This window comes from Massilia pseudoviolaceinigra (assembly GCF_030846505.1).
In the GTDB taxonomy this organism is placed as follows: domain Bacteria; phylum Pseudomonadota; class Gammaproteobacteria; order Burkholderiales; family Burkholderiaceae_D; genus Telluria_A; species Telluria_A violaceinigra.
Map to the genome: position 1 here is coordinate 114,157 of NZ_JAVCWL010000006.1, position 112,563 is coordinate 226,719.

Sequence of the window (112,563 nt, forward strand, 5' to 3'; positions counted from 1 at the left end):
GTGGCGCTCGATCAGGCCCTGCACGCGCCGGCTGTAGTCGCGCGCCGATAACACACTATGGTCGTTCATGGGTTGCCTGCCAGGAGGTAAAACTCGAGCGCCTTTTTCATGCCGTACGCCAGCACGGCGCAGGCGATGGCCGGAATCCAGGGCGATGGCGTCGTGCTGGCGAACAAGGCGGCGGAACGGTGATGCTTGCGGTGCAGGAGATACACGATCCCCATCAGCGCCAGCGCCAGTGCGCGCCACATGACTTCCGCCGCGCTCCTGCCGATGACATTAATCAGTTGCATCAGCGGCGCATAGGCGGTCATGAAGGCGACCAGGAAGGACACCGCCAGCGCCATTCCCGCCAGATAGACCAGCGCGTCGAGCGGCCGCCTGAGCTTCCAGGAATTGAGCGCCGAATACAGGATGATCGCAAACGGCCCGCCGAAAAACGCGAGCACGAAGGACGATTGCACCGAATACAGGTTGGCCGTTGGTGCCGCGGAGGGCGAGAGCGACGGAGTGAGCAAGCTTTCGCGCATGGCGTGTTGTCTGGAGTAAGCAATAAAATGGTGGCGCGAAATGGTGGCGCGAAATGGTGGCGCGAAACAGAATCCGCATCATACGCAAGTTTCGCGCCGCCTTCCAGTAATCTGGCCGATGCGGCTGTCAGCGCCAAGCGAGCATCCAGTCGGCCATGGCGGCCAGGTCGGGCACGACCACGGTGGGCGCGGCGCCGAGTTCTTCGAGCGGACCGCCATCGCGGTTGACCCAGCATACCGGAAAGCCGAACAAACTGGCCGCACTCGCGTCCCAGCCGTTGGCCGAGACGTACAGGATGTTTTCGCGCGGATGGCCGGCGCGCTGCTCGGCCAGCAGGTAAATCTTGCGGTGCGGTTTGAATGCCTCGACGTCGTCGACGCTGACAAACTGGTCGAAGGCCCATTTCATGCCCGAGTTCGCCACCACCTGGCTGATGGTGCGGCGCGAGCCGTTCGAGGCGATCAGCATGGGCACGCCGGCGTCGCGCAGGCGGCGCAGGGCGGGCGGCATGTCGGGGTGCGGGTTCAGGTGCAGGTATTGGTCGCTGAGCTGGCGTGCGGTGCCGGGCAGCAGCGACAGGCCCAGCTTGGCGCAGGTGAAGCGCAAGGCATCTTCGGTGACGGCCTCGAAATCGGCGTAGCGCTCCATGAGGCTGCGCAGCCAGGTGTAGTCCATCTGGGTCTGGCGCCACAGCTGCGCGATGGCGGCGCCGTGGCCGGGATAGGCGTCCTCGCAGGCTTGCGCCACCGAGTGCACATCGTACAAGGTGCCGTACAGGTCAAAGATAATGGCGTGGATTTTTTGCATGGGCACACTCCTCATCTGTACAGTCAATGTACCATTTTCGAGGAGAAATCATGCGGATGCGGCGAGCGCTGTTGTATCGAATCGAACAGCGAGGCGCTCAACTACAGGACTTCCGGCATCTGGCGCCGGTCGAACAGATTGGTGATCCCGTCGTGCACGTCGTTTCCGATCAGGCACAGAAAATCATCGTAGCCGCCATAGATCCGCCCGGTGTCGGACAGGAGCAGCGTCATGTGGCTGTTATATGCCATCCCGATGACCACCAATTTCTGGTGCACGCGCGCTTCATAGGCGCTCACCTGCTCGCGGCATGTGCAGCTGATCGCGTGCGCGGGGTGAAAATCGATGCGATCGAACGCACCCGCGACCCGGTAGGCAGGCATATCGCCGCCGAGTCCGCCAAAACGCTGGAAAAACGGCTTTACCTTCGGAAAAAGTTCATAGCCGTCCGCGAGCAGACATGCAAGAAAAGGCGCCGGGTCGACTGCGCGATGCTCAGTCCATCCCATTTTTCTCAACAAATCGAAGGTTGTTTTTTCAAATTGCATATTCATGTTCAACAATGCGTTCGCCTTCGGTCCGTTTCCTCCGCACCAAGCGGCACGGTTGATCGCAGCTAATCGAAGACCAAGAATTCGCCCTGCTGGTCGATCCTCTGGATCAGCTCAACCGTGAGCAATGCATAGACGGACGGTGAGGGCGTATCGGAAGGAACGAACAGTATGCGCGAGATCGCATAGCGCTTTCCCAGCGTATGGTTCACGGTTTGCAAACCCGCCATGACCTGAGCGAGGACATCATTGCGGTCGATGCGGGCAGCGTCGCCCGCTCTGATTGGCAATGCCACGACGTCCACCGCATCCGTGCCGTCGCCAAGCGAGATCCCCAACAGGTTATGTTGCGGCCCCGTTACCCGGGCCACTTGATAAGCGTCTCCGCTAAAGATAAATTGCATTCGCCATCCTTCCGGCGTCGCGCCGTCTTGTACCCGGTCGCGCCTCTTTCATCGCGTCACTTCAGCACGCCCGCAACGCCGACGATATCGACTCCCTGCAGTTGGCCCAGCCAGCTGTCGAACCATGGCTTGTGCGAGGCGCCGACAATGGAAAGGACGCGCGCGCCGGGGCGCTCGCGGAAGGTTTCGCGGATGTTCGCGACCATGCGCAGGTTGCGGATTTCCCAGCCGGCGACCCACATCTGCGGATAGCCTTCCGCGGACTTCGCGCGCATGGCCGGAACGACGTTGGCCTCGGCAAGCACCCGCAGACCGTCCGGTTCGTTGATGGTGCGGTACAGCGGCAGCAGGTCGGGCGCCTGCGACAGAATCTTCTCCTGTTGCTGCCGCTCCTTCAGCGCCGCCCCGCCCACGGCCCAAGCCGCCTCGACCGGCCGGAGGAAGGCCTTGATGTCCGGCACATCGATGCGGTCGCCGGTGTGGTTGTCGATGGCATGAACCCGCTGCAGTCCGAGGCGCGCAGCCAGGCGCGCGGCCAACTGATAACTCTCGTTGTTGCGCTTGCCGATGTCTGCGAGCTTGTCCACCAGCGCAGCGTTCAAGCTGTCGCCGGCGCGACGTTCGGCTTCGGGCAACTGCAGCCATTGCACATAAGCCGACGCGGGGTCGTTCGCCGCCAGAAACAACGCGCCGAGACGCCGGCGTTGCGCGGGTGTCGCTTGCACCGGCCAGGCCTTGAGCGTTTTGTCGACTTCGGCAATTGCCGCAGGAACGTCGAGCCCGGTGGCCGCCATCGCCGCGTCGGTCGAGGGGCAATAATCGGCGCCGTACTTGGCAGCGTGGCGCGCGGCGAGATCGCATTCCTCGCCCGATTCGGTCTCGATGGTGATGATGTCGGGCTTGAACGCCGCCAGCCGGCCGAGCACGCCCTCAAGCGATGCGGGGTCGAAGCCTGGCGGCATGTACCTCAGGTGCACGGTGCCAAGTACCAGCACTTGCGCCCTTGGTCCGGCCATGTCGCGATCGAGCGTCGTCAGGTCGACCTGCGCTTGCGCCGCGAAGGGCAGTATGGCAATCACTCCGCAGATCCATTTGGTCCATTTGCTCACGCTGCATTCCCTGGTGTAGTGTTCAAAAAAGTTGACATGAAGTCGGCGTCGAAACTCGATATAGTTGAGTATGTATTGCATGCAATAAGTTTTTTGAGGCATAGACATGACTTCGCACCAATTAAGATTTTGAAAGAAGGGTGTGCATTTTAACTTTATTTAATCCTATCCAAGCGGAGTCGCCACCTTGTACGATCATGCCGTCAACGTCCGGCATCTTTATAACCATCTCCAGGGCTTTCTTCCAAGGCATACCAGCGAAGGGAGCTTTAATTTTAGGATGTTTTTTCGAGATGAAAAAGACAACAGCACTGGAACCCGAGGCCACCTCAACCGTCGAAGTTTCCATCCTGCCAGACCCATCGGGAAATTCAGGTTTCACATTAAAAAAGACATCGATTCCTTCCATTGAATCAAAAAATTCATCATAATCTCCCTCTCGCTTGGTTGCTGCCGCTTTAGAAATCAACGCATCTATTTTCTCCAAATTCATCTTTTAATCCAATGCATAATTTTAGGATGAGAAAGGCATTGCGAGTTCAATAATTTTGACAGCGCGCCTTCCGCCTCTACAGGCTCAACCATATTGATTATTCGCATTTCTCTTTCCCTCATCAACAACCCTGGAAACTACGGACCGTAGGAGACATATCGCCGTTCGATCTCAGCGACTCTTTAAAAATTCTCGCACTATGCCGATTGCAATTTAGAAAGGAGGTTGCGTATGGTGTTTTTATCCACGGCTATCCACGCTGAATCGTCGCCTTGAATAATCATACCATCGGCTTTCGGCATGTTTATTACCATCTTCAAGGCACCCATCCAGGAGGTACCTCCAAATGGCCTTCTTAAATCACCATTATTTTCCGAAACGAAAAACTGCACAGCATGGAGATCCGCCCCAACATCAATGAGCGGGGTGGAAACCCGTCCACCTTCGTTGGGCAACTCCCAGGCAACGTTGAAAAAAAACATCAAGTTCTTTGACTGAATTAAAGAATGCCTCGTAATCCTCATTTCTTTTCGTTTTTGCAGCTTGGGAAATTAGCCTGTTGACTTCTTCCAGATTCATGATCATCCTAACATTCAATATTTCTTAAAATATACATCCTTAAGCTCATCGATAATCCCATCTGTATGGAATATCAAATGGCGGGCCGGTGAATCTTTAACCCAAGTACACGCAGCCCAACAAACATTCCCCATATCAGGTTTCAACAACTGACTGAGGTTTGTATCTACCGAAACCGTTATAGGGGTGCCTTTAATTGACAGATCGTCGGGACGATGAAGAGTTTAGTCAGGCATCACATCCCCCGGCTGGTATTTTCTTTGATATACACCAGATACGTCACCGCCGGTTTCAATTACGTTTCCAAGATCATCACTGATGGTCGCACCGTGCTCTGAAAAGAAAGTGACCGCAGTTCCTTTTGGCACTACAGTAGTTCCATTTTCTGGAGAGTAGGCGCCATGACCACTATACCGAACATCGTACTCTCCAGCCTTACGCGAAGACTCTGCGTTTGCCGCAACCGTCTCGGAGGCTTCGCTGGTCTCATTTTTTTCTTTTTGATTGTTATCTTTCCCAGTCCGATGGCGTGCCTCTGGATCCTTCTTTGGCGTGATTGGCTGCTCCTTGGACTTCGCCGCGCTTCCGTTTATATGCACGCCATCACTATTTCCAGAGCCAACTACGTCGGGAGATTTTACGGTCGCGACTTCATCACCCGTCTTGGCAGCCTTCGCTGCATTTGCCACTTGTGCCGCTTCATCGGCCAGTTGGGATGCCCTTGCCACATCAACTGCCTTTTTCGCATTAACTCCTTTTAGCCACCCTACAAACACGCTCCCTGTTTCAGCAAGTCCCCGTACAATAGCTTCCGTTTTCTGCCCCTTCACCCACGGGTCAGCCACCGGCTTCACCACCGCAGCGCCGAAGTCGAGTACGCTCTGCCCGATTGTCCCGGGCGTGATATTCCCAATCCGTAGATTCTCCAGCAAAATGGCATTATCCAGCATGTCGGATGCGAAGCCCGACGGAGTCAAGCGGCTTTGCAGCGTTTTCGGAACCGCCTTGACGCCCTCATATGCCAGTTCCCCTACCCCCAGGAACACATCCTTTACAAAACCCGCGCCCCCTCGCACCGCTTGGGCGCCGTGATCCACTAAAGTCCCGGGTTCTGCCTTGATCTGCCCGATCGCATCGTTCGCCATCGCATTGAGATCTTTAAAACGGATGAACTCGTCCGACGTATCGAAGTTGAGCAGCCCGTCGTCAACCTTCGCTTTCTCCGCCTTGAGTTCCTCCAGCCGCTTGCTCGTGCGCTTGCCAGGCGGTGGCTCCTCGGCCACGGCCACCGGCGCAGCCGCAACTGGCTTAGCCACGGTCATCATCCTGGCAAGCGGCCCCACCGCGCCGCTTTCATTGGTGTTAATCCTGCACAGGCTGTTGAGGCGGGCGACCGGCAAACCGTTGCTCTTCACATTCCGGTGCCCCTCGAGAATGGCAAGGTAACCCGTGTCGAGCGATCTCCCTGACGCGATGTTGTGGCCGGCATTCGCCTCCACGCCCTTGATGAGATCCCCTTTGCGCAGCACCCTGGTCCCGCACGCTTTGACATTCGGCGCGCCGGCAGTCAGTTCAGGCAGGATCGAATAGCTGTTAAACGCAACAACACATTTCCCGATGCGGCACAGATCGGGCTCGATCGCCACGGCACGCCAATTTCCGACGTGCGCAATGTGGCGTGTCTGCGCAGCCTTCTTCGGCGTGCCCTGCTTTACTTGCTCTTTCTGCTTGCCTGCCTTCTCCTGCTTGTCGAGCCCGTCCGTAAGCTCATTCACATTCTGCTGCACCTCTTTAGGCCGCTGCTTTGCGTCACTTAAAGCACGAGTTTCAGCGATCCCGTCTTCAACCGTCTTCACAGGGAAGACAACGTTGCCCTTCTGACGATCTGCGCCGTGGTGGCCGCGATCACAATATCGAGCACCGGATCGTCAAAATCGAAATGGGTACGCCACACGAGCGACGCCTGCCGCGTGGCAAGGTCAAACCGCAGCGTATCGAGCAAGGGCAGGCTGATCTCCTCGACGCCACTGGCCCGGGTAACGGCAACAATGATCTTCCAACCGGGCAAACTCATTTCGCAGCGGGCTGGCAGCAGGCCGAGCATTGTGACGGTTTCATCGCCTTTCAGATGGGGCGTGGCGACCAGCCCGGGCGACGCGCACTGAAAAAAACGCGAATCGAATTCCTTCGGCAACAACGGGTAGCGGGTGCTGCGCCACATATCGTCATACTTGCCTTGCATCTCCGCCTGCGGCGTCCACCAGCGCGCGGTGGCGCTAAATCCTTGCGGTGCGACGTTCGCATAGGGATTGCCGACAGCCTCGACCGCATCCTCGATCTGGGACGCCGCCAATTCCCTCTGCGCGGCGATCCATTTCTTGACGTGCGCGCGTGCCCGCTGCGGCAGATGCGCGTATGCACCCGCATCCGGCAGCCAGCCGCAGCCGGCCGGGTTGGCCGGATGCCCTACCCAATCTGCTTTTCCGTCCTCAGTCACCGCAGCCGGAATATCGATGCAGCCCCCGTACGCGAGGCGATAATCGAGTGCCACCTCTGTTACGGCCTGCGCCGGCCCCAGACTCCATCCCATCATCTGCTTGCGAAACTGACGCGGACCGTGCAGACGCAACAGCTTCTTGAGCGTACCCACGCGGATGCCCGCGATCCATTCCTTCGCCGCGATCCCATCCGGCGCGCTCGCGCTGCCGGTGACCAGCACGTCGGTACCCGGCTTGTACGGCAGCACATCGCCATCGTCGATGACCACGGCGCGCATCACCGCGCTGCCGTCGGTGCCGGCGTAGACGTCGCCCGGCACGATTTCCTGCTGCGTGTGCGCCAGTGTCATAACCGCGCCGCAGGATGCAAAATCGAAGGTCGCGCGCAGCACCAGCACATCGAGCCGCTCACCCTCCGGTCCGGTTTGTTCAAACCAGAAATGGGGAACACCGGTGTGATTGGTGACTGTGGCGCAGGAGGCATTCAGGCTGGCCAGTTCACGTGCTCGCGGCCGCATCATGCGCGTTCCTTCCACGGCAAGCGGCGGCCGCAGCCGCGCTGATTAACAGGGAAGCCCATGTCAGAAACATCCACCGGGGGGCTTCGCAGCATGAGCGGATTCGTCAGCGCCGGGCGGCGATTTGGCCGTGCCCGAGTTGAGCGCCACGTCATCGGGGCCATCGATATGCACTTTGCTGCCGGTCTTGATGTGGACCTCCTTGCTCTCCAGGTAAATGGCATCGGGCGTCATCACGAACTTCGATTTTCCGCACACCAGTTCGATCCGCTCGCCAGCGGAAATTGCCACCGTTTTTCCCACGGTCGTGGTCTGGCTCTGCCCCACCATCGTCGCCATGATCATGCCGACATTCAGGTTGTAGCCCATGCCGACCGTGTCCATGCGGCCCATGCCCACGTTTTGCATGTAGGCCATGCCGATCGTTTCGGTCTTCATTTTGGCCACATTGATCGACCAGTTCTTGCCGATCTTGTCTTGCTGATTCTTGCCCACGGTTTTGCTGCGGTTCGCGCCAATACTCAGCGTCTCGTTCTTGCCCACATCTTCCGTGCGGTTCTCGCCGATGCTGATCGTTTCATCATGGTCCACGCGCTCGCGACGGTTATTGTGGATGGCGATGCTCTCGTCATTACCGACCGTCTCGGTGCGGTCGTGATGCACGGTGACCGCCTCGTCGCGGTCCACCGTTTGGGTGCGGTCGCGCTTGAAGTGACTGGTTTCATCGCGGTCGATCGTCTTGCGGCGGTCGTTGCCGACCCACTTGTCCTCGTCGTGCTCGACCTCGGTCAACTGGTCTTTCTCGGCGTGCAGCCACAGCTGCTCCTGCCCCATCTTGTCCTCGAAGCGCAAGGCGTTGGCATTGTCGTTGCTGCCGCCGGGCGTCGAACGCGACAGGATGCCGCTCTGGGTCTTATTGGCTGGCAGATTCCAGGGCGGCATGGTATCGGCGTTGGGCACCATGCCGGTGATGATCGGCCGGTCGGGATTGCCGTCCATGAACTGCACCAGCACTTCGGCACCGATACGCGGAATCGACGTCACGCCGGAGTTGGCTCCTGCCCACGGCGTCGCCACCCGAATCCAGGCCGGGCTTTTTTCGTCGCTGGCACCAACCCGGTCCCAATGGAACTGCACCCGCACGCGCCCAAATTCATCGGTGTGGATTTCTTCGCCGGCAGGACCGACGACGGTCGCGCTCTGGATGCCGTGGATTTTGGTCCCAACGCTGTTGTGATCGCGCTTGGCCCTGAACGGAATGATCTTGCGGATGCAGGTCAGCTTGTTTTCATAGTGCGACTCCGCGGTGTCCTTGACGTGGTAATTGTTGCTGGCGATATGATGAACAGCCGTCACCAGGAACTCGCGGGCTTGAGATTCTTGGTGGACAATAATTTGACACGCAGTTGACCCAGGCCGTCCGCATGGGAGCGGCCGGACAGGGAACGAGGATGAGTAGAAGACAGCCGGGATGCCAGCCCACAAACGTACAAGGAATCAACAATGATGTCGCTGAGGATGCACAACGCAATGCCGGATGGCTTCACGAAATAACACGTCAATCAGCGTAAGTGTCGAACGTCGTTGTGGTCTAAAAGACCACAATTATAGCATATCAGACAACAAAAGACGAGCAAGAAAATTGTTGTTCTTGAAATGGATGGTGATGACGGAGGCGGAATTTCAGGCGAAAAAAAAGCCCGCCGAAGCGAGCTCTAATCCAATGTATTATCAATGCTTTAATCGTGTCTCAGGCGCCCATGCTATCTGCGTGGTGCCCTGACGTGTAAATCGACTACCGTATTCGGAATTACAAATCCATGCTGTTGCTACCATCTACCTTTGCGACATTACACATATTGCGCGGCGGTGCAGGCCTTGGACAGGGTTTCGGTTCGTTCGAACCTCACCACTGAACGTAGTGTAGCACATGATTGTGCGGCGCAGCAAACATTATCGTCTTAATTGAAGGAAACCGATATCGTCGCTCTCCCACATCAAACCGCAGTGGAGGCAAAGCACCGGCGACAGGCGACATGTTTCGTCAATGTGCCGTTCGATCCGACTTTCGGGGTCGAGGGGAACTCTCTTTTTCATTGAATGGCGCCGCGCAGACGAAAAAAAAGCCCGCCGAAGCGAGCTCTAATCCAATGTATTACCAATGCTTTAATCGTGTCTCAGGCGCCCATGCTATCTGCGTGGTGCCCTGACGTGTAAATCGACTACCGTATTCGGAATTACAAATCCATGCTATTGCAACCATCTACCTTTGCGACATTACACATATTGCGCGGCGGTGCAGACTCTGGATAGTGTTTCGGTTCGTTGAACCTCACCACTGAACGTAGTCTATCACACGTTTGTGCGATGCAGCAAACTTTGTCTCATTATTTATTCCGCCGGGCGTGTGGTCATCGGGATTGGTTCCTTGTGCTGCTCGTTACGCCCCGCCCGCTCGTACTCCGAAATCACCTGCGCGCCGAACAGCAGCAAGGTCGCGCCGATCTCCAGACTGAACATGACCACGATGGCGGTGGTCATCGAGCCGTACACCATGTTTACCTGCGACAAGGTCGAAAAGTACCAGACCAGCACATGGCGTGCGATTTCCCACAGCAGCGCCGCCGTCACACCACCAATGAGCGCGTGCGACAGCGACAGCCGCCCCACCGGCATCACCAGGTAGATGGAACTGAGCACCAGGATCTCGCCGGTCAGCCCCAGGCAATACAGCAGCACCCCGGACACGCCGTTGAGCGACCACTCGTAGCCGAGAAACCACACGCTCTCCTCGCCCATCACCTGCAGCGTGCCCGCCACCAGGGTGACGATCATGATGCCGGCGCCGAGCGCCAGGATATAACAGTAAGGCAGGATCGCGGAGATCAAAAAGTGCCGCCGCCGGATCGCAACCCGGTGATGGAAGATCACGCTCATCGCATTTTCCAGCGCGGTGAACGCGAGCGAGCTAAAAAACAGCATGCTGGCAAACAGCACCCAGGTGACCAGGTCGCGGTCGTCCATGAAGTGCGACAGTTCTTTCACGATGGCGTTGGACTGCCCCGGCACCAGCCACTCCAGATAGCGCGCCAGCGTCGCCAGCAACTCGGCCTGGTCGATGAAGTGCGACAGCGCCACCACCACCAGCATCAGGAACGGCACGATCGACAGCAGCGCGTAATACGCCACCGCGCCGGCCAGCAGCAAGCCCTGGTTGGCCTTGAAACCCTTGAGCGTCTGCCACGCGAAGGCGAGCGGATGCCCAAGCACGTACGCGTTGGCGCGGCGGTTCAAGATACGCAAGCGCAGACCCTTGGAGCCCTTCATCGCGCCAGCCTGATGCCGGTGAACTGCCAGCGCGCACCGGCCGGGAAGAAGTTGCGGTAGCTGGCGCGCGCATGACCGGGCGGCGTGGCGCACGAGGAACCGCGCAGAACATACTGGTTTAACATGAATTTACCGTTGTATTCGCCCAGCGCGCCGGGCGCGCAGGCATAGCCGGGATACGGCGCGTAGCTGCTGCTGGTCCACTGCCAGCACTCGCCGAACATTTGCGTCAGCCCCGCGCCCTGCGGCGCGCCGGCCGGATGCAGGCCGCCGGTCGCCGCGTCGATGCCGGCGGCGGCCACTTCCCACTCCGCCTCGGTCGGCAGGCGCGCCTCCATCGAGTGCGCGAACGCATCGGCCTCGTACAGCGACAGATGCGTCACCGGACGCGCCGCATCGAGCGGCTGCAATCCGTGCAGCGTAAATTCGTGCCACTGCCCGTGCGCGTCGCGCTGCCAGTACAGCGGGTGCGCCAGCTTCAGATTGCCCACGCAGTCCCAGCCCTCGGACAGCCACAGGGCCGGCTCGCGATAGCCGCCCGCCTCGATGAACGCCAGGTACTCGCCATTGGTCACCAGGCGCGAGGCCAGCGCAAACGGCGCCACATACTGGCGATGGCGCGGCAGCTCGTTGTCGAAACTGAAGCTGGCATCGGCGTGGCCGATATCGGCCACGCCGCCGTCAAAGCTGATCCACGTCAGCGGCGCGCCGGCCTGCGCGCGCACCAGGGCACTATCCATATAGGCCGGCCACATGGCGTTCTGCGCCAGCAGGTGCTTGACGTCGGTGAGGATCAGTTCCTGGTGCTGCTGCTCATGCTGCAAGCCCAGTTCCAGCAAGCCAAGCAGCTCGTCGCCCGGCTGCGCCGCCAGCAGGCGCGCCACGCGCGCATCCACATTGGCGCGGTAGGCGCGCACCTCGCGCATGGCTGGACGCGTCAGCGCGCCACGCTGGGCGCGCGGATGGCGCTCGCCGATACCGTTGTAATAGGAGTTGAACAGCACCCGGAAGGCCGGATGAAACGGCGCGAAGCCTTCCTCGAAGCGTTCCAGGATAAAGGTCTCGAAAAACCACGTGGTGTGCGCCAGGTGCCACTTGACGGGACTGGCGTCGGCCATCGACTGCGCGCCGCAGTCTTCGTCCGACAAGGGTTCCGCCAGCATCAGCGAGCGTTTGCGCACGCCGTCGTAAAGGTCGCGCATGCTCATCGGGGAATGGCGCGCGCATAAATGACCGCGAACCACTGGTCCGGATCGGTCCACACATGCACGCTCTGAAAGCCGGATTGTTCAAGCAGGCCCACCGCCGCGCTCTGGCGGTACTTGTAGCTGTTTTCGGTATGGATCGACTCGCCCGCACTGAAACGGCGCTCCCCGCCCGGCCAGCGCACGGTCAACGCTTCGCGCGCTTCGAGGTGCATCTCGACCCGGCTTTCGTCGGCGTTGAAAAAGCCGCGGTGGCGCCACTGCGCCACGTTGAAGTCGGCGCCGATCAGCAGGTTCACGTGGCGCAGGATGTTCAGGTTGAAGGCGGCCGTGACGCCGATCGCATCGTCATAGGCTGCGTCGAGCGTGGCCGCATCCTTGACCAGGTCGATCCCGATCAGCAGCGCGCCGTCATCCTCGCACTCGGCGCGCGCGCGGCGCAGAAAAGCGCGTGCTTCGTCGGGCGTGTAATTGCCGATCGAGGAACCAGGGTAAAAGAACAGGCGCTTCCCGGACCGCACCACGCCCGGCAAATCGAGATGACTCGAAAAATCCAGTCCCAGCCCCGTCATCTCGATATGCGGAAAGCGCTGCTGCAAGCGTTCGATCGACTCGCGCAGGAAATCGTAGGAGATGTCGATCGCCACATACTGGGCCGGATGCAGCAGGGGGAACAGGCGCGCCGCCTTGGCGCAATTACCCGCGCCCAGGTCGATCAGCGTGCTGCCCACGCCCACGGCGCGCGCGATGTCGGCACCGTGGCGAGCCACGATCGCCGCTTCGGTGCGGGTCGGATAATATTCGGGCAATTCGCAGATCGCCTCGAACAGCCGGGAACCGAGGGCGTCGTAGAGGAATTTGGGCGAGATCGCCGCACTCCTGCCGAGCAGGCCGGCAGTCAGTTCGGACGCGATGGCGCTACCAGCGCGGGCATCGCGCGCTTCGGCAAGGCTGGAAGTCGGCATAGGAGTAGTGGTCAATCGAAATCGCTGCGTTGGTGTTTTTGTTATCATAGCTGAATATCCTGTATTTAACGGCCCGACCAACGTTCAAGCGTGCTCGCTGGCCGGCGTCTACCCCACTTCCCTACGATAGGCAACCATGACCCATTTCTCCGCCCTGCGCACCCTCAAGTCCATGCTGGCTGCATCATTGGCCGCCACCGCGCTGCTGGCTAGTGCCAGCGCCATCGCCCAGGTCACGCCGGGCGTGCTGCGCGTGTCCGCCATTCCCGACGAAGCGCCGACCGAATTGCAACGCAAGTTCAAGCCGCTGGGCGACTACCTGGCCAAGGCCACCGGCCTGAAAGTCGAATTCACACCTGTCACCGATTACCCGGCCGCGGTCGAGGGACTGGTCAACAAGCGCCTCGACCTGGTCTGGTTCGGCGGCTTTACTTTTGTGCAGGCCAATGTGCGCAGCAAGGGCAAGGTCACGCCGCTGGTGCAGCGCCAGGAAGACACCGCCTTCCGCTCGGTGTTCGTCACCACCAAGGCCGACATCACGAAACTCGATGACCTCAAGGGCAAGACCCTCAGCTTCGGTTCCGAGTCGTCCACCTCGGGTCACCTGATGCCGCGCTCCTACATGCTGGCCGCGAAAATCGATCCGGACGCGGATCTCAAGCGCGTGGCCTACTCCGGCGCGCACGACGCCACCGTGGCCGCTGTCGCCGGCGGCAAGGTCGATGCCGGCGCGCTGAATATCTCGGTCTGGGAAAAGCTGGTCGCCGAGAAGAAGGTCGACCCCGCCGCCGTGCGCGTGTTCTACACCACCCCGGGCTACTTCGACTACAACTGGACCGTGCACGCCGACATGCCCGCGCCGATGAAGAAGAAGCTGACCGACGCCTTCCTCGCCCTCGACAAGTCGACCCCGGAAGGCAAGGAAATCCTCGAACTGCAAAAAGCCAGCAAGTTCGTGCCGACCAAGCCCGAAAACTACAGCGCCATCGATGCGGCCGCGCGCAGCGCCAAGCTGCTCAAGTAAGCACAGTACGCGCGCATGGACTCCTACCGCCTCGGCAAGCTCACCGTGCGTCACCTGGCCGGCGCCCAAGCACCCGCCTTGCACGAGATCGACCTGGCCGTGGCGCAGGGTGAGCAGCTGGCCGTGATTGGTCCGTCCGGGGCCGGCAAGACCACCCTGCTGGCCACCCTCGCCTGCGCCCACGCGCCGGCCGGCGGCACCCTGCAGGTGCTCGGCGAGGATCCGTGGGCCCTGTCCGGCGCGGCGCGTCACAAGCTGCGCGCCAGCCTGTTCCTGGCGCCGCAAACGCCGCCCCTGCCGCCGCGCCAGCGTGTGGTCACGGCGGTGCTGGCGGCGCGCCTGCCCGAATGGACCCTGGGCCAGGCGCTCGCGTCCCTGTTCAAGCCGGCCGATCCCGATGCGGTCCACGCGGCCCTGGTGCGCTTCGGCCTGGGCGACAAACTGTATGCGCGCGTCGACCGCCTCTCCGGCGGCGAGCGCCAGCGCTGCGGCCTGGCGCGCCTGCTGCTCTCATCGGCCCGCGTGTTCCTGGTCGACGAGCCGCTCTCCGCGCTCGACCCGGCGCTGTCCCGGATGACGATCGGCACCCTGCAGCAGGAAGCGGCGCACCGCAATGCCACGCTGATATGCAGCCTGCACCAGGTCGACATGGCGCGCGCCCATTTCCCGCGCATCGTCGGCCTGCGCGACGGGCGCATCGTGTTCGACGCCGCGCGCGAAGACGTCAGCGACGGGATGATCGCGGCGCTCTACCAGAATGAAGCCATGGTGACGCACGCACCGCAGCCGCACGAAACGCCCGAACGGCTGGCCGTCGGCGCCTGCTTCTGACGCATGCCCGCGGCAACCGTCCACCATCCCGACCCGGCCTGGCGCGCGCGCCTGGCCATGCTCGCCATCGGCACGGCCGTGCTGTGGCCGGCCCTGGTGTTTAGCGAATTCAAGCCCTGGATCCTGTTCGACCTGCAAAGCCTGGCCGCGGCCAGCCAGTTCCTGGCCGGCTTTCTCAAGCCCGCGCTGGAGCCCGAATTCCTGGCGATGGTACTGCGCGAAACCTGGCAGACGGTGGCCATTGCCACCGCCGGCCTGACCCTGGCCCTGCTCGGCGCCATTCCGGCGACCCTGATCGTCACCGAACGCCTGTCCATCTCGCGCCTGGGCACCGTGCGCATGCACTGGGCGGCCCGCCTGCTGCGCCAGCTGGTGCGCTGGGTGCTGGTGCTGCTGCGCAGCGTGCCCGAACTGGTGTGGGCGATCCTGTTCGTGCGCGTGGTCGGCCTGGGGCCGACGGCCGGCGTGCTGGCCATCGCGCTCACCTACAGCGGCATGCTGGGCAAGGTGTACGCCGAAATTGTCGAATCGACCGACGCCCATGCCACCGGGGCGCTGCTGGCCAACGGCAGTTCGCGCCTGGCCGCGCTCCTGTACGGGGCGCTGCCGGAATCGAGCGCCGAACTGGTCTCGTACACCGTGTACCGCTGGGAGTGCGCCATCCGCGGCTCGGCGGTAATCGGCTTTGTCGGCGCCGGCGGGCTCGGTCAGCGCATGGATGAATCGACCCGCATGATGGCCGGCGGCGAAGTGTGCACCATGCTGATCGTGTTCGTGCTGCTGGTCGCCCTGGCCGATGCCGTGTCCAAGCTGCTGCGCCGCAGGCTCGGATGAGCGCGCGCCTCCTGCCTCCGGCGCCGCCGCGCCGCCTCTCCACCTGGCTGCTGGCGGGGGCCATCGTGGCGCTCGTCGTCGCCAGTTTCGCCTCGCTGCAGCTGCAATGGTCGGCCTTCTTCTCGCCCGACGCGCTCGCGGTGACCACCGAATTCCTGGCCGGCTTTACCCCGCCCGAAACCGCCCCGGCCTTCCTGCGCAAGACCGCGCTGGCGGCCGCCGAGACGCTGTCGATGTCGGCCATCGGCACCTTGCTGGCGGTCGCCGGCGGCATGGCGCTGGCGATCGCCGGCGCCGGGCGCCTGGGCAAGGTGCAGCGCGTCCTCGCGCGCGGCCTGCTCAACGTACTGCGCTCGATTCCGGAACTGGTGTGGGCCTCGCTGCTGCTGGTGGCGGCCGGCCTGGGGCCGTTCGCCGGCACCCTGGCGCTGGCCGCGCACACCAGCGGCGTGCTGGGACGCCTGTTCGCCGACGCGCTCGAAAACGCCGACCCGCATCCGGAAGCCACCCTGCTCACCAACGGCGCCGCGCCGGCGGCGGCCTTTTTGTATGCCACCATGCCGCAAACGCTGCCCCAGATGCTGTCGTACACCCTGTACCGCTGGGAGAACAATATCCGCGCCGCCGCGGTGCTCGGCGTGGTCGGCGCCGGCGGGCTCGGTCAGATGCTCAAGTTTCACCTGTCGCTGTTCCAGATGCAAAACGCGGCCACCGTCATCATCGCCATGCTGCTGCTCGTCGCGCTGGTCGACGCCGCCAGCTTTGCGCTGCGGCGCGCCCTCACCCGCTAGGCCTGCGGCCAGCCCACCCTCCTTCACCAGGTATTCCTCATGCTCGAACTGCGCGATCTCGCCAAAACCTACAACGGCCGTCCGGTGCTCAACCGCCTCTCGCACCAATTCAAGGCCGGCGAATTCGTCGCCATCATGGGCGAGTCGGGGGTCGGCAAGTCGACCCTGCTGAACCTCATCGCCGGCCTCGATGCGCCCGACAGCGGCGACATCGTGATCGACAGCCAGCCGATGTCGGCGCTCGACGACAATGCCGCCACCAGCCTGCGCCGGACCCGCATGGGCTTCATCTTCCAGGCCTTCCACGTGCTGCCGCACCTGACCCTGGAGCAGAACGTGGCCCTGCCCCTGTTATTGAATGGCCAGAGCCAGGAACGCGCCGGCGCCATGCTGGCCGCGGTCGGCCTGGGCGGACGGGGCGGCGATTTTCCGCGCCAGCTGTCCGGCGGCGAAATGCAGCGCGTGGCGATCGCGCGCGCACTGGTGCACCGCCCGGCCCTGGTGCTGGCCGATGAGCCGACCGGCAATCTCGACCCGGAGACCGCCGACAGCATCCTGGCGTTGCTGCGCGACGAAGTAAAAGCAAGCGGCGCCAGTGCAATAATGGTCACACATTCTCACGCCGCGGCCGCGCAGGCGGACAAAACCCTCATTTTGACCCGCTCGGGATTGCATTTTGTGCAAGATGTGCGCTAAAAGCCGCATTTCCGTCGTTTAATTTATCAACTTTGCTGCGAGTATATTCTTTCGGTAGTATCATCGGAACAAACCCGTGGTGCATGAAATATATCAGAATGTAACAAACGGGTTGAAGTTGACCAACAGTCGATCAGTCCCCCATCAATGAAAAAATAATCTTTGGAGGAGTACGATGAACGTACGGCAAAAGAAACTGGAAATGATCGAGGCGATGAACCGCGCTCGAGCGCTCGAACCATCGAGCTTTGTGCCGAACAAGCTGCTCGACACCTTGATCGAAAAAATGAACCTCAAGAACGATGCGGAGTTGTGCCGCGTGCTGGAAGTCCAGCCGCCAATCATCAGCAAGATCCGCCATCGAAAACTGGCCGTGGGTGCGACGATTTTGCTGCGCATGCACGAAAAGTCGGATATGAGTATCCGCGACTTGAAGGATTTGTCCAACGCGTCAATGCACTAGGCAGTTCTGCACAGCTGCCTGGCGCCGGCAGCGCATTGTCCGGCGCCCGTTGTATTTGTCATGTTGTATTTATCAAGTTGTATTTATCAAGTTGTATTTATCAAGTTGTATCGCTGCGTCCCCCCATGGCGCAGACGTCGCTATGCAGTACCGCTTGCGCAGTCCCGCTGCATCCCCACCGAGCCCCCGTGCGGACACCAGCTATTCCATCCCGTAGTGCTTCGCGTAGCGGCTGTCCAGGTTCGCCAGCGGCAGCAGCAGGAACAAATCCGCACTCTCGAAATCAGGATCCCAGGCCGGCTCGCCGCACAGCCAAGCGCCCGATCGCACGTAGCCCTTGACCAGCGCCGGCACCTGCACCGTGCCGGCCGCTTCCAACGCCCCTACCGGAAATGGCAGGTGCGGCGTGACCCGGTATTCGGCCGGCGCGGCGTGCTTGCCGATCAGCTGCCGGTACACGCCGGCCGCGTTATGGCCGCCGTCGGCCACGCTCATGCTGGCGCAGCCGGCCAGGAAACCGCAGCGCTCGCGCCGCATGCATTCGGCCAGGCCGGCCCACAGCAGCATGATCACGCTGCCGCCGCGGTATTTGGGGTGGATGCAGGCGCGCCCCGCTTCGATGATGCGGTTGCGCAGATGGTTCAGGCGGCCCAGGTCGAATTCGTTTTCGGCATACAGGCGGCCGATCCGGCGCGCCCTCGACGGACTCAATACGCGGTAGGTGCCCACCACCTTGAGGGTGGACGCGTCGCGTACGATCAGATGTTCACAGTGCTCGTCGAATTCATCGCGGTCGAGCCGCTCGGCATTGGCCAGCGCGGACAAACCCATCGTTTCGATGAAAACCTTGTAGCGCAGTCGCTGCACTTCGCGCACTTCGGCCGGCGTCGATGCCAGGCTAAGGAGCAGCCGCGGCGCGGCCGGTTTCGTATCCAGGTGGGGATGGAGGTTTTGCATGCTTCGTCCTTTCAGTGGCGACGAAGCACAGCCTAACTGCGTAATTTGTCAGGCAAATGACAGCCGCGTGTCAGGCAGATGACACGCGGCGCGCGGCTTATTCGCTTTTCGGGCGGCCGGTCTTGAGCTGCGGAAGGCTCGACAGCACCTTTTGCAGGGTGGCGATATCGAGGTCGCTGATCAGCGCCACGCCGATGCGCAGCAATTCGCTTTTCTTGATCTCGAAGCCGGCTTTCAGGCAGGCTTTCTTGACCTGGCCGAGCACCGCGTACTCCTGCTCCGGCATGGTGAAGCTGTCGCGCACCAGCTTGGCCTTGCGCGCCTTGTCGCGCATTCCAACGTCGGCATCGCCATCCGGCGCGACACCCGCTGCCAGCTTCGGCGCCAGCTTGGCGGCCTTGCCGGTGACGCTTTTCGGTGCCGGTTTGACCGCGGCCTTTGCCGGCGCAGCCGCTGCCGTTTTCGGTGCCGCCTTCGCTGCCGTTTTCGGTGCCGCCTTCGCTGCCGTTTTCGGTGCTGCCTTCGCTACCGCCTTTGGTGCCGCCTTGGCGCGTGCCGGCGCAATCGCCTTCACCGGCTCCTTGGCGGCGATGCTCTTGCGTGCGGCCGGCTTGATCTCGGCCTCGGCCTTGGCCCTGGCCACGGTCCGGGCAGGTGCCGCCTTCTTCACCGCCGCCGCGCCAGCCGTCTTTTTCGGCGCCGTCTTGGCAGCGCGCGTTGCCGGGGCAGCCGCCTTCAGCTCCGCGATCGTGTGTCCGTTGGTTTTTTCGCTTGCAGTCTTGGCCATTGAATAACTCCGTCTTGATATCGATTTAAACAGTATATACGATTTACTCAATTGCCGACGCGCAGCACTTTTCTTGAGTTCGTACAACCTTACGGCAACTTGACGCCGAATATCGCACAAGTGGCCGCGCCAAGCTCCGGATATTGAGCTGGATCACATTCCATGCGGAAATATTTGCACGCTGACGTCATTTGGCCGCGCGTCCGCATGTCGCTTCGCCAACTCAGGCGTCCGCCGCCAGTTCCGGGAAGCGCCGCAGCAGGTCGCGCACCTTGGCCTGGGCGCCCCAGGCATCCCAGGCCCGCAGCGCGCGGCGGCCGTAGTCGATGGCATCAAAGGCGGCTCCGCGTTCGCGGCAGCAGGCCGCCGCCAGTTCGCACGCCAGCGCCGCGTTCTGCACGAAGCCGCCCTCCATGGCCGCCGCGATGGCATCCTCGTAGCCGCGCATGGCGCCAGACGGATTGCCGTCGATGCGCGCCAGTTCGGCGCCGACCAGCAGGTGGCGGCTGGCGAAATTGACCGGGCACGAGGCCGCCCAGCCGGCCAGCAGCGCGTGCTTGTCGCACACCGCTTCGAGCAGGCGCCGCCGCCGCGCCGGCGGCGCCGTGCGGTACACCGCCGTCATCGCCAGCGCATGATAGAAATGATGCGTGGTCTCGTTGAGCGAGGCCAGGAAAAAATGCAGGTTGGCCGCCGCTGCCTCGGATGCCGCCAGCGCCTCCTCGTAACGCCCGAAAGCGAACGCCAGCACCTGCTGCATCAGCAGATAGCGCGCGCGCGACGCGCCGAAACTGCCCTGGCCGATGACGGCGATGGCGCCGGCCGCGCCGTCTTCGCCATGCCCATCCTCGCCCATCAGGGTCAGCGCGAGTTGCTCGTAGCCGCGCAACAGGCGCACCAGCGCGTGGTTGCCGTGGCGCCGCGCGAAGCCCTGGTAGTGCTCCGCCATCCGGCGTACGTCGGCCAGCGGCAACCCGGCCTCGAACGCATTCCAGGTCGCGACGTGGGCCGAATAACCGGCGTGCGGCAGGTCGCCGGCGCGCTCGCAACTGGCAAAAGCCTGCTCGAGCGGTGCCACGCTGGCGGCGATCGGATCGCGCCACGAGTGGATATAGGCCGCGTGCACGAAGCGCAGGCGCCCGCTGCGCTTGGACGGCGGCGCATTGAACTGCACCTGTTCGATGGCCAGCGCCGAAAACGCAAACGCATCCTCGATCGCGCCCAGCGACACCAGCAGGATCGCGTAGCGCGAGTAAATCATGCAGCTCGACTCGCTGCTCCCGTGCGTGAGCGTGTAATTGAGCGCCTTGGCGGCCAGCAGAAAATACAGTTCGGGACGTACCGCGAACACGGGCGAACCGATATCGGACAACAGCTCGGTCACGATCGCCACTTCCGGATCGGTGCTGGCCGGCTCGTCGCGCAGGCTGTCGATGCTGCGCCCGGCCATGCGCGCGTCGATGGCGGCGCGTTCCTCGCGCAGGGCCCAGTCGATTTCAGCGCGCGTGGCCGGGAAGGTCACGCCGAACAGCGCCAGCGCATCGAGGGCCACCGCCACCGCCTGGTCGAAGCGCTCGCGCAGCTGGTACACGGCCACGCGCAGCAGCGCCACGCGCGCCAGGTCGATGCGCGAACGGGACTGCTCGACCAGCAGCTCGAACAGGCGCCCGGCACGCTCCAGGTGGCCGCACAGGTATTCGCATTCGGCCAGCGCGGCGTACATGGCGTAGGTGCCGTCGAGGTCATCTTTCCAGGCGCGCGCGGGCGTGAGCGCGGCCGCCAGCGAAAAGTAATTGCGCGCCGAATCGTAGGCGATGGCGTTGCGCGCGCGCGTGCCGGCCAGCGCGTTCAGGCGCGCCAGCTCGCGCAGTTCGGCCGTGTCGCGCATGGCCGCGCGCGCGCGGTTCAGGTGGTGCACGATGTCGAACACGTGCTTGTCGAGCGATCCGGGCGCCACGTTTTCCAGCAGCAGGCGCCCGATATGCAGATGCCGCTCGGGCAGCGAGGACGCCGCGATCATCGAATACGCGCCCTCCTGCACCCGGTCGTGGGCAAAGCGGTAATTGCCCGGCTCGCGCACGATCAGCCCGAGGCGCGCGGCCGGCCACAGATATTCGTCCGTTTCCAGCAGCGACATGCCCGACACCAGTGCGATCGTATCGAGTCCGCAATCGGGGCCCAGGCAGGCCAGCAGCTTGACCAGGTCGAGCGTGCAGCCTGGCAGCTGGCCCAGGCGCGCCACCATCAGCTCGACCACGTTGTCGGAAAACTCCCTGGCCTGGATCGCTTGCGCATCCCACTCCCAGCAGGCGGCGCTGTCGTTGAAGCGCAGCAGGCGGTTTTCGCCCAGGCGGGTCAGGAACTGCAAGGTGAAAAACGGATTGCCGGCCGTCTTGGGGAACACCAGCGCCGCCAGCGGGGCCGCTTCGGCGTTTTCGCAATCGAGCGCCGCGGCCACCAGTTCGCAGGCCTCGGCGCGGTCGAGCGCTTCGAGCACCACCTCGCGCACCTGCGCGCCGTTGGCCAGCATGGCGTCGCGCGGCAGCGCCATCGGATGCGCGCCGCTCGCCTCGCGCGTGCGCCAGGCGCAGATCGCCAGCATGTGGTCCATGCCGCGGTGGGTCAGCAGGTGCGACAGCAGTTTCAGGCTGGCCGGATCGATCCACTGGACGTCGTCAAGGCATAGCAGCAGCGCCGTGCCGGGACGGCGGCACGCTTGCAGGAAGCGCCGGAACACGCCATCGAAACGGCTCTGCGCTTCCGGGGGCGCCAGCGGCGGCGGGCTGGCGTGCTCGCCGATCACCAGCGCCAGCTCGGGAATGAGGTCGAGCATCAGGCGCGCGTTGGGGCCGAGGGCCTCCCGCAGCGCGGCGCGCCAGGCCGCCAGCACGGCCGGCTCCTCGCGCAGGCGTTCGCGCACCAGCCCCTGGAAAGCCTGGGCCAGGGTGGCGTACGGAATGTCGCGCTGGCGCTGGTCGAATTTGCCGGCGATGATGGTGGCGCCCTGGGCCGCGTCGGAGCGGCGCAGGGCCGCCACCAGGGCCGACTTGCCGGTGCCGGCGCGTCCCGACACCAGTACCAGCTGGGGCGCGCCGCCGGCGGCCGCGTGGCGCAAGGATTCGTCCAGCAGCGCCAGTTGCGGCGCGCGTCCGACCAGCGCCGCCGGAATGCGCACGCGCAGGGCGCCGTCGTGGCAGCCCAGCACGAAGGGCTCGACCCGGCCCTGCGCTTCGAGCATCGAACGGCAGTGCTGCAGGTCGGCGTACAGCCCGGCCGCGCTCTGGTAGCGCTGCGCCGGGTCGGCGGCCAGCAGCCGCGCGACGATCGAAGAACAGATGCGGTCCACGCCCGGACGGCGCCGGTGCGGCGCGAGCGGCTCGGGCGCGCCGTCGCCGCCTGCCTGCGCCGCGGCGCCGCACAGCATGTGATACAGGATCAGGCCGAGCCGCACCAGGTCGGCCTGGGGGTCGTCCGGACCATTGAGCGGCGTGGCCATGCCGAAGCCGGTCAGGCGCACCCCGGCGGTGGCCGGATCGAACAAGATATGGTGGGCGGCGAGGTCGCGGTGGACCAGGCGACTGTGGTGCGAATACGACACTGCCAGCGTGATCGCGGCCGCCTGCGCCAGGAAATCGGGCAGATCGAGGGGAGTTGCGGACAGCTCGAGCGGCGCGCCGCCGCTGTCGGCCAGCACCAGGGTGGCGCTTGCGTGACCATGCAGCAGCGCCAGCGGCGTGGCGGCCCACGCGCCGTCGAGCACCTCGCGCAGGGCGTATTCGTGCTCCAGGAGCGCAGTAGCATGGGGCGCCGCGCCGTGCGCTGCCAGCAGCAGCACCGGCAAGCGGTCGGCGTCGCGCGCCGCGCGCAGCAGGACGAACTGCTCGTCCGCGCGCAAGGTATCGATCACGGTGTATCCGTCCGGGGCCTGGGTCAAGGTCACCTCTTGTTTTTGTCGTACAAACGCCGTTCTCCGTTCAGGCGGTGGCAATTATGCCACTACCGATGGTCGTTTGATACAAAAATCATGCATATTGCGCCCTGTTTACCCTGCTGGGCCATGGCAAAGTCAGCCACCGCGCCTTCGGTGTGCCGGCCCGGCCGCAACTGCCCGGCAGCAACTGCTCCAGCAAAACCACCGCAACGTGCCGTGCCCCGCTTTCCCTGCGGGTGATCGGCGCGCTTCAACCGGCCGCCAACCGTGGCGCAGCGCCGCACGAAACGGCTGGCTTAAGCGCTGGATGCAGATCGCGGCTTCGCGTTTTCAGCGTTCTAGACTAAGCCTCATGTTGTGCAGCTTCTTGAAATGGTGCTCGACACTCCATGCATGCCTGCGTTCTGTCCCGCGCTTTACATCGCCACAGCAGGCCGGGTCGCCAAGGTGTATCGACCGGAAGGGGCTGTCGAACCCATGTGGTGACACTCGGATTTCATGATGCTTGCCGCCGGCCGGGAGTCATGCCGTGCGCCGGGTAACTCAGCCAGGGAGGTCATTACCATGTGGCGACGTTGCCTCAGTATCTGCTTCCTCGCTTCCAGCCTGGTCGCCGTTTCAGGCGAGGCCCGGCCATTCCGCGGTTCGACCTAAATCTACGTGCTGCTTTGCCAGAGTGCGGATGACGGCGCCGCCCCGCGGACGGCGGACTATTATCGCAGGCTCTTGTTTACTCCCGGCAACGGCGGCCTCGCGGACTGGTGGCACGACATCTCGTACGTCAACTTCAATAACGCTGGTTCGGAAGTGCACGGCTGGTACCGGATGTCGCAAACTACCGAGCAACTGCAGGGGCTCGATCGGTCGGACAAGACCAATGCCTGCATCGAAGCGGCGCGGAGCGCGCCATCCGGTGCGCTGACCGTGCCACCGGGTGCAATCCGCTACACCGTTACCTCGCCAGGGATCGACGCCTTCGGGTGGAACGGCGGCGCTTTCATGGCGTTCGACTTCGAGGTCGGCCTGGCAGTGCACGAAGGAGGCCACGGGATCGGCCTCAATCACACCTTTTCCAACAATCCCGACTACCGTAACGTCGATTGGGCCGCCATCGGCGAGCACGACGATCCGTGGGACGCCATGAGTTGGGCGAACAGCTATGTCGCGACCACACCGTTCGGCGCCGCTCCGGCAGCCCTGGTGGCGCCGCACCTGGATCGCATGGGATGGCTGCCACGCTCGCGCATCGCGGTGCACGCGGCAAACGGCGCGTCGGAGGCCATCTATACGCTTGCGGCCACCAATCACCCTGAAGCGTCCGGCGCGCTGCTGGTGCGCGTGCCCGTCAAGCGGGAACAAGGCGTGATCATGCTGCGCGTTTCGGTCGACGGAGCGCCGGTCACGGTGCACATGGACGCGCTGAGCGGAAACGTGGTCGATCCGAATAATCCGGCCCGACGCATCGCCACTGCCGGCATCGGGCGCCTGCCTGCGATGGTCCTGGTACCGCAATTGAGGGTGCCCAGGTCGCGCCTGAGCAAGCCGGATCGGATGCGCGAGGCAGCTGCCCCGGCTCCGGCCGCGGCCCCGGCCCTGGAAAAATAGCGCCACCGCGGCCCCGCCGCCAGCCCGGCAGTCGTGTGCCGGGCGCCTCCTAGGGAACGCTGCGCACGCTGAAATCGATGCCCACCTCGTCCCACCATTCCTGCTCTTTTTCGATCCAGTACGACACGGTCGGGTGGCTGCCCACCCATTCGCGCCGGATCTCGAGATCGATCCGGTTCTTCATGCGCAGCTTGAGTTCATCGGCGTCGGCGTCGATGCGGGCATGCATCAGCAGGATCGCCACGCGCAGCGCCAGCACCGCCTTGGCGAAGTCGGTGTCGCTCAGCGCCTCGGCCACCTTGCGCAGATTGCCCTTCTGGGCCAGGATCAATTTGCCCATGACGCGCTGCTCGCGCGTGGTAAACCCCGGCAGGTCGGCGTTCTCGATCATGTAGGCTGCATGTTTGTGGTAGCCGGTCTGCGACACCACCATGCCCATTTCATGCAGCAGCGCGCTCCAGCGCAGCAGCTTGGCGCAGCCGTCGCCGGCCGGCTTGAGTTGCGTGTACATGGCGCTGGCCAGCGCCGCCACGCGCGCGCCGCGATCATCGTCGACATGGAATTTGCGCGCCAGCGCCACCACCGATTCCTCGCGCCGGTCGCGCTGCATCGAGCGCAGGTACAGGTCCCACATGACGCCCATGCGCAGGCCCGCCTCGACCGGCTGCATGACATCGATATCGAGTTCGCGCAGCAGCGCGATCAGGATCGCCAGCCCGCCGATGATGGTACTGGCGCGGTCGGGGCGCAGGCCCGGCATATCGATGCGCGCCACCTGCCCGAACGCGATGAAGCGCAGCTTGAGCGCATCGAGTCCGGCGGCGGAGAGTTTGCCGTCGCCCAGATTGTTCTTGGCGATGATGTCGGCGATCGCCCGGATCGTGCCCGAGGAACCGTAGGCCTGCTTCCAGAATTGCGGATGGTAGGGTGGCGCGGCATCCTCGAAGTGGCTGCGCGCCGACAGGATGGCCGCCTCGAACGAGACCGCGTCGATCCGCCCGCCGACGAAAAACGACAGGCTTTGCTTGACCGTGCCGATGCTGAACGACTCGACCCGCTCGATGTCCGGGCCGTGCCCGAGAATGATTTCGGTCGAGCCGCCGCCGATGTCGATCACCAGGCGCCGCTCCGAGGCGTCGGCCAGGGTGCTGGCCACGCCCATGTAGATCAGGCGCCCCTCTTCCTCGCCCGAGATGATTTCGATCGGATAGCCGATGGCTTGCTCGGCGGCCGGCAGGAACGCCGCGCCGTTGCGCGCCACGCGCAAGGTGGAGGTAGCGACCACGCGCACCGCATCGAGCTGCGGATCGAAGCGGTAGGCGGCGAGCACCGTCTGGAAATTGCGCAGGCAAGCCAGGGCCGACTGCATGGCTGCCTCGGTCAGGTTACCCTTGGCGTCGAGCCCGGCGGCCAGGCGGATCGGCTCGCGCACGCTCTTTAATACGCGGATCGCATCGCCATCGTGCTTGCCTATATGCAAGCGAAAACTATTGGAACCTAAATCTACGGCAGCGTACATCGAAGCCTCTTTCTGTATTGTTGCCATCAAGGCTCTCCCGCTGCAAAACCAATCACAGTAACGCAGTTGTATGACGCGGTCATGACCGGCGCCGTCGGCAATCGCAGTATGCCATCCGCGCTACACGGGCGGCGTTTCCCCGCCGGGCGTTTCCCCGCCGGACGTTTCCCCGCCGGACGCTTCCCCGCCCGGCGCATCCCCGGTGGGCGCGGCCACGACCTTGTTGCGTCCGCCCTGCTTGGCCGTGCGCAGGGCCTCGTCGGCGCGCTTGAACAGGCTCACCATGCTGTCGTCCGGACGGATCACGGTCACGCCGAAACTGGCCGTCATCGAAATCATCGCGCGTTCGGTCTTGACCGGACTGGCTTCGACCGCGGCGCGGATGCGCTCGGCCACCAGCAGCGCTTCATCGAGGCCGGCGCGCGGCAGCAGCAGGGCAAACTCCACCCCCACCAGGCGGCCGAGCTGGTCGCTGTCGCGCAACTGGCGCTTGCATACGTCGGCCACGCTGCGCAGCACCGTGTCGCCGGCCGGATGGCCATAACTGTCGTTGACGCGCCTGAACTGGTCGAAGTCGAGCATCACCAGCGCGCTCGGCTGGCCGGGCCGGCGCGCCAGCGCCATCCACGGCGCCAGGGCGGCGAAAAAGCTGCGGCGGTTGGGCAGGTCGGTCAAGGGATCGACCAGCGCCAGGCGGTCCAGTTCGTGCCGCTGCTGCTCGCGCGCCAGCAGCAGGAAACCGAAGCCATTGAGCAGCATCAGCAAGTACAGCGCGCCCGAGGTCAGTACCTGCAGCAAGCCCTTGCTCAGCCAGCCCCAGCCGCCGGGCATGGTCAGCACCAGGATGCCGCGCGCCGCCACCAGCAGCGCCAGCAGCGTCATGGCGATCACCAGGAAGCGGTGCAGCATGCTGCCGCCGCGCCAGCCGCGCACCAGCGCCGCGGCGCTGGCCAGGTGCAGGCCGCCGAGGATCAGCGCGCCGGCCACCACCCGCATGCCGGCTTCGTCGATCACGTAGCAGACCAGGAACAGCGCCACCGACACGCCGATGACGGGATAGGCGACGCGGCGCCAGGCCAGGCGCCCGACCGCTTCCCACAGCGCACCGGCTTCCAGGCCGACCCCGGCGAACAGCACCGCGTAGCCGGCCGGAACCGCTACCGCATCGGGCAGCACGCCGCTGGCGTTGAAATACAACAGCAGCCAGGCCACCGCCTGGCACTGCTTGGCGATGGCCCAGGTCGACCAGCTGAGCGACTTGCCGCGTTCATATTCGTAGAAAAACAGCGCCGCCGCCAGGCTCAGGTTGCCCAGCGCGAGTGCAAACAACATCGTCGTGATGTCCATGGCGGCGCCTGGGGGCGTCAGATTTCGTGTTCGACGTTGCTGCTGCCGTCACCGATCTTGCTGGCCCAGGCTTGCGCGAAGAACTGCTTTTCGATGTCATTGGGCAGGTCGTTCCAGAACACGATCAGCGTGCCCTTGTGGTCGTGGATCTGGGTGAACTTCTCGATGAAGCCCTCGACACCGGCAAGGTCGGCCAGCGCCACCACATAGCCGTATACCCGGGTCAGCCGCTCAATGCGGTCGGGCTCGGTGAAACTGTTGGTCGCGGTGATGGTGGGGTGGTCTAAAAACATAGTCTCTCCGGGTTGGCCGCGCCGCAGGCTGGCCGCTGATGCCGGCCACACACAGCCGGGGCAGGATCAGCTTATCAGAAACCGATGGGGCGCAACAGGGGCGCGCTTGCGCCGCGCTCCGCTATACTGGCGCCAGCCCAGCCTGCCCCGGACCGCCATGCCGCCACTGACCGACCAATCGCCTCCGCCGTTGCACGCGCCGTCGCCCGAGCGTGTCCCGGCCTGCGGCGCGCCGCTGGTGCACACCCGCGGCGACCGCCGCACCCTCGAATTCACGCCCGGCGACGTGCAGTCCGAAATGCGCCTGTCGCGCCCGGCGGCGCTGGTGCTGGCCTACTGCCGCGCCATCATGTGCTTTGCCCTGTTCGTGCCGCGCCCGCGCGCCATCGTCATGGTCGGCCTGGGCGGCGGCTCGCTGGCCAAATTCTGCTACCGCCACTTCCCGCGCGCGCGCATCACCGTCATCGAGCTGCGCGCCGACGTCATCGCCCTGCGCGAGCAGTTCTGCGTGCCGCCCGACGACGCACGCTTGACCGTGGTCCATGCCGACGCGGTCGACTGGCTGGCCGGCCACCCCGCGTGCGCCGACGTGCTGGTGATCGACGGCTTCGACACCGCCGGCCTGCCGCCGGCGCTGGGCACGGCCCGCTTCTACGGCGACTGCCGCTCCGCCCTGCGCGAGGGCGGCGTGCTGGTGGCCAATATCTTCAGCTACGACCCGCGCTACGCCGGCATGCTGGAGCGCCTGCGCCTGATGTTCAACGACCGCGTCTGCTGGTTCGAGCGCATCGCCGGCAACAACCGCATCCTGTTCGCCGTCAAGGCCCCGCCCCGGCTCGACCCCGCGGCCCGGCTGCCGCGCGCCCTGCGCCTGCAGCGCTGGGTGGCGCGGCGCCAGGGCCTGGGCCACAGCGTACTGAACCGTCTGCTGGCGCGCACCGTCGTGGCATGGCTGCAACACCCGTTCAATCGCTCCAAATAAATGTCCCCTTAGCACGGGAACGTCGCTTTTTAGTTGCCGAAGATCAATCACCTTACCGATTTTTATCAATTTGTGACAAACTAAGGCCGCATCCACACCGGCGCTCCAGGCGCCGCCCTCTTCTTTTAGGAAACAGGAAATGTTGCGTCGTCGCTTGCCGTTCTCGCTCTCCGTCGCGGCGGCGCTCACTGTCGGCGGTGGCCTGGCCGCCACCGCGCTGCTGGCGGTGGCCGTGGCCCGGCTCGAAGACGACAAGCACGCGCTCGCCTTTCAGCAACGCGCCACCGTACGCGTAACCGCCATCCGCCAGGGGCTCGACGAAGCGGTTGAAGTGGTGACCGTGACCAACCAGCTGTTTGCCACGGTGCACCCGGTCACGCGCCGCCAATTCCACGATTTCACCCAGCCGCTGCTACAGCGCTACCCCTTCATCCAGGCCTTCAACTACCACCGGCTGGTCAGCGGCGCCGGGCGCGAAGCGGCCGAGGCCGAGCTGCAGCAAGTGGTGCCGGGCACGCGCATCACCGAAATGGGGCCGCAGGGGCGCCGCCTGGCGCCGCCGCGCGCCCAGTACAGCGTGGTCGACTACCTGGAACCGATGCAAGGCAACGAAGCGGCCTTCGGCCTGTCCGTCGGCATCAACGCGCAAGTCATGAACGCGCTCGAACAAGCCACCGTCAGCGGGCGCGCAGTCGCCACCGGCCTGCTCAGCCTGGCGCAGGACAAGCGCCCGCAGGGCGGCTTCGAAGTCATCATGCCGGTGTACCGGCCCGGCGCCCCGCTCGGCAGCGCCGCCGAACGGCGCGCCGCCCTGATCGGCGACACCGCCGCCATCATCCGCGCGCGCGAACTGGTCGACAAGATCCTGCGCGGCGCCGACCTGCACGCCGACCAGGGCGTGCACCTGGCGGTCTACGCCAATGCCGGCACCGACCCGGCGCACCTGGTCTACGCCAGCGCCGGGCTCGATGCCGCCGTGCGCGAGCACGCCGGCCTCGGCCCGGTGCGCCGCTGGACTACCGCGCGCCACCGCGAACGCCACAGCGCCGCGCTCAGCGTGGCCGGCCAGCCCTGGACCGTGGTGGTCAGCGCCGCCCCGCGTCCGTTTTTGGACAACCATCCCGGCTCGGTGTTTACCCTGGCCGGCGGCCTGCTGTTTACCTTGCTGATCAGCGCCTTCGTGCAAACCCTGGTGCAGCGCTCGCGCCGGGTCCAGCTGCTGGTCAACGAACGCACCGCCGACCTGAAACTGTCGAACCAGCGCCTGCTCGACGACGTGCTGGCGCGCCGCCGCACCGAAGCGGCGCTGCAGGAAAGCGAACAGCGCTTCCGCCAGCTGGTCACCATGTCGTCCGACTGGTACTGGGAACAGGACGCCGACCTGCGCTTTGTCGACATTACCGGCGGGCTCGGCGAAAAAGGCGGGGTTGCGGCCGGGCGCCTGATCGGGCGCACGCGCTGGGAAACCGTGGCCGGCATGCAGGACAGCGACTGGGGCAAGGCCCACATGGCGCAACTGCTGGCGCGCGAAGCGTTCGCCGAACTCGAATACGAAACCGTCGACGAAAAAGGCGAAGCGCGCTGGTTCAGCATCAACGGCGAACCGGTGTTCGACGCCGGCGGCGTGTTCCGCGGCTACCGCGGCACCGGCACCGACATCACCGCCCGCAAGCTGACCGAGCAGCGGATCCAGCACATCGCCCAGCACGACGTGCTCACCGGCCTGCCCAACCGCAGCCTGCTGCAGGACCGCCTGACCCAGGCGGTGGCGTATTCGCTGCGCTGCGAGCGGCCGGTGTGGGTCTTGCTGATCGATCTGGACCGTTTCAAATTCGTCAACGACAGCATGGGCCACAAGGCGGGCGACGTGGTCCTGATGACGGTCGCGGCGCGCCTGCGCGCGGCCCTGCGCGACACCGACACCGTGGCGCGCCTGTCGGGCGACGAATTCGTCGTCATCCTTACCGAGCACGCCGAAGAGCGCCTGCAGGCCGACGTGGTGCAGCGCCTGATGGATGCGTTGGCGCCGCCGGTGCCGCTCGGAAGCAAGGAGTTTTTCGTCACCTGCAGCATCGGCGTGGCCGTGTTCCCCACCCCCGACACCCCGGCCGGCAACCTGATCGAACACGCCGACATCGCCATGTACCGCGCCAAGAAACTGGGCCGCAACAACTTCCAGTTCTACACCCCGGCCATGAACGACGAAGCCCAGGAACGGGTACGCATCGAAAGCGCGCTGCGCAGTGCGCTCGAGCGCAACGAATTCGTGCTGCACTACCAGCCCCAGGTCAACCTGGCCAGCGGCGAGATCGTCGGCATGGAAGCGCTGATCCGCTGGCAGCATCCCGAACTGGGCGTGGTGGCGCCGAACCGCTTTATCTCGGTGGCCGAGGAAACCGGGCTGATCGTGCCGATCGGCGCCTGGGTCATGCGCACCGCCTGCGCCCAGAACAAGGCCTGGCAGGATGCCGGGCTGGGCATGCTGCGGGTGGCGGTGAACCTGTCGGCGCGCCAGTTCGGCGCGCCCAACCTGCTGGCCGACATCCGCGCCGTGCTGGCCCAGACCGGGCTGGCGCCCTCGCTGCTGGAGATCGAACTGACCGAAAGCCTGTTCATGAGCGACGTCACGCTCGCGGTCGAACTGCTGCACAGCATGAAGTCGCTTGGCGTGAATCTGTCGATCGACGACTTCGGCACCGGGTATTCGAGCCTGTCGTATCTGTCGCGCTTTCCGATCGACGTGCTCAAGATCGACCGCTCGTTCGTCTCCGACATCACGCGCGACGCCAACGATGCCGCGATCGTGGCCTCGATCATCGCGCTGGCGCACAACCTGAAGCTGTCGGTGATTGCCGAAGGGGTGGAGACGGCCGAGCAGCTCGACTACCTGCGGCGCCATGGCTGCGACGAAATGCAGGGCTATTTCTTCAGCCGCCCGCTGGCCGCGCACGCCTTTGAAGCCTTGCTGCGCGACCGTGCCAGCCTGGCGCCGACGGCGGCGGCGGCTGTGCAGGATGCGGCGGCCGAAGTGTAAGGAAGCGGCAGTACTCGTGTCAGATCGACATCTTTGTTCAAAAATAGACTATCATCGTCGACTGACAGCCACTTTTGAGCCAAACGACATACATGAGTGAAGAATTCCAGCGCCAGCGGGCCGATGCGCACGGTAGCGAAGCGACCAGTCCGCGCACCGATTTCCGCACGCGCGATGTGGTCAACCAGGCCATCGCCGCGATACCGACGCTCGGCGTGCAGCAAGCGGCCGAATACCTGGCGGCGATGAACGTGCCGCCGGAAGTGGCGATCCGCACGCTGATCTACAAAGGCACGCGCCGCGACGAGCCGTAGCGCCCGTCTCGCTCCCTCCTCCGCCTGCACCGCCGATCAAAGACACCTACACCAGCGTCAAAGCGCTTACAACCGGGGTCAGAGCTCTGACTCGAAACATTGTTAAATCCACGTCCGATTTCGATGTAATTCGAGCAACTATTTCTTAACCGGGCTCAGACCTCAATTAGGAAACACTTATCCGAGCAGGCGGATGCGTCGACGTCCCGGCAGCAATTTCATGCGGGAGGATGATGTAATTCGGGTGTCACGATGCGTGGACGAGCCGCTTGAGGGCAGAAACGTTTCCCAACCGAGGTCTGACCCCGGTTAGGAAAGAATGTTAAATGTTGCTAGTCAGAGCTCTGACCCCGGTGTAGGGCGGCGCTCGTCGCTGGAGCGGGGGGCGGGGACTTATTTGTCCTGGGCGTCGATGTCGGCCAGCGATTCGCGGCCTTTGTCGGTCACGCCGTGGCCCCCCGCTTCGAGCGGGGCGATGTGCGATTTTTTGCCGAGGAAGACCAGCACGTCGGCGTCAACCACCGCCGCCGGATCGGCCAGCAGCGCGCGCAGGCCGGCGATGCAGCGGCGCAGGAACAAGACCTGCTGCCCCTTGTCCGTCAGCGCCAGCTTGCCGTCCTTGCTGTACTGGATCATCTTCAGGCCCGCCAGACGCTTGGCGTTGCGCCCGACGCAGGCGTTGAAGCGGTCATGCTTCGCCCCACCCAGGATGTGCCCGAGCGCGTCGTATTCGTCTGTGGTCAATTTCTCGTTCTTCATTGCTGCTTTCCATGTGGCCAATTTTCGGCCCCCATGGTAACCGCGCAGGCTGCCCGCGGCAACCTGCATTCGCTGACAACAGTTACTTTACTGTGCGGAACAGGAACCAGACAACGCCGATACTGATCAATGCGCTGACCAGCAGCACCACCTGCATCGGGCGCGAACGCAGTACCGAAGAGCGGCCAAGGTAGATCTTGTTGTGTAAGGAATTGCCCATCATGTTCTCCCGGAACAAAACAACGGTTGATGGATGAATTATAGGAAGCGCATGCCATTCCGGTTGTGATGAGGAGCACAAATAATAACAAATGTAGGCTGAGAGCAACACTGTCGGCGGCCTGCCGCCACGGCCTACTGCGCGCCAGCCGATCCCTTGCAATGTTAGCATCGCTGCGAGAGCGCCGCGCCAGTGCGGCACCTCCTTACCGATTGGAGAATTCCATGCACGCCACCAAATCTTTCCCCGACCCGGCCGACGCCAAATCGCTCATCGACGAGGCCGACATCGGCAGCGGCGAAAAACCGCCTTCGCAAATCGAAACCGAGGCCATCATCCGCCAGATTCCGCCCCTGCCGCCATCGGACCAGAACGATGCCGATAACGACAATGGCGCCTCGGCCGCCGCCAACCAGTTCGACGGCGGCGAGAACCGCGACAAGCGCGAGCATGACGCGTCGCTCGAACGCGATGAGCCAAGCGAACAGCTCGACCAGCTCGATCCGGTCCCGCCCAAGGGCCAGTAAGCGTCCGGCCCGGCTGGTCCGGGCACGCCGGTGCGTGCCGGTGTGTGGGTGTTACGCCTTGATCGGCGGCACCGGCATGACCGGCTCTTCGACCGGCGCGTTGACCGGCGGCGGCACGTCGTCCGGTACCGGGCCCGGTTTCGGATCGGTGGGCGGCACGTCGTCCGGATCGGGGGTCGAATGGGCGCGCTGCGGCGCTGCGGATGGGTTCTCGTTGCTGGTCATGGAATGCCTTTCTTAAAGTGGTAATGCGACTGTCAAAACCGCGCTGTCCGGGGCGATGAACGCCCTGCGCGCGCGCGCCAAACCTGCCTTTTGCGGTATCGTTGATCCTTCCGGACGCCACGCCCGGGATCACCACCACCTCAGCAAAAAGGTTATAGCGCATGTGCGGACGTCTCGATCAAAACCATACCGCCATTGAATACGTCGCGGCGATGCACTGGCGCGGCGCCGAACCGGGCGTCGCCAGCCAGGCCGCGCCCAGCTACAACGCGCCACCCGGCACCTGGCGCCCCTTGATGCGCGTCGTCGGCGACCAGCTCGTCGTCGAGGATGCCTTCTGGGGCTACCGCGCCTCGTGGGCCGCGGACAAGCTGCCGATCGCCATCAATGCGCGCCTCGAAAAACTCACCAACCGCTACTGGACGCCCCTGCTCAAGGCCGGCCGCGCCATCGTGCCGGCGGATGGCTGGTACGAATGGACCGGCGAAAAGGGCAAAAAGCAGCCCTGGCACATCCACCTCAAGACGCGCGAGCCGCTGTTCATGGCGGCCATCGGCGCCTGCGGCAGCGAGCGCGAGCAGGCGGCCGAGTCGGGCTTCGTGATCGTCACCGCCGATGCCGAGGGCGGCATGGTCGATGTGCACGACCGCCGCCCGATCGTCTTCAGCGCCGAGGACGCAGCCCTGTGGCTCGACCCGGACCTGTCCGCCCAGCAAGCCGAACAGCTGGCACGCTCGGTCGCGCTCGGCCCGGACGCCTTCGACTGGCACCCGGTCGCCAAGGACGTGGGCCGCGCCAGCAACGACGGCCCGCGCCTGGCGGCCCAGCTCGATCTGCTGGCCTGACCCCTGCCCCGGCACGGGGCGCGCCGGATCAGCGCTCGGGCTCGCGCTCGCGCGCCATGGCCAGCAGGTTGTCGACTTCGATTCGTGCTACCTCCACACCGGCAAGGCAAGCCACCTCCGGGGTGGCGTGGCCGCCGGCCGTCTGGCTGCGCGTGAGCGCCGGCGCGGGATCGGTATCCTGCCCGCCCTGCCCGGTCTTGGTGATGCGGTATTCGAAATCCCACTGGTCGCCGCAATCCTTGACCGGGGTGACCACGATGGTAAAACCCTTGTATTCGTCCGTTGTGATTTCCATATCATCCTCATTGTTGTTCGCAGCCTAGCATGAAGGCCGCCAGCATGGCGCCGGCGCGCCAATCGTGCGCCGCCCCCTCCCCGGCGCGTGCCGGACCCGGTATAGTGACAGTTCCCTCCGCTCCCGCCTGCCCACGATGAAGACTGCCCTGCCGTCCCTGGTCCCCGCCCTTCTGGTCCCCGCCGTGCTCGCCTCCGGCGGCGCCCTTGCCGCGCCGATGACCCTGGCTGACTACCTGGCCTTGAGCGGCCCGCCACCGACCGCCAAAATCGCCTACGGCAGCGCACCCTCGCAATTCGCCGAACTATTCCGTCCGGCCGGCCCCGGGCCGTTTCCGGTGGTGGTGCTGGTCCACGGCGGCTGCTGGACGGTGCAGTACGGCGGCATCAGCCAGATGCACAATGTGGCCGGGGCCCTGGCCGCGCGCGGCATCGCCGTATGGAACGTGGAATACCGCCGCGTCGACGAGGAAGGCGGCGGCTATCCCGGCACCTACCTGGACATGAACGCGGCGCTCGACAAGCTGGCCGCCGAAGCGCCCGCCCACCAGCTCGACACCAGCCGCATCGTCGCGGTCGGCCATTCGGCCGGCGGCCAGCTGGTGCAGTGGATCGCGGGACGCAGCCGGATTCCGGCCAGCAGTCCGCTATTCCAGCCCAGCCCGTTGCCGGTGCGCGAGGTGATCAGCCTGGGCGGCCTGGCCGACCTGCGCCACGAGCAGGCGCTGATCAAGTCCAGCTGCGGGCGCGACCTGGCGCAACTGGCCGGCACGCCGAGCGCCAGCCGGCCCGACATCTTCGCCGACACCAACGCCGCCGAGCTGATGCCCAACGGCAGCCGCACCGTGCTCGTCACGGGCGAACTCGACACCATCTCGCCGCCGCGCGCGGCCCACGACTACGCGGCGCGGGCGCGCGCCGCCGGCGACCGGGCCGAGGTGCTGATCCTGCCCGGCGCCAGCCACTACGATGAAATCGCGGCCAGCTCGCCATCGTGGAAACTGATCCTGCCATTGATCGAAACCGCACTCGGCTTGAGCAAATAAACAGGCGCGTCGGGGCGGCGGGCCTTGCCCGGCGCCGCCGCAGTGTGTCGAAAACCGCAGTCACCGACGAGAAACGATTAACAGTTACATACGCTTCGCGTAGCGTGTCACTCAAGGCAGCCCGGTCCGCGCTGTCCCGGCACGACCAGCATCAACCAGCACCACCAGCATCAGTCAGCACAACCAGCAGAACCAGCAGCGCGCCGGCATCGCCCGGCCACGTCCAGACGTTATACGGAGAACCGCATGCTCGACAATCCGAAGCCAGGCACACGCCTGCTGGCCGCTTTCCTGACCGTCGCCATCGTGGTCGCTGCCGGCATCGTCCACAAAGCGGGCATGATCGGGCAGGCCGGGCGCACCGACGATCAGACACTGGCCGGGCGCTCCCACGCCAAGGAAGCGAACATCAACCTGATCCATATCGGACAGGCCGGCGCGCTCCTTGCCGCGACGCCCGAGCAGGTGCGCCGCTTGAGCGGCCATCTCGACAAGGCGCGCCCGCGCTACACGCTTGAGATAGGTAAAAAGCTGCGGGCCGAGGTCGACCGTGGCCTGGCCGGCTACCCGGCCAGGCTGCCGGACTTGCTGAAACAGGCGCTGGCTTTCACGCCCGAGGGCAAGGCCGCAGCAGCCGGACTTGCGCCCGGCCCGCTGGCGGCCAAGGCCAACAGCGTCGACGACCAGCTCTCCGCGCTGGCCAGCCCGAACGAGAAAAAATCCGCCGGGATAGCCGCCGCATCGAGCCGGCACGGCCGGGGCAGCCAGGCGCTGACGCTGGCCCTGGCGCTCGGCAGCCTGGGCGCGGGCGTGGGGCTGGGTTTGTGGATCACGCGCGGCCTGACGCGCCAGCTGGGGGCCGAGCCGGCCTGCCCGGTGCAGGTGGGCGGCGCGATGGCCGCGGGTGAATTGCCGAGCGTGATCCGGCCCCGCCCCGGCGACAACGACAGCCTGCTGCACGCGATGGAAACCATGCGCGCCGCGCTGGAGAAGATCGCAGCCCAGGTACGCAGCGGCACCGGCACCGTCGGCGCCGCATCCGGCCAGAGCGCGGCCGGCAGCCTGGGCCGGTCCGCGCGCACCGGGCAGCAGGCCAGCGCGCCGGAACCGGCGGCGTCCTCGATGGAAGAGCGCACCGGCAGCGTCAAGCGCAACGCCGACAATATGCGCGAAACCGATGTGCCGGCGGCCAGCGCGGCCGAGGTGGGCGGGCGCGGCGGCTCAGTGGCGCACACCATGGCCTCGATCAACGATTCCTCGCGCAAGATCGTCGATATCATCGGCGTCATCGACGGCATCGCTTTCCAGACCAATATCCTGGCGCTCAACGCGGCCGTGGAAGCGGCGGAGGCCGGCGGACAGGGGCGCGGCTTTGCGACGGTGGCCAGCGAGGTGCGCAACCTGGCGCAGCGTTCGGCGGCGACCGCCAGGGAAATCAAGACCCTGATCGACGATTCGGTCGGCCAGCTCGATGCCTGCGGCAAGCTGGTCGACCACGCCGGCGTGACCATGGCCGACATCGTGGAATCGATCACGCGCGTGACCGGCCTCATGTCCGGCATCGCGCCGGCCGGCATGGAGCGGAGCGCCGGCATCGAGCAGGTGAACACGGCGATCAGCCAGATGCATGAAGTGACCCGGCAAAACGCGGTGCTGGTCGAACAGGCGGCCGCGGCGGCCGGATCGATGCAGGAGCAGGCGGCTCACCTGGCGCACGTGGTCGGCATCTTCAAGCTGGGCAACGAGCAGGCCGCGCGCGCAGCCGTACCGCTCCCCCAGGCGGCCGCGCGCGCGGCAGCCATGCGGCCACCGACCGTTGCGCTGGCGGCCGGCGCGGCGCCGGAGGGGGAAACATGAGCCAACAGATCTTCACGCAGCCCGGATCATGTTGTCGTATTGCAACGTTCGTGAAGTTCTCGCAAAAAAGTGCGCACGCTGACGAATATCGGTTACCAAGACGGCGAACTTGGCGTAGCGTGTACTCACGCAAGCCCAATCCGCTGTCCTCACTGCAATAGCAGCCTGCCCCATCGCGGCGGAGTGCCGCGCCCCTACGCGACAGTCTGTCCCCCCATACGTTTTCACGGAGACATCCATGCTCAACAACATAAAGGTAGGCACGCGCCTGCTCGGTTCCTTTCTGATCATAGCGCTGCTGGGAAGCGCGGTGGCCGCCATCGGCATCTTCAACATGTCCACCATGAACGAACAGGCCGAGCTGGCGTACGACAGGGAATTGCTGGGCCTTTCGTATACCAAGCAAGCCAACATCGACCTGATCGGCATGGGGCGCGCCGCGCGCGGGGTGCTCCTGGCCGACACGCCGGAGGCCGTGCGCCTGTCCATGGCGCAGGTCGAGCAGTCGCGGCGTCAGCTGCACGACAACCTGGACCAGTCGCGACGCGCTTCAAAACCGTCACCAGCAAGAAAATCCTGGCCGATGTCGACAGCAGCGTCGCCCAATACGAGGCGCTGCTGGCGCAGTTGATGACCCTGGCGCAGGACCGCACCCCCGAGGGACAAAGCGCCGCCGCCCGGTTTGCGACCGGAACCGTGTCAGCGATGGGCAATCTTGCCGACGGCCACCTCGCGGCGCTGGCCAAACGCAAGGAGAAAACCTCTTCCGAAGCGGCCACCGCATCCCATGATCGCTACCAAAGCAGCCGCACCCTGATGCTGGCGCTGACCATCGGCAGCCTGGCGCTCGGCGCGGGCCTGGGGTGGCTCATCACGCGCCGCCTGACGCGCCAGCTGGGCGGCGAGCCGGCTTACGCGGTGCAGGTGGCCGACGCCATCGCCGCGGGCGAATTGTCGACCGTGATCCAGACCCGCTCCGGCGACAGCCGCAGCCTGCTGTACGCGATGGAAACCATGCGCGCCGCGCTGGTCGGAATCGTGGCCCTGGTGCGCAGCGGCACCGATACCATCGCTACCGCATCCGGCCGGATCGCGGCCGGCAACCTGGACCGGTCCTCGCGCACCGAGCAGCAGGCCAGTTCGCTGGAACAGACCGCGTCCGCGATGGAAGAGCTCACCAGCACCGTCAAGCAAAACGCCGACAATGCGCGCCAGGCCAATGTGCTGGCGGTGGCCGCTTCCGAGGTCGCCGGACGCGGCGGCGCGGTGGTGCACACCATGGCATCGATCAACGGTTCCTCGCGCAAGATCGTCGATATCATCGGCGTCATCGATGGCATCGCTTTCCAGACCAACATCCTGGCGCTCAACGCGGCCGTGGAAGCGGCGCGCGCCGGCGAGCAGGGGCGCGGCTGTGCGGTGGTGGCCAGCGAGGTGCGCAACCTGGCGCAGCGCTCGGCGGCGGCCGCCAGGGAAATCAAGACCCTGATCAACGATTCGGTCGACAAGGTCGATGCGGGCGGCAAGCTGGTCGACCAGGCCGGCGTGACGATGGCCGAGATCGTGCACTCGATCACGCGCGTGACCGGGATCATGTCCGGCATCGCCTCGGCCAGCATGGAGCAGACCGCTGGCATCGAGCAGGTGAACATCGCGATCAGCCAGATGGATGAAGTGACCCAGCAAAACGCGGCGCTGGTCGAACAGGCGGCCGCGGCGGCGGGCTCGATGCAGGAACAGGCGGCCACGCTGGCCAGCGTGGTCAGCATTTTCAAGCTGGGCAACGACAAGCCCGCGCGCCCGGCCTTGGCGGGGCCGGCGCGGGTCCGCGCGCTTATGGCGTGACGCGGCGCGCCGCCGGCGCCCACAGAACCAGGTCGGAGCGCGCCACCGCCACGCACGGCAAGGTCGCGCCGGCGCATCGTTCGTCCGCGCTCAGGCCGGGCCAGTCGACCAGGTAAGCCACCTCGCCCGCCGCCGCCTGGCACAGGCAGGTGCGGCAGGTGCCGTTGCGGCAGGAACTGGGCAGCACGATGCCGGCGTCCTCGGCTGCCAGCAGCAGCGCGCGCCCCTCGCCCGCCTTGAAGCGCCAGCCGGCTGGCTGCACGGTAATCAGATAACTGTCCATGCGCACATTTTACCCGGCCGGCCTGCCCTTCCAGCCCTTAGTACGGTGCCGCACAGACTATATATCCGACCGGAACTAATCTAAGCTATCCGATTCCCTAGGGGCTTTAATTGAAACCATCTTCGCTTTGCCTGATCGCCGCCATGTTTGCAGGCGCGGCCACCATTCCAACCGCCATGGCCGCCAGCGCGCCGTCCACCCTGACCATCGAGGCTGTCAATGCGGCGGGCAAGACGGCCGACCCGGCAGCCACGCCAGCCAAGCCGGCCAAGGGCGCGAAAGCGGGCAAACTGGCGGCGCCGGCCCTGCTGCGCGCCCAGGTCCTGCTCGACCGCGCGCGCTTTTCGAGCGGCGAGATCGATGCCGCCTCGGGTTCGAACATGCGCCTGGCGCTGGCCGGCTTCCAGAAGAAGGCCGGCCTCGAACCATCCGGCACGCTTGACGAAGCGACCTGGGCCGCGCTGAACGCCGACACCGCCGACGCCCTGGTCAGCTACACCCTGAGCGACGCCGATGTGGCCGGTCCGTTTCAAGCCATCCCCGAGAGCATGGCCGAGAAAGCCAAGCTGACCGCGCTCGGCTACGGCAGCGCGGCCGAAGCGCTGGGTGAAAAATTCCATGTCAGCCCGGCCCTGCTGGCGCGCCTTAATCCAGGCAAGGATCTCGGCCGCGCCGGCGAGACCATCGTCGTGCCGAACGTGCTCGACACCGAGCCGCTGCCGAAAGCGGCCAAGATCGTGGTGGACCGCTCGGACCGCTCGCTGACCCTGCTCGACGCCGAGGGCAAGGTCCTGGCCCAATTCCCGGCATCGACCGGCAGCTCGCACGATCCGCTGCCGATCGGCACCTGGAAGGTCAACGGCGTGGCGCGCCAGCCGGTCTACCACTACAACCCGAAACTGTTCTGGGATGCCAGCCCCGGCGACAAGAAAGCCAAGCTGCCGGCCGGCCCCAACAACCCGGTGGGCGTGGCCTGGGTCGATCTGTCGAAAGACCATTACGGCATCCACGGCACCCCGGTGCCGGCCTCGATCGGCAAGACCCAGTCGCACGGTTGCATCCGCCTGACCAACTGGGATGTGGCCACGCTGACCGAGTCGGTCGGCTACGGCACCGAAGTGCTGCTGCAGGAATGAAGCAAGAGAAAAATTGCTCGGCACACCCTTCACAACGAAAAAGGATAATTTTATGAAATGGCTTCTTACTTTCCTGGCAGGCTTGCTGCTCGGCGCAGGCTCCCTGTTCGTCTACTTGCGCGCGGTGCCCAAGCCAGCGGAGGTGGTCGTGGTGGCGCCTGCGGTGCCGGCGCCGGCACCGGCCGCAGCCGCGGCAACGCCCCCGGGCGGCGTGTCCTTGCCGGTCTCCGACCTGCCCGGCGCCCCGGTGGTGAGCACCGACCTGACCGAACTCGATTTGCCGCTGCGTCCGGCCGCCAGCGAGATCGCCGCGCCCGCCGCGAATGCCGCCAACGCGGCCGCCGTGCCGGCCAGCGGCAAGCTGATGGTGCCGGTCGAGGGCGTCAAGCTGGCCAGCCTGCGCGACAATTTCGACCAGCCGCGCGGCGCCGACCGCCACCATGAAGCGCTCGACATCATGGCGCCCAAGGGTACCAGGGTGCTGGCGGTCAGCGACGGCAAACTGGTCAAGCTGTTCAACAGCAAGCCGGGCGGCCTGACGGTGTACCAGTTCGATCCGAGCGAAAAATACGCGTATTACTACGCGCACCTGGACCGTTACGCCGAAGGCGTGAAGGAAGGCATGGATCTCAAGCGGGGCGATCTGGTCGGCTATGTCGGCGTGACCGGCAATTCGGACCCGAACGCACCCCACCTGCACTTTGCCGTGGTCGAACTGACCGCCGAAAAGAAATGGTGGAAAGGCACGCCCATCAACCCGTTCCCATTGCTGGGCGAGTAATCAGTTCTGGGCGCGCACGCGCCGTGCGCGCCGCATGCCGAGCAGCATCATGCCTGCTCCGAGTGCCAGGATGGCCGGCGTGCCCGGTTCGGAAACCTTGGCCACGCCATCGTCCGGCGTGAGCAGGAAACCACGGCACAGGCCGGTCGTATTGCAACCGTGCGCCGTGATCTGCCCCAGGTCGTTGATATCGGCCGCGTAGTTGAGCGTCCAGCCGAAGCCCGGCCCCACCAGCGAATTCAAATCGAGCATCGTGCCATCGGCGTACAGGAAGGCGTGCACGGCCATGCCGCCGGCGATGTCGGAACTGCCCACCGCATGGCCCGCATTGTTGATCCCGTAACTGACGCTGTTGGCGCCGCCCAGGGTATTCAGATCGGTCATCACGCCATTGTCGTACATGAACGCATGCGAGTTGGCGTCGCCCGCCAGGTAGGAAAACCCCACCACCGCGCCGCGGTCGTTGATCCGGTTCGCTTCGCTGTAGTTGCCGCCCAGGGTGCCGAGGTCGCGCATGCCGCTGTCGTCGGCGCGGAAGGCGTGATACTGCCCGTTGGCCAGGTCCGAGCGCCCCACCACCACCCCGCTGTTATTGATGTCCGTGCCGAGGCTGTTGTCGCCGCCCAGGGTGCCGAGGTCGCGCATCTGGCCGCCCGGCGTGTAGCGAAATGCCGCCTGGGTGCCGTCGGCGCGGTCGGCGCTGCCGCCGACCTGGCCGGCATTGTTGATGCCCTTGGCGGAGCTGTTGCTGCCGCCCAGGGTGCCGAGGGTGTCGATCTTGCCGCCGCTAAATGTGACCGCGCGCGATTCGCCGCCGCCGGTCAGCACCTGGCCGGCCGCCACGCCGGCGTCGTTGATGCCGCTGGCAAAGCTGCGCGTCGACTTGTCGGGACTCAGGCTGTGCATGGCGCCGCCGCGCGAGACGTAGGCGCTGCTGATGTTGTTGCTGTTGAGCGAGTAACCGACCACCGAGCCGCTGTTATTAATGGCGCGCACGTCGCCGCTATCGCCGCCGAGGCTGCCCAGATTCTTGACGGAATATAAAGGCGCGGCCTGTGCAGCGGCCGGGATCAGGAAAACGGACAGCAGACCAAGCTGCAACAGACGCGGTGTGACGGGCATGAGGGACTCCAGAACAATGAACAAACGCGTCCGGCTGCCTGGACGCGTGCGTCGATTCTAATCCGGATTTCCTCACGCACATTATATTGCCTACAAAATAGTTCCGAGCATACACACTTCAAGCTGGAATTTTGGATTAAGGCAACTGTTCGCTGATATCGCTCCCCACATTCACTGCCGCGTAGGCGCGCTGCACGGCCACCGCCTCCTTGCTGTTCCTGCCATACAGTTCCTCGGCCGCGGCCAGTACCTTGGCGCGCGCATCCTTGTAGTCGGTACTGGACGTAAAACGCGTGGTGGCCGCGTTGAACCAGATGCGGTACGCCTTGTCCAGGCCGATGCCGCTCATCGCCCGCGGCGTGCCGGTGAGGTAGCTACTGTGGGCTTCGCTGGCGGGGTCGGCGTGCGAGCCCTGCGCCAGGAAATAGAACATGCGGTTGTTCGGGCCGCTGCTGTAATGCACGTCCAGGCGCCTGAGCCTGGACGACCAGGCATCCGGACTGGTGCCGTCATTGCTCGGGCGAATCATATAGCGCAAGGGCGTGCCGGTCTTGCTGATCTCCTTGCCGATCATCCAGTCGTTGCCGGCGGCGGGAATCAGCGTGCCGCCGGCGCCGGCGCGCGCGTAGGCTTCCACCACTTCGCCGGTGATATCGGACGACGATTCGTTCAGCCCGCCCGACTCGCCCGCGTACACCAGGCGCGAGGTGGCGTCGGTCACGCCATGGCCCATTTCGTGGCCCACCACGTCGAGCGCGCCCAGGCTGTTGAAGGTCGAGCCATCGCCGATGAACATGCATTTGCAGGTATCGCTGTAGTAGGCATTGTCGTAGGCCGTGTTCACATGGGCGGCGATGTAGGTGGCGGTGTCCTGTCCGTCCAGCGAATGCCAGCCCAGCGCGTTCCTGAGCATGTCGTAGGTGCTGGCCAGCCCCCACATGGCGTTGACCGCCGCGGTCTGGCCGTTGGCGTCGGTGGTGCTGCCGCCGGCGATGTACTGCTTGCCGTCGCCCCAGGTATTGCTGCTGTTGGTGAACACCTCCCCGGCGCTGCTGCCGTGATTGGCATTGGTCACCGCCAGCCCGCCGAACTTGCCACCCTTGGCGCGCAGCGGATCGACCATGCGAAAGCCGGCGCCGCCCTCGCTCGTGCTCAGCGGTACCTCGCCGCTGTACTGGCTCTTGCCGGTGCCGGCGGCGCTTTGCAGCATGCTCCACTGCGCCAGGATGCGTCCGTTGCGCGCGCTGACGATGGTGTCGTGGTAGACCGGCAGCGGGCCGGCGCGCAGGCGCGTGCCGACCTGCCAGGCCAGCTCGTAGCCGGCCACCACGTCGGCCATGTCGAGCGCGTTGAGGGCGTCGTCGGTCTTGCCCTGCGCGGCCGGCAGGCGCTCGCTCCGGACCAGCGGAAAGACGATCAGTTCGGCCGCCGGCGGCGTCTCGGCCACGGCACCGGCGCGCACCGAGCGCAGCACCAGGGCGATGGCATCAAGCGCCGTCAGCGCCGGCTTCACATCGAACTCGGCCGTGGCCTCACCGAGCTGGTTGGCGCTGCCGCGCCCGAGGTGGACGCGGCGCGCCGAAACCGATTCGCGCACGATCTTGCCGGCCCCATCGGTCACCAGCACCGATTCCGAACCGAACACGCGTACGCCTTTGTACGTGTGGTGGGCGCGCACCACCGTGCTACCCTGCAAGCCTGGATGCTGGGAAGCGAGCAGGAAATGGTGGTCGGCGTCCAGCCCGTGCCGGGCCCGCTGCGCGGCCAGTTGGCCAACCAGCGCGGCGGCGTTCGGCGCTGCCGTCACGGGACCGTTCATCAATGGCGGGGCGGCGGCGCCCGCCAGGTGAACAGCGAGCGCAACAGCCAGCAGGATCGGACGAATTGTCATCAGGCATCTCCAGTGAAAAGGCGCTACACCAGAAACGGCGCAGGCAACACCGATTGTCACAGCAGATATCCATGAAGAATTTGCTCAAACGCAAAGAAAAGCCGAAATCCGCTGCGCTCGCCGTCATCGTACGGTCATGCAAGCTTGCTACGCTCTGCGTTTTTGCAGTTTCAATACTTATTCCCACCACACCGGAGTCTATTGCGATGTACCACGTGTCCCGTACCACCCTGTCCCTGATGTGCGCCGCCAGCGTTGCGGCCTTGATGACCGCTTGCGGCGGCGACGACACCCCCGAGCTGCAAAATCCCGGCGCCAGCTGGCCGCCGCAGCCGACCGTGACCGCGCACCGCGGCGCCTCGGCCCTGCGTCCGGAGCACACCTTGGCGTCGTACCAGAAGGCGATCGAGGATGGCGCCGACATGGTCGAACCGGACCTGGTGGCAACCAGGGATGGGGTGCTGGTGGCGCGCCACGAAAACGAGATCTCGGGCACGACGAACGTCGCGGCGCTGCCGCAGTTCGCCAGCCGCAAGGCCACCAAGACCATCGACGGCATTCCCGTCAGCGGCTGGTTCACGGAAGACTTCACCCTGGCCGAACTGAAAACCCTGCGCGCCAAAGAGCGCATTCCCGCCAACCGCCCGGCCAACAGCGCGTTCGACGGCCAGTTCGAGGTGCCGACCTTGCAGGAAGTGGTCGACCTGGTGAAGAAGGAAAGCCAGGCGCGCCACAAGACCATCGGCCTCTACCCCGAGACCAAGCACCCGACCTACTTCAAGAACATCGGGCTGCCGCTCGAAAAACGCCTGGTCGACCTGCTGGTGGCCAATGGCTACCGCGGCAAGGACGCCGCGGTGTACCTGCAATCGTTCGAAGTGGCCAACCTGAAGGAACTGCGCAAGCTGACCGACATGCGCATCGTGCAGCTGATCGACAATCCGGCCAACCCGCCGGCGGCCAATGGCGCGCCGCGCAATGCGCCCTACGACTTCGTCGCCGCCGGCAGCAAAAAGACCTACAAGGACCTGACCACGCCGGCCGGCCTGAAAGAGATCGCCACCTATGCCGACGCCGTCTCGCCCTACAAGGAAGTGATCATTGCGCGCACCACCAGCAATGAACTGGGCACGCCGACCAGCTTCGTGGCCGACGCCCACGCCGCCGGCCTGAAAGTGCACACCTGGACCCTGCGTCCGGAAAATCCGTTCCTGCCGCCGACCATGCGCCGCGGGAACGTGGCCTCGCCGAGCGAGCGCGGTGACGCCGTGGCTGAAATCACGGCCTACCTGAATGCCGGCATCGACGGCTTCTTCACCGACGATCCGGCCGTGGGCCGTGCGGCTGTCGCCCAGTTCAAAAAATAGTCGGCACAACGCGTCGTTGGTGCCGGCAGCGCCAGACGACGCGCGGTGTTACCAGGTGCGGTTCCAGCTCAGCGCCAGGGTGCGTCCGCGCCCCGCAAACGTCCCGGTCGCGTCGAGCGCCGCCGCCGACTGCGAGTAGTAGCCGACATACTGCTTGTCGAGCACATTCTCCACGCTCACGCCGATGCGCCCGTACCCGCTCTCGAACGTCACCGCCATGTCGGCCAGGGTGTAGCCCTTGAAGTGCTCTTCCAGGTTGCTGGTGCCGACCTTGCGCCCGATGTTGATGTCACGGTCGCGCAGGTGGCTTGCCTGCACGCGCAGCTGGGCCTTGGGCGCGAACTGCCAGTTTGCGCCGAGCACACCCTTGTCCGGCCCCTGCGAGCGGGCCGACAGCGCCAGATCGAGTGGCGCCCCCTGGCTCGCCGCCGTCTTGCCGTCGGTGACGGCGTAGCTGCCGAACACCGACACCGTCTTCACCGGCCGCCAGTCGCCCGACACTTCCCAGCCCTTGACCACCGTCGGCACCCGTTCGACCGAGCCGATGCCGGCCGCATTCACGCGCAGCACGCTGCCCAGCTTCGAGCGCGAATCGTAGCGCGACAGGCCCACCTGCCCATCGGCGCCGCGCCAGTTGACGCCCACTTCGTTGTTGCGCGTGATGATCGGTTTGAGATCGATCAGGGTCGCCACCGACTTGCCGTTGGTGTTCACGCCGCGCAGCACCAGGCCCACGTCGGGCAGGCCGAAGCCTTCCGAACTGGCGGCAAAGGCCGACCAGCGCGGCGCGAAGCGCCACACCGCGCCGATATTCTTGATCGACTTCGAGAACTCGGTTTCGCCGCCCTCCACCAGCCGGCTGCCGTAGGCCGCCAGGGTGGTGTAGGTGTCGACCGTGAGCCTGGCCTGCTCATGGCGCACGCCCCCGCGCAGCGTCACCGGGCCGATCTCATATTCGAGCTGCGCGAACGGCGCCGTCGATCTGAATTGCAGCTGCGGCACCCAGGTGCGGTTGGTGGCGGCCAGGCGCTGCAGGGTATTGTCGTGCAGGAGATCGAGGCCGACCGTCATTTCCAGCCCATCGGCCAGCATGTCGGGACGCACCCAGGTCATGCGCGCGCCGCGCTTGTCGGCCACGATCTGCGACTGGTCCCACAGGGTGCCGCTTGGTGCCAGGCGCACATCCTGGAAGGTCGCCACCGGCGTGGCGCCGTACAGCGCTTCGAAATCGTGGCTGAACAGCTGCGCGCTGAAGGCGCCGCCGAACAGTTCATCGTGGCGGTAATCGAGGCTGGCGCTGCGCACCTTGTTACGCGGCGGCTCGCCCGGCGCCCGGCCCGGCAGCGATGTCGTCGTCACGCCGGCGGCGACCACGCCCGGCTCGTTCTTGTAGTCGCCCTCGCCGCGCAGGTTGAAGCGGTTCAGGCTCAATTGAATGCGCTGGGCACCGAAGCGCTGGCCGATCTTGAGGAACAGGTCGTCGCCGCGGCTGTCGAGGGTGTCGCCCTGGACATTGTCGATGCCGAGGCGGCGCCCATCGCCGTCGTAGCCCATGCCGCGCCGCTGCAGGCCGACGTAGCCGAGCAGGTCGAAGCGGCCATCCTTGTGGGTGACGCTGTAGCCGGTTTTCCAGTCCAGGTTATCGGAGCGCAGCTGGCTTGATGCGCGCACGTTCAGGCCGTGCGTGGTGCCGTCGGCGCGCGCGGTCCTGGTGATGTAGTTGATGATGCCGCCGGTCGCGCCCATGCCCTGCATGGCGGAGGCGCCGTTGATCACTTCGATGCGCTCGATAATGGCGCTGTCGGCAAAGTAGCCCTCGCGCGAGCCGGCGCGCAGCGGGTTCGATTGCGGTATGCCGTCGAGCAGGATCAGCGGCTGGCGTCCGCGCAGCGATTCGCCGGTCGACGTCATTTTCTGCCGGCTCGGCGCGTAGCCCGGCACGTAGGTCGCCAGCGCCTGCGAGGGATCGTCGGCGATCAGGTATTGCGATGCCAGTTCCTGCTGGCCGATGACCGAAATCGCTCCCGGGATCTTGTCCACGGCCTTGGCGCCGCGCGTGGCCGTGACCACCACCGTGCTGGACGGCGCGGCCTCGGCGCCGGCGCCTTGCTGGGCCAGCGCGTCGGTGTTCGCCATGAGCAGGCAGGCCAGCGCAACCGCGCGGGAAAGGGGCGAGAGTAGGGTCATACGGGGGAAATCCTTGATTGTGGGACAGATGTGTTGACATTCGGAGTACAATGTGAATGATAACGATTCCCATTCAATTATTCAAGAAGCATTAAATACGATGTGCCCTGCCCTCGATTGTTCCTTCCCATGAAACCCGCCATCCGCTTTGTCCACCTGTGGGCCGGACTGATTTTCGGGACCATCCTCGTCGTCCTCGGCCTGACCGGCAGCGCGCTGGCGTGGATGCACGAACTCGATGTGCTGCTCAATCCCGCCCTGCTGCAGGTCGCCCCGCCGCCCGGCATGGCGCGCGGCGCCGCCATGCGCGTGGCGCCGGCCACAGTGCAGGCGGCCACCGAGCGCCTGCAGCGCGATCCGCTGTACGGGCGTCCGAGCCAGTTGATGTTCCCCGAGCGTGCCGGCGACGTGTTCGTGGCCTGGTACCGCGATCCGAAGCAGCAGGCGTCGGCCTGGAACGTGGCCGTGTCGCGCCAGGTGATGCTGGACCCGGCCACCCTGGCCGTCACCGGCGAGCGCACCTGGGGCGGCTTCGCTTTCTCGCGCCCGCAGCTGATGTCGACCCTGTTCCACATTCACCGCTATCTGGTGGCGGGCGAGACCGGCAAGACCGTGATCGGGGTGACCGGGGTGGCGCTGCTGCTGCTCTCGATCACCGGCATCGTGCTGTGGTGGCCGCGCATGACGGCGTCCGCCATCAAGGGCGCGCTGACGGTGCGCCATGGCGGCAACTGGCCGCGCTTTAACTTCCAGCTGCATCGCGCCGGCGGCTTTTTTGCCGCGCCGGTGCTGCTGGTGCTGGCGGTGTCGGGCGTGTACTTCAATCTGCCGCAGTGGGTGCTGCCGGTGGTGGGCGTGCTCGCCACCGTGACCCCGGCCGCCAAGCCGGTCAACCGCAGCGCGCCGGATGCGGTGCCGATTGCCCCATCGGCGGCGATGGCGGCGGCGCAGGCGCAGTTTCCGCACGCGCGCGTATCGCGCCTGGCGCTGCCGGCCAAGCCCGGCCAGCCTTATGAAATCCGCCTGCGCCAACCAAGCGAACTGCGCGCCGGCGACGGCGCCACGCGCGTATCCATCGACGCCGGCGACGCCAGCGTGCTGCGCACGGTCGACCCGCAGCGCGCCCCGGCCGGCGATACGTTTTTGAGCTGGATGTTCCCGCTGCACACCGGCGAAGCATTCGGCATTGCGGGGCGCACCTTCATCAGCATCTTCGGCGTGGTGCCGCTGATGTTCTTCGTGACCGGGCTGGTCATCTGGATCAAGCTGCACCGCCCCAGCAAGCGCAAGGCCAAGCCTCTCGCCGCTTGAGCTGACGGTGATGTTGCGCCATCCACGGCGCGATATCCCGTTGGCCATCGACGCCGGCGGCATCGGACAAACACTTTATTCCGTTTACCTTTCGCGAAACTTGCATTCTCCGGCTGACAGGCCGGCCTCCCTACCCTCGTTGTATTCTGTTCACTCCACCTGCCCCAGATTTCAATTTCATGGACATTCTTACATTCTGTCTATAGATTAGATGCGGCAATCGTTGTTAATTAATATTCCACAAAACAAACATTGAACATGGGGAGGTGTCCGCGTTTTTCGCTGCGCCCGAGGCAGCTCACGCCACGGCAGGCACATCTGAAACAAGTCCACCTCACGCAACAAGGCTGCAAAGGTCGCCTGTTTTCACCCGTTTTCCCATTCAGGGTGAGGCGACAGCTTGAGCTTTTCTTGATCTAACTGCATCCGCCAAGAGAGATTTTAATGAAAAAGACTTTTCCAATTGCAGTCATGTTGTTATCCACTGGCGCCGCCGTCGCGCAAAGCCCTCCGCCTCAGCCACCCGCTCCCGACACTGCCGCCCCCGCGGCAGCCCCTGCGGAAGAAATTCAGAAAGTCGTGATCGTTTCAACCGGTAGCCGCGGTTCGCAGCGCACCGTCGTCGATGCCCCGGTCCCGGTGGACATCATCAATACCAAAGACTTGAACAAGACTGGGCAGATCTCGCTGGACAAGGCCCTGGGCATGCGCGTGCCGTCGTTCAACACCGTGCAGACCCCGGTCAATGACGCCACCTCCCTGCTCGATCCTTACGAGATCCGCAACATGGGTCCGAGCCGCTCGCTGATCCTGATTAACGGCAAGCGCAAGAATTCGAGCGCGCTGATTTACACCCAGACCTCGCCAGGGCGCGGCGAAAGCGGTTCCGACATTTCCGCCATTCCGCAAGATGCGATCAAGCGCATCGAGGTGCTGCGCGACGGCGCGTCGGCCCAATACGGCTCCGACGCGATTTCGGGCGTGGTCAACATCATCCTGAAAGATAATCCCGACGGCGGCTCGCTGACCGCGCGCGCCGGCATGACCCACGAGGGCGATGGCAAGATGGGCGCCCTGAGCCTGAACCATGGCATACGCCTGTCCGACAAAGGCTTCGTCAACTACACCATCGACGTGTCGAAAGTCGGCCTGGCCGAACGCTCGGGCATCGTCGACGGCCGCGGCGACGCTGCCGACTTCGGCGCCGACCTGCAAAAGGACGTGCTGCCATTCCTGGCCAAGTACCCTACCGCCGGCAACATCAACGGCTCGCCTGAAACGAAGGCCAACAAGTTCCTGGTCAACAGCCGTCTCGATATCACCGACGAGTTCAGCATTTACGGCAATGCGGCCTACGTCAAGAAGCAGGTCAACAGCTTCGCCAACTACCGCACGCCGTACTGGCGTCCGACCGACTTCGGCCTGCTGCATGCGGCCGACCAGCCGTATGTCGGCTATGTGCCCGACTTCATCGGCAAGCTCGACGACTACAACGCGACCCTGGGCGCCAAGTTTTCCGTGGGCGACTGGAACGGCGACGTCAGCCTGACCATCGGCGGCAACAAGCAAGCCTATGAAGTGCACAACTCGGTCAACCGCGGCATCGAAAACGCGCGTCTCGACGCCATCGCCGCGGGCAAGACCCCCGGCCCGCGTTCGCCGACCAGCTTCGACGCCGGCGGCACGCGCTTTCGCCACACCGTGGTCAATGCCGACGTCTCCAAGCAGGTCAGCGATTCCTTCAATGTGTATGCCGGTACCGAGCTGCGCAGGGAAAAGTATGACGTCATCGCCGGCGAATTCGCTTCGTACACCGCGGGCGGCGCCGATTCGTATGCCGGCAACATGCCGGAAAACGCCCTGTCGGCCGACCGCAAGAACTACGGCGTTTACGGCGGCAGCATGTTCGACATCACCAAGCAGTGGCTGATCGACCTGACCGGCCGCTACGAAAAGTACAGCGACTTCGGCAACGCCACCGTCGGCAAGCTGAGCACCCGCTTCAAGGTCAGCGACATGATCACGCTGCGCGGCTCGCTCTCGAGCGGCTTCCGGGCGCCGTCGCTGCACCAGATTTACACCCAGAAGAAGCAGTACGCCTTCGTGCCCGGCTCGGGCATCCAGGTATCGGGCCTGACCAACAATATGTCGTCCGAAGCGCGCGCGCTCAACGTGCCGCATCTGAAAGCGGAAAAGTCGAAAAACGTGACGCTGGGCCTGGGCCTGACGCCCGATGCCAACACCAGCGTCACGCTCGACTACTACCATATCTCGCTGAAAGACCGCATCATCCTGGGCAAGGAAATCAAGCCGACGGGCGATTCGACGCAGGAACTGGACAAGATCCTCGCCGCCGGCGGCGTGGTCTCGCTCAGCTTCTTCGCCAATGCGCTCGACAGCCAGACTTCCGGCATCGACTACGTTGTCAGCCGCAGGAATATCCCTGCCCTGGACGGCAAGCTGGCGGTGAACCTGTCGGGTAACTACACGCTGAAAAACGAGCGTGACGGCGAGATCAACAACCCGCCGGCGATTGCCGCCGCGCGCCAGTCGGTGCTCGACGCGACCCAGGAAGCGCTGATGTTCACCTCGCGTCCGAAGCACAAGACGGTGCTCGGTCTCGATCTGGATTACAGCAAGTTGAACTTCTCGCTCAACAACACGCTGTACGGCCCGACCCAGTTCCGCAATGCGGGCCTGGACGACAACCTGATGGTCAAGTTCAAGACCCGCACCGTGACCGACTTCGCGCTCAACTACCAGTTGACGAACAACACCACCCTGTCGTTCAACGTCAACAATATGTTCGACGTCCTGCCGAAGTGGGAACTGAAGCCAGTCAACAACACCGCCAAGGGTAACGACATCCTGACCAGCACGGCCAAGGATCCGAAGACCGGCATGACGCCGCGCGAAACCCAGGTCAACCTGATCACCTTCAACGGACGCTACCCGATCGTGACCTACGATGGCTCGCATTTCAGCCAGCTGGGCCGCGCATACAATATGTCGCTCAACGTGCGCTTCTGATCACCCGATGATCCGGCCGGTCAAGATATCGCCGTCTTGAGCCGGTGATGACCAGGCCGGCGCTGCGCTGGAAAATCCTTCCAGCGCAGCGCCGGCCGCTTCCTTTCTGTACTCCCCGCGCATGCGTGCGCAACTGCCCAGGTGGGCCATGCACCAATGGCGGCCTATTCGTACAAGCGGCGCTCTCCACATCCGCGCACCAGGCTCGCCGGGGTGGTTCCCTCCTGATACGCCAGAAAGCACGATTCTTCCCACATCCTGATCAGCGATTCGGCCGAACGGAACAAAGTGCCCATTTCCTCGGCGCGGGTACCAAGCACGGTCAACTCCTGCAGGAAGTCGGGGATCATGCCGTAGTGCGCCAGGCCGTCGTAATTGATGTCGAAGCTGCGCGTCGTCACGCCGTTGCGGGTCACCTGATGGGCGTTGAGCGGCGTGTGCGTGGCCGCGCGCGCGCTCCAGCCGCGGCAGGGCGGATCGCATTCCGGCACGGTGCTTGCCCACGGATTGGTCCCGGCGGGATAGGGGGCATAATTGACCCGGTTGCCGATGCCGCCATAGCGCCCGAACCGCTGCCGTTCGCTGCGCTCGCGCGCCGGGTTGCCGGTGCCGGTGCCGTGATAGAACGCGAACTGGCCGAAGCGCGGTGCGGCGTGCCAGTCCAAGCCGTTGAAATCGCTGCCGAGCGCCACGCCGCGCGTGTGCAGCGCCACGTCCCGCTGTGCCTGGGACGGGAAGCCGCCCGTGGCCACCTCCGTGATCTGCTCCACCAAGGCGCTCGACGACTGCATGCCGAGCCCCACGATCCCGGGCGTGAAGCCGCCGGGCGGCGCGTAGACGTCGCGCATCTGCTGGCGCGACAGCACGTTCTCGGTGTGGCGGGTCTGGCCGGTTTGTACACCGCCATGCGATGCCATGACGGGATAGGGGCCGGTCACTGCCAGGATGCCATTCTTGGTGCGTTCGGATGCGTGCTGGATATCGATCAGCATTGCGCGCCGCATCATCGAGCGCACGAAGCGCTCGCCGTCGCCGCTCAGGCCGCGCGCGTTGACGTGAAACGGCAGGTCCCGTTTCGCCTGATCGAGCGCGAGCGGCACCATGGCCGGCGTATCGGTCGCGCCTTCGTACGGAAGGGTGTTGCGCGCAGCGTCGATGGCAGCGGCGGTCAGGGTCGACAATGCGCACGACAGTTCGCTCGCGCCGAAGAAAACGATGCCGGCGAACCAGCGCGCGGCCTCATCGTCGATGCATTGTCCGGCCAGGTGTTGAACAATCGTGCGCCCGATTCCCGGCGGAACGATACTGCCGTCGAGAATGCTGGCGGGGGAAAGCCTGGCCCAGATCGGCACCGTCACGTCGGACAGTTTGAACGATAGCGGGAGCGCGCGCCGCCAGCGCTCCTCGCGGTCGCGATTCTCGCCAGGGTAGATTTCGCGCGGCACGGGCACGAACGGGCGCACGCTGTCGCCGTACTGTGCGGTCAGCTCATCCTGCGTCATCAGCGTGGGCGGGCGGGCCGACGGGTCGCCGAAGATGGCGCTGGCGACGAACAGGTCGCCAGTGATCGCATAACCGCCCAGCATGCTGTCGGCGAAATGGAGCGGAATGACATGCCGCACGCCTTCGCGGTACAGCGCGTCGACGCGGGCCTCGATCTGGGACGGCGTGCAGGTTTGGGGATGGGCGTCGGTATGCATGACGCGGGTCGAGGCACCGATGAACTGCGCAGCCGTTGCAATGCTGCCCGCGGCCGCCAGGTCCACGCCCATTTGCGATGCCCATGGGCCGGGGTGGGCGTATTCGCGCGCCGTGTGGTGGGCGAGCGTGGTGACGCCGGGATCGCAGTGCTTGCTGTCCATGATGTGGTCGAGCTCGACGCCGATGACGATTGCCAGCTTTCCGCTGTTGATGATGCGGCGTGCCTCCTGCGGCGTGTAGGCGATCTGCGCCCAGCTGGCATTGAGGCGCGCGAATTCCTTAATGGCGGGAATTTGCAACGCCAGCGCGTCCTGGTCGGAGCTGAACGGCAGGTGCTTTTCCTTGACCATGGCAAAGGAAACAACCTCCGAATTGCCCACCGCCGCCACCATCAGCCGCACGCCACCCTGGTAGGCGCGCTCCACCCAGGTCCAGTGCATCTGCTGGTGGATGGCCGAATACCACATCGGCCAGTTTCTGAAGGCCGGGTAGCCGCTGTCGTGATTGTTGTGATAGCCCTTGAACACACCGTCCTGCGACAGCTGGTCGCCCGGCAGGTCGGGCACGCCGGCGCCTTCGAGCAGGTTCAGGCAAACATCGCGGCACAGCGTGTAGGTGGTGCCCAGGAGCTCGTCCTGGTGCGGGCTGAAATGCAGGTCGCTGGTGGTATGGGTATCGTTGCAGTTGCCCAGTGAACTGATGGGGCCGAAGGCGCTGCCCCACAGCGCGCGCGCTTGCGGAAGGCGGCCGCTCGCGCCATAGGCGGTGAAAGCTTTCTCGTTCATTAGATGGGCATGCAGGTCGGCCACGCCCCAGACCGGATCGGTATCGCGCGAGCTTGGCGCCGGCGCGGTATTGCTCAGCCAAATGTCATCCACGTTGATGTGGCCCCAGGGGCCGGTGGCCCGGTCTTCGATCATGATGCGCGCCCTGGTTCCCCGCAAATTGCCGATGTTGAACGACACCCGCACCATGTTTTCGATGCAGTGGCCACGCGCGGCCACCGGCTGCCCGCCACGGTCGAGCAGCGTTTCCCAGACATAGGTCAGCGCCGGTGCGCTGCGGCGGCCCCCGCCGGTGCCCGGCAAGCCGCGCAGGCCGGGCAGGTCGTCGCGGCCGAGCGCCCCGTTGCCCAGCACCGGACGCCGGTACTGGAGATACACGCCGACATCGGACGTGCAGCCCCCGCCCACCAACAGGTGGAAGTAGTCGTGCTGCAGTTCGATCTCGGGGGACACGATGCGTCCCACCCGGCGCTCGGCCTGCAGGGCGCCCCAGCCAGCCGAGGGAGGGTGCGAGGGGATGGCATGGCGCATGGTGTTGGCGCTGGCGTAGGCGGAGGGCCGGTGTTCGGCGGTGCCGAGCCAGTACAGGCCTTTCTTCCCGATCGGGAAAGGCGCATCGGCGTAGCTGCCGCCCACCGTCGCCAGACTGTTGCGCAAACGCGTGAAATCGGCGTTGAGCCGCTTGAGGTAGGATAACTGCGCGCCCGCGCCGAATTCGCAGGTGATCGCCTCGTCCAGGACCAGGCCGGCGCACGGGTCTGGCGGCAGGCGCAGCGACGCCGTGTTCAGGGCCCGCCTGCTGGAGACGTTATCGCCGAAGGTCGGCTGATTGTGAAAGGCGCTGCCGGTGCTGCCCCCGACCGCTTCGAAGGTGAAGCCTTGCAGGGTGCCATCTTCGAAGTCCCAGTGCCGGGGTAGCTGGCGCGAGATGTCGATGCGCACCTCTGGTTGCCCCGGTACCCTGTCCGGCGGCGGCAGCAGGTGACGCTCGGAGTCGACGATGGTCGATTGCGCCACCAGCCGGGTTGGAAAAGCGGTCATGCCCGAGACCGCAAGAAATAATGCCAAGGTGCGCCAAAGCGAAGCCATACTGTCCCCCCAAGTCGAGGTTCCAGACTACAGCCCTGGTCTTGCCGAGCGCTTGCGTGCTATCAAACACAGCCGGACCAACCGCGCGGGCGGCAGCCAGGCGCAGTTCGTTCAGTGTTGCGCTTGTTGTGCCTGTTGCAGCTGGGCGCGCTCGCGTTCGAGTTCGGCCCGTAGTTCCTCCTCGCTGGGCAGGACCAGTTTGTATTTGGCGGCAAACAATTGCTCATTACCGTCCAGAACGGAATAGCGCACGACGGAAGCGTCCTTGTGGTGCATAGAATGATGCCGACAGTCGGATTATCGTCCGGCCCGCGCCTGAGCTCATCGAACATGCGCACGTACATGTCCATTTGGCCGATATCCTGATGGCTCAATTCGCCTCGCTTGAGGTCGAAAACGACGAAGCACTTGAGCAGGTAATTGTAAAACACCAGATCGACATAGAAATCGCGGCTCCCGGTGCTGATACGCTCCTGCCGGGCGACAAAGGCGAAACCCTTGCCCAGTTCGAGCAGGAAGGACTGCAAGTGGTCCATCAATGCCTGCTCAAGCCCGCATTCCACCAGTTTGCCAGCGCCCGGCAGGCCGAGAAACTCCAGCAGCACCGGATCGCGCACAAATTCGCGCGGTCCCGTGTTCTGTGCCGCCAGTTGGACGCCGGCTTCCCGTTCGACGGCGCCACGGTCCTGGCTGGCCAGAAGACGCTCATAGTACAGCGTGCCGATCTGCCGTTCGAGCGCGCGCGAACTCCAGTGCTGCGCGGCCGCCTCGTTCATGTACCAGGCCCTGGCCGTGTCGCTGTCGACCCGCAGCAGCGTGCGGTAGTGGGTCCAACTCAATTCGGTACGCACTGCGTTCCGAATTGGAAATGCCAGGTAAAAGCCGCGCATGTTGCGTAAATTGCGCTCGTCAAATCCTTTGCCGAACTCCGCCGTGAGGGCTTTGGCCAATTCCGGCAACAGGCGCTGGCCGTAGACCGCGCGCGCCGCCCCGCCCTGCTCGAACTCGACGATATGCCGGCCCACCTCCCAACAGGTTTGCACCTGAATCGTGTCGACGGCGCGTAGCGAACGCTGGCGTGCTTGGCGGATGAGTTCACCAAGCGCACTCAACAAGGACGGAAGATCCCGTTCCGCATCGGAGAGAAGTGTTTGCTCAGGCATTTTCGTCTATTTTCCAGGAGCGATTGAAGGATGATGCGTCAGGAGGCCAACTGTGCGGCATCGAATGCGGGGTGCCATCTCGCGCGCAATCCGATCTGGACTGCATCGCGGTAGTACAAAAAAGCTTATCACTCTGCGCCAAGGCATGGCGCCAGCCAGGGCAAGGGCACCTTCATCGGCGCCACCTGCCTGCTGATCCGCGCGGCGCTACAGGCCCGCGTCCTTGAGCGCCGCCTCGATCCGATGCAGAGCCTGGAGCTGATACGATGCGTCGCCGGATGAATTGTTTTCGTCCAGCTTATTCATCATCACCGCGTAACTGATGCCAGACGGGAGCTGGCGCAGCACTGTTGCAACGCCGGGATCGGCGCCGCTGAATCCATAATTATTTGTCGCGCCGTTGAGCGGCACGCCGTCCGGCATGCGGTAGTGGGCCGCGAACAGCGTCATCGCCTTCGCCGTGGCGATAATCTGGCCGGCCGGGGCCCAATTGTCGGCCCGGACGGCGCCGTCGAGCGCCAGGACAGTGGTGCCGGGCACGAAGACGCTGGGCGCCATGAACGTCGTGATGTACTGCGGTTCGCGCGGATGTCGGTCGCGTATCAGCGAGCGCATCACCTGGAAATCGTCCTTTGGAACGCCCAGCGGCCCCATGATGTTTTCTTGAACGTAGCTTACGTAGCCCGCCCCGGACGCCTTTTCGATGATCTGTCCGAGTAACAGATAGCCAAAATTCGAATAAGCCGTTTTGGTACCGGGGACGAAATCGAGTGGCTGGCGCAGGACATAGCGAATGATATCGTCCTGTTGCGGCGGCGCCGACAAGCCGAGCGATTGCTGGATATCGAACTCGGATTGCATCGGGTCGCCGCTGATGTCGGCATCCCAGCCACCTTGATGTTCCAGCAGCTGCGCGATGGTGATCGCGCCTGCCCGGGCATCGGGCAAGGCCGGCTGCAGCTCGCGCGCCAGCCAGCATGGAGCGTTGAGCCCGGTACAAAACACATGGTCGGTGAGGGCGAGCTTGCGCTCGCGCGCCAGTGTCTGGATCGCTGCGGCGGTGACCGGCTTGACGATGCTGGCGGTGATGAACAGGGCATCGGCCGGCAGCGCAACCTGGCCGGCGCTGTCGCGATGGCCATAGCCACGCTCGGCGAGCATGACGCCATCCTTGGCCACCGCCACCGTGGCGGCGGTGATGCCGTTGGCGGCCATGAAAGGCTTCATGGCGGCGTCGAGTTTGCCATTCAGATCGTTGCTGCAAGCAAGCACTTCGGCCACCGATGCGCCGGGCCGCTGCGCCGCGCAAGTGAGCGATTTGCCGGCATTCGACGCCACGTCGCCACTGCTTCCGCCGCCACATCCGGCCAGCACGGCAATGAAAGCGGCGCCAGTGACGGACTGCGTTGCGCCAGGTAGATACGATAACAATTTCATGCGACTCCTTCTTCGGTTCAAAGTAAGACGCGATTATCGCAACAGTATTCTTTTGCAAATCTTAAGACGGCACAATCTATAATGCGCGATGCACATACTGATCATTGAAGACGATCTCGACCTCGGTCGAGCCCTGCAGAAAGCGCTCCGTCTGGAAGGTTTCAGCAGCGAGTGGCTGCGCCAGGCCGTCGACGCGCCCCGCTCGTTCGAGGGCCTCCATTACGCCTGCATTCTGCTGGACCTGTCGCTGCCGGACGGCGACGGGCAAACGCTGCTGGCCCGCTGGCGCAGCGAGGGCGTGGCAATTCCCATCATTATCATGACGGCACGCGGCGCACTGGAAGAGCGCATCGCGGGACTCGACGGCGGTGCGGACGATTTCATCGTCAAGCCTTTCGCCACGGTGGAACTGGCTTCCCGCATGCGCGCCGTGCTGCGCCGCTATGCGCAGCAGTCCACGCAAGTGTGGACCATCGGCGATCTGGAACTGGAGCCGAAGTCCTACCTGGCGCGACTGGCCGGGAATCCCGTCGATTTATCGCGCCGCGAATTTCAGCTGATGCTGGAACTGGCGCGCGAACCGGGCGTCGTGGTGTCGAAAAGCGCCCTGTCCGAGCGCCTCGAACCGCTCGGCGAGCCGGTCAACTTTGGCGCCATCGACGTGCATATCTTTAACTTGCGCAGCAAGATAGGCGGGCATCGGATTCGCACCGTGCGCGGGGTTGGCTACATGCTCGTCCCATGCTGAATTTTCTCCGCCCCACGCTGGTAAGGCGCGTGGTCCTGGCGCTGATGATGGCGTTTTTCATCGCCTGGATCTTGTTGTTGGCGGTGATATTCATCGAGGCGGTAGATCCGGCCGTCACGGACAAGAGCATCCAGGAGGTGGGACAGGGACTGGGCGCATCGCTGGCGCGGCTCGACAATGCGGGAGAAGCACGCGCCGTCGCCGCAGCCACATCGGAACAGATCGAGCGGCTCTACCGCACCTACGACATTCCGGCACTCATGCTGATCCAGCTGAACGATCAGGATGGAACGCGCTTGTATTCATCCCCCGCGGCCGGCCCCGCCCTGCCGGACGGCGACGTCGGCGCGCTGACGACGGCACGTGTCAATGGCAGGTCGTTCCGGGTTTTCAAGGGCACGGCCGGGCGCTGGACGGTCACGGTGGCCGGGTCGAGGGTGGACGACAGCTTTTTGCTGATGTCGATCACGCGCGACCTGGTCTATTATCTGCTGATCGCCTTTCCCTGCATTCTGCTGCCGGTCTGGATTGCCGTCTCGCGCGGCATGCGCCCGTTGCGGCAAATGAGCAAGCGGATCGCCGCGCGCGGCACCGACGACATGTCGCCCACCGGCGTCGATCCGATCTATGCCGAGCTCACGCCGCTGGCGGGTGCGCTGGACCGCCTGCTTGCGCAACTGCGCGAGAAAATCGCCCGCGAACATGGCTTCGTCCAGGACGCCGCACATGAACTGCGCACGCCAATGGCGGTCATTTCCGCCCAGGCCCACGTACTGGCCATCGAGCCTGAACTGGAGGGGCGGCGCGAGGCGCAGCGCCATCTCGATCAGGCGATTGCGCGCGGATCGCACCTGATTGCGCAGTTGTTAGCGCTGGCGCGGGTGGACAGCACGCGCATCGGCGACAGCGGCACCGTCGACGTGGCCCATCTGGTGCGCCACGAACTGGCGCGGGCGGCGCCGACAGCGATGGAGAACGGCATCGAACTGGCGCTGGAGGCGCCCGAGCGCTTGCCGTTCACGCTCGAGGTGCATGCGTTTCAATCGATCCTGAGCAACCTGTTGGACAACGCGCTGCGCTACGCGCATGCCGGCGCCAATATCGGCGTCGAGCTGGATCGGCACAACGGCTATCTGACGCTCGCCGTCGCCGATGACGGGCCGGGTATCGCGGAGCCGGACCGGGCGCATATCTTCGAGCGCTTTTACCGCGCCCGGTCGCAGGACAAGACCGGCTCGGGCCTCGGCCTGGCAATCGTCAAGCAGGCCGCCTTGCGGATGAACGGCACGGTCACGCTGACGCCTGGCCCGGGCGGGCGAGGTTGCCGCTTCGTCGTGCGGATCGCGGCGCCGCCATGATAGGAACTGCCGATGACTTGCGCGGCTGCCGTGCCGGTTCGAGGATGCCTGACGTTCCAGGCCGATCGCTGACGAATTTCGCCAGCCTATTGAATTTTGCAATACACAGTTCCCCTGTCCGGTCCGAGTGCGTCTACTACGCAATAATGTGCACCTGTCGTGCGGGTTTTCACTTCATGGTCATTGGTATCGCCTCTGAAGTTATCGCTCAAGACAAACCTGCCGGTTTCGGAATCGACGATCCTGCAATGGCCAAGATCGGGAGCGTATGCAATATTGATCGTGCACCGGTAAGCGATCTTTTTGTCCGCACCGGCATTGACCGTACCGGTCTGGCAACGTCCCTCGGACGAACGGCAAGTCTTGGCGTTTTGTGCCCACGCAGAGTGCATTGACCCGGCTAACGCGAACATCGTAGCCGTCAACACAACGGCTTTCAGCGTGATTTGCTTAGACATGATTACTCCCATTTCTCCCAGGTACACGAACCACGCTTTCAAAGCGCGGGTTGGCTGACTTTCTCGCAAAAGGTGGTTTCAATTGAGATCAATCCTCCCCCTGCAGGTGCTGACAGGCTTACCGTGGCGATTGAACCAGGCTCTCCTCGTCGTACCGCTCGCATAGCGTTTCTGATTCGATCCATGGTTCTCGCATCAGGACGTGGCACTCGGAGTTAGTTCCCATCATGTCGCGATCTTTTAAGCCTCCGTTGGGACAGCTCAATCAATCTGATGCGTTTTACGGGGTACGCGGAGCGGCGAGGATAAGCCGGCGCACGAGGCCAGTTCAACCAGCCGTGGCACCGGTGTGCCGACACGGCCGCTGTCAACCGCAGGCAAGGCGCTGCCCGGCTTTTCGAGGCGGGCAGTGCCGCCAAGGAAAAGCCGTACAGGGGTGGAAAAAGGGAATTGCTGAGCAATTCGGTGGCTGGCCTTTAGATCATGTAGTCGCCAACCAGCAGAAGAATGCGGCGTTGCGCCCGCGATCTCACTTACTGTAACAATAAGTCTTCCGGCCGTGCCTGCCTGATGGCGTTTTGCATGGCCGCTACCAAGGCGCGAATATCCGAGCCAGTGTAGATCGGCGCACACCTGTCGGCATGCGCCAGGATTTCGGAGGGGTCGTCGCCCAATACTGCGGCGAGAAGCAGCGCCATGGGAATGGCATGCGGCACTTGTGGAAACAGGACGTCTCCCCCGCGAAGACCTTCAAGAAGAAAATCGGCCAGTGCACGATAGCTGTTCACACGATCAAATAACGGTACCACGTAGCGCTCGTGGGTGTCGACGATGAACCGCACGGCTGCATCGACCCGTTCCTGGGGATGAACCAGCGCCGGATCGACGGCGCCCTTTTGCTTTGGCGTCAAGCTTGCATAGGCGCTATCGTAGATATCGTATTGCCGCGGTACTACCCCTGTCTGGGCAAACCCGCCTCCCGCCACATGGTGGATGCCTGTACCGGTCAATTTCTTACTCAAGGCATCGAGTTTGTCGAACCTCACCCAATCTGCACCGGTAACCGAAACAAACCCGCCACGGCCATCGAAGAGGACAATGAATTCCTGGGACGCCGGTCCGGTATGACGCAGGAATGAATGATTCTTCTTTCGGTACTTATAGCCCGTCTCGACCATGATGGGAACCAGCTGGTCGAGTACCGCTTGAGATGGTCCTGCTTTTGCCATGTGGAGACTACCTTTCTCTTACTTGAACGCGGACAGACGGGATGCCATCGTACAGTAGCGAGGATGCGGCCGGGCTAACTCGCGCTGCGCTGGTAAAACCCTTCCAGCTCGCTGCGCACCAGCTCCTGGCCGTGTTCAATCACAAAATCCTGGAACGCGGCGGCCACCTTGGGGATCGGCTGGCCGGCCAGGTGCATCACCTGCCAGTCGGCGTCGACCGGATTGCCCTTGAGCGGCAGCATGCGCAGCAAGCCGGATTTGAATTCGAGCGCGCAGGCGTGCACCGACAGGAAGCCCACGCCCAGGCCCGCCGACACCATGCGCTTGATCGCCTCGTTGGACGACACTTCGGAGCCGAAGTTAAGCGCGTGCCCACCCTCCTTGAACAGCCGCTCCACCGCCGTGCGCGTGCCCGAGCCGCGCTCGCGCACCAGCAGGTTGGCGCCCACCACATCGGCCAGCGTCAGCTTGCGCTTCTTCATCAATGGATGGTCGGCGGCGGCCACGAAACCCATCGGATGGCGCGCGAAGCGGGCCGCGTTGGTGCGCAGTTCGCGCGGCGGCGTGCCCATGATGGCCACGTCGATCTCCTGGCGCGCCAGCATGTTGACGATTTCAACCCGGTTGCCGACCTGGAGTTTCAGGCGCACGTCGGGCCGCTCCAAGGTGAACGGCACCAGCAGCGGCGGCAGCAAATGCTCGGCCGTGGTGACCGCGCCGATGCGCAGCGTGCCGCTGGTGACGCCCTGCAGCGCCGACAGTTCGTCGCCGGCGTGCTCCCACAGGCGCAGGATGCGTTCGGCGAAATCGACCATCACCTCGCCGGCCGCGGTCAGCTGGATGCCGCGCCCGTCCTTGCGCACCAGCGCCACGCCGGTGATGCTTTCCAGCGTGCGCAGTTGGAGCGACACCGCCGGCTGCGTCACGTGCATGGCCTCCGCCGCTTTCGACACGCTCTCGTGACGGGCCACGAGAACCAGCGACTGGAGCTGGCGGAAGCTGGCGTGATACATAAGCTATTCCCTATCGATGTGTGAATTACGCGACAAACCCGTTTCTGCCACGCCATGATAGACCAGTTGGCGCGGCCCGGTTCAGAATGCGCAATTGACTGTCACGGCCAGCAATGGCGCCGTCTTGCGCTTGACGATCGGGCTGTCGGCGGCGTCGCCCACGATGCTGACCGCGCCGGCCATGGTGTTGACTGACCATGCCTTGCCCAGCTTGCGGTTCCAGTTGATGCCCGCATTCACGCGCGAGAAACCGGCCTTGGTGTCGTAACGCTTGTAGCCGGAGCTCAGGCTCTGGGACGCGGTAACACCGTAAAATGCCTGCATGTTCTTTTTGTCGCTGTAGGTGGCCGTCACGAACAGGCCCAGCTGGTTCGCTTCGCTCTTGATCAGGGGTGCCTGCGCGCCGAATTCATAGCTGTTGCCACGCTCGCGGTGCGTGAGCGCCATCATGGCGCGCATGCCGATGCCGATGCCGCCGTCGAACTCATAGCCGACACCGAACACGCCCAGCGCCGACGTCTTGATTTCGCCCATGCCCCTGAGCGCGTCGGATCCCTGCGAGATGCCGTGATCGCGGTCGCTGCGGCTCGGCGCGACGCCGAGCGCGCCGCTCAGGGACACCGGCCCGAACTTGGTCTTGTAGCCAATGCCGCTCACCGTGCTGGCGAAAAACCCGCTGCTGTGCTGATAGTCGGCCACCAGTACCGGCACTGCCCGGTTCTTGTCGCTGCCGGAGTATTCGGGAATGGCTGCCACGCCCAGGCCCAGCGTCATGGTCGATTCGCCCGGCTTGGCGGGGGCGACGCCCATCTCGGCGGCGTGAAGGGTTGGAGCAAGCGTGCTCAGCAAGATGATGGCGGCGTGGCGAAAACGTAACATGACTGTGTCCTTGGCGTAGAGGTTGGCGGTGTTTGCTTGATAACTTGAAACAACGGACCGGAGTGTCGCAACCTTTCCAAAGCTGCACCATGCAATCCTCGGGTGTACCGAACGGCGCCCTCAAACGTAGCGCCAGGAGGTACTTTCGGTCCTTGTCCTTGATACCGGTCATGCCCCCGGCACATGCATACGTATAAGTTGAGGCTTATGGATATCCGCAAATGTCTGATTTTTCTTTTGTAGCGTGCGCCTCTATATTGACATCCGGTCAACGCACTTTCACATCGCGACACCTACAGGAGGAGACACCATGGAAACCATCGTCATCGTCGGCGGCGGCGCCGGAGGGCTGGAACTGGCCACCCGGCTCGGCAACAGCGCCGGCAAGGCAGGCCGCGCACGCGTCGTACTGGTCGACCGCTGGCCCACCCATTTCTGGAAGCCGCTGCTGCACACGGTCGCTTCGGGCAAGCACGATCCCCAAGTGATGGCGATCGACTACGCGGCGCAGGCGTCCGAACACGGCTTCGAGTTCGCGCGCGGCGAAGTGCTGGGCGTGGACCGTGAAACGCGGCGCGTGTCGCTGGCGCCGTGGATCGCCGACGACGGCGCCGAAGTGCTCCCCGCCCGCTCGATCGGTTACGACAAGCTGGTACTGGCACTCGGGTCGGTCACCAACTTTTTCGGCGTGCCCGGCGCCGAGCAGCACGTGCTGACCCTGGACGACGTGGCGCAGGCCGAAACGTTCCGCCAGCGCTTCGTGGACGGCTGCATCCAGGCCAGCGCGCGCCAGGCCGCCGGCGGCCAGCTCAATCCCGGCATCGACATCGTGATCGTCGGCGGCGGCGCCACCGGGGTGGAGCTGGCGGCCGAATTGAGCCACAGCGCGCGCACGCTGGCCAAATACAATGTGCACGCGCTCGATCCGGTGCGCCATGTGCGCATCCGCATCCTGGAGCGCGGCTCGCTGCTGCTGCCGCACCTGCATCCGCGCCTGTCCAAGCGCGCCGCCCGCCATTTGCGCGCACTCGGCATCAAGGTGCTGACCGATACCGCCGTGGCGCGCGTCGATGCCGGCGCGGTGCTCGATACGGAAGGCTGCACCTACCCGTCCGCGATCACCCTGTGGGCGGCGGGGGTGGAAGCGCCGCCGCTGTGCGCCACGCTGGGATTGACCACCAACCCCCTGCGCCAGATCGCGGTGGCGCCTTCGCTGCAGGCGCTGGAAGATCCGGACGTGTATGCGATCGGCGACTGCGCCAATTTTGTGTGCCCGATCATGGGCAAGGTTCCGCCACGCGCGCAGGCCGCGCACCAGCAGGCCATGTACCTGGCGCAGGTGCTGGGGCAGGCATCGCCGCTCAAGGCGCCATTCGCCTACCGCGATTACGGCTCGCTGGTGTCGCTCGGGCCGCTGGCGGCGGTCGGTGTGCTCACGCGCACGGCCGGCGGGCGCAAATACCCGGTGGGCGGCGTGCTGGCCAGGTTGTTGTATTCGCTGATGTACCGCAAGCACCAGATGGCGCTGCACGGGGTGGTGAGGATGTCGGCGCAGACGGTGGCGGACTGGATTCGCGAGAAGCTCTCGCCGGCGGTCAAGCTGCATTAAGGCGCGCCGCGACGATTGCCGGCGCCCGCCGCTTGGGTTTATAGTCAGGCCTGGTGTTCAAGATCATTGACATGCACGGACAAAGGAGATCGCCATGCCGCATCTGCCACCCCTCGGCCTGCCCACGCCGGCGCGCCGGCGCCTCGCCTGCGCCCTCTTCGCCGCCGCCGGCGCGACCGGTACGGCCCATGCGGGCGGCTGGGATATCGTCTCGGCGTCGCGTACTTACAACACCATCCCGGTAGAAAGCGACGACACCGTCAACCCCATGCGCGGCTACCACCGCTGGCAGAACCAGGAACTGGTGCCGCAGGCGGCGCCCGCCCGCGACGCTTTCCGCCGCTACCACTGGCGCGACCTCGAAGGCGTGCAAGGCCAGTACACGTTCGGCGCCATCCTGGCCGACCTGAAGACGGCGCGCGACCAGGGCCGCAAGTACGCGTTCCGGCTGCGCATGATGGCCGGCTACGACGACGGCCAGCTGTATGCCCCCGCCTACCTGGCCGGCAATGCATCCTGCCTGCACGGCTGCGGCTTCTGGGCCGACGCCGGCGCCGCGTCCGGCAAGACCTGGGTGCCCGACTGGAACGATCCCTTCGTCCTGGCGCGTTCGCGCGCGCTGCTGCAGGCGCTGGCGCAAGCGATTGCCGCCTCCGGCAACGCCGCCAGCATCGCCTGGATCGACGTCGGCCTGTACGGCCAGTACGGCGAATGGGCGATCCGCAAGAGCGTCTACACCAACCGCCCGGCCGGCATCGAGGAAGCCACCACGCAGACCCGGCGCGCGCTCGCGAAAATGCATTTCGAGGCCTTCCCCAGCCAGCAATTCGTCATGTTCATCCCGTACGCGAACCGCGACGCGCTGCGCTACGCCCTGCTCGAACAGACCATCACCAGCAAACCGGTGGGCCTGCGTGCCGACTGCCTGGCCCAGGCGGGCTACTTCAAGCAGTGGACCGATCACGCGGACGAGTGGCGCCAGTTCGCCGACCAATGGCGCAAAGCGCCCTTCATCGCCGAATTCTGCCCGTTTGAAAGCGGCCACCCGACCAACGGACCGGCGACGGCGCGCGCCCAGGCCAGCGAATTTCACATCTCCTCGGTGGGCAATGCGAATTTTGCCCTGTCCAAGCCGGACGACCAGCGCTGGCTCTCGCTCACCGACCCGGAACGGCACGACATGCTGATGCTGGGCCGCGAGGCGGGCTACCGCTACAGCGTCGACAGCACCTGGGTGAGCCTGACCGGCGATGGTCAGTTGACCCTGGCGGCCAGCTTCCGCAACAACGGCAACGCACCCACCTACGAGCCGTGGAACGTCAGGCTGGAAATCGTCGACACCAGCGGCGTGGCGCGCTGGTCGGGCACCGTGCCGGTGGTCCTGGGCAGCCTCGCGGGCGGCGGCGTCACCACGCGCGTGCAATCGAGCTGGCGAATACCGGCGCTGGCGGCGGGCACCTATGCGCTGCGCCTGGTCGCGCGCGACGCCCGGCCGGCCGACGGCCAGCAGCGCCGCCCGCTGGCCTGGGTGCTGGGCGAACGCGATGCCGACGGCGGCCTGACGGTGCGCAGCGTGCGCCGGCGCTGACAAGCGGCGCTCCCATGGTAGCATCGGATTCACCAGACAAATTGCGAGGGCAATGATGACAAAGAGCTTGATTGGAGCATTCGCCGCACTGTTGGTGGGGGCGCTGATTTCTGGCTGCGAGACGATGACGCCGGACGAGTGCAAGGCCGCAAACTGGAACGATATCGGCCTGCGCGACGGCACGGCGGGAAAGCCCATGTACGTGCTTGAGGAGCGCGCCAAGGCTTGCGCGAAAGCCGGCACCAGCGTCGATTCGGCCGGCTACATCGCCGGCAGGGAACGCGGCTTGCGCAGCTTCTGCCGGCTCGAGAACGCCGCTCCGCTTGGCCTGAACGGCACCGCGTACGCGGGTGTCTGTCCGGCGCCGCTCGACTTCGAGTTCCGCCGCCGCCATCAGGCCGGATTCGCCGTCTATACCTTGCGCAGCGAGATCGGTGGGCTCGATAGCCGCAGCGATCGTTTGCAGCGCAAGTTGCGCGATGCCGACAATGACGAATCGAAGCAACTGGCGGCCACCAGCAAGGACGACGAGCGCAAGCGCATTCGCAGGGAATGCGACGAGCGCAGGCGCCATCTGCGCAATGAATTGCGCGACATCGACCGCTCGCTGCAAGGCGCGCGCGACGCCTTGCGGTCCGCCGAATACACGCTCGATATGCTGCGCTGATCGCATCTCCAAGCTGCGCCGGGGCCTCATCCCGGCCGGCGCCTGCATTTCGCGCCGCCCCGCTGCATTTCGCGCCGTTTTTCCGCATCTCGTCGCATGCCCGCTTCTCCCCGGTTTGTTTTCGATAAAGTCACTTCATCGCAATCACAAACCCACCGGAGAACCCCATGCGCCACCTGCTCGCTACCGCCTTCTGCACCGCCGCCCTGCTGACCGCGTCCCTGGCCAGCGCCGCCGACCTCACCATCCGCATCGACGACGTGCGCAGCGACGACGGCACGGTCATGGTAGCCCTGTATGACTCGGCCGGCAGCTTCCTCAAAAAACCCGTCGGCGGCGCCGGCGGAAAAGCCGTCAAAGGCAGCACCACGGTCACCATCAAGGACCTGCCAGCGGGCCACTACGCCTACGCCATCTACCACGATGCCAACGCCAATGGCAAAATGGATGCCAACATGATGGGCATCCCGACCGAGGACTTCGCATTCAGTAATAACGCCCTCGGGAAAATGGGCCCGCCCAAATTCGGCGACGCCATGTTCACCCTCCCTGCGGCTGGCCTGAGCGCCGCCGTCAGCCTGAAACACTAAGCCGGAGACCGCCATGCAACGCCGCACCTTCCTCGCCTCCGCCGCCAGCCTGGCCGCCCTCGGCCTCGTTCCCGGCAGCGCCATGGCCGATGCCGCCACTTTCCAGCGCTTCCAGGCGGCGCTCAAGCGCGACCCCACGCTGGCGGTGTACGCCAACACGGTCGGCCAGCAGTCCGGCACCGCGCGCATCGTCGGGCGCATCCCGTCGGACCTGAACGGCGTGTTCTTCCGCAATGGCCCCGGGCGCTTTGAACTGGGCGGCGAACGCCACCACCACTGGTTCGACGGCGACGGCTTCGCGCAGCGCTGGCAGATCGCCGGCGGAAAAGTGAGCCACATCGGCAAATTTATCGACACCGAGCGCTTCACCGAAGAAAGCGCCGCCGGCAAGTTCCTCTATCCGTCCTTCGGCACGCATGTCGACCGGCGCGGCGTCAAGACCAACGACACCATGAATGCGGCCAATACCAACCTGCTGCCCTTCAACGGGCGTGTGTACGCCCTGTGGGAAGGCGGCTCGGCCACGGAGGTCGATGCGCAGACCCTGGCCACGGTCGGCATCAAGACCTGGAACGAGGACATGAAGTCGATGCCGTTTTCGGCCCACCCCAAGATCGATCCGGATGGCGGCATGTGGAATTTCGGCGCCCTCCCCGGCGGCAACCGCCTGGCCCTGTACCGCATCGGCGCCGATGGCCAGGTGCTCAAGACCGCCATGGTGACCGTGCCGCAACTGGCCATGGTGCACGACTTCGTGGTCAGCGCGAACCACCTGATTTTCCTGATTCCGCCGTACGACGTGGTCAGGGCCGACGACCAGAGCTTCGCCGAGCAGCACCACTGGGCCGGCGGTGGCGCCAATGCGCGTCCACTGCGGGTGGTGGTCGTCTCCAAGGCCACCATGGAGATCCGCCAGATCTTCGAACTGCCGCCGCATATGGTTTTCCATTTCGGGAATGCCTTCGACGACGGCGCCACCACCCGCTTCGACGTGGTGCTGCACGAGGGCGATGCGCTGGCCGACGTCGGTCGCGTCATGCGCGGCGAGCGCCAGAAAAATTCGTCCGACCGCGGCTTCGCGGCCCAGGTCACGCTCGATTACGCGAGCGGCAAGGCCACCACGGCGCGCCTGTTCGGCGCCAGCGAATTCCCGCGCGTGATGCCGCAGGTGGTATCAAGCCGCCACCGCCGGCTTGCTCTATTGAGTAGTTCGGCCCACAATACGGAGATCGTCCTCGACACCGTCAATCTGGTCGACACCGACACGGGCAAGGCCGACAGCTACCGCTTCGACGCCGGCTGGCAGGTGGAAGAACACGTGCTGGTCCCGCGCGCCGGTGCCCGTTCGGAAACCGACGGTTACCTGGTCGGCGTGGCGCAGGACACCAAGCGCGGGCACACCGTATTGAGCGTGTTCGACGCCGCCCGCGTCAAGGCCGGTCCGGTGGCGCTGGCACGCCTTCCCTACCGCGCACCGCACTGCTTCCACGGTAATTTTCTGACTGCCTGATGACGATGATTCAACGTCCTCCGCACACCTCGTCGCACCCGCTCGATGTGATTCCCCTGTTCCGGCGCTGGCCATGCTCACCGTGGCGCGACGTGCTCTATACCGGTATCTGGAACAGTTTGATCGCCATCTTCCTGACGGCGGCGAACATGCTGTTCAGCGGTGAAGGCCGCGGCTTTCTCGATTTTTTCGGGCCGACGCTGGTGATTTCGAACGTGGTGGGCTACCTTATCCATGCGGTGCTCAGCGGCGCCGACTGGCTGCTGCGCGGCTGGCCGTCGCGCCTCGTCGGGCTGCCACGCGTCCTGTACTTCCTCAGCACGGTGGGGCTGTGCGTGGTCGCGGGCATCGTCATCGGCACCGGCCTGCTCAAAGGCGTCAATCCGGTGCACTACCTGACCGGCGGCGCGGACCTGGCGCCGCTGCTGCCGTTTGCCCTGTTCACGGCCCTGATCATGGTCATTGTGCTGGTCAGCGGCGAGCGCCGCGTCGCCACCGAAACGCTGGCCGCGCGCCAGGGCGAGCAGATCGCCAGCGCCGCCCAGTTGCTGGCCGAAGCGCGCCTGCGCGCACTGCAAGCCCAGATCGAGCCGCATTTTTTGTACAACACGCTGGCCAACGTGGTCGGCCTGATCGACACCAGTCCCGCCCAGGCGCGCCACATGCTCGAACGCTTCATCGACTACCTGCGCGCCAGCCTTGCCGCCAGCCGCGCCGAGGAGGCTACCCTGGGAGCGGAACTTGACCTGGTGGCCGCCTACCTCGACGTGCTGGCGGTACGCATGGGCACGCGCCTGTCGTACCGCATCGAGGCCGATGGCTGCCGCGAGATCGGCATGGCGCCCATGCTGCTGCAGCCGATCGTCGAAAACGCGGTCGCGCACGGACTCGAACCGAAGGTCGAGGGCGGCGACATCGTGATCCGCGCGAGCTGCCGCGACGGGCAGCTTTGCATCGAAGTGAGCGACACCGGCGCGGGGCTGGGCAATGCCCCGCCCAAGCCGGGCGGCGGGGTCGGCCTGTCCAATCTGCGTGCGCGCCTGCGCAGTATCTACGGCCCGGGGGCTCAGGTACAATTGCTCGAAAATGAACCGTGCGGGATCACCGTGCGCCTTTTACTGCCATTGAAAGACACGCCGTCATCGACCATCCACGCGCCCTGCTAGCGGACGACGAACCGCACCTGCTCGACTACCTGCAAACGCAGCTGGCCACGGCGTGGCCGCAGCTGCGCATCGTCGGCAAGGCCGGCAACGGCATCGAAGCGCTGCGCCTGATCGACGAGCTGGCGCCGGACGTGGTCTTCCTCGACATCCAGATGCCGGGCTTGAACGGCCTCACGCTGGCCGGACGGCTGACGGCGGACGGCAAGGCGCCGCGCATCGTGTTCGTCACGGCCCATCACGAGTACGCGGTCGACGCTTTTGAACATGCGGCGCTCGACTATCTGCTCAAGCCAACCACGCCGGAGCGGCTGGCCAAGACCGTCGCCAAGCTCAAACTGGCGCTGTGCGCGCCTGCGCCGGCAGTGGCGCCTGATGCCCTGCGCGCGCTGCTGCAGCAGCTTGCCGCGCCGGTTCCTGCCGTGCCGGTGGCCGCGCCACTGCAATGGATACGCGCCGCCCATGGTGACGAAACACGCCTGATCGCGATCGACGAAGTGATTTACTTCCAGAGCAACGACAAATACACCAGCGTGTTTTTGCAGGAAGGCGAATGCCTGATTCGCACGCCGCTGAGCAAGCTGCGCGAGCAGCTCGACGAGTCACGCTTCTGGCAGATTCACCGCAGCGTGATCGTCGCCGCCAAGTCGGTGGCCGGCACCCATACCGATTTCCGTGGCCGCCTCGTGGTAAAGCTCAAGGAACGGCGCGAGCAGCTCACCGTCAGCCGCAATTACGCCGAGCAGTTCAAGCAGATGTAGTGGTGCGATGGCCGTCAGGCTGCGCGTTCGGCGAAGACGTCCTTTGCCGCGAACAGGCCATTGAGCGCGGCGGGAAAGCCGGCATACAAGGCCATCTGCATCATCACTTCCACGATTTCCTCGCGCGTGCAGCCGACATTGAGCGCGCCGTGAATATGGACCCGCAGCTGCGGCGCCGCCGTGCCGAGCGCGCACAGGGCCGCGACGGTGGCAATCTCGCGCGAGCGCAAATCCAGGCCCGGGCGCGAATAGATATCGCCAAAGCCGAATTCAATCAGCAGCCGGCCGAAATCGGGCGCGATGCCGGCCAGGCTGGCAATCACTCGTTCGCCCTGCTCGCCATCGATTTCCTTCAGCTTGGCCCAGCCGCGTGCGTAGCGGTCCTTGTCCATCGTGTTCTCCTTGTGGTGGTTGATGGAGCGACTGTGAGGCCGCGGGCCACGCTGGTCCAATACCGTTTGTGTGATACCTTTTCGGTATTGAATCCTCAAGGAAGATCTCATGGACGCCGCCACCCTGACGCTGTTTGTTCCCGCCTGCTTTGCGCTCAATATGGCGCCCGGCCCCAACAACCTGCTCTCGCTGAGCAATGCGACGCGCTACGGCTTTCGCCAGTCGTGCGCCGCGGGACTGGGCAGGCTGGTGGCATTCGCAGGGATGCTGCTGCTCGCATCGGCCGGCCTGGCGGTGATCCTGCACACGTCCGAACTGCTGTTCTACGCGATCAAAATCGTGGGCGCGGCCTATCTGTTTTACCTGGCCGTCCAACTGTGGCGCGCGCCAGCGACAGCGCAGGAAGCCACGCAGTCGCCCGCAGCCGGATTATTCGGCCTCGCGCGCCAGGAATTCCTGGTCGCCGCCGGCAATCCCAAGGCGATCCTGATCTTCACGGCCTTCCTGCCGCAGTTCGTCAACCCCACCGAAGCCTCCGCGCCGCAGTTCGCCGTGCTGGGCACGTTGTTCCTGCTGCTCGAACTGCTCGCGATCGCCGCCTATGCTTACATGGGCGTGCATCTGCGCCGCTGGTTTGCCCAGCCGCGCGGGCAGCGCATCTTCAACCGCAGCTGCGCGGTGCTGCTGGCCGGCGCTGGTGCCGGTTTGCTGGCGGCACGCCGCGCTTGAGAAATGGAGGGTGTCGCGCCGCCGGAGTGGGCCGCTCAGTCGGTGCCGACGACCGGGATGCCCAGGAACTTCTGCAAATCGACCACGCGCGGGCCGACCTGTTCGATCGCTTCGGCCAGGCGCGCACGGGTGATGCCGAACTGGTCGGTCCAGTAGGCCAGCTCCGCCTCCACGTTGACGTTGATGCGGTCGTAGTCCTGCGGATTCGGTTCGAGCGGATTGTCTGACATGGTTTTCTCCAGTGTGGCGCGGTGGTGCGCACGAATCCCGCAGCTTGACACCTGGCACCGGCGCGCTCCGTTCGATGACGCACGCATGGCACCGCCGGGCAGTTTTAGCAGGGCAAGGCAACTCGAAGTAACGCAGAGTAAAATACCGCCCACATCATGCTGCCACCATCGACCATGCGACGCCCACTAGCGCTTCTGTTGAGTTTTCTCGCGCTGCTCACGCTCAGGATGGACAGCAGCGCCAGCAGCCGGCCGCCCGTCCATCCGGCACTGGCCGCCCTGCCCGCCGCCATGATCTGGGCGTGGGAGCGGCCGGAAGACCTGCGCTGGCTGCCTGCCGGCATCGGCGTGGCCTACGTCGCTTCGTCCGTGCTGCTGCAGGGCGACGAAGCGCTGGTGTACCGGCGCGCCACGCCGCTGCTGCTGGCCGCCGGCGTGCCGCGGGTGCCGGTGCTGCACGTGGATATGTCGTGGCGCCAGCCGCCGGTGCTCAGTGAGGCCCAGAGCCGGCGCGTCGCCGACGAACTGCTGCGCCTGGCCGGACGCGCCAACCGCAACGTGGTGCAGCTCGACTTCGAGGTGCGCCGCTCGCAGCGGCCCTTCCTGGCACGCACCATCGGCGCCATCCGCGCCCGCCTCGACCCCGCCATCGCGCTGTCGGTCACGGCGCTGGCCTCGTGGTGCCTGGACGATTACTGGCTGCACGAGATTGCCGCCGACGAAGTGGTGCCGATGGCCTTTCGCATGGGCGGCGACCAGCACGCCCTGCGCGCCCGCCTGCTGCAGCAGCGCGGCTTTACCCGCGCGCGTTGCGGCGCGGCCATCGGCTTTTCCACCGACGAACCGATGATGGCGGTGCGTGAGGGCCGCCACTACTATTTTTCACCGCAAGCCTGGAGCGCCGCCCGCTGGCAGGCGGTGCGCAGCGCTCCCCGTTCATCCATTCCATCGAGACCATAAGCCATGCGCCTATCCCGCACCTGTTCCCTCCTCGCTTGCGCCCTGCTGTGGACGGCGGCCCTGCCCGCCTCGGCCAGCGGCGGCGACAGCTACCAGACCAACCGCTTCGCCTCCGAGTTCCAGCCCGCTAACGCCGAGCTGTTCGCCTCCGGCAATCTGGGCGTGGTGCCGGGCAGTTACTGGCGCGTGTATCACTACCTGGCGTACCAGGCCGCGCGCGGGCGAGCGCTGACCAGCCAGCAGGTGGCGGCGCTGGACCTGAAAACCTGGCACGTGAGCAATTCCAGCGAGTGGGCCGGCGTGGACCCGGAGAAAAACAATTCGGAGACTTGGGTAGCCGCGCGCGCGCCGTACGCTGCGCAGGCGGGGCTGCCGGCCGTCCTGCCGATGGACCCGCACGCCGAGACCGAGGACAACGAAACCTACCTGAATTGCCATTCCGACGCATTCCGCCAGGCTGGCGTCACCATGGCCGCACGCGCGCGCCTGGGTGCGGGCGGCAAGCCCGATGCATGGTTCAAGCTGTGGCTGCAGGGCCAGGACGCGGTGTTCTCCAATTGCGAGGAGCGGCACCACGGGCCCGCCGCCAACTCGCCGAAACGCGTGGTCAAGCTGCCGCGGGCGCTGCCGGCCAACGCCCCCGACTGGCTCAAGGACGACCACGCCTACCAGAGCGCCGCAGCCAACTTCTATGCGCGCAACTTCGACCTGGCACGCACCCAGTTCCAGGAAATTGCGCGCCAGCCCAAGTCGCCATGGCAGGCACTGGCGCCCTACCTGGCCGCGCGCACGCTGATCCGCAAGGCCGTGCTGGAGTTTCCCCTGCGCGAACAGGAGCCGGCGGCGCCCGCCCGCATCGCGGCGCTGGCGCAGGCCCGGCAGGAACTCGATGCGCTGGCCCCGGCGTCGGTCCCGGCCAGGCAGATGGGGTCCCTGGTCGCGGCGCGCCTGAACCCGGCCGAGCGTTTGGCGGCCCTAGCGCGTGCGCTCGACAAGGAACCCTTCGGACCGGATACCCCGCACATGGTGAGCGACTATCTGTTATTGATGGATAAATTGTTAGATACGGCGCCGAACAGCATCGTGACCGCCAGGGAACCGATGACGCTGTGGATTGCCAGCATGCAGTCCGGTCCCGTGGTGCGCGACTTGTCGCAGAACCAAGTCAAGCAGTTGCTGGAGCAGCGCGCCGGCGCCCTTGATGCCGTACGCAAGAGCTGGATCAAGCAGCCCGATCCGCTCTGGATGGCGCCCCTGCTGACCATGGCCGGCGCCAACGAGCTGAGCGCGGCCGAGCGCAAGGCGGCCGCCGCCGTACCGCCCACGCATCCCTTGTACCAGACCGTGCAATACCACCTGGCGCGCCTTGCGCTGGCCGAACAGCACGGCGAACGCGCCGACCAGGACCTCGACCGCCTGCTGTCGGCCTATGGCAAGCAGATGTCGGTGGCCACCACCAACCGCTTTCTTGCGCTCAAGATGGCGTCAGCCGGCACGGTGGATGAATTCCTGAAGGCGGCGCCGCGCCGTCCGGACCCGGTCGAGCGGGGCGAGGCCATCGATGCGCCAGAGGACCACGCCAGTGGTACCGATGCCGACTTCGGCACTGCGGTATGGCGCCATCTGCCCATGTCCGAGCTGAAGGTGCTGCTCAAGCATCCGCTGCTGCCGCCGGGGTGGAAACCCATGCTGCAGGAAACCATCTTCACGCGCGCGATCATCTTCAACGACGAGGACACCGCGCTCGGCCTGCTCGACGCGGTGGCCAGCACGCGCAAGAGCACCGCGCATTTGTACCAGCGCTACCGCAAGGCGGCGAGCGGCGCCGGACGCAAACTCGCCGGCGCCCTGATTCTGGTGAATACGCCGGAGCTGCAGCCGTCGGTGGTCAACCAGGATGACAAGGCGCGCTTCTGGGGTTGCGGTACGCACGAGCAGCCGCCGCTGGCGGCGCACATGCCGGTGCCGGCGCCGCGCTTCCTCGGTGCGCAGCGCACGGCGCAAGCGGCCAGGGAGCAGGAAACACTGCTGCGCCTGCCCCTGCGCACCGAGTTCCTGGCGCCCGTCCTGCTCGAATGGGCCCGCATCAAGCCGGTGGACGAAGAGGCGCCGAAAGCGCTGCACTTCCTGGTCGCGTCGACGCGCATGGAATGCCCGGGCGGCACCGCCGTGCCCGAGGAAAAACAATTGCGGGCACGGTACTCGCGCGAGGCGTATGAGCTAACGCACAAGCTGTATCCGGCCAGTAAATGGACCAAGGCGACCAAATACTATTATTGAGGCGCCCCGCTACGTGCGACGCGTCAGATAGTGAAGTCGGCGCCGGCGGTGGTGAAGTGGATGTCGGCATCGTTGGTGAAGCGCACCTGAATCGAGATGCCAACGCCCCAGGCCACCTCGGCGCCTGCGGCAGCCCACACGTTCTGCGCATCGATGGCGCCACTGTGGTTGCCGGTGTAGGCCAGGCCGTTGTACTGCTTCACATTGGTCGGGCCGTCATAGAGATGAGCCGCTTCGACGCGCGCCGGCAGCGGCGTTGTAGAAAACGAAAACGCGGTCCAGTCGCGCCCGCTTGTCCGCGACGATGACCGGGGTGGGAATGGCGAAGTGAAACCAGTTATTTTGCCCGGCGACGCCGCGGAAAATGGTGCCGTTACCGCGGCGCAAACCGGTCACGTCGGTCCAGGCAACGCCATTGACCAGACGCAGCCGTGTGTTGCCGGGAAATTCAACTTGGGCGACGTAGCCAGGTACCCACATTGCGTGCTTTGCCATTTCGTTCTCCTCGTACTCATTAAAGATGGCAGGCAGGAACGCGCGGTGGCGTTGCCTGGACCTGGCCTGAGCGTACGGGACAAGATGCGCCGGTCGTTTGGCCAGCGTCAGCGCGCCGCCTGTGCCCGGACAGCGCCACCGTCGCGCGCGGGCGGGCACATTTCCGCCCGAGCCGGTCTGCCGCAGGCAAAGGGGCCTGGATCGATAGGACCGTGCAAGCCGCGCTCGACGAAGCGGCGGAATATATCTTTGGCATTATCGGGGGATCACATAAGATACCCCCTGTCTGAAAAATGAAAGAAGCGGAAAGTGAGCGAACTGAAGAAAGCCCTGGAGGGCTTGAATGGCTGGCTGCTGATTGTCGTAGTGAGCGTGCTGTTCACGCCGCTGCGCATGCTGTATGAACTCCCGGAACTGTATGTGAATTTGTTCGGCAGCGACCACTGGACCGCCATGACCACGCCCGGCGCGGGGGCCTACCATGCGGCATGGAAACCGCTTATTTTCACGGAAGTGGTGCTCAACTGCGGCATGCTCGTAGCATCCTTCCTGCTGGTTTACCTGTTCTTCTCCAAAAAACGCGGCTTCCCGATGCTATTCATCGTGCTGCATGTGGCCGGCATCCTGTTCCTGCTGTGCGAGGGTATGATCATTCACCTGTTCATGCCCGCTGAGCCCCTGTTCGACGCGAGCACCCGTACCGACCTGGTGCGTGCACTATTCATGGCAGTGATCTGGGTGCCCTACATGCTGATGTCGGAGCGGGTGGAACAGACGTTTGTGGAGTGAATTGAATGCAGTCCGGACATACCGCCATGCGACCTCGGCAATCTGTACCTCGCCGAAGGCGTCGCGCACACGGTGCTGGCGGGCAGCCAGAGCAGCCTGGTCAACACCGACGCTGCCCCAGTACCGCTCATCGCTTGCCTGTCCTGCTTCCCTGCCCGCCATGCAATCAGACCCTGACGTAGTCGATGAGCGCGCGCAAGGCCGGCGATAACCGGCGGCGGCTCGGGTAATACAGGAAGTATCCGGGAAACGGCTGGCACCAGTGGTCCAGCACGCGAACCCGCCGCCCTGCAGCCAGGTCGGCCGTCACTGCCGATTCGACTGCACACGCCAGCCCGGCCCCCGCGATGGCGGCCTTGGCTGGCCTTCGGCAACGGCGGCGCGATCGTCAATACCTCCTCGTGGCTGGCCAGGAACGTGGTGCCCGGTTCATCGGCGTACGGCGCGAGCAAAGGCGGGATCGACGCCATGATGTGGGCCCGGCGCGAAGGTGGCTGATGGCGGGCCCAGCTGGACTATTTCGGCACCAATGTTTCCGTCTCGCGCACCAGTTCCATCGCGCGCTGTGCATTCATGTCGGCCACACAGGCAAGCCGGCTGATCTCACGCGAATTGCCGGCACCGCCGCCGGCGAGCGAGGTGGCAAAGGCACACTGCGCCTGGCGGTAACCGGCAAAGGCGGCGCCGGCATCGCGCAGCCTTGCCTTGGCGGTCTTGATGTAGTTGGCGTCTTCGTCCCACCTGGAAATCGCGTCAGCCGCCCTGGCCTCGGCCTTCTTCAGCGATGCCGCGCTGTCGACGGCCTTTTTGGCCAGGCACTCGCGTATGCCGGCCTGGGAAAACTCGCTGCATTCCTCGGCCGCATTGAATGGGCGCACCGGTTCGGCTGCCCGGGCCTGCACCGCGAGCAGTGCCGATGCGACCAGCGCCACCCGGGCAATGCTGAGCAAGGTGCGCACGTCGTAGCCGTCCAAGGCCGCGTCGCCAGCCGAGTTTGCAAGGCCTTGCGGCCATTTTCTGAAACAGCCCATCGGCATCCTTGTAAAATGTCGTTGCAACGTCAACGCATATGAAGCGATATCGCTGCACATGATATCGTTGCCAACGTTTAGCCGAAATCAGTCCAGGCATCAATCAGCGGCCCGACGACAACGTCTTCGAGTAAGGCTTGATTCTTCAACCAGGCACCGACCGACGCGCGATGGTGCTCGCCTATCGGTGCGTACCGCGCGCCGGAAGACACAATACCGTGAAAGACGTCGGTGCCGCCACCGCCGAACACCAGGCCCTGCCTCTCAATCGCAACGTCGATGAACGCGTCCAGCATTGCGTACAGCGCGGGCCAGTCCGGCGCGCTGGGAAAGCGGGCCTCGACGACGAAGCAGAATGCCTGAAACTCACCGACACGCTTTTTCTTTCTTTGCCGCCGGTTCAAGCGGTGTATTGCACGACTCATGCGCTTTTCATCCATTCGGCACCATTTGGGCATGATAGCAACGTTAACATAAAGAAACACGCGACCGATATTGTAAATACCTTATGGCAATGTTGTATTATTGCCGAATAAAAGCTGGAAAATGATATTGCATTGTAACATCTATAATTGCTCATTGAGTAATACGTAAAGACAGGTCATACTCGTGCTCCGCCCGAACCGGACGCGGACTAATTCAGGAGAGAGCATGTTGATCATATGGGGTAAGCGCACGTATGGCGCAGTACACAAGGTGGGTGACACGTCGGTAAAAACCGTCTTTGGACACCTGTGGTATCTGCCCCTGTTTCCGATTAGCAGCCATTATGTCGACGGCAAAACCGGCGCTTCGTTCGAGCTCAACAGCATGAATGTCCGTTCGGTTCTGTGCGGATACCTGCGCGTGTGGCTGCCGGTGGTGTTTCTGTTCTTTTTAATGGCCTTTCAGACCCGCCACACCGGAGTCAAGGCGCTCTCCGGGCTGTTGATGTTTCTTATGGTCGCGCTGGTGATCGGTTCCTATATTTTCGACAAAAAAGTCGACAGCCCGTCGACCGTACAGGTGCGCAATATGATGAAGCGCCATTTTGGCGTGGCGGTCGATCCGTATCAATGCCTGACCAGCCTGCAGATGGAAATCGACGACCGCATGTGCGCGCACAGCAGCGATTCTCTCGACGCATTCTGGTACAAGAACTTGCTCAACGCCCCTGCCATCCGGCCGGAACTTGTTGAATTGGCTGTCCTGCGCGCGCGCTGCGACCAGCACGACAAGCCGCTGCAACAGCTCGCCCTGGAAAAACTGCCGGGCGTGCGTCTGGTAGCCTGAGCGCGTCGTTCGCTGACGGCGCGCGGCCTCGCGCCCGTGCCGCCGGCCCCCTTCCCTTCCCTTCCCCGCCTGCGCTGTTGACGCCGTATTTAACCCCGTTTTCCTCGTCGCATCGTTTAAAGAACGAGGGTGGTGCAACTGCCCGTTTAAATGCAGCCGCCAATGCACCGGATGGCTGCTTTCTTCGATCGACAACGCAAGGATTGCCATGATGTACCTGAAACCCGTGAAACGCGCCGCCGGCTGCCTCACCCTGCTCGCCTTGCTGGCGGCATGCTCGAAAAAAGAAGAGATGGGATCGCTGGAAAGCCCTGCCGTCGCCCCGGTGGCCGACAGCGTCGCAGTGCCGGCTGCCGCGCCCCCACCGCCAGCGCCAAGCGCCCGCGCGCGGGCGGCGAATGAGGCTGCGCCAAGCGTAAGCGCGCAGGCGGCGTATGAGGTTGCGCCAGCTTCCCCTGCCAAGGCCCTCGCCACGGCGAGCGCCGGCCAGCAAATGGCCGGGGGAGCGTCCACCTACACCGACAACGAGCGCAAGTTCATCCGCACCGCGAGCGCGCACTTTCGCGTCAAGGATGTGTATGTGGCCGCGCTGGGGATCGAAGACACCGTGGCCGGTCATGGCGGTTTCGTCGTCAAGAATGATATCAGTACCGAAAGCACCAATACGCAGCGCCATCCTGGCGGCGACGGCAAGTTGATCGAACTGAGCGAATACACCGTACAAGCGCATTTGATCGTGCGCGTGCCCAGCGCCAAGACGCAGGAATTTCTGCGCGCGATCGCCGGCCATGTGGTGTTTCTGGATGAGCGCAAGTACGCCGCCCACGACGCGCAATTCGACGTGCTGCGCCAGCAACTGCAGGCCATGCGCGACCAGGAAACGCAGAACGAACTGGGCGACGCCGTGCGCGATGGGGGCAAGCTCGTGCAAAAAACGGATGCGATTGCCATGCGCAGCGACGTCAAGGCCACGCGCGATGCCGCCCTGCTCGCGAAAAAGGAATTCGAGGACCGGGTCGCTTTCAGCACCATCGACCTGACGCTGCTCCAGCCATCGCGCGTGCTCCAGAGCGAGCGCGTGGATGTGGACAGCGTGTACCGCCAGTACCGTCCCGGCTTTGCCACCCAGCTGCGCGACCAATTGCGCGGCGGCTGGGAAGGCATGTTGACATTTTTCCTGGCGCTGGCCGGACTGTGGCCGTTACTGCTGATCGCCGCCGCAAGCGGCATGGTGCTGCGGCGTTTCCTGCGGCGTCAGAAAAAAGCCGTCGCGCCAGAGTAAGCGTTGGCGCGGCGGCGGCGATGCGGGTGCGTCGGCAGCGGCGGCGCGCCCGGCGTCAGGCGCCGCGCGTCACCCGGGCTCAGGCCACGCTCTGGCCGCGGCGCGGCAGGCGCCAGTCCTTGCGGATGAAGTGGCAGGTGTAGCCGGACGGATTGCGCACCAGATAGTCCTGATGCTCCGATTCGGCTTCCCAGAACGGCCCTGCCGGCGCCAGTTCGGTGACGACCTTTCCGGGCCACATGCCGGAGGCGTTCACGTCGGCGATGGTATCGAGCGCGGTCGCCTTCTGCGCCTCGCTGGTGTAGAAAATGGCCGAGCGGTAACTCATGCCGGTATCGTTGCCCTGACGGTTAACCGTGGACGGGTCGTGGATCTGGAAAAAGAATTCCAGCAACTGGCGGTAACTGAGCACGTCAGGGTCAAACACGATCTCGATGGCTTCCGCGTGCGTTCCGTGGTTGCGGTAGGTGGCATTAGGCACGTCGCCGCCCGAGTAACCGACGCGGGTAGACGTCACGCCGGGCATTTTGCGGATCAAGTCTTGCATGCCCCAAAAACATCCGCCGGCCAGGATTGCTTGTTCTGATTTCATGTGTGCCTCTCGTTGTCACCGCTTTGCGGCATCGGGAATAGATGGGACGCGAGCGGGTAATTGCAATAGAGCGGCGCAAAACGACCGGCCGGTCAATCTCCCGGTTTGGTAAAATCGGTGTTTTCATTTTCAATATGCAGCATCAGGTCGCTACACGGGCCATCAGCGATGGACCACGACAGCGAACGATGACACAACAACAAGAACAATCCAGCCAGACACAAGCTGCCCCGGCGCCGGATGCCGATGCGCTGGGGGCACTGACCGCCAGCTACGAGAAAGGCGTTCCAAACGCATCCGTGATCTGGTGCGGGGTCGCGCTCTTGTTCGCCTTCGGCTTATTCATTATCCGGCGCAGCGCGCAGAACATGCCCGCTACCGCACCCGACGGCGCTCAGTACGTGGGGTACGCGATCGGGGTTGTCGTCTTGGCCCTGAGCCTTGCCTCGGGACTTCTCATCCGGCGTCTGATGGCGGAACAGCCGGCAACTTATCTGTTCGAGCATGGCATCCGTACATGCAATCGCTATGGGGAACAGACCGTCCTGTACTGCGATATCGAGGATATGTTGTCCTACAGCAATCGCGCCGTGGCCTTTCGCATATCGCCGCGAGCACCGTGGATTTTTCTCGGCTACTTCCCTGACCAGTTCGCCGTTTTAAACAAGCTGTATTGGCGGCACAGGGTCGAACGCTCTGTGACCTTGCTTCAACAGGCGCTGCTCGGCGAAACGGTGCGGTTCCGCTATTTCCAGAATATGAATTGGCGGACGAAAAAAATGTTGAATACCCCGACGTCCGAGCTAACGCTGAACAAGCAGCAGCTGAAAATCGGGAACAAGTGCATTGACGTCGACCGCATCGGCAATATCGACATCAGTTTCTGGACGGGGAAAAAAACGATCATGAACAAGGATGGAACCGTTTTTCATACCATGCCAATGAATGCTGTTCTGTCATTCGATGTGCTGTATGACATCATCATCTGTCTTCAACAACTCCAATCCCCGCAGCCAGGATCACAATGAGCCGATTGCGCACGCTCTCGCCGGGCTGTCGCAGACGCGTTCAAGGGCATGTTCGCTTTACTCGACCGCATGGTCAGATGATGCCGGTGGCGGATTCGATTCCGGATAGGCGGGACCCGGCGGCTCGCCCATGATAAACATTCTGGGCGGTCGAGCGTCGGCGTTGTCGTCTGAAACGGGCTGTGCATCGCCTGCGGTACAGCCGACAGCGGCCAGGGCGAGCACCGCCGCGCCGGCAATGCCGGGTAATCTACGCCACGCCTGGCGCACTGCGGCCCGCGGGCTGTCGCTGCAATCGCCGGTCATGACGGTCCCATCCTGGCGCCTGTAAAAGCGCACGCACAGGTCACCCGTATGGTTTTCTGCCATCAGCGCTGCCGCTTCCGTTGCGGGCATGGCGGACAGGTTGAATACGCTCTTGTTGCAGTCGTTGCAGTGACGTACGCGATCATCGCCCTTCATCTTGTCCCACGACGCCATACACGGCGATGCGATCTCGATACGGTGCAGGGTAATCGGCTGGTCGTGCGTGCGCGATGGTTTCATGGTGAAATCCGTTTCTCTTCAATTGATCAGGGGCCCGACCGGACATGTCCGCATCGGCTACCTGTTGAAACGGCCTGTTCGCGCACACGGGGTCAAATAAGTGAGAAAAATTTGTCTGTCCCGGGCGTCAGGCGCTGATCGCACTCGCGCGGTACAGGGTTGCTAGAATCGGCTGATTGTATTTGCAACGTTGCACTGTTGGGCCTGAAGCAAGGCACATTCACAATCGATGACGAAAGCGAACGATGACACACCTTGAACAAGCACGAGGCTCGCAAGCGCTGGGCCCGCTGATCGCCACCTATGGCAAAAGCCGCTCATTCCTGTTCGTTGGCTGGTTCATGGCGGCGCTGTTCGCCGGGGTCGGGGTCTTTGTGCTGTGGCTCACCACCCGCATTGGGCCGAATTTCCGCTTCAGCGGGAATGTGTCGCTGCTGTACACAGTGGGATTTGGCGCGCTGGCGCTGGGCGCGGCGATTGCATTTCTTATCTGGCGGCTGGCCGCATCGCAGCCGGTTTTCCAGCTGTTCGACAATGGCATCCGTGCGAGCGGGCCGGATGGCGAAAACGTGACCCTGTATCGCGATCTGGAAGACCTGTACACCTTCTTTTATGGCGGCATCGGCTATCGCGCCTCGGCGACTGCGCCGTGGACGTTTATCGGCAGCCGCATCCACAAATTTGGCGAATTGAGCGAACGCTTGCGCAGTCTTCAGGTGGCGCACCGGGGCGAGGTATTGCACCAGCAGCTGCAGGCCGGAAAGCCCGTGGTCTTCCGCTATCTGGAGGACAGCGTAGCCCAATCGAAAAGCATGGTCGCGTCGCGCAACATGAACTTCCCCACCTTTGACATGACCTTGACCGCACACCAGTTGCAGATCGGGCAGAAAAGCATCGGCATCGACCGCATCGCCGACATTAAAACCAATTTGTGGACAGAAAAATCGAGCATCATGGATGCCGATGGCAAGGTATTTCACAAGATTCACCCCAGTTCGATTCTCTCGTTCGACCTGCTGCGCTCACTGATCGCGCGACAGCAGCAATCTATCCAGTATTGATCAGTTGGCGCTTGCCGGAGGGGGCGACGGGTCCGCGCCCTCGGCCCGGTGCTTGACCGGCTCCCGCGGCGGCGCGACGTTGCCCATCCATGCCGCCGACTTGGCTTTCGCCTGTGGCTGCCCGGTCTGGCCGGCTGCTACCCTCGGCTTCGTGGCATCTGGAACGGCCTGCCTACGTGGCGGCGGTGCACCCATCGTCACCACCATCGGTGCCGGAGTCACTTTCGGTACCGGGGCATCCGCGTTTGAGGCTGGCGCAGCGTCGCTCGCGGCACAGCCGGCGGCGGACAATGCCAGCACGGCCGCACCAGCCATGTGCGGCAGTTTGCGCCATGCCTGGCGGACGGCGGCGCGCTGGCTGTCGCCACAATCGCTGGTCATGACCGTGCCGTCCTGGCGCCGGTAGAACCTGACGCACAGCTCGCCATTATGGTTATCCGCCAGCAGCGCAGCCGCATCGGCTTGCGGCATGGCCGACAGATTGAAGACGCTCTTGTTACAGTCGTTGCAGTGGCGGACGCGGTCGTCGCCTTTCATCTCCTCCCATGACGCCGTACAGGGGGAAGCGATGTCGATGCGCTGCAGTGCGATCATCTGCTTGCGGGACTTGGATTGCTGCATGGTGAGATCCGTTTCTGATGATTGAGAAATCCGACTGGACAGATCGGCAACAGCCGATTGACCGCTTGCCTGGCCATTGGCGTCCGGTGGTGTGTTTTTCCCGACGTGGAGCTTCAAGAAGGGCGGTATTGGCCGCCTGCGCGATTAACGCGTACAGATGCCTTTACTATCCACCAGTGCAGACGATATTGAACTTCCCGCTGCCGGCCTTCCGACAAATTCCTGTGCCACAGCATCTTTTTCACACTGCCTCATGCCGTTGGCGGGCGATATCGTTGGAACAATGACCGCAGGGGCAGGAGCGCTCGGGGGTGGAGCACCCATCAGAACGGTCACGGGTGGTTCAGGGTTGACCGTTGCGCCGGCAGTCACTGCCACTTCGGGTGGGGTTTCGCGCGTGGAACAGGCGGCTGCGGACAGGGCCAGCAGCGCGGCGCCAGCAATGCCTGGCAATCCGCGCCATGGCTGGCGCGCCGCAGGGCGCGCGCTGTCGTCGCAGTCGCTCGACACGACGCTGCCGTCCTGGCGTCTGTTCATCCGCACACACAGGTCACCATCGAGGTTGTCTGCAATGAGCGCGGCCCCTTCCGCGGCAGGCATGGCGGAGAGATTGAAGACGTTCTTGTTGCAGCCCTTGCAGTGACGTACCCGGTGGTCGCCCGTCATGTCGTCCCATGAGGCGGTGCAGGGCAAGGGAATGTCGATACGGTGCAATTCAATTGGCTGGTGCTGCGCGCGGGTTGGTTTCATGGTGAAGTCCGTTTCGTTGAATGCGTCAAAGGTCCGGATGGACATTTCCACATCGGTACAGAGTGAAACGGACGCGTCAGGAAAACGGGGTTAATCGCTTCAAGGAAATTTTTCCTGTCTCGCGATCGCGTGCTCCTTGCGGACGGCGTTGCCTTACGTGTGCGTGCAGGGATTCGCAGCCGTACCTGGCCGCTGGCGGAAGCGATTGGCGGAAAATCCCGCACACCAATGAAAAAAGCCTCCGTTTCGGGAGGCTTTCTCAACAATCTAAGTGATTGATTTTATGGCGGAAAGGGTGAGATTCGAACTCACGGTACACCATAGATGTACACTGGATTTCGAGTCCAGCGCATTCGACCACTCTGCCACCTTTCCTGGTCTTGCTTCAAAAAAAATCCCCAAATAACGGGGATTTTTTTCTTTATTCATGGCGGAGAGGGTGGGATTCGAACCCACGGATGGGTCGCCCCATCGCTTGATTTCGAGTCAAGTACATTCGACCACTCTGCCACCTCTCCTTTCTCACATTCCTGCGAGAAGGCAAGATTATAGCACCCCGAAAAAAAAAGGCAAAGACTATTTTCAGGGTGTCAAATGGGTCAGTCCGCCCATGTACGGACGCAGCACTTCCGGAATGGCAACGCTGCCGTCGGCCTGCTGATAGTTCTCCAGCACCGCCACCAAGGTGCGCCCCACCGCCAGGCCCGAACCGTTGAGCGTGTGCAGCAGTTCCGGCTTGCCGGCCGCGTTGCGGAAGCGCGCCTGCATGCGGCGCGCCTGGAATGCCTCGCAGTTCGACAGCGACGAAATCTCGCGGTACGTGTTCTGCGCCGGCAGCCACACTTCCAGGTCGTACGTCTTGGTCGCGCTAAAACCCATGTCGCCGGTGCACAGCGCCATCACGCGGTAGGGCAGGCCAAGCCCCTTCAGGATGGCTTCGGCGTGGCCGACCATCTCTTCCAGCACGTCGTACGAGGTGTCCGGATGCACCACCTGCACCAACTCCACCTTGTCGAACTGGTGCTGGCGAATCATGCCGCGCGTGTCGCGACCGGCACTGCCCGCTTCCGAGCGGAAGCATGGCGTGTGGGCCGTCATCTTGATCGGCAAGGTTTCAACGGCAACGATCTCGTCGCGCACGGTGTTCGTCAGCGATACTTCCGACGTCGGGATCAGGTAGAACGTTTCGCCCTCGCCTTCCGCGCCGCCCTTTTTCACCGAAAACAGATCGGCTTCGAACTTGGGCAACTGGCCGGTGCCGCGCAGCGAATCGGCGTTGACCATGTACGGGGTATAGCATTCGGTGTAGCCGTGCTCGCCCGTGTGGGTGTTGAGCATGTACTGGGCCAGGGCGCGGTGCAGGCGCGCAATACCGCCCTTCATCACCGAAAAGCGCGAGCCAGTCAGTTTCACGGCCGTCACCAGATCGAGTCCCAGCGCACTGCCCACATCCACGTGGTCGCGCACCTCGAAGTCGAACGCCGGCGGCGTGCCCACCTTGCGCACTTCGACATTGCCGCTTTCATCCGTCCCAACCGGCACCGACGCGTGCGGCAGGTTCGGCACCGCTTCCATGAACGCGGCCAGTTTCGCCTGCACGTCGGCCAGCGACGTTTCGTTGGCCTTAAGCTCGTCACCCAGGCCGGCGACGTCCGCCATCACGGCCGACGTATCTTCGCCCTTGCCCTTGAGCATGCCGATCTGCTTCGACAGCGAGTTGCGCTTGCTTTGCAGGTCTTCGGTACGCGTTTGAATCGCCTTGCGTTCGGCTTCGAGGGCGTTAAAGGCGGCCACGTCGAGCTGGAACTTGCGCGTCGCGAGGCGGGCCGCGATGTTGTCGATATCTTTACGGAGAAGTTGAATGTCTATCATTGTCGGTAGTGCCGCTATGTGGAAGGACAGGAAGGATCCGTTGCCGAATCGCTTTTCCCTGGGAACCGTGCGGGCGGATGCCGCCGCGCACGAATCAAGCAAAATAAAAGCTTCGATACGAAGCCGGTGTCACAACGCGCTAACCAAGGCGATGCACTTGATGAGGCAGCCAAGCGGCAAGCCAAGCCTGCACAACGCGCACTGATCCTGTTGTTCAATGCGCAGTTTAACCGATTCCCTGCACAATGGCACCTTGTCGGGCCCGCATGCGCCCGCCGTACGGCGGGCAATCGGCATTACCGTCCGGAGATCATGCTGGCCAGCTTGCGCTGTGCCCGCGCTACCTCGGCGTTCTTGGCGCTAAGCTCTTTCATGAGCACATTGGCATCATCGAGGACTTTCTGATCGTCGATCTGGGCCATGATCCCGGAGAACTTGATCTGGTCCTTGTGCGCATCGAGAAAATCGGCCATTTTTTCGGCACTGGTCAGCATGTCCTCCATCACCACGAGGAATTCCTTGAAGTTGTTTCCCGGATCGCTAACCGTACGGGCATACGCCTTGTCGTAGACCGGTTTCAATTCGTCTGGCTGCGTGAGCGCGGTGCGCCTGGTGGCCGCCGCCGCCTGTTCGGCGTCAATCACCGCACGCAGTTGGGCACTGGTCTTGCGCAAGGCGACCACGTCGGCCCGGCGCGCGATCAGATCGGGCATGGTGTGCGGCATGTTCTTGACCATCATATCGCGCAGGGGTTGCTGGACCTTCGCATCCATCGATTTGTTGTAGTCGGTAATCACGGCATAATGCTTGCTGTAATCGCCGAACGACTTTTCCTCTTGGCGGGTCAGGCTGGGTACATGGACCCCGGGTTTATCGACAATGCGCGTTTGCAGGAACGCGATGAACGCCGCACGCTCCTTGGGCTCGGCACTGCAGCCGGCGATGCCCAGGGCTAGAACGCTGCCCACGGCCCACATCAGGGCGCGTTGTGAAAAGCTTATGACTGTTTGCATTAATGACTCCTCTATGATCAGTGCCTGATCATATTGCAAACATGCAAAATTGACAGCAACAAACCCTGCTTTCTCTGCCAGAGGCGTGCTATGGAGTAACTAACAGGCACGCTGCGGTGCGGGGCGGCCAGTCCCGGACTTACTGTTGTGCGGCTTTTTCGGCGGCGGTGAGGCGTTTGGCGCTGACCACGACGACGGTCACATTGCTGTCGACGGCGGCGGCGCGGGCTGGCGCGACGCTTGCACGCACCGGTACGTCGGCGGTGGCGTAGGCGGCAAAGGTGACCATGACGGTGGCGGCAAGGAAGACGGCTTCGAGGTTTTTGCGGACTTTCATGATCTTCTCCAGTGGGTGAGGCGAGTTGGTATGGTGTTACTTTACCCACTCGCCCCCTGCCCTTCCACCGGCTTGCGATGAAGCGCCGGAAAGCCGGGACAGGACGCACCAGATCGCGACGGCCTGTTATCCGCATGCAGGCGCGCCTGCCGTTGCAGGCGAACCCACCACAGCGGCGGTTTTACCCACCGCCGATGGCCGCGGAAGCCCGCCCTGGCTGGGCCGCCAGCACGAGCTCCGCGCGCGCTGTTCAGTTGCCGGCGTCCTCGTCGAGCCCGCGCAGCCAGGCCAGCTTCTCGGCGATCTTGGCTTCGATCCCGCGCGGCACCGGCTCGTACCAGCGCGGCTCGACCATGCCGTCCGGCAGATAGGTCTCGCCCGCCGCATAGGCGTTCGGTTCGTCATGCGCGTAGCGGTACTCGTGGCCGTAGCCGAGTTCCTTCATCAGCTTGGTCGGGGCATTACGCAGGTGCACCGGCACTTCGCGCGACTTGTCCTTCTTGACGAAGGCCACGGCGCGGTTGTAGGCGTTGTAGCCGGCATTGCTCTTGGCCGCGATGGCCAGGTAGATGACCGCCTGCCCCAGCGCCAGTTCGCCCTCGGGCGAGCCGAGCCGTTCGTAGGTGGCGGCGGCATCGTTGGCGATCTGGATCGCGCGCGGGTCGGCAATGCCGATATCTTCCCACGCCATGCGCACGATGCGGCGCAGCAGGTATTGCGGATCGGCGCCGCCGTCGAGCATGCGGCACAGCCAGTACAGTGCCGCGTCCGGATGCGAGCCGCGCACCGATTTATGCAGCGCCGAAATCTGATCGTAAAAATTGTCGCCACCCTTGTCGAAGCGGCGCGAATTGAGGGTCAGCGCATTGTCGACGAATTCGCCGGTGATGTGCGTGAGGCCCGACGTTTCGGCCGAGGTCTTGGTCTGTTCGAGCAGGTTGAGGAAGCGGCGCGCATCGCCATCGGCATAACCGATCAGCGTGGCGACGGCGACCTCGTCGAACGTCAGGTGGCCCAGCACCTTCTCCTGGGCGCGCTTGAGCAGCTGCAGCAGCTCGGCGTCGGTCAGCGCCTTGAGCACATACACCTGCGAGCGCGACAGCAGCGCCGAATTGACCTCGAACGAGGGGTTTTCGGTGGTCGCGCCGATCAGGGTCACCAGGCCCGACTCGACGAACGGCAGCAAGGCATCCTGCTGCGATTTGTTAAAGCGGTGAATCTCGTCGATGAACAGGATCGTGTGCTTGCCCGTCGCCAGGTGATGCTCGGCCTGTTCGATGGCGGCGCGGATATCTTTCACGCCCGACAGGACGGCCGACAAGGCGATGAACTCGCAGCCGAAGGCGTTCGCCGTCAGGCGCGCCAGGGTCGTCTTGCCGACGCCGGGCGGGCCCCACAGGATCATCGAATGCGGTTTGCCCGACTTGAATACCAGGCGCAGGGGCTTGCCCTCGCCCAGCAAATGGCTCTGGCCGATGACCTCGTCAATCGTTGCCGGACGCAGCGCTTCGGCGAGGGGCGCGGCAGGTTCGGTCTTGAACAAATCGTCCATGCGAAGTCTTCATTGATAGGAAGGGCGTAGTCTAGCGCATGGCGCGAATCGGCGTTCAAGATAAGACCCGCGCAGTGCGCAACAGTTCCCGCTCAACGCGAAATTACCGCGCGACGCTGTATGCAACTTCTCAAGCAGCGCCGACGCCATGCACGGAGCCTGCGTTCGCCTGCACGCCGCTCTTGCGCAACAAGATGGCTATCGCTGGCGGAAACACCAGCCAGAAGCCCGAGTCCGGCATCAGCACCACACCCAGCACGGCCATCCCGATCAAGCCCCAGCCGATCGACTTGGGCAGTGCTACGCCGGCTTTCTCGAGCGCATGCACCGGGATGGCGAACAAGGCCAGCAGAATGCCAAACAGGAAGAACCAGGTGGTCGCGCCCTCGGTCATGCTCTTGGCTGAATTAAACAAGCCCTTGTCCAGCATCGACAGCATGACCGGCCCCATGACAACGAAAGCAAACACGGTGTGAAGAAATGCAACCCCCAGCAACCAACGGCTGATCCAATGTTTCATAAAGCCCTCCCGATGACGCGGCCCCGGCGGGACCGACGCACGATCATATACCTGGGAAATCAATATTGCCAGATATGCATGTCCGATTTATTCGGCGCCGGGGGGAGTGGCCAGCAGCACGCGTCCATACACGGCATCGGTCTTCGCTCCCGGAGCGTTGGCGGCGACGAAACGGCAGGTTTGTACGTAGTGCCTGAGGTGCTCGGCCAACGCGGTATCGGTAACGCGCCCTTCGAGCCGGATGTTGAACGGCTCGCCGCGGCCATTGGTGAGGAAGCGCACCAGCACGCCGTCGCGCGCGGTCGGCGTCCTGTCGAGCGGCACGAAGCCACTGAACAGCGGGGATGCCACACAGCTGCCGGAATGCAGTTGCGGGCGTGCCGACGGTCCGCCGGCCGTTGCCCACACGTAGTCGACCGACCGCACGGCGCTGTCGCGCGGCCGGTCGGGATCGGCTTTCAGCTTACACGCCTGCAAACCGCGCGCCGCGGCGGCATCGAGGATCGGCCAGCCGCTGCTCTTGCGCACCTTCACATCGGCGATGCGCCACTCCCTGATCCGGTAGTCGAGCACGGTCGTGCCCTCCAGATCGTAGCGTCTGGCCTCGGGAGGCCAGTCGGGCCGGGTGCAGGCCGAGGGCAGCCGTTCGGCCGTGGCGGACGGTGCCCTGGTCTGCGCCAGGGCAGGAGCCAAGGCTAGAGCCATCGTGGTGCCAGTAAAAAACGTTACAGCCAGTACAGTACCGATTGTTTGACGATTCAAGTGTGCTCCACGAGGAAGAGGGATCAGTTATTGACGACGTCGGCGCCTTTCGGAATGACGAATTTAAACTGGGTCGCCGTCAATGGCGGGTTTTTCTCGAACTTCTTGAAAGCGAGCACCGACGTCTGGCCGAAGGCATCGCGCAGCTCCATCGCTTCCGGCGTGCCATTGCGCAAGCCGATGCTGATCTGTTCGAACTGCGAATCCTTGCCCTTGGGCACGGCGTTAAGCCACTCCAGGCCGTCGCGCGTGCCCGCTTCGCTCAGGGTGAAATTCTTTTCCAGGTCGTTGCTGCCGAACAGGATGGCCGCCGGCGAGGAACCGAGCGCGTCGCCCAGCTTCCTGGTCGTGACCTGGTTCAGGTCCTTGTCGTAGATATACAGCTGCTCGCCGTCGGCCTGCAGCAGTTGCTCGTACGGCTTCACGTAGGTCCAGATGAACTTGCCGGGACGGGCGAACACGAAGGTGCCCGACGATGGCGCCGCCACCTTGCCCGCATCGGCCTTCTTGACCTGGCGCTGGGTGAACTCGCCGCGCGCGGCCTTGGTGCCGGAGACGAAGGTTTTGAATTGATCGAGGGCGGTGGCGTGGGCCATGCCGACGCAGGCCAGGCTCAGTGCCAGCACGGCGGTCGTTTTAGTCAGTAAAAATCGCATGTATATCCTTTATGTGGGCCGCGTGGGCAATGTGATGCCCGGGAACCGGTCCATCCTGTAACGGATGAGCAGGGAACCCGGTGCACACGCGACGGTTTATTCTGCGCTGGCAGCCGGCACCAGGATGTCGCGGTTGCCGTTCGATTGCATCGGCGACACAACTCCGCTGTTTTCCATCTGTTCCAGCAAGCGCGCCGCGCGGTTGTACCCGATGCGCAAGTGACGCTGCACCAGCGAGATCGAGGCGCGCCGGTTCTTGAGCACCACCTGCACAGCCTGGTCGTACATCGGATCGGCTTCGCCGCCAGCCTCGCCCGCCGCGCCACCTTCCGCGCCGCCGCCCTCGCCTTCGAGCGTGCCGCCTTCGAGGATGCCTTCAATATAGTTCGGCTCGCCCGACAGCTTGAGGTGGGCCACCACCCGGTGCACTTCCTCATCGGAAACAAACGCGCCGTGCACCCGTACCGGCAAACCGGTACCGGGCGGCATGTACAGCATGTCGCCCATGCCCAGCAGCGCTTCCGCGCCCATCTGGTCGAGAATGGTGCGCGAGTCGATCTTGGACGATACCTGGAACGCAATCCGGGTCGGAATATTCGCCTTGATCAGACCGGTGATGACGTCGACCGACGGCCGCTGCGTCGCCAGGATCAGGTGCAAGCCGGCCGCGCGCGCCTTTTGCGCGATACGGGCGATCAATTCCTCGACCTTTTTGCCGACGACCATCATCAGGTCGGCCAGCTCGTCGATGATGATGACGATGGTTGGCAGTTTTTCCAGCGGTTCCGGCGAATCGGGCGTGATGCTGAACGGATTCGGAATATGCTCTTCGCGCTTGGCCGCCTCCGCGATTTTCGCGTTGTAGCCGGCCAGGTTACGCACGCCGAGCTTACTCATCAGCTTGTAGCGGCGCTCCATCTCGTTGACCGCCCAGTTCAGCGCGTGGCCGGCCTGGCGCATGTCGGTCACGACGGGCGCGAGCAAGTGCGGAATGCCTTCGTACACCGACATTTCCAGCATCTTCGGATCGATCAGGATCATGCGCACATCGGCCGGGTCGGATTTGTACAGCAGCGACAGGATGGTCGCGTTGATGCCCACCGATTTACCCGAACCGGTGGTACCGGCCACCAGCAAGTGAGGCATCTTGGCCAGGTCGGCGATGACGGCCTTGCCGGCGATATCCTTGCCCAGGGCCACGGTCAGCTGCGACGCGCTGTCGTTGTAGATCTTGGAACCGACGATTTCGGTCAGGCGCACGATCTGGCGTTTAGGATTAGGCAACTCCAGCGCCATGAAATTCTTGCCGGGAATAGTTTCCACCACCCGGATCGAGGTCAGCGACAGCGAACGCGCCAGGTCGCGCGCCAGGCCGACAATCTGGCTGCCCTTGACGCCCGTGGCCGGTTCGATTTCGTAGCGCGTCACCACCGGGCCCGGATACGCCGCCACCACCTTGGCATCGACCCCGAAGTCCGACAATTTCTTTTCGATCAGGCGGCTGGTGAATTCCAGCGTTTCCACCGACACGGTCTCCTGCACCTCGGGCGCGTCGTCCAGCAGGGACAGCGGCGGCAGCGACGAGTCGCCCGGCAGGTCGCGGAACAGCGGCGCCTGCTTTTCCTTCTGCACGCGCTCGGATTTGACCACCTCCATCACCTGCGGCTCGATCTTGACCGGCGGCGACGCCACATGCTTTTCCACATGCTTGGCGCGCTCGTGCACCACCACTTCATCGCGCTTGACGGCCGCCACTTCGCCCTGCTTGCGGTCCTCGCGGTCCTGGTAGCGCAGGCGGAACCAGTCGATGGCGTTTTCGATGGCGCCGCCGATGCGCTCGGCCACGCCCAGCCACGACACATGAAAGAACAGGCTGAAACCGAGTCCGAACAGCAGCAACAGCAGCAAGGTGGCGCCGGTGAACCCGAACGCCGAATGGGCCGCATGGCCGATCAGCTGGCCCAGCACCCCGCCCGGCGCGCGCGGCAACTGCACCGAGAGCGACCACATGCGCAAATATTCCAGGCCCAGGCTGCCGACGAACAGCACCGCAAAGCCGAGCCAGCGGATGGCCGCTTCCTGCTGGTGCTCGGGATCTTCTTCCGTTTCCAGCACAAATTTTTGATTGAGCGAGCGATAACCCTTCCACAGCATGCGCAGGAAACAGACGCACCACCACCAGGCCGAAAAGCCGAAGATAAACAGCAGCAGGTCGGCCAGGTAAGCGCCCGCGCGCCCGCCCAGGTTGCTCACCTGCGATACCTGCACCTCGTGCGACCAGCCCGGATCGCCCTTGTTATAGCTGAGCAAGATCATCACGAAATACAGGAACATCACGCCAAGCGCGATCCAGCGCGCCTCGGACAGCAGGCGCACCACGCGGTTCGGCAGAGGTTGCCGCATGACGGGCTTTCGGGTGTAACTGGCGTTGGAAGGTTGGCTTGTCTTTGTCATTCTTGTTACTTGCTGTGCTGCCGTGTGTTTACCGATGTTGGCGATGCGCTCATTCTAAGCCATCCGGCGTGCATCGGCCCCATGATTCATGCTAGGGCGCATCATGGACTATAATCGAGGGTGCGCAATTGAATTTCCGCGCTCTTGATCTGCCCCCAATCGACCCCAGTTTCTCTTCATACACATTTCGATCAAAGCTGCCCCATGACCACTACCAAACACGCCAAAGTTCTGATTCTCGGCTCCGGCCCAGCCGGCTACAGCGCGGCCGTTTACGCTGCGCGCGCCAACCTGCAGCCGATGCTCGTCACCGGCGTGGAGCAAGGCGGCCAGCTGATGACCACGACCGACGTCGAAAACTGGCCGGGCGACCCGATGGGCGTGCAAGGCCCGGACCTCATGCAGCGCCTGCTGGAACACGCCAAGCGTTTTAACACCGACATCGTGTTTGACCACATTCACACGACAAAGCTCAATGAAAAACCGATGCGTTTGATCGGCGACAGCCATGAGTACACCTGCGACGCCCTGATCATCGCCACCGGCGCCTCGGCCATGTACCTGGGCCTGCCGTCCGAAACGGCGTTCATGGGGCGCGGCGTATCGGCCTGCGCCACCTGCGACGGTTTCTTCTACCGCAACCAGGAAGTCGCGGTCGTCGGCGGCGGCAACACCGCGGTCGAAGAAGCGCTGTACCTGTCGAACATCGCCAACAAGGTCACGATCATCCACCGCCGCGACAAATTCCGCGCCGAACCGATCCTGATCGACCGCCTGAATGCCAAGGCGGCTGAAGGCAAAATTGTCATCAAGTACAACCACACCCTGGAAGAAGTGGTCGGCAACGACAGCGGCGTGACTGGCGTGAACATCAAGTCGACCGTCGACGGCGCCATCACGCCGATTTCCGTGCACGGCCTGTTCGTGGCGATCGGCCACAAGCCGAACACCAGCATCTTCGAAGGCCAGCTCGACATGCACAACGGCTACATCAAGACCCGCACCGGCCTCGAAGGCATGGCCACCGCGACCAACATCCCGGGCGTATTTGCCGCCGGCGACGTGCAGGATCACATCTATCGCCAGGCCATCACCAGCTCCGGCACCGGTTGCATGGCGGCGCTCGATGCCCAGCGCTACCTGGAAAGCCTGAACGACTAACAGTAAAGCGATGCCGATGAAAGACTTTTCCGATCTGAAATCCCTGCGCGAACAGCTCAAGGGCCAGGACGAAGCGCGCGCCCGCGAAAAAGCCGAGCGCGAAGAACGTGAACGGGTGGCCGCGCAAGAGGCCAACCTGTTCAAGAGCGCCATCGGCGGCGTGCGCAAGATGCCGGAATCGAACCGCTTCGTGCCCAACGCCCCGCCCGGCATCAACGTCAAGATCAAGCCGGCCAAGGTATTTCGCAACCAGGCCGAGGACGACGCGGCGGTGCTGCGCGAGTCGCTCTCGGACCAGTTCGAGGTCGATCACCTGCTCGAGGACGACCCCAGCCTGAGTTTTTCGCGCGCCGGGATCGGCACGGACGTGGTGCGCAAGCTGCGCAAGGGTCATTGGCCGGTCCAGGACGAGCTCGACCTGCACGGCTTGCGCCGCGATGGCGCGCGCGATGCCATCGGCGAATTCCTGCACAATGCCGGCAAGCGCAAGCTGCGCTGCGTGTGCGTGATCCACGGCAAGGGCCTCGGATCGGCCGGCGGCGAGCCGGTGCTGCGCTCGATGGTGCACAGCTGGCTCGAACAGAAGGATGAAGTGATTGCCTTCTGCGCCGCCAATGTGGACGGGCGCAGCCATGGCGCCCTGATCGTCCTGCTCAAATCGGCCATCGGCACCTGACTCACGCGCCCGGTATTTCCCCGGGTGCACTCCTTACACTGTCCATCATGCCAAGCGCATGTTAGGCTAGCAATATTCGCCACAGTACAGTGCACCGCATGACCCTCATTACGCTCATCGAAATCATGGCGATCCTGGTTGGCGCCTTTTCCGGCTTCATCGAAGCGCGCCGCAAGCGCATGGATCTGGTCGGCGTCTTCACGGTGGCCTTCATTACCGCGTTCGGCGGCGGCACCCTGCGCGACATCCTGCTCGACCGGCGTCCGCTGTTCTGGGTGACGCACCAGGAATACGCCATTCTCATCTTCGTGCTGGCCCTGATGGCCGCGCCGCTGATCCGCACCCTGCGCCAGATCGTGTCGGAACGCCTGATCGTGGTGGCCGACGCGGTGGGATTGGGATTGTTCTCGATTGCCGGCGTGGCATCGGCGCTGGAAGCGCACATGCCGATTTTCATCGCCTCGATGATGGGGGTGATCACGGGAATTTTTGGCGGGGTACTGCGCGACATCGTCTGCAACGAAGTGCCGATGGTCTTCCGCGATGGGAAACCTTACGCGATCTGCGCGTTCATCGGCAGCTGGATGTTTCTGCTGATGAAGAAATTCGGCGCCGACCCCGACCTGGCGCTATGGTCGAGCGCCACGGTCATCAGCGGCCTGCGCCTGCTCACGTGGAAATTCGACATGCGCATGGGGCGCTCATAAAGTTTCTCAACTGGGGTCAGCAACTGCATGAAGTCTATCAAGACAGTTGCTGACCCCGGTTAGGAAATTAATTGCTGGGCGGACTTAAACTGCTTCCGGACCCGTTTCGCCGGTGCGGATACGGATCACTTGCTCCACATCCTGCACGAAAATCTTACCGTCGCCGATCTTGCCGGTGCGGGCGGCCTTGATGATGGCGTCCACCACCTGGTCCGCCATGCTGTCGTCCACCACCACTTCAATCTTGACCTTCGGCAGGAAATCGACCACGTACTCGGCACCGCGGTACAGCTCGGTATGTCCCTTCTGGCGGCCGAAACCCTTGACCTCGGTGACCGTCAGCCCCGTCACATTGACGTCGGCCAGCGCTTCGCGCACTTCGTCCAGCTTGAACGGTTTGATGACACAGGTAATTTGTTTCATGGCTACTCCTAAATAGTTGCTCGTCACGCGATGGAATTGCTGTTGCCGCTATTCTAAACGAGCGGCCGCACCACAGGCCGGGCTATTTCCCGGCTTCATCCGGAATCCTGGCCAGATCGGCCTGCCACACGACCGCCTCGGCGTCGCTCGGCGCGCGCCAGTCGCCGCGCGGCGAGAGCGAGCCGCCATTGCCGACCTTCGGCCCGTTCGGCACGCACGAGCGCTTGAACTGGCTGATCTTGAAGAAGCGGTACACGAACGTGGCCAGGTGTTTCTTGATATCGGCCAGCATATACTGGTTGCGGCTGGCATGGACCGCGTCCGGCCACGCGCCCTGCTCGCGGTCGTTCCACGCCGACCACGCCAGGAACGCCACCTTCGACGGTGCAAAGCCATAGCGCAGAATGTAATACAGATTAAAATCCTGCAGCTCGTACGGCCCGATCGAGCTTTCGGTGCTCTGCGCCGGCTTGTCTTCCCCGGCCTTGCCCGGCACCAGCTCAGGGCTGATTTCGGTCGCCAGCACCTGCAGCAGCACGTCCGAACCGCTCGTGCCGATCACCCCCGACTCCGCCACCCAGCGCACCAGGTGGCTGATCAGGGTCTTGGGCACGCTGGCGTTGACGTTGTAGTGCGACATATGGTCACCCACGCCGTACGTGCACCAGCCCAGCGCCAGCTCGCTCAGGTCGCCCGTGCCGATCACGATCCCGTTGTGGAAGTTCGCCAGCCGGAACAGATGGCTGGTGCGCTCGCCCGCCTGCACGTTCTCGAACGTGATGTCGTAGGTTTCCTGCCCTTCCGCGTACGGATGGCCCAGGTCCTTGAGCATCTGGATGCAGCTCGGACGAATGTCGATTTCGTGCGCCTCGCAGCCCACCGCTTCCATCAGCGCGCGCGCCTGGCGCAAGGTGCGCTCGCTGGTCGCAAAGCCCGGCATGGTGTACGCCAGGATATTCGTGCGCGCCAGCTTCAGGCGGTCCATCGCCTTGGCGCACACCAGCAGCGCGTGGGTCGAATCGAGCCCGCCCGAGACGCCAATGATCACCTTCTGCATGCCGCTTTGCGAGAGCCGCTGCACCAGCGCCTGCACCTGGATGTGATAGACCTCGGTGCAGCGCTCGTCGCGCCGCTGCGGGTCCGACGGCACGTACGGAAAGCGCTCGATGGCGCGCGCCAGCGCCAGCGTCTTGCCGCCGCCCGGCGCGCCCGGCAAGGCAAAGCGCACCACGCGGAACGCCGCCACCTGCTGCGCATGGTGCCGCACCTGCTGCGCGAACGTGGTCGTGTGCATGCGCTCGCGCGAGAGGCGCTCCAGGTCCACGTCGCCGTAGATGATGTGCGAGTCGTCCTGGAAGCGCTCGGCCTCGGCCAGCAGGTCGCCTTTTTCGTAGATCAGGGTCTGGCCATCCCACGCCATGTCGGTCGACGATTCGCCGCGCCCGGCCGAGGTGTACAGATACGCCGCCAGGCAGCGCGCCGACTGCTGCGACACCAGCTGGTGCCGGTAGCCGCTCTTGCCCACCAAAACGTTCGATGCCGACAGGTTGACCAGCACCGTGGCCCCGGCCAGCGCCGCAAACGACGACGGCGGAATCGGCACCCACACATCCTCGCAGATCTCCACATGAAAGCGCAGCAGCGCCACGCCCTCGGCCTCGAACAGCAAGCCGGCGCCGAACGGCACGCTCTGCCCGAGCAGGTCGATCTGGCTGCATGGCGCACTGTCGGCGGCGCTGAACTGGCGCGCTTCGTAAAATTCGCCGTAGTTCGGCAGGTAGCTTTTCGGGACCACGCCGAGGATCTTCCCGCCCGCGAGCACCACCCCGCAGTTGAACAGCTGATGGCCGACCCGCAGCGGCAGGCCGACCACCAGTGCCAGCGGCAGCTGCGCGGTCGCGTCCATCACCGTGCGCAAGCCCGCCTCGCACGCGTCCAGCAGCGCGGCCTGGTGAAACAGGTCGTCGCAGCTGTAGGCCGACAGCCCCAGCTCGGGAAAGGCTACCAGCGCCGCGCCCTGCTGCGCCGCCGCTTCGGCCAGCGCGATGGTCTGGGCCGCGTTGAAGACGGGATCGGCGATCTTGCAGCGTGGCGTGGCCACCGCGACCCGGGCGAAACCGTGCGAATAGAGGTTAAAGAAGTCGTTCTGCATGCAGTGTCTTTCGTAGGGTGGCAGGGCGCGCGGCGCGGCGTCCGAACGCCTTGCGCCTGCTTACGCTAATGTGCGTAGAATGCAATGGACCGGCCTGCATCACAGCCAGCGTCGCCCGCCAAAATAATGGAATAGCCGATTCGACAAGAATGAATTATCGCACGCAAATCGTATCCTCCCTGAGCGAGATCGGCCAACCCGCCTGGGACGCCCTGGCGTCCTCCCAGGCCGAGACCAATCCCTTCCTCTCCTTCGCTTTTCTCGACGCCCTGCACGAGTCGGGCAGCGCTTGCCTTGACACCGGCTGGCAGCCGCAATTCCTGGTCCTGTACGACGGCGCCGAACTGGCCGCCGCCATGCCGCTGTACGTCAAGATGCACTCCTACGGCGAGTACGTGTTCGACTGGGCCTGGGCCGAGGCCTACCAGCGCAACGGCGTCGATTACTACCCCAAGCTGCTCTCGGCGATTCCCTTCACGCCGGTGACCGGGCCGCGCCTGCTGGCGCGCGACGCCGCCGCCCGCGCCGCGCTGCTCGCCGCGCTGGTGTCGACGCAAAAGGCATCCGACGTCTCCTCGACCCACATCCTGTATCCGCCCGAAGACCAGGTAAAGCAGCTGGAGGAAGCCGGCTTCATGCTGCGCAGCGGCGTGCAGTTCCACTGGCTGAACGCCGGCTACCGCGATTTCGACGAGTTCCTCGCCACGCTGGAGCAAAAGAAGCGCAAGAACATCCGCGCCGAGCGGCGCAAGGTGCGCCAGGCCGGCGTGATGCTGCGCCGCGTGCGCGGGGCCGACGCGCTTGATGCCGACTGGCGCCTGTTCAACCGCTGCTACCAGCGCACCTACGCGGCGCACCGTTCCTCGCCCTACCTGAACCTGGATTTCTTCCAGCGCATCGGGCGCACCATGCCGGACAATATCCTGCTGGTGATCGCCGAGCGCGAAGGTGAACCGATCGCCGCCTCGCTCGTGATCCACAGCGCCGACACCCTGTTCGGGCGCTACTGGGGCGAACTCGAACACATACCTTGCCTGCACTTCGAGACAGCCTACTACCAGCCGCTCGAATTTTGCATCGAGCACAAGATCGCCGTGTTCGAGGGCGGCGCCCAGGGCGAACACAAAATGGCGCGCGGCTTCCTGCCGACCCGCACCTGGTCGGCGCACTGGCTGGCCCACCCGGCGTTTTCGGACGCCATCGAGCGCTTCCTGGAGCGCGAAAGCGGCGGCATCGACGAGTATATCGATGAACTGAACGACCGCAACCCTTTCAAGGAACCCGCATGATTTCGCATGTCTTCATCGGCGTCACCGAGTTCGCGCCCGCCTTCGGCTTCTATGCGGCCCTGATGCCCGAACTGGGCCTGGCGCTCAAGTTCAGCGATCCGGCCAAACCATGGGCCGGCTGGATGAAGCCGGACAGCCCGCGCCCGCTGTTCCTGATCGGCCAGCCCTTCGCCGGCGAGCACGCCGCCGGCAACGGCCAGATGACCGCCCTGCTGGCGCCCTCGCGCGACGCGGTCGGGCGCGCCCACGCCACCGCCCTCGCCCATGGCGCCACCTGCGAAGGCGCGCCCGGCCTGCGGCCCGAGTATCACGCCACCTACTACGGCGCCTACTTCCGCGATCTGGACGGCAACAAGCTGTGCGTCTGCTGCCACGATTAACTGGCCCTGGAAAACGGCGGCGACCTTCAATGTGCCGGTCGGACCTTGTTCCAGCCGGAACCAGATAATCCGCAACACTTGCGCCGCGACATTCCAAACAGGCGCCTCATTGAGGCAGGTCGGTTTTATCACTGACGCAGGCTGAACCCCGGCGCACCATCCCGGTCCATGATGACCTTCCAACCTCATCACCGGGAGATATCATGACGCAAGCTACCGCCAATGCAGAGGAACTGTTTCGCTTCGCCACCGCCCGGGCACCCAACCCGACACCAGCGCCAGCGGGACTCCTTGAACTGCCGGACGAATCGAACGTCGCGGCGTGGATCGCCTCCGCCGCCGAGCAGGATTTCACAGCACAACTCGAGGCCCTGACCGCACGCTGGTCCGCGCTGGTCAAGCGCACGCCGCAAGCCATCGAGGCCGACCTGAACGCCGCGCGCGAGGGCCAGCTGACCCTGGCCGCCGAGACCCTGTTCCCCATCGCCCAGAGCGCGCCAGCCGACGTCACGGCCTTGCAGAACGCCCTGTGGCAGTTCTACCTGCAAGGCATCGCCTCCGGCAAAGCCAGCAATGCCCAGTTGCAGCGCGCCCAGCAGTTGCTGGGCCAGGTCACCCTGCTGCAAAAACTGGTGGCCGGCGATCAGAACGCCCTCTCGAGCGAATCGGTGCAGGCCGCGCTCACGCCCGCGCTCAAATTGCCGGCCGCGTTCGAGGACCAGATGCGCCTGCGCCGCGAACAGCAAAATGCGCAGCAAACCGCCGCCGGCGACAACGCCGCCGGGGAAGAAGATGCCATCCTGCGCGACCTGCTCAAGCAGATCGATACCCTGGTCCTGCTCGAAAAACGCTTGATTGCGGCGCTCGACCAGATCGCCGGCGGCGGCACGCACCCGCCCGGCATGCCAGGCACGGGCAGCCCATCGGAGCTGCAAAAAGTATTCCGCATCCAGCCCGCCGCCGACATCGACGCGCAGTTCCGCGCCGACAATGCGAACCTGATCCAGGAGCTGGCCGACGCCCAGGTGCCCACCGCCACGCTGAGCGCCTACGAGCTGCTCGACGACGTGCGGCGCCGCATTTCGAGCGGCGTGGCCATTGCGGCCAGCACGCCCGCCACCGGTCCTGAAGCGGTAGCCGTGCTGGCCGCCAGTCCGGAACTGGGCCAGCTGCTGCCCATCGCGCCGGTCTCGAAACCGGCCCCGGCGCCAAGCATGAGGTTCGGCATCCGCCCTGTTGGCGTGGCCGACCTGCGCGTGGTGCGCCAGGTACTGGTTGGCTACGAAAAGGGTGAGCTGGCCAATATCCACAACGTCCTGCAAGGCGAAGAGCACGAGCACTTCCACTCGCGCCTGAGCCGCGCCGACGCAAGCGAGGGCAATTTCAACGACGGCGACGCCGAATTCTCGCAGGACGAGTCGGGCTTCAACCGCTTCGAGCTGGGCCAGTCGGCCTTCCAGAGCGCGCGCAACCAGCAGGACCGCAACGCCAGCATCAACCTGACTTCCAACTATGGCGCCGTCAACGCCCAGGCATCGACCTTCATGAACACCTCGCGCGGCGGCGACCAGGCGCGCGGCAACGATGTGCGCCAGTCGCGCGACCTGGTCGACCGCGCCGTGGCGCTGGTGCGCGAACGGGTCGGGCGCCAGCGTTTCCTTACCCGCAGCGCCGAAGTATACGAAAGCGATATGGTGCGTCACTGCGCCCCGGCGGCCACGGTGCGGGCCCAGTACCGCTGGGTCGACAAGGTCTACCAGGCACAGGTGTTCACCTACGGCGCGCGCGCCATGTACGAGGTCATGGTGCCGGCGCCGGCGGCCATGTTCCGCCACCTGCTGGCCCAGCAGCCCGGCTTCGGCGGACATGCCGGTCCGGCCCCGATCAAGCCCACCCTGCGCCCGGCCGAGATCACCGACGCCAGCTGGCTGGCGATCGCCGACCGCTTCGGCGTGACCCTGCCGCCGCCACCGACGGCCGCCATCACCGAATACGCCAGCCTGACCTACCCCACGGGTGGCGGCGCAACACCCACCGTCAGCGGCGTGTTCAACTCGCCCATGGCGCTGGAACAAGGCTACGCGGCGACGGCGGCCGGCGTGTCGATGGCCTGGTACGGAGTCGAGAACCAGTCCGGCATCACCGCCAGCATCGGCACCCGGCTGTTTTCGAGCAGCCCGGCCGGCAACACGCCAATCGCGGCCCAGACCATCGGCACCAACAGCGGCGCGGTCAGCTACAACGCCAGCGGCTGGGGCCAGCTGGACCAGTTCACGGTCAATTTCTACCTGGTCTGGACCCGCACCAAGGTGGCGGTCGAGAAGTGGCAGCTGACGTGCCACCAGATCATCATGGACCAGTACGAAAGCGACCTGGAACAGCACCACGCCCGGCTGGCCGCGGCGCGCGTCGACGAAGAAGGTCCTTACGCTGCGCTCGGCGAAGAACAGATGCGCACCATCGAACGCACCGAGCTCAAACGCGCGGTGCTGGAAATCGTGCGCAGCGGCAGCGGCCAGGCTGCGCCGGCCTCGCCCATCATCCAGGGCGCAATACCGGCCATCGCGCCGGAACGGCTGGAGCAGGCGGCACGCGAAGTGCGCTTCTTCGAGTACGCCTTCGAGTGGGATCAGCTGACCTACAGCTTCTTCCCGTATTTCTGGAGCGAGGGGTCGCAGCAATGGGCCGCTTCCCGGTTCGAGCAGCAGGGCGACAGCGTGTTCACGGCCTTCCTCAACGCCGGCTTCGCATCGGTGATCCTGCCGGTGCGCAGCGGGTACGAAGATGCCGCCGCGCTGTACCTGCAGACCGGCATCGTGTCCGACATCGCGGTGGTGCCGGCCGACCGGGTGCTCGCCGACCTGAACCGCGAAGTCCAGCTGGTCAACCGCACCACGCCGATGGAAGGAACGCCCGAAGGCGCGGCATGGACCTACCGCGTGCCCACCACGCTGATGGTGCTCGACGACGGTACCGACATCGCGTTCCCGAAGCTGGCCACGCCGGCCGGCCAGGAGGAAATCATTCTGATTCCTCCGCTGATCATTGACGACAAGCCGGAGGACTAAGACCAACTGCGCTCGCTGGTAGCGTCAGCCAGCAACACCGTCGTTCCCGCCCAGGGCCATCCTGGCGCGGGAACGGCAATTTTAGCGCCGCTCCTCGCGCCCGTGCACGAACAGCGACGGCTGCCGGTCCGAATACTCCCTGAGCAGATTCCACACCGCCCGCACCCGCTGCAGGCGGTACAAATCGGTCGGCGCGGCCAGCCAGAACGAGCGCTCCGCAAAAAACTGGTCGAGCACCGGCACCAGCCGTCCATCGTCCGGTACCGCATACGGCGGCGCCATGATCAGCCCCATCCCCAGCGACGCCGCCTCCACCTGCGCGGTCATCCCGGTGCAGCACAAGCGGCGCCTCGGCGTGAACCCCAGTTCATTGAGATAACTGAGCTCGCGGCTGGCCAGCCGGTCCTGCACATAATCGACAAAATCGTGGCGCGCCAGGTCGGCATGCTCGCGGATCGGCGGATGGCGCGCCAGGTAGTCGGGCGATGCGTACAAATAGAAACGGAACGACGCCAGCCGCGTGATCATGTAGCGCCCGGTGCTGGGCGGATCGAGCATGACGCCCAGGTCGGCCTCGCGGTTGGCCAAATTGGCAAAGCGCGGCAGCACCAGCAGGTCGATGCTCAGGTCGGGGTGGGTCTGCAGCAGCCCGACCAGAAGGGGCGCCACCACGCGCACGCCGAACACTTCCGGCACGCCCAGCCGCACCACGCCGTGCGCCGCCACTTCGGTGCCGCCCAGCTGTTCGGTGGCGGCCAGCGCCGCGCTTTCCATCGCTTCGGCATGCGGCAGCAGCGCCTGGCCCATCTCGGTGAGCTCATAGCCTTCGCGGCTGCGGTCGAACAAGGTGGTGCCGAGCTGGATTTCGAGGCGGTCGATGCGGCGCGCCACCGTGGTGTGCTCCACCTCCAGCCGGCGCGACGCGCCCGACAAGGTGCCGGCGCGCGCCAGCTCCAGAAAGAAACGCAGGTCTGTCCATTCAGGCAAGGTATTCATGGAATCAATATCCGGTATTCATCGCGGATATTGTGCACTACTGCACATCGCGCACGCAAACTTTTCGTATCTGTGTGTTGATAAAACGCAAAGTCCCAGAGGAACTAGCCCGTGTGCAAAGAAGAAGTTGAACAATAAACCACTGTGCAAATTTGCACAGTGGGTGGGCGTTTCGTTATCTTTCGCGCAAATTTAAATGGGGGCACACTGCATGGCGATCATTTCTGGCTTACCGCATTGTCCAAAAAAACTCAAGGAGACAACACCATGCGCCTGACCATTCGTCATTTCCCTTTACATCGTATTGCCGCCGCCGTGCTGGCCCTGTCGGGAGGGGCGATGGGCACCGCGCAGGCACAGCCCGAGTCGGGCGCTCCCGCCGCCGGCCCCATCCAGGACGCCGGCGTGGTGACGGTGAGCGCGCGCCGCCGTCCCGAGAACCTGCAGGACGTCCCGGTATCGGTCACCGCGTTCGGCGGCGACCAGCTCTCCAAGCAGGGCACGCCCGACATCACCGCCCTCGCCCTGTCGATTCCGAACACCACGCTCAAGGCTTCGCGCGCCACCAACTCGACCCTGACCGCGTTCATTCGCGGCGTCGGCCAGCAAGACCCGCTGGCTGGCTTCGAAGCCGGCGTCGGCATCTACCTCGACGATATTTACCTGGCCCGCCCGCAGGCCGCTGTGACCGACATTTACGACGTCGAACGCATCGAGGTGCTGCGCGGCCCGCAAGGCACCCTGTACGGGCGCAACACCATCGGCGGCGCCGTCAAGTATGTCACCCGCAAGCTCGGCTCCAAGACCGACATCCGCGCCCGCCTCACCCTGGGCAACTACAGCCAGCGCGAAGCGGTACTGACCGCCAGCACCCCGGTCTCCGACACGGTGCGGGTGGGCGGCTCGATCGCCCGCTTCAAGCGCGACGGCTATGGGCGCAACCTCGTCACCGGCGCCCACAACTACGACAAGGACATGACCGCGGCGCGCCTGTCGGCCGAATTCACGCCCACGCCGGAACTGTTCATCCGCCTCGCCGGCGACGCCACCGACGACGACTCCAGCCCGCGCAACGGCCACCGCGTGACGGTCGGGCGCACCAGCGGCGCGCAAATCCTGTCGAACGTGTACGATACCCGCGCCAACCTGACCCGCGCGCTCGGGCACGAGCAGGAAGTGAAGGCCCACGGCTGGTCGGCGCTGCTCGAATACACAGTCAGCCCGCAACTGAGCGTCAAGTCGGTCACCGCCTCGCGCCGCGACAAATCGTACGCGCCGATCGACTTCGATTCGCTATCGATGGTCGACTTCGAAGTGCCGGCGCTGTACAAGAACAAGCAGTTCAGCCAGGAATTCCAGCTGACCTACACGGGCGACAAGGTGCAGGGCGTAGCCGGCGTGTACTACATCGATGCCAACGCCTACAACATCTTCGATACCGTGCTGGCCGGCGCCGTCCCCAGTTCGACCTATACCCTGGGCGACATCGACACCAAGGCCTGGGCCGTGTTCGCCGACGCCAACTACAAAGTCAACGATGCCCTCAGCTTTTCGCTGGGCGGACGCTACACGGTCGACAAGCGGGAAGCGAGCGTGCTGCGCCAGATCTACCTGGGCCTGAACGGCTCGCCCGCGATGGGCAACCCCAACGCCGTGATGTTCCGCACCGATACCGACTTCACCCACGGCGAACTGGAACGCGAAGACAAGAAGTTTACGCCCAAGGTCGGCATGGCGTACAAGGCCAGCGCCAACCAGAACATCTATGCCAGCTGGGCGCGCGGCTTCAAGGGCGGCGGCTTCGACCCGCGCATGAACGTGGTGGGCACCAAGATCAGCAACGCCACCGCGCGCGCCGGCTTCCTGCCAGAAACCATCGACTCGCTCGAACTGGGCCTGAAATCGTCGTACAACAACAACCGCATCCTGACCAACATCGCCCTGTTCGACAGCAAATACAAGGATGTGCAGATTCCCGGCTCGGTGGAGGTCGACACCAACGGCGACGGCCGCCCCGACAGCTTCGCCGGCGTGACCACCAATGCCGGCAAGGCCAAGATCCGCGGCATCGAACTCGAAGCGAGCGCGAAGCTGACCAACGCCCTCAGCGTCACCGGCATGTACAGTCACATCAACGCCGAATTCACCCAGTACCTGACATCGCAACTGGTGGGCGGCGTGCCGGCCCTGGTCAATGTGGCCAACGAACGCTACTTCCAGAACACGCCGAAGAACTCGGCCAACCTGCGCGCCACCTACGATATGGCGCTGCCGATGATGGGCCGCAGTGGCACCTTCAGCGTCAGCGGCAGCGCCTCCTACAAGGACGAGACCAGCCAGTTCGAATACGCCTCGGTGCTCGACCAGCCGGCCTATACCCTGTACGACCTGAGCCTGACGTGGACCAGTGCCGACAGCAAGATCCGCGCCGGCCTGCACGGCAAGAACCTGGGCGACAAACGCTATCGCACCGGTGGCTACGTCTTCCCGAACCTCGGCAAAGAGGGCGTGCTGACGGCCTTTTACGGCGCCCCGCGCACCGTGTCGGCAACGCTCGAGTACCGGTTCTGAGCATGTCGGTACAAGTACAGGAACACGATGGCGCGCAGGCGGCCCGCCACTTCCACCCGGGTGGCGCGGCGGACGGGGCCAGGCAATTCAACGACGTCAGCTACACCAGCGACGACGGCCTGACCCTGTACGCGCGCGATTATCCGGGCCACAGCGGGCCGGCGCGCCTGCCCGTCATCTGCATCCACGGGCTCACGCGCAACTCGGGCGACTTCGACGAGCTGGCGCCCTGGATCGCCAGCCTGGGGCGGCGCGTGCTGGCGCTCGACGTGCGCGGGCGCGGCCAGTCGGCGCGCGACCCCGACCCGGCCCACTACAACCCGGCGGTCTACGCCGGCGACGTCATCAAGCTGGCGCACGACCTGGGCATCGAGCGCGCCGTATTCGTCGGCACCTCGATGGGCGGCATCATCACCATGACCCTGGCCCTGCGCCGCCTGAAACTGATTGCCGCCGCCGTCCTGAACGATGTCGGCCCGGTGATCTCGCAAAAGGGCTTGTCGCGCATCGCCACCTACGCCGGCAAGGGCGCCACCATGATGTCGTGGGAACAGGCGGCCGAGTACATGCGCGACATCAACGAGCCGGCGTTTCCATCGAACGACATGGCCGAATGGAACAAATGGGCGCGGCGCGCGTTCAGCGAAAACGATGCCGGCCAGCTGGTGCTGCACTACGACCCGAATATCGCCCTGCCCCTGCAGACCGGCAAGCTCAGGCCGTCGTCGTGGATGTCGCGCCTGGCATTCCGGCGCCTGGCGCGCAACCGTCCCACCCTGCTGGTGCGCGGCAGCCTGTCCGATCTGGTCGAGCAGGAGCAGGCCAGCTACATGCAGCGTGCCGCGCCAACCATGCAGTACGCCGAAGTACCCGGCGTCGGCCACGCGCCGATGCTGACCGAAGCGCCAGCCCGGCAAGCGATCGAACGCTTCCTGGGACAGGTAGACTGACCCTGTAACCGTCCGTATAAATATAAGCAGCATTCCCAACGAGGAGACACGATGTACAAACTGAACACCCTGGCAGCAGCCGTCCTGGCCACGCTGGCGACCACCCTGGCGGCACCGGCCATGGCCGCGGCCGACCTGAAAATCGCCCTCATCGCCGGCAAGACCGGCATCCTGGAAACCTATGCCAAGGAGACCGAAACCGGCTTCATGATGGGCCTGGAGTATCTCACCGGCGGCAAGATGGAAATCAACGGGCGCAAACTGAAGGTGATCGTCAAGGATGACCAGAGCAAGCCCGACCTGGGACGCACCCTGCTGGCCGAAGCCTACGGCGACGACAAGGCCGATATCGCGGTTGGCACCACCTCGTCCGGTTCGGCCATCGCCATGCTGCCGGTGGCGCTGGAATACAAGAAGATCCTGATCATCGAGCCGGCCGTGGCCGACGCCATCACCGGCGACAAATGGAACCGCTACATCTTCCGCACCGCGCGCAGCTCGATGCAGGACGCGCTGGCCGCCGCCAGCACCCTCAAGGCCGGCAGCGTGGCCTTCCTGGCGCAGGACTACGCCTTCGGCAAGGATGCGGTCAAGGCCGGCAAGGAAGCGCTGGCCGCCACCGGCAGCAAGGCCCAGGTGATCCACGAGGAATACGCGGCCCAGAACACGACCGACTTCACCGCACCGGCCCAGCGCATCTTCGACGCCCTCAAGAACAAGCCCGAGCCGCGCCTGCTGCAAATCGTCTGGGCCGGGCCGAACCCCATGAACAAGCTGGCCGACATGAAGCCCGAGCGCTACGGCATCATCTTGTCCCCGGGTGGCAATATCCTGCCGGTGATGAAAACCTGGAAGAATTTCGCCGGCACCCAGGGCACCATCTTCTACTACCACGGCTTTCCGAAAAATAAGATGAACGACTGGCTGGTGGCCGAGCACAGCAAGCGCTTCAAGGCGCCGCCCGACATGTTCACCGCCGGCGGTTTCGCGGCGGCCAGCGCGGTGGTCACGGCATTGACCAAGGCCAATTCGGGCGATACCGAAAAGCTGATCACGGCCATGGAAGGCATGGAATTCGACACGCCCAAGGGCAAGATGAGCTTTCGCAAGGAAGATCACCAGGCACTGCAGTCGATGTACCACTTCAAGATCAAGAAGGACCAGAAAAACGAGTGGGACCTGCTCGAACTGGTGCGCGAAATCCCGGCCAGCGAGCTGCCGCTACCGGTGAGGAACAAGCGATGACGCCGGCGGCCATGCCGTCGCTGTCGACGCGCGAACTGAGCATTCGCTTCGGCGGGCACGTGGCGGTCAACCAGGTCACCGCCGATTTCTATCCCGGCACCCTGACCGTGATCGTCGGCCCCAACGGCGCCGGCAAGACCACCTACTTCAACCTGATGTCAGGCCAGCTGCCGGCGACCTCCGGCACGGTGTTGCTCGATGGCGCGGACATCACCCGCCATGGCGCGGCCAAACGCACGGCGCTCGGGATCGGGCGCGCCTTCCAGCTGACCAACCTGTTCCCGCACCTGACGGTGAGCGAGAACGTGCGCCTGGCCGTGCAAAGCCGGGCTGGTTTCGGCATGAATATGCGCTCGATGCTGACGCGCTGGTCCAGCCACCTTGACCTCATCGTGCGCGCCGACCATTACCTGGAGCGCGTCTCCATGGCCAGCCGGCGCGACACGCGCGTGGCCGCCCTGTCGCACGGCGACAAGCGCAAGCTCGAAGTGGCCATTCTCCTGGCCCTGGAACCGGCGGTCATGATGTTCGACGAACCGACCGCCGGCATGAGCGTGGACGAAGTACCGGTCGTGCTCGACCTGATCCACCAGGTCAAGGCCGAGCGCAACAAGACCATTTTGCTGGTCGAACACAAGATGGACGTGGTGCGCTCGCTGGCCGACCGCATCATCGTCCTGCACAACGGCGCCCTGGTCGCCGACGGCAATCCGGCCGAGGTGATGGCGTCGGCCATCGTCCAGGAAGCCTATCTGGGAACGCCCGAACATGCTTAACCCCATGCCTGAACCCATCCTGCAACTGAGCGGCGTGCACACCCACATCGGCGAGTACCACATCCTGCAGGGGGT

105 protein-coding genes, 2 tRNA genes and 2 pseudogenes (2 of these 109 cut by a window edge) are annotated in these 112,563 nt (G+C 64.3%); 50 read left to right on the plus strand and 59 right to left on the minus strand.

The genetic code is table 11. The annotated features are described in order from the left end of the window. The 14 genes and pseudogenes from RBA40_RS07790 to egtD all read right to left on the minus strand — a co-directional run. Nucleotides 1–69: the start of a tetratricopeptide repeat protein gene (locus RBA40_RS07790; RefSeq protein ID WP_306647303.1), read on the minus strand. The gene continues 825 nt to the left of window position 1, outside the view; the window shows 69 of its 894 coding nt (coding positions 1–69); its start codon is at nt 67–69; the stop codon falls past the left edge of the window. Continuing rightward, the gene (locus RBA40_RS07795) at nt 66–530 is read right to left on the minus strand and encodes a hypothetical protein (RefSeq protein ID WP_306647305.1); all 465 of its coding nucleotides are present in this window, start codon (nt 528–530) and stop codon (nt 66–68) included. The genes RBA40_RS07790 and RBA40_RS07795 overlap by 4 nt, the downstream gene beginning before the upstream one ends. A 127-nt stretch (nt 531–657) precedes the next feature. After that, nucleotides 658–1,338 (minus strand): haloacid dehalogenase type II, encoded by a 681-nt coding sequence (locus RBA40_RS07800; RefSeq protein ID WP_306647307.1) that lies wholly within the window; start codon nt 1,336–1,338, stop codon nt 658–660. A 101-nt stretch (nt 1,339–1,439) separates the two neighbouring features. Continuing rightward, nucleotides 1,440–1,886, minus strand: coding sequence for an SUKH-3 domain-containing protein (locus tag RBA40_RS07805; protein WP_306647309.1), 447 nt, complete (start codon nt 1,884–1,886; stop codon nt 1,440–1,442). Between the two features lie 68 nt (nt 1,887–1,954). Further along, nucleotides 1,955–2,293 carry a hypothetical protein gene (locus RBA40_RS07810; RefSeq protein WP_306647310.1) on the minus strand — a complete coding sequence of 113 codons (339 nt, stop codon included), beginning with the start codon at nt 2,291–2,293 and terminating at the stop codon, nt 1,955–1,957. Nucleotides 2,294–2,349: 56 nt separating this feature from the next. Then, nucleotides 2,350–3,483, minus strand: coding sequence for a DUF5694 domain-containing protein (locus RBA40_RS07815; protein ID WP_306647311.1), 1,134 nt, complete (start codon nt 3,481–3,483; stop codon nt 2,350–2,352). Nucleotides 3,484–3,523: 40 nt separating this feature from the next. Further along, complete coding sequence (locus RBA40_RS07820; protein ID WP_306647312.1) at nt 3,524–3,895, minus strand: hypothetical protein; 372 nt, start codon at nt 3,893–3,895, stop codon at nt 3,524–3,526. 197 nt (nt 3,896–4,092) lie between these two features. Further along, on the minus strand, nt 4,093–4,377 hold the full coding sequence (locus RBA40_RS07825) for a hypothetical protein (protein ID WP_306647313.1): 285 nt from the start codon (nt 4,375–4,377) through the stop codon (nt 4,093–4,095). A 321-nt stretch (nt 4,378–4,698) separates the two neighbouring features. Next, nucleotides 4,699–6,330 (minus strand): putative adhesin, encoded by a 1,632-nt coding sequence (locus RBA40_RS07830; RefSeq protein WP_306647315.1) that lies wholly within the window; start codon nt 6,328–6,330, stop codon nt 4,699–4,701. After that, entirely contained in the window at nt 6,327–7,493 is a 1,167-nt protein-coding gene (locus tag RBA40_RS07835) for a DUF2169 family type VI secretion system accessory protein (RefSeq protein ID WP_306647317.1), read from the minus strand. The genes RBA40_RS07830 and RBA40_RS07835 overlap by 4 nt, the downstream gene beginning before the upstream one ends. A 60-nt stretch (nt 7,494–7,553) precedes the next feature. Further along, nucleotides 7,554–8,855 (minus strand): annotated as a pseudogene (locus RBA40_RS07840) (type VI secretion system Vgr family protein); the annotation flags it as partial. 1,026 nt (nt 8,856–9,881) lie between these two features. Further along, on the minus strand, nt 9,882–10,817 hold the full coding sequence (locus RBA40_RS07845; RefSeq protein ID WP_306647319.1) for a YihY/virulence factor BrkB family protein: 936 nt from the start codon (nt 10,815–10,817) through the stop codon (nt 9,882–9,884). Then, nucleotides 10,814–12,019 (minus strand): ergothioneine biosynthesis protein EgtB, encoded by a 1,206-nt coding sequence (gene egtB / locus RBA40_RS07850; RefSeq protein WP_374710467.1) that lies wholly within the window; start codon nt 12,017–12,019, stop codon nt 10,814–10,816. Before egtB ends, RBA40_RS07845 begins: the two co-directional genes overlap by 4 nt. A gap of 2 nt (nt 12,020–12,021) precedes the next feature. Further along, on the minus strand, nt 12,022–12,987 hold the full coding sequence (gene egtD / locus RBA40_RS07855; protein WP_306647470.1) for an L-histidine N(alpha)-methyltransferase: 966 nt from the start codon (nt 12,985–12,987) through the stop codon (nt 12,022–12,024). A gap of 136 nt (nt 12,988–13,123) precedes the next feature. Here egtD and RBA40_RS07860 point away from each other — a divergent pair, with 136 nt between their 5' ends. The 6 genes from RBA40_RS07860 (at nt 13,124) to RBA40_RS07885 (ending at nt 17,626) form a co-directional block, all read left to right on the plus strand. Next, nucleotides 13,124–14,011 carry a putative selenate ABC transporter substrate-binding protein gene (locus tag RBA40_RS07860; protein WP_306647323.1) on the plus strand — a complete coding sequence of 296 codons (888 nt, stop codon included), beginning with the start codon at nt 13,124–13,126 and terminating at the stop codon, nt 14,009–14,011. A gap of 15 nt (nt 14,012–14,026) precedes the next feature. Beyond that, nucleotides 14,027–14,842, plus strand: a complete 816-nt coding sequence (locus tag RBA40_RS07865; RefSeq protein WP_306647325.1) for a phosphonate ABC transporter ATP-binding protein — start codon at nt 14,027–14,029, stop codon at nt 14,840–14,842. 3 nt (nt 14,843–14,845) lie between these two features. Continuing rightward, entirely contained in the window at nt 14,846–15,676 is an 831-nt protein-coding gene (locus RBA40_RS07870) for a PhnE/PtxC family ABC transporter permease (RefSeq protein ID WP_306647327.1), read from the plus strand. Beyond that, nucleotides 15,673–16,467, plus strand: a complete 795-nt coding sequence (phnE, locus tag RBA40_RS07875) for a phosphonate ABC transporter, permease protein PhnE (protein WP_306647329.1) — start codon at nt 15,673–15,675, stop codon at nt 16,465–16,467. Before RBA40_RS07870 ends, phnE begins: the two co-directional genes overlap by 4 nt. Nucleotides 16,468–16,506: 39 nt before the next feature. Further along, nucleotides 16,507–17,163 (plus strand): ABC transporter ATP-binding protein, encoded by a 657-nt coding sequence (locus RBA40_RS07880; protein ID WP_306647331.1) that lies wholly within the window; start codon nt 16,507–16,509, stop codon nt 17,161–17,163. A gap of 175 nt (nt 17,164–17,338) precedes the next feature. Beyond that, nucleotides 17,339–17,626, plus strand: coding sequence for a hypothetical protein (locus tag RBA40_RS07885; RefSeq protein WP_054263205.1), 288 nt, complete (start codon nt 17,339–17,341; stop codon nt 17,624–17,626). A gap of 201 nt (nt 17,627–17,827) precedes the next feature. Here RBA40_RS07885 and RBA40_RS07890 read toward each other — a convergent pair whose 3' ends face one another. The 3 genes from RBA40_RS07890 to RBA40_RS07900 form a co-directional block, all read right to left on the minus strand. Further along, nucleotides 17,828–18,583, minus strand: coding sequence for a GNAT family N-acetyltransferase (locus RBA40_RS07890; RefSeq protein ID WP_306647333.1), 756 nt, complete (start codon nt 18,581–18,583; stop codon nt 17,828–17,830). Nucleotides 18,584–18,680: 97 nt separating this feature from the next. Further along, entirely contained in the window at nt 18,681–19,370 is a 690-nt protein-coding gene (locus tag RBA40_RS07895; RefSeq protein ID WP_306647335.1) for a hypothetical protein, read from the minus strand. A 223-nt stretch (nt 19,371–19,593) separates the two neighbouring features. Beyond that, nucleotides 19,594–23,304: an ATP-binding protein gene (locus RBA40_RS07900; protein ID WP_306647337.1), complete on the minus strand. Its 3,711-nt coding sequence runs from the start codon at nt 23,302–23,304 to the stop codon at nt 19,594–19,596. Between the two features lie 723 nt (nt 23,305–24,027). Here RBA40_RS07900 and RBA40_RS07905 point away from each other — a divergent pair. Next, nucleotides 24,028–24,906 (plus strand): hypothetical protein, encoded by an 879-nt coding sequence (locus RBA40_RS07905; RefSeq protein WP_306647339.1) that lies wholly within the window; start codon nt 24,028–24,030, stop codon nt 24,904–24,906. A gap of 49 nt (nt 24,907–24,955) precedes the next feature. On the opposite strand, the gene RBA40_RS07910 is transcribed toward RBA40_RS07905, so the two are convergent. The 3 genes from RBA40_RS07910 to RBA40_RS07920 all read right to left on the minus strand — a co-directional run bounded on the left by RBA40_RS07910 (nt 24,956) and on the right by RBA40_RS07920 (nt 28,065). Beyond that, on the minus strand, nt 24,956–26,425 hold the full coding sequence (locus tag RBA40_RS07910) for a Ppx/GppA phosphatase family protein (RefSeq protein WP_306647340.1): 1,470 nt from the start codon (nt 26,423–26,425) through the stop codon (nt 24,956–24,958). A gap of 120 nt (nt 26,426–26,545) precedes the next feature. Continuing rightward, nucleotides 26,546–27,757 carry a GGDEF domain-containing protein gene (locus RBA40_RS07915; RefSeq protein WP_306647342.1) on the minus strand — a complete coding sequence of 404 codons (1,212 nt, stop codon included), beginning with the start codon at nt 27,755–27,757 and terminating at the stop codon, nt 26,546–26,548. Between the two features lie 32 nt (nt 27,758–27,789). Beyond that, nucleotides 27,790–28,065 (minus strand): hypothetical protein, encoded by a 276-nt coding sequence (locus RBA40_RS07920; protein WP_099880670.1) that lies wholly within the window; start codon nt 28,063–28,065, stop codon nt 27,790–27,792. A 157-nt stretch (nt 28,066–28,222) separates the two neighbouring features. Here RBA40_RS07920 and RBA40_RS07925 point away from each other — a divergent pair, with 157 nt between their 5' ends. From RBA40_RS07925 to RBA40_RS07935, 3 genes are all read left to right on the plus strand, one after another. Then, nucleotides 28,223–29,047: a fused MFS/spermidine synthase gene (locus RBA40_RS07925; protein WP_306647344.1), complete on the plus strand. Its 825-nt coding sequence runs from the start codon at nt 28,223–28,225 to the stop codon at nt 29,045–29,047. Between the two features lie 139 nt (nt 29,048–29,186). Then, a complete protein-coding gene (locus RBA40_RS07930; protein ID WP_306647346.1) occupies nt 29,187–32,081 on the plus strand; it encodes a bifunctional diguanylate cyclase/phosphodiesterase in 2,895 nt (964 codons plus the stop codon). Nucleotides 32,082–32,173: 92 nt separating this feature from the next. Next, nucleotides 32,174–32,395, plus strand: a complete 222-nt coding sequence (locus tag RBA40_RS07935; RefSeq protein WP_306647348.1) for a hypothetical protein — start codon at nt 32,174–32,176, stop codon at nt 32,393–32,395. A 393-nt stretch (nt 32,396–32,788) separates the two neighbouring features. Here RBA40_RS07935 and RBA40_RS07940 read toward each other — a convergent pair whose 3' ends face one another. Then, nucleotides 32,789–33,154, minus strand: a complete 366-nt coding sequence (locus RBA40_RS07940) for a hypothetical protein (RefSeq protein ID WP_099880676.1) — start codon at nt 33,152–33,154, stop codon at nt 32,789–32,791. 82 nt (nt 33,155–33,236) lie between these two features. Continuing rightward, entirely contained in the window at nt 33,237–33,377 is a 141-nt protein-coding gene (locus RBA40_RS07945; RefSeq protein ID WP_208640325.1) for a hypothetical protein, read from the minus strand. Between the two features lie 221 nt (nt 33,378–33,598). Here RBA40_RS07945 and RBA40_RS07950 point away from each other — a divergent pair, with 221 nt between their 5' ends. Further along, on the plus strand, nt 33,599–33,901 hold the full coding sequence (locus RBA40_RS07950) for a hypothetical protein (protein WP_306647351.1): 303 nt from the start codon (nt 33,599–33,601) through the stop codon (nt 33,899–33,901). 51 nt (nt 33,902–33,952) lie between these two features. On the opposite strand, the gene RBA40_RS07955 is transcribed toward RBA40_RS07950, so the two are convergent. After that, nucleotides 33,953–34,126, minus strand: a complete 174-nt coding sequence (locus RBA40_RS07955) for a hypothetical protein (RefSeq protein ID WP_306647353.1) — start codon at nt 34,124–34,126, stop codon at nt 33,953–33,955. A 161-nt stretch (nt 34,127–34,287) separates the two neighbouring features. Between RBA40_RS07955 and RBA40_RS07960 the strand changes: the two genes are divergently transcribed. Beyond that, the gene (locus tag RBA40_RS07960; protein ID WP_306647355.1) at nt 34,288–34,971 is read left to right on the plus strand and encodes an SOS response-associated peptidase family protein; all 684 of its coding nucleotides are present in this window, start codon (nt 34,288–34,290) and stop codon (nt 34,969–34,971) included. A 28-nt stretch (nt 34,972–34,999) separates the two neighbouring features. On the opposite strand, the gene RBA40_RS07965 is transcribed toward RBA40_RS07960, so the two are convergent. Then, on the minus strand, nt 35,000–35,266 hold the full coding sequence (locus tag RBA40_RS07965) for a hypothetical protein (RefSeq protein ID WP_306647357.1): 267 nt from the start codon (nt 35,264–35,266) through the stop codon (nt 35,000–35,002). Between the two features lie 136 nt (nt 35,267–35,402). Between RBA40_RS07965 and RBA40_RS07970 the strand changes: the two genes are divergently transcribed. The 4 genes and pseudogenes from RBA40_RS07970 to RBA40_RS07980 all read left to right on the plus strand — a co-directional run. Beyond that, entirely contained in the window at nt 35,403–36,311 is a 909-nt protein-coding gene (locus tag RBA40_RS07970; RefSeq protein ID WP_306647359.1) for an alpha/beta hydrolase, read from the plus strand. Between the two features lie 246 nt (nt 36,312–36,557). Beyond that, the gene (locus RBA40_RS07975) at nt 36,558–38,168 is read left to right on the plus strand and encodes a methyl-accepting chemotaxis protein (protein ID WP_306647362.1); all 1,611 of its coding nucleotides are present in this window, start codon (nt 36,558–36,560) and stop codon (nt 38,166–38,168) included. A gap of 238 nt (nt 38,169–38,406) precedes the next feature. Continuing rightward, the gene (locus RBA40_RS33535) at nt 38,407–38,799 is read left to right on the plus strand and encodes an MCP four helix bundle domain-containing protein (protein ID WP_374710468.1); all 393 of its coding nucleotides are present in this window, start codon (nt 38,407–38,409) and stop codon (nt 38,797–38,799) included. Between the two features lie 98 nt (nt 38,800–38,897). Beyond that, a pseudogene (locus RBA40_RS07980) lies at nt 38,898–40,013 on the plus strand (methyl-accepting chemotaxis protein); the annotation flags it as partial. Here the strand turns inward: RBA40_RS07980 and RBA40_RS07985 are convergent. Next, complete coding sequence (locus RBA40_RS07985) at nt 40,003–40,296, minus strand: 2Fe-2S iron-sulfur cluster-binding protein (RefSeq protein ID WP_306647365.1); 294 nt, start codon at nt 40,294–40,296, stop codon at nt 40,003–40,005. The pseudogene RBA40_RS07980 and the gene RBA40_RS07985 overlap by 11 nt on opposite strands. A 110-nt stretch (nt 40,297–40,406) precedes the next feature. Between RBA40_RS07985 and RBA40_RS07990 the strand changes: the two genes are divergently transcribed. Next, the gene (locus RBA40_RS07990; RefSeq protein WP_306647367.1) at nt 40,407–41,432 is read left to right on the plus strand and encodes a L,D-transpeptidase family protein; all 1,026 of its coding nucleotides are present in this window, start codon (nt 40,407–40,409) and stop codon (nt 41,430–41,432) included. A 52-nt stretch (nt 41,433–41,484) separates the two neighbouring features. Next, nucleotides 41,485–42,213: a M23 family metallopeptidase gene (locus RBA40_RS07995; RefSeq protein ID WP_306647369.1), complete on the plus strand. Its 729-nt coding sequence runs from the start codon at nt 41,485–41,487 to the stop codon at nt 42,211–42,213. On the opposite strand, the gene RBA40_RS08000 is transcribed toward RBA40_RS07995, so the two are convergent. After that, nucleotides 42,214–43,335, minus strand: coding sequence for a hypothetical protein (locus RBA40_RS08000; RefSeq protein WP_306647370.1), 1,122 nt, complete (start codon nt 43,333–43,335; stop codon nt 42,214–42,216). Between the two features lie 136 nt (nt 43,336–43,471). Beyond that, complete coding sequence (locus RBA40_RS08005) at nt 43,472–45,226, minus strand: M4 family metallopeptidase (RefSeq protein WP_306647371.1); 1,755 nt, start codon at nt 45,224–45,226, stop codon at nt 43,472–43,474. 206 nt (nt 45,227–45,432) lie between these two features. Here RBA40_RS08005 and RBA40_RS08010 point away from each other — a divergent pair, with 206 nt between their 5' ends. Next, entirely contained in the window at nt 45,433–46,593 is a 1,161-nt protein-coding gene (locus tag RBA40_RS08010; protein ID WP_306647372.1) for a glycerophosphodiester phosphodiesterase, read from the plus strand. Between the two features lie 48 nt (nt 46,594–46,641). Here the strand turns inward: RBA40_RS08010 and RBA40_RS08015 are convergent, their stop codons facing one another. Next, nucleotides 46,642–48,780, minus strand: coding sequence for a TonB-dependent receptor (locus RBA40_RS08015; protein ID WP_306647373.1), 2,139 nt, complete (start codon nt 48,778–48,780; stop codon nt 46,642–46,644). Nucleotides 48,781–48,909: 129 nt separating this feature from the next. Here RBA40_RS08015 and RBA40_RS08020 point away from each other — a divergent pair, with 129 nt between their 5' ends. Beyond that, nucleotides 48,910–50,091, plus strand: coding sequence for a PepSY-associated TM helix domain-containing protein (locus tag RBA40_RS08020; RefSeq protein ID WP_306647374.1), 1,182 nt, complete (start codon nt 48,910–48,912; stop codon nt 50,089–50,091). 579 nt (nt 50,092–50,670) lie between these two features. Continuing rightward, a complete protein-coding gene (locus RBA40_RS08025) occupies nt 50,671–53,121 on the plus strand; it encodes a TonB-dependent receptor plug domain-containing protein (protein WP_306647375.1) in 2,451 nt (816 codons plus the stop codon). A 164-nt stretch (nt 53,122–53,285) separates the two neighbouring features. Here the strand turns inward: RBA40_RS08025 and RBA40_RS08030 are convergent, their stop codons facing one another. The 3 genes from RBA40_RS08030 to RBA40_RS08040 all read right to left on the minus strand — a co-directional run bounded on the left by RBA40_RS08030 (nt 53,286) and on the right by RBA40_RS08040 (nt 59,296). Next, nucleotides 53,286–56,648 (minus strand): membrane dipeptidase, encoded by a 3,363-nt coding sequence (locus RBA40_RS08030; protein WP_306647376.1) that lies wholly within the window; start codon nt 56,646–56,648, stop codon nt 53,286–53,288. Nucleotides 56,649–56,758: 110 nt separating this feature from the next. Continuing rightward, entirely contained in the window at nt 56,759–57,859 is a 1,101-nt protein-coding gene (locus RBA40_RS08035) for a PDDEXK nuclease domain-containing protein (RefSeq protein ID WP_306647377.1), read from the minus strand. Between the two features lie 207 nt (nt 57,860–58,066). Next, a complete protein-coding gene (locus RBA40_RS08040) occupies nt 58,067–59,296 on the minus strand; it encodes a serine hydrolase domain-containing protein (RefSeq protein WP_306647379.1) in 1,230 nt (409 codons plus the stop codon). An 88-nt stretch (nt 59,297–59,384) separates the two neighbouring features. On the opposite strand from RBA40_RS08040, the gene RBA40_RS08045 reads away from it, so the two are divergent. Next, the gene (locus tag RBA40_RS08045; RefSeq protein WP_306622860.1) at nt 59,385–60,044 is read left to right on the plus strand and encodes a response regulator; all 660 of its coding nucleotides are present in this window, start codon (nt 59,385–59,387) and stop codon (nt 60,042–60,044) included. Nucleotides 60,045–60,073: 29 nt separating this feature from the next. Continuing rightward, on the plus strand, nt 60,074–61,402 hold the full coding sequence (locus RBA40_RS08050) for a sensor histidine kinase (protein WP_306647380.1): 1,329 nt from the start codon (nt 60,074–60,076) through the stop codon (nt 61,400–61,402). Between the two features lie 86 nt (nt 61,403–61,488). Here RBA40_RS08050 and RBA40_RS08055 read toward each other — a convergent pair whose 3' ends face one another. From RBA40_RS08055 to RBA40_RS08070, 4 genes are all read right to left on the minus strand, one after another. Continuing rightward, nucleotides 61,489–61,860: a hypothetical protein gene (locus RBA40_RS08055; protein ID WP_306647381.1), complete on the minus strand. Its 372-nt coding sequence runs from the start codon at nt 61,858–61,860 to the stop codon at nt 61,489–61,491. Nucleotides 61,861–62,393: 533 nt separating this feature from the next. After that, on the minus strand, nt 62,394–63,089 hold the full coding sequence (locus RBA40_RS08060; RefSeq protein WP_306647383.1) for a hypothetical protein: 696 nt from the start codon (nt 63,087–63,089) through the stop codon (nt 62,394–62,396). Between the two features lie 74 nt (nt 63,090–63,163). Continuing rightward, a complete protein-coding gene (locus RBA40_RS08065) occupies nt 63,164–64,102 on the minus strand; it encodes a LysR family transcriptional regulator (protein WP_306647385.1) in 939 nt (312 codons plus the stop codon). 81 nt (nt 64,103–64,183) lie between these two features. Beyond that, nucleotides 64,184–64,981, minus strand: coding sequence for a MipA/OmpV family protein (locus RBA40_RS08070; protein ID WP_306647386.1), 798 nt, complete (start codon nt 64,979–64,981; stop codon nt 64,184–64,186). Nucleotides 64,982–65,291: 310 nt separating this feature from the next. On the opposite strand from RBA40_RS08070, the gene RBA40_RS08075 reads away from it, so the two are divergent. From RBA40_RS08075 to RBA40_RS08105, 7 genes are all read left to right on the plus strand, one after another. Continuing rightward, nucleotides 65,292–66,590: an NAD(P)/FAD-dependent oxidoreductase gene (locus tag RBA40_RS08075; protein ID WP_306647387.1), complete on the plus strand. Its 1,299-nt coding sequence runs from the start codon at nt 65,292–65,294 to the stop codon at nt 66,588–66,590. 94 nt (nt 66,591–66,684) lie between these two features. Then, nucleotides 66,685–68,178, plus strand: coding sequence for a DUF4832 domain-containing protein (locus RBA40_RS08080; protein ID WP_306647388.1), 1,494 nt, complete (start codon nt 66,685–66,687; stop codon nt 68,176–68,178). Nucleotides 68,179–68,245: 67 nt separating this feature from the next. Then, the gene (locus tag RBA40_RS08085; protein WP_306647389.1) at nt 68,246–68,845 is read left to right on the plus strand and encodes a DUF2799 domain-containing protein; all 600 of its coding nucleotides are present in this window, start codon (nt 68,246–68,248) and stop codon (nt 68,843–68,845) included. A gap of 167 nt (nt 68,846–69,012) precedes the next feature. After that, nucleotides 69,013–69,435, plus strand: a complete 423-nt coding sequence (locus tag RBA40_RS08090) for a DUF2141 domain-containing protein (protein ID WP_306647391.1) — start codon at nt 69,013–69,015, stop codon at nt 69,433–69,435. Nucleotides 69,436–69,448: 13 nt separating this feature from the next. Continuing rightward, nucleotides 69,449–70,945, plus strand: a complete 1,497-nt coding sequence (locus tag RBA40_RS08095; protein WP_306647393.1) for a carotenoid oxygenase family protein — start codon at nt 69,449–69,451, stop codon at nt 70,943–70,945. Continuing rightward, a complete protein-coding gene (locus RBA40_RS08100; protein WP_306647395.1) occupies nt 70,945–72,111 on the plus strand; it encodes a sensor histidine kinase in 1,167 nt (388 codons plus the stop codon). Before RBA40_RS08095 ends, RBA40_RS08100 begins: the two co-directional genes overlap by 1 nt. Further along, complete coding sequence (locus RBA40_RS08105) at nt 72,039–72,869, plus strand: LytR/AlgR family response regulator transcription factor (RefSeq protein ID WP_374710470.1); 831 nt, start codon at nt 72,039–72,041, stop codon at nt 72,867–72,869. Before RBA40_RS08100 ends, RBA40_RS08105 begins: the two co-directional genes overlap by 73 nt. Before the next feature lie 14 nt (nt 72,870–72,883). On the opposite strand, the gene RBA40_RS08110 is transcribed toward RBA40_RS08105, so the two are convergent. Further along, a complete protein-coding gene (locus RBA40_RS08110; protein WP_306647397.1) occupies nt 72,884–73,261 on the minus strand; it encodes a carboxymuconolactone decarboxylase family protein in 378 nt (125 codons plus the stop codon). A gap of 109 nt (nt 73,262–73,370) precedes the next feature. Between RBA40_RS08110 and RBA40_RS08115 the strand changes: the two genes are divergently transcribed. Beyond that, entirely contained in the window at nt 73,371–73,991 is a 621-nt protein-coding gene (locus RBA40_RS08115) for a LysE family translocator (RefSeq protein WP_306647398.1), read from the plus strand. 35 nt (nt 73,992–74,026) lie between these two features. Here the strand turns inward: RBA40_RS08115 and RBA40_RS08120 are convergent, their stop codons facing one another. Continuing rightward, nucleotides 74,027–74,221 (minus strand): DUF3606 domain-containing protein, encoded by a 195-nt coding sequence (locus RBA40_RS08120; protein WP_306647399.1) that lies wholly within the window; start codon nt 74,219–74,221, stop codon nt 74,027–74,029. A 174-nt stretch (nt 74,222–74,395) separates the two neighbouring features. Between RBA40_RS08120 and RBA40_RS08125 the strand changes: the two genes are divergently transcribed. Together RBA40_RS08125 and RBA40_RS08130 are read left to right on the plus strand one after the other, a co-directional pair. Then, complete coding sequence (locus RBA40_RS08125; protein WP_306647401.1) at nt 74,396–75,181, plus strand: hypothetical protein; 786 nt, start codon at nt 74,396–74,398, stop codon at nt 75,179–75,181. Between the two features lie 3 nt (nt 75,182–75,184). Then, nucleotides 75,185–77,461 carry a hypothetical protein gene (locus tag RBA40_RS08130; RefSeq protein ID WP_306647403.1) on the plus strand — a complete coding sequence of 759 codons (2,277 nt, stop codon included), beginning with the start codon at nt 75,185–75,187 and terminating at the stop codon, nt 77,459–77,461. Between the two features lie 23 nt (nt 77,462–77,484). Here the strand turns inward: RBA40_RS08130 and RBA40_RS08135 are convergent, their stop codons facing one another. After that, a complete protein-coding gene (locus RBA40_RS08135) occupies nt 77,485–77,664 on the minus strand; it encodes a hypothetical protein (protein ID WP_306647404.1) in 180 nt (59 codons plus the stop codon). A gap of 13 nt (nt 77,665–77,677) precedes the next feature. Further along, entirely contained in the window at nt 77,678–77,956 is a 279-nt protein-coding gene (locus RBA40_RS08140) for a hypothetical protein (protein ID WP_306647406.1), read from the minus strand. Between the two features lie 309 nt (nt 77,957–78,265). Between RBA40_RS08140 and RBA40_RS08145 the strand changes: the two genes are divergently transcribed. Beyond that, the gene (locus RBA40_RS08145) at nt 78,266–78,745 is read left to right on the plus strand and encodes a DUF2569 domain-containing protein (RefSeq protein ID WP_306647408.1); all 480 of its coding nucleotides are present in this window, start codon (nt 78,266–78,268) and stop codon (nt 78,743–78,745) included. A 166-nt stretch (nt 78,746–78,911) separates the two neighbouring features. Here the strand turns inward: RBA40_RS08145 and RBA40_RS08150 are convergent, their stop codons facing one another. Then, nucleotides 78,912–79,094 carry a LysR substrate-binding domain-containing protein gene (locus RBA40_RS08150; RefSeq protein ID WP_306647474.1) on the minus strand — a complete coding sequence of 61 codons (183 nt, stop codon included), beginning with the start codon at nt 79,092–79,094 and terminating at the stop codon, nt 78,912–78,914. 11 nt (nt 79,095–79,105) lie between these two features. Between RBA40_RS08150 and RBA40_RS08155 the strand changes: the two genes are divergently transcribed. After that, the gene (locus RBA40_RS08155) at nt 79,106–79,243 is read left to right on the plus strand and encodes an SDR family NAD(P)-dependent oxidoreductase (protein WP_306647476.1); all 138 of its coding nucleotides are present in this window, start codon (nt 79,106–79,108) and stop codon (nt 79,241–79,243) included. A gap of 17 nt (nt 79,244–79,260) precedes the next feature. On the opposite strand, the gene RBA40_RS08160 is transcribed toward RBA40_RS08155, so the two are convergent. Continuing rightward, entirely contained in the window at nt 79,261–79,719 is a 459-nt protein-coding gene (locus RBA40_RS08160; RefSeq protein ID WP_306647409.1) for a lysozyme inhibitor LprI family protein, read from the minus strand. Between the two features lie 134 nt (nt 79,720–79,853). Beyond that, a complete protein-coding gene (locus tag RBA40_RS08165; protein ID WP_306647410.1) occupies nt 79,854–80,216 on the minus strand; it encodes a YggL 50S ribosome-binding family protein in 363 nt (120 codons plus the stop codon). Between the two features lie 211 nt (nt 80,217–80,427). Here RBA40_RS08165 and RBA40_RS08170 point away from each other — a divergent pair, with 211 nt between their 5' ends. Then, complete coding sequence (locus RBA40_RS08170; RefSeq protein ID WP_306647412.1) at nt 80,428–81,048, plus strand: hypothetical protein; 621 nt, start codon at nt 80,428–80,430, stop codon at nt 81,046–81,048. A gap of 208 nt (nt 81,049–81,256) precedes the next feature. Continuing rightward, entirely contained in the window at nt 81,257–82,330 is a 1,074-nt protein-coding gene (locus tag RBA40_RS08175; protein ID WP_306647413.1) for a DUF4349 domain-containing protein, read from the plus strand. Nucleotides 82,331–82,409: 79 nt separating this feature from the next. Here the strand turns inward: RBA40_RS08175 and msrA are convergent, their stop codons facing one another. Next, nucleotides 82,410–82,922, minus strand: coding sequence for a peptide-methionine (S)-S-oxide reductase MsrA (msrA, locus tag RBA40_RS08180; protein WP_306647415.1), 513 nt, complete (start codon nt 82,920–82,922; stop codon nt 82,410–82,412). 188 nt (nt 82,923–83,110) lie between these two features. Between msrA and RBA40_RS08185 the strand changes: the two genes are divergently transcribed. Continuing rightward, complete coding sequence (locus RBA40_RS08185) at nt 83,111–83,950, plus strand: hypothetical protein (protein ID WP_306647416.1); 840 nt, start codon at nt 83,111–83,113, stop codon at nt 83,948–83,950. A gap of 57 nt (nt 83,951–84,007) precedes the next feature. On the opposite strand, the gene RBA40_RS08190 is transcribed toward RBA40_RS08185, so the two are convergent. After that, a complete protein-coding gene (locus RBA40_RS08190) occupies nt 84,008–84,496 on the minus strand; it encodes a hypothetical protein (protein WP_306647418.1) in 489 nt (162 codons plus the stop codon). 341 nt (nt 84,497–84,837) lie between these two features. Here RBA40_RS08190 and RBA40_RS08195 point away from each other — a divergent pair, with 341 nt between their 5' ends. After that, on the plus strand, nt 84,838–85,557 hold the full coding sequence (locus tag RBA40_RS08195; protein WP_306647419.1) for a hypothetical protein: 720 nt from the start codon (nt 84,838–84,840) through the stop codon (nt 85,555–85,557). Here RBA40_RS08195 and RBA40_RS08200 read toward each other — a convergent pair whose 3' ends face one another. The 12 genes from RBA40_RS08200 to RBA40_RS08255 all read right to left on the minus strand — a co-directional run bounded on the left by RBA40_RS08200 (nt 85,558) and on the right by RBA40_RS08255 (nt 96,094). Further along, on the minus strand, nt 85,558–86,295 hold the full coding sequence (locus tag RBA40_RS08200; protein ID WP_306647421.1) for a hypothetical protein: 738 nt from the start codon (nt 86,293–86,295) through the stop codon (nt 85,558–85,560). 27 nt (nt 86,296–86,322) lie between these two features. Then, nucleotides 86,323–86,973 carry a hypothetical protein gene (locus RBA40_RS08205; protein WP_306647423.1) on the minus strand — a complete coding sequence of 217 codons (651 nt, stop codon included), beginning with the start codon at nt 86,971–86,973 and terminating at the stop codon, nt 86,323–86,325. A gap of 239 nt (nt 86,974–87,212) precedes the next feature. Continuing rightward, nucleotides 87,213–87,303, minus strand: a tRNA-Ser gene (locus RBA40_RS08210). Nucleotides 87,304–87,356: 53 nt separating this feature from the next. Continuing rightward, nucleotides 87,357–87,446, minus strand: a tRNA-Ser gene (locus RBA40_RS08215). Nucleotides 87,447–87,510: 64 nt separating this feature from the next. Further along, nucleotides 87,511–88,800, minus strand: coding sequence for a serine--tRNA ligase (gene serS, locus RBA40_RS08220; protein ID WP_306647425.1), 1,290 nt, complete (start codon nt 88,798–88,800; stop codon nt 87,511–87,513). Nucleotides 88,801–89,096: 296 nt separating this feature from the next. Continuing rightward, nucleotides 89,097–89,813 (minus strand): DUF3053 family protein, encoded by a 717-nt coding sequence (locus RBA40_RS08225; RefSeq protein WP_306647427.1) that lies wholly within the window; start codon nt 89,811–89,813, stop codon nt 89,097–89,099. A 139-nt stretch (nt 89,814–89,952) separates the two neighbouring features. Further along, entirely contained in the window at nt 89,953–90,150 is a 198-nt protein-coding gene (locus RBA40_RS08230) for a hypothetical protein (RefSeq protein ID WP_306647428.1), read from the minus strand. Between the two features lie 250 nt (nt 90,151–90,400). After that, a complete protein-coding gene (locus RBA40_RS08235) occupies nt 90,401–91,702 on the minus strand; it encodes a replication-associated recombination protein A (protein WP_306647429.1) in 1,302 nt (433 codons plus the stop codon). 130 nt (nt 91,703–91,832) lie between these two features. Beyond that, nucleotides 91,833–92,222 (minus strand): DUF6463 family protein, encoded by a 390-nt coding sequence (locus RBA40_RS08240; RefSeq protein ID WP_306647430.1) that lies wholly within the window; start codon nt 92,220–92,222, stop codon nt 91,833–91,835. A gap of 87 nt (nt 92,223–92,309) precedes the next feature. Then, nucleotides 92,310–92,927, minus strand: coding sequence for an energy transducer TonB (locus tag RBA40_RS08245; RefSeq protein ID WP_306647432.1), 618 nt, complete (start codon nt 92,925–92,927; stop codon nt 92,310–92,312). An 80-nt stretch (nt 92,928–93,007) separates the two neighbouring features. Next, entirely contained in the window at nt 93,008–93,640 is a 633-nt protein-coding gene (gene lolA, locus RBA40_RS08250) for an outer membrane lipoprotein chaperone LolA (RefSeq protein WP_306647433.1), read from the minus strand. A 96-nt stretch (nt 93,641–93,736) separates the two neighbouring features. Next, complete coding sequence (locus tag RBA40_RS08255; protein ID WP_306647434.1) at nt 93,737–96,094, minus strand: DNA translocase FtsK; 2,358 nt, start codon at nt 96,092–96,094, stop codon at nt 93,737–93,739. Between the two features lie 204 nt (nt 96,095–96,298). Here RBA40_RS08255 and trxB point away from each other — a divergent pair, with 204 nt between their 5' ends. The 3 genes from trxB to RBA40_RS08270 all read left to right on the plus strand — a co-directional run bounded on the left by trxB (nt 96,299) and on the right by RBA40_RS08270 (nt 98,638). Further along, entirely contained in the window at nt 96,299–97,255 is a 957-nt protein-coding gene (gene trxB, locus RBA40_RS08260; protein WP_306647436.1) for a thioredoxin-disulfide reductase, read from the plus strand. A gap of 10 nt (nt 97,256–97,265) precedes the next feature. Then, entirely contained in the window at nt 97,266–97,931 is a 666-nt protein-coding gene (locus RBA40_RS08265; RefSeq protein ID WP_099880773.1) for a Smr/MutS family protein, read from the plus strand. Nucleotides 97,932–98,029: 98 nt separating this feature from the next. Further along, nucleotides 98,030–98,638 (plus strand): trimeric intracellular cation channel family protein, encoded by a 609-nt coding sequence (locus RBA40_RS08270; RefSeq protein ID WP_099880775.1) that lies wholly within the window; start codon nt 98,030–98,032, stop codon nt 98,636–98,638. Between the two features lie 84 nt (nt 98,639–98,722). Here RBA40_RS08270 and RBA40_RS08275 read toward each other — a convergent pair whose 3' ends face one another. Together RBA40_RS08275 and RBA40_RS08280 are read right to left on the minus strand one after the other, a co-directional pair. Then, nucleotides 98,723–99,061, minus strand: a complete 339-nt coding sequence (locus RBA40_RS08275; protein ID WP_054263304.1) for a P-II family nitrogen regulator — start codon at nt 99,059–99,061, stop codon at nt 98,723–98,725. An 82-nt stretch (nt 99,062–99,143) separates the two neighbouring features. Continuing rightward, the gene (locus RBA40_RS08280) at nt 99,144–101,213 is read right to left on the minus strand and encodes an NAD(+) synthase (RefSeq protein WP_306647438.1); all 2,070 of its coding nucleotides are present in this window, start codon (nt 101,211–101,213) and stop codon (nt 99,144–99,146) included. Between the two features lie 149 nt (nt 101,214–101,362). On the opposite strand from RBA40_RS08280, the gene RBA40_RS08285 reads away from it, so the two are divergent. From RBA40_RS08285 to RBA40_RS08295, 3 genes are all read left to right on the plus strand, one after another. Continuing rightward, nucleotides 101,363–102,502, plus strand: a complete 1,140-nt coding sequence (locus RBA40_RS08285; protein WP_306647439.1) for a GNAT family N-acetyltransferase — start codon at nt 101,363–101,365, stop codon at nt 102,500–102,502. Further along, a complete protein-coding gene (locus RBA40_RS08290; protein WP_306647441.1) occupies nt 102,499–102,882 on the plus strand; it encodes a VOC family protein in 384 nt (127 codons plus the stop codon). The genes RBA40_RS08285 and RBA40_RS08290 overlap by 4 nt, the downstream gene beginning before the upstream one ends. A 203-nt stretch (nt 102,883–103,085) precedes the next feature. Further along, nucleotides 103,086–105,950, plus strand: coding sequence for a hypothetical protein (locus RBA40_RS08295; protein ID WP_306647442.1), 2,865 nt, complete (start codon nt 103,086–103,088; stop codon nt 105,948–105,950). 81 nt (nt 105,951–106,031) lie between these two features. Here RBA40_RS08295 and RBA40_RS08300 read toward each other — a convergent pair whose 3' ends face one another. Then, complete coding sequence (locus tag RBA40_RS08300; RefSeq protein WP_306622998.1) at nt 106,032–106,946, minus strand: LysR family transcriptional regulator; 915 nt, start codon at nt 106,944–106,946, stop codon at nt 106,032–106,034. Between the two features lie 267 nt (nt 106,947–107,213). Between RBA40_RS08300 and RBA40_RS08305 the strand changes: the two genes are divergently transcribed. The 5 genes in view from RBA40_RS08305 to RBA40_RS08325 are tightly spaced (at most 51 nt apart) and all read left to right on the plus strand, a layout consistent with a single transcriptional unit that may run on beyond the window. Further along, on the plus strand, nt 107,214–109,517 hold the full coding sequence (locus RBA40_RS08305; protein ID WP_306647443.1) for a TonB-dependent receptor: 2,304 nt from the start codon (nt 107,214–107,216) through the stop codon (nt 109,515–109,517). 2 nt (nt 109,518–109,519) lie between these two features. Further along, nucleotides 109,520–110,467 (plus strand): alpha/beta fold hydrolase, encoded by a 948-nt coding sequence (locus RBA40_RS08310; RefSeq protein WP_306647445.1) that lies wholly within the window; start codon nt 109,520–109,522, stop codon nt 110,465–110,467. 51 nt (nt 110,468–110,518) lie between these two features. Then, nucleotides 110,519–111,712, plus strand: a complete 1,194-nt coding sequence (locus RBA40_RS08315; RefSeq protein WP_306647446.1) for a substrate-binding domain-containing protein — start codon at nt 110,519–110,521, stop codon at nt 111,710–111,712. Then, complete coding sequence (locus tag RBA40_RS08320) at nt 111,709–112,488, plus strand: ABC transporter ATP-binding protein (protein WP_306647448.1); 780 nt, start codon at nt 111,709–111,711, stop codon at nt 112,486–112,488. Before RBA40_RS08315 ends, RBA40_RS08320 begins: the two co-directional genes overlap by 4 nt. Before the next feature lie 4 nt (nt 112,489–112,492). Continuing rightward, nucleotides 112,493–112,563, plus strand: the 5' portion of a protein-coding gene (locus tag RBA40_RS08325) for an ABC transporter ATP-binding protein (protein ID WP_306647450.1). The gene runs 655 nt beyond the window's last position; 71 of the gene's 726 nt are visible here — the first part of the coding sequence; its start codon is at nt 112,493–112,495; the stop codon falls past the right edge of the window.

What these genes read in the sequence shown, in the direction of transcription:
- RBA40_RS07795 (WP_306647305.1), bottom strand. Translation starts at nt 530, where the DNA reads ATGCGCGAAAGCTTGCTCACTCCGTCGCTCTCGCCCTCCGCGGCACCA.
- RBA40_RS07800 (WP_306647307.1), bottom strand. Translation starts at nt 1,338, where the DNA reads ATGCAAAAAATCCACGCCATTATCTTTGACCTGTACGGCACCTTGTAC.
- RBA40_RS07805 (WP_306647309.1), bottom strand. Translation starts at nt 1,886, where the DNA reads ATGCAATTTGAAAAAACAACCTTCGATTTGTTGAGAAAAATGGGATGG.
- RBA40_RS07810 (WP_306647310.1), bottom strand. Translation starts at nt 2,293, where the DNA reads ATGCAATTTATCTTTAGCGGAGACGCTTATCAAGTGGCCCGGGTAACG.
- RBA40_RS07815 (WP_306647311.1), bottom strand. Translation starts at nt 3,483, where the DNA reads ATGCAATACATACTCAACTATATCGAGTTTCGACGCCGACTTCATGTC.
- RBA40_RS07820 (WP_306647312.1), bottom strand. Translation starts at nt 3,895, where the DNA reads ATGAATTTGGAGAAAATAGATGCGTTGATTTCTAAAGCGGCAGCAACC.
- RBA40_RS07825 (WP_306647313.1), bottom strand. Translation starts at nt 4,377, where the DNA reads ATGTTTTTTTTCAACGTTGCCTGGGAGTTGCCCAACGAAGGTGGACGG.
- RBA40_RS07835 (WP_306647317.1), bottom strand. Translation starts at nt 7,493, where the DNA reads ATGATGCGGCCGCGAGCACGTGAACTGGCCAGCCTGAATGCCTCCTGC.
- RBA40_RS07845 (WP_306647319.1), bottom strand. Translation starts at nt 10,817, where the DNA reads ATGAAGGGCTCCAAGGGTCTGCGCTTGCGTATCTTGAACCGCCGCGCC.
- egtB (WP_374710467.1), bottom strand. Translation starts at nt 12,019, where the DNA reads ATGCGCGACCTTTACGACGGCGTGCGCAAACGCTCGCTGATGCTGGCG.
- egtD (WP_306647470.1), bottom strand. Translation starts at nt 12,987, where the DNA reads ATGCCGACTTCCAGCCTTGCCGAAGCGCGCGATGCCCGCGCTGGTAGC.
- RBA40_RS07860 (WP_306647323.1), top strand. Translation starts at nt 13,124, where the DNA reads ATGACCCATTTCTCCGCCCTGCGCACCCTCAAGTCCATGCTGGCTGCA.
- RBA40_RS07865 (WP_306647325.1), top strand. Translation starts at nt 14,027, where the DNA reads ATGGACTCCTACCGCCTCGGCAAGCTCACCGTGCGTCACCTGGCCGGC.
- RBA40_RS07870 (WP_306647327.1), top strand. Translation starts at nt 14,846, where the DNA reads ATGCCCGCGGCAACCGTCCACCATCCCGACCCGGCCTGGCGCGCGCGC.
- phnE (WP_306647329.1), top strand. Translation starts at nt 15,673, where the DNA reads ATGAGCGCGCGCCTCCTGCCTCCGGCGCCGCCGCGCCGCCTCTCCACC.
- RBA40_RS07880 (WP_306647331.1), top strand. Translation starts at nt 16,507, where the DNA reads ATGCTCGAACTGCGCGATCTCGCCAAAACCTACAACGGCCGTCCGGTG.
- RBA40_RS07885 (WP_054263205.1), top strand. Translation starts at nt 17,339, where the DNA reads ATGAACGTACGGCAAAAGAAACTGGAAATGATCGAGGCGATGAACCGC.
- RBA40_RS07890 (WP_306647333.1), bottom strand. Translation starts at nt 18,583, where the DNA reads ATGCAAAACCTCCATCCCCACCTGGATACGAAACCGGCCGCGCCGCGG.
- RBA40_RS07895 (WP_306647335.1), bottom strand. Translation starts at nt 19,370, where the DNA reads ATGGCCAAGACTGCAAGCGAAAAAACCAACGGACACACGATCGCGGAG.
- RBA40_RS07910 (WP_306647340.1), bottom strand. Translation starts at nt 26,425, where the DNA reads ATGTACGCTGCCGTAGATTTAGGTTCCAATAGTTTTCGCTTGCATATA.
- RBA40_RS07915 (WP_306647342.1), bottom strand. Translation starts at nt 27,757, where the DNA reads ATGTTGTTTGCACTCGCGCTGGGCAACCTGAGCCTGGCGGCGGCGCTG.
- RBA40_RS07920 (WP_099880670.1), bottom strand. Translation starts at nt 28,065, where the DNA reads ATGTTTTTAGACCACCCCACCATCACCGCGACCAACAGTTTCACCGAG.
- RBA40_RS07925 (WP_306647344.1), top strand. Translation starts at nt 28,223, where the DNA reads ATGCCGCCACTGACCGACCAATCGCCTCCGCCGTTGCACGCGCCGTCG.
- RBA40_RS07930 (WP_306647346.1), top strand. Translation starts at nt 29,187, where the DNA reads ATGTTGCGTCGTCGCTTGCCGTTCTCGCTCTCCGTCGCGGCGGCGCTC.
- RBA40_RS07935 (WP_306647348.1), top strand. Translation starts at nt 32,174, where the DNA reads ATGAGTGAAGAATTCCAGCGCCAGCGGGCCGATGCGCACGGTAGCGAA.
- RBA40_RS07940 (WP_099880676.1), bottom strand. Translation starts at nt 33,154, where the DNA reads ATGAAGAACGAGAAATTGACCACAGACGAATACGACGCGCTCGGGCAC.
- RBA40_RS07945 (WP_208640325.1), bottom strand. Translation starts at nt 33,377, where the DNA reads ATGATGGGCAATTCCTTACACAACAAGATCTACCTTGGCCGCTCTTCG.
- RBA40_RS07950 (WP_306647351.1), top strand. Translation starts at nt 33,599, where the DNA reads ATGCACGCCACCAAATCTTTCCCCGACCCGGCCGACGCCAAATCGCTC.
- RBA40_RS07955 (WP_306647353.1), bottom strand. Translation starts at nt 34,126, where the DNA reads ATGACCAGCAACGAGAACCCATCCGCAGCGCCGCAGCGCGCCCATTCG.
- RBA40_RS07960 (WP_306647355.1), top strand. Translation starts at nt 34,288, where the DNA reads ATGTGCGGACGTCTCGATCAAAACCATACCGCCATTGAATACGTCGCG.
- RBA40_RS07965 (WP_306647357.1), bottom strand. Translation starts at nt 35,266, where the DNA reads ATGGAAATCACAACGGACGAATACAAGGGTTTTACCATCGTGGTCACC.
- RBA40_RS07970 (WP_306647359.1), top strand. Translation starts at nt 35,403, where the DNA reads ATGAAGACTGCCCTGCCGTCCCTGGTCCCCGCCCTTCTGGTCCCCGCC.
- RBA40_RS07975 (WP_306647362.1), top strand. Translation starts at nt 36,558, where the DNA reads ATGCTCGACAATCCGAAGCCAGGCACACGCCTGCTGGCCGCTTTCCTG.
- RBA40_RS33535 (WP_374710468.1), top strand. Translation starts at nt 38,407, where the DNA reads ATGCTCAACAACATAAAGGTAGGCACGCGCCTGCTCGGTTCCTTTCTG.
- RBA40_RS07985 (WP_306647365.1), bottom strand. Translation starts at nt 40,296, where the DNA reads ATGGACAGTTATCTGATTACCGTGCAGCCAGCCGGCTGGCGCTTCAAG.
- RBA40_RS07995 (WP_306647369.1), top strand. Translation starts at nt 41,485, where the DNA reads ATGAAATGGCTTCTTACTTTCCTGGCAGGCTTGCTGCTCGGCGCAGGC.
- RBA40_RS08000 (WP_306647370.1), bottom strand. Translation starts at nt 43,335, where the DNA reads ATGCCCGTCACACCGCGTCTGTTGCAGCTTGGTCTGCTGTCCGTTTTC.
- RBA40_RS08005 (WP_306647371.1), bottom strand. Translation starts at nt 45,226, where the DNA reads ATGACAATTCGTCCGATCCTGCTGGCTGTTGCGCTCGCTGTTCACCTG.
- RBA40_RS08010 (WP_306647372.1), top strand. Translation starts at nt 45,433, where the DNA reads ATGTACCACGTGTCCCGTACCACCCTGTCCCTGATGTGCGCCGCCAGC.
- RBA40_RS08015 (WP_306647373.1), bottom strand. Translation starts at nt 48,780, where the DNA reads ATGACCCTACTCTCGCCCCTTTCCCGCGCGGTTGCGCTGGCCTGCCTG.
- RBA40_RS08020 (WP_306647374.1), top strand. Translation starts at nt 48,910, where the DNA reads ATGAAACCCGCCATCCGCTTTGTCCACCTGTGGGCCGGACTGATTTTC.
- RBA40_RS08030 (WP_306647376.1), bottom strand. Translation starts at nt 56,648, where the DNA reads ATGACCGCTTTTCCAACCCGGCTGGTGGCGCAATCGACCATCGTCGAC.
- RBA40_RS08035 (WP_306647377.1), bottom strand. Translation starts at nt 57,859, where the DNA reads ATGCCTGAGCAAACACTTCTCTCCGATGCGGAACGGGATCTTCCGTCC.
- RBA40_RS08040 (WP_306647379.1), bottom strand. Translation starts at nt 59,296, where the DNA reads ATGAAATTGTTATCGTATCTACCTGGCGCAACGCAGTCCGTCACTGGC.
- RBA40_RS08045 (WP_306622860.1), top strand. Translation starts at nt 59,385, where the DNA reads ATGCACATACTGATCATTGAAGACGATCTCGACCTCGGTCGAGCCCTG.
- RBA40_RS08055 (WP_306647381.1), bottom strand. Translation starts at nt 61,860, where the DNA reads ATGTCTAAGCAAATCACGCTGAAAGCCGTTGTGTTGACGGCTACGATG.
- RBA40_RS08060 (WP_306647383.1), bottom strand. Translation starts at nt 63,089, where the DNA reads ATGGCAAAAGCAGGACCATCTCAAGCGGTACTCGACCAGCTGGTTCCC.
- RBA40_RS08065 (WP_306647385.1), bottom strand. Translation starts at nt 64,102, where the DNA reads ATGTATCACGCCAGCTTCCGCCAGCTCCAGTCGCTGGTTCTCGTGGCC.
- RBA40_RS08070 (WP_306647386.1), bottom strand. Translation starts at nt 64,981, where the DNA reads ATGTTACGTTTTCGCCACGCCGCCATCATCTTGCTGAGCACGCTTGCT.
- RBA40_RS08075 (WP_306647387.1), top strand. Translation starts at nt 65,292, where the DNA reads ATGGAAACCATCGTCATCGTCGGCGGCGGCGCCGGAGGGCTGGAACTG.
- RBA40_RS08080 (WP_306647388.1), top strand. Translation starts at nt 66,685, where the DNA reads ATGCCGCATCTGCCACCCCTCGGCCTGCCCACGCCGGCGCGCCGGCGC.
- RBA40_RS08090 (WP_306647391.1), top strand. Translation starts at nt 69,013, where the DNA reads ATGCGCCACCTGCTCGCTACCGCCTTCTGCACCGCCGCCCTGCTGACC.
- RBA40_RS08095 (WP_306647393.1), top strand. Translation starts at nt 69,449, where the DNA reads ATGCAACGCCGCACCTTCCTCGCCTCCGCCGCCAGCCTGGCCGCCCTC.
- RBA40_RS08100 (WP_306647395.1), top strand. Translation starts at nt 70,945, where the DNA reads ATGACGATGATTCAACGTCCTCCGCACACCTCGTCGCACCCGCTCGAT.
- RBA40_RS08110 (WP_306647397.1), bottom strand. Translation starts at nt 73,261, where the DNA reads ATGGACAAGGACCGCTACGCACGCGGCTGGGCCAAGCTGAAGGAAATC.
- RBA40_RS08115 (WP_306647398.1), top strand. Translation starts at nt 73,371, where the DNA reads ATGGACGCCGCCACCCTGACGCTGTTTGTTCCCGCCTGCTTTGCGCTC.
- RBA40_RS08120 (WP_306647399.1), bottom strand. Translation starts at nt 74,221, where the DNA reads ATGTCAGACAATCCGCTCGAACCGAATCCGCAGGACTACGACCGCATC.
- RBA40_RS08125 (WP_306647401.1), top strand. Translation starts at nt 74,396, where the DNA reads ATGCGACGCCCACTAGCGCTTCTGTTGAGTTTTCTCGCGCTGCTCACG.
- RBA40_RS08130 (WP_306647403.1), top strand. Translation starts at nt 75,185, where the DNA reads ATGCGCCTATCCCGCACCTGTTCCCTCCTCGCTTGCGCCCTGCTGTGG.
- RBA40_RS08140 (WP_306647406.1), bottom strand. Translation starts at nt 77,956, where the DNA reads ATGGCAAAGCACGCAATGTGGGTACCTGGCTACGTCGCCCAAGTTGAA.
- RBA40_RS08165 (WP_306647410.1), bottom strand. Translation starts at nt 80,216, where the DNA reads ATGGATGAAAAGCGCATGAGTCGTGCAATACACCGCTTGAACCGGCGG.
- RBA40_RS08170 (WP_306647412.1), top strand. Translation starts at nt 80,428, where the DNA reads ATGTTGATCATATGGGGTAAGCGCACGTATGGCGCAGTACACAAGGTG.
- RBA40_RS08175 (WP_306647413.1), top strand. Translation starts at nt 81,257, where the DNA reads ATGATGTACCTGAAACCCGTGAAACGCGCCGCCGGCTGCCTCACCCTG.
- msrA (WP_306647415.1), bottom strand. Translation starts at nt 82,922, where the DNA reads ATGAAATCAGAACAAGCAATCCTGGCCGGCGGATGTTTTTGGGGCATG.
- RBA40_RS08185 (WP_306647416.1), top strand. Translation starts at nt 83,111, where the DNA reads ATGACACAACAACAAGAACAATCCAGCCAGACACAAGCTGCCCCGGCG.
- RBA40_RS08190 (WP_306647418.1), bottom strand. Translation starts at nt 84,496, where the DNA reads ATGAAACCATCGCGCACGCACGACCAGCCGATTACCCTGCACCGTATC.
- RBA40_RS08195 (WP_306647419.1), top strand. Translation starts at nt 84,838, where the DNA reads ATGGCGGCGCTGTTCGCCGGGGTCGGGGTCTTTGTGCTGTGGCTCACC.
- RBA40_RS08205 (WP_306647423.1), bottom strand. Translation starts at nt 86,973, where the DNA reads ATGTCCATCCGGACCTTTGACGCATTCAACGAAACGGACTTCACCATG.
- serS (WP_306647425.1), bottom strand. Translation starts at nt 88,800, where the DNA reads ATGATAGACATTCAACTTCTCCGTAAAGATATCGACAACATCGCGGCC.
- RBA40_RS08225 (WP_306647427.1), bottom strand. Translation starts at nt 89,813, where the DNA reads ATGCAAACAGTCATAAGCTTTTCACAACGCGCCCTGATGTGGGCCGTG.
- RBA40_RS08230 (WP_306647428.1), bottom strand. Translation starts at nt 90,150, where the DNA reads ATGAAAGTCCGCAAAAACCTCGAAGCCGTCTTCCTTGCCGCCACCGTC.
- RBA40_RS08235 (WP_306647429.1), bottom strand. Translation starts at nt 91,702, where the DNA reads ATGGACGATTTGTTCAAGACCGAACCTGCCGCGCCCCTCGCCGAAGCG.
- RBA40_RS08240 (WP_306647430.1), bottom strand. Translation starts at nt 92,222, where the DNA reads ATGAAACATTGGATCAGCCGTTGGTTGCTGGGGGTTGCATTTCTTCAC.
- RBA40_RS08245 (WP_306647432.1), bottom strand. Translation starts at nt 92,927, where the DNA reads ATGGCTCTAGCCTTGGCTCCTGCCCTGGCGCAGACCAGGGCACCGTCC.
- lolA (WP_306647433.1), bottom strand. Translation starts at nt 93,640, where the DNA reads ATGCGATTTTTACTGACTAAAACGACCGCCGTGCTGGCACTGAGCCTG.
- RBA40_RS08255 (WP_306647434.1), bottom strand. Translation starts at nt 96,094, where the DNA reads ATGACAAAGACAAGCCAACCTTCCAACGCCAGTTACACCCGAAAGCCC.
- trxB (WP_306647436.1), top strand. Translation starts at nt 96,299, where the DNA reads ATGACCACTACCAAACACGCCAAAGTTCTGATTCTCGGCTCCGGCCCA.
- RBA40_RS08265 (WP_099880773.1), top strand. Translation starts at nt 97,266, where the DNA reads ATGCCGATGAAAGACTTTTCCGATCTGAAATCCCTGCGCGAACAGCTC.
- RBA40_RS08270 (WP_099880775.1), top strand. Translation starts at nt 98,030, where the DNA reads ATGACCCTCATTACGCTCATCGAAATCATGGCGATCCTGGTTGGCGCC.
- RBA40_RS08275 (WP_054263304.1), bottom strand. Translation starts at nt 99,061, where the DNA reads ATGAAACAAATTACCTGTGTCATCAAACCGTTCAAGCTGGACGAAGTG.
- RBA40_RS08280 (WP_306647438.1), bottom strand. Translation starts at nt 101,213, where the DNA reads ATGCAGAACGACTTCTTTAACCTCTATTCGCACGGTTTCGCCCGGGTC.
- RBA40_RS08285 (WP_306647439.1), top strand. Translation starts at nt 101,363, where the DNA reads ATGAATTATCGCACGCAAATCGTATCCTCCCTGAGCGAGATCGGCCAA.
- RBA40_RS08290 (WP_306647441.1), top strand. Translation starts at nt 102,499, where the DNA reads ATGATTTCGCATGTCTTCATCGGCGTCACCGAGTTCGCGCCCGCCTTC.
- RBA40_RS08295 (WP_306647442.1), top strand. Translation starts at nt 103,086, where the DNA reads ATGACGCAAGCTACCGCCAATGCAGAGGAACTGTTTCGCTTCGCCACC.
- RBA40_RS08300 (WP_306622998.1), bottom strand. Translation starts at nt 106,946, where the DNA reads ATGAATACCTTGCCTGAATGGACAGACCTGCGTTTCTTTCTGGAGCTG.
- RBA40_RS08305 (WP_306647443.1), top strand. Translation starts at nt 107,214, where the DNA reads ATGCGCCTGACCATTCGTCATTTCCCTTTACATCGTATTGCCGCCGCC.
- RBA40_RS08310 (WP_306647445.1), top strand. Translation starts at nt 109,520, where the DNA reads ATGTCGGTACAAGTACAGGAACACGATGGCGCGCAGGCGGCCCGCCAC.
- RBA40_RS08315 (WP_306647446.1), top strand. Translation starts at nt 110,519, where the DNA reads ATGTACAAACTGAACACCCTGGCAGCAGCCGTCCTGGCCACGCTGGCG.
- RBA40_RS08320 (WP_306647448.1), top strand. Translation starts at nt 111,709, where the DNA reads ATGACGCCGGCGGCCATGCCGTCGCTGTCGACGCGCGAACTGAGCATT.